The organism is Bacteroidota bacterium, assembly GCA_016721765.1.
Classification (GTDB): Bacteria; Bacteroidota; Bacteroidia; order UBA4408; family UBA4408; genus UBA4408.
This window is the reverse complement of the sequence record JADKHO010000002.1, coordinates 634,385-749,727: the sequence shown is the minus strand read 5'-3', so window position 1 is coordinate 749,727 and position 115,343 is coordinate 634,385. Positions and strand designations below refer to the sequence as shown.

Below are 115,343 nucleotides of genomic sequence, written 5' to 3'. Positions count from 1 at the left end.
GGAAAAATGTTCAAGTTGTTCTCCATCAAGCGGTAGCTATCATCAGCAAATTTTTCGAGTGGGATATTGGAATAATATTTCCAATTGGCCGCTAAAAAATGATCGTAAAAAATATCAATAATTACGGGAGAATAATGACGATATTTATCCCAAAGGCGCTTACAGCTTTGTAAAACGATGGGGTGAGAATCCGTAAACATATCAATCCTCCGGTGCAAAATAATTCCCTTTTGAATAGGCTCCGAGAATTTTTCATGCGCTTTTCCTTTCACAGCATCGGCAATAAAATTACCAATAAGCAAGCCTTCAGAATCACCGGAAAGGTATAAGTGAGCGAGGAAATTCATTTTAGCGGATTTGATTATATAAAAAGCGTATTAATTTGCCAGCACCACAAACTCTGTCCTTCTATTTTGTGCTTTACCTGCTTCTGTTGCATTATTGGCAAGGGGCTTGGTGCCACCAAAGCCTTTATAACTCATGCGTTCTTTAGAAATGCTGTTTTGTTGCAACACATCGTAAACAGTAAAGGCTCTATCGGTACTTAGCGCCAAATTGGTTGCAGGAGCGCCGGCATTGTCTGTATGTCCATGAATTTCGATTTTGATGCTTGGATTATCTTTGAGGTAATTGGCAAATTCCTCCACAATTATTTTACTCTCCGGCGTTAAATCGGCTGAACCGGTTTTGTAGTTTATATTATTGATTTTGTAAGTGTTCCCAACCTTTATGGAATCAATACTTACATTTAATTTTTGTGGTTTACCTATTGTGGAATCACTGGCGTGTATCACTTGCGATGTAAATGTAGAACCCGGATTTTTAATGGTGAGCAATACATCTTCATTGTTTTTCACTGTCATAACTGCGGCATACGTTCCGCTCACAGAGTCGACTTCGATGGTAGTAATTTTTTTTGAATCAAGATTTTTTAATTCCACACGAGCATGTGCAAGACTCGCATTCGATTCGTCTTTGATTTCGCCTTTGATGAATATTATTTTTTCGGGACGTGCTTCTTTATATAGCTCAAAATAAAATACATCGTATCCGCCGGTTCCTTTACCTTTTAATTGATTGGATGAAAAATACCCGATATGTCCATCCGTACTCACAAAAAATCCAAGTTCATCTTTGTCTGTATTAATTGGGTAACCTATATTTTTGGGAACTTTCCAATTAAAAGTGCTCATGTCGAGTTTGGTGTAAAAAATATCAAAACCACCTAAGCCAGGTTGTCCATCGCTACTAAAATACAGCGTTTGACTATCGGAATGAATAAAGGGAGATTTTTCATTTCCTTCTGTGTTAACCGGCGCGCCTAAGTTTTGAGCAGGTAACCATTCCCCTTTTTCATCTTTTTCGCTTTTGTAAATATCCATCCCTTTACTGTCGGCACGCGCACTGGCAAAATATAATATTCTTCCGTCTGAAGAAAGCGTAGGTTGCGATTCCCAGCCGTCGGCGGTATTTACATTCGGCCCTAAGTCTTTTAATTCGGTCCATACTCCGTCAATTAAATCAGAACTAAAAATATCACAATTCATAACGCCGCGTTTGTCGGGCTTACACATGGTAATGTACATGTGTTTGTTATCGAGCGAGAAGGTGGTGCCACCATAATTATCGCCTACGTTAAATGGGGGCTCCAGAGCTTTTACGTTGGTGTAAGCATCTCCACTTTTTTCGGCAAATTCAAATTCTTCTACCTGATGCGGCGTAAGTTCGTTCCGGCCCTGTTTCATAAAGCGTTTGGTAAAATAAAGTTGCTCATTGTCGGGCGACATCATGGCCAAAAATTCATCTTCATACGTACAAATTCCCTTTACCGGCTTGGGATCGAAGGGGACAGGGTTTTTATAAACTTCGGCAAAAAATTTTGCTTCCTTTACAATGCTTGAGGCTTTGTTATAATCCTCATCTTTTTTGGTGCTTTCATCATAAGTCAAAAACTTTTGCATGTGTTTTGCCGCATCTTCATATTTATCGCCACCATAGGCAATCAAACCTAAATAGAAATAGGCATAAGCATTTACATCCGGACAAAGTTCAATTGCTTTTTCGAAATATTTTTTGGCGGGAGCAAAGGAAGTTCCATCGCCTTTGGCAACTGTAACGGCACAATTACCAAGGGCATTAAGTGCTTCGGCATAGTCCGGCTCCTCTTCAATGGCTTTTAGTAAAAAATCTTTACGCTCTTTGAAATCATATTTTTTTTTGTCGATTCCCTTTTCGTAGAGTTTCTGAGCTTTAGTATTCTCGATGGCTTTGCAGGCAGTTTTTTCGTCTTGAGCGCAAATACGGGTAGAGAAAATAAATAAAATGAAAATTAGTTTATTCATAAATTAAATTGAGGAAAATAGCACTGCGCATGCAACATTCGAGGCAAGAAATAAATATTGCATGTTTATTTTCATAAATACCTTGCTTACATATAAGACGCATTAATGTGGATAGCTTTGTAGCACGACTTTTGGGTTATTTATTATTTCCCAAACAATCCGTTCAGTTTTTTCTTTGCTTCTTGTTTGGCTTTTTCTTCGGCTTCTTTTTTTAATTTGTCGGCTTCCGCTTTAGCTCTTGCTTCCGCCTCTTTTTTCTGACGATCGATTTCGGCTTGTGCTTTTGCTTTTTGTGCATCTAGTTCCGCCTGACCTTGCGCTTTTAGTTTGTCGGCTTCGGCTCTTGCTTTTGCTTCCAACTCCGCTTTTTGTTTGTCGAATTCGGCTTTCGCTTGATCTTTCAAATTGTCTATAAGTTTGGTTCCGCTTTTATTTAAGCCTGCTTTTACCAAGGGTTTGCTAACAGTTCCTGTAACCAAAACATCGAGGTTAACTTTATCGCCCAAACTTAAATTGGTGCCTTTGCTGTTGGCTTGCGACACAATACTTTCTAACATGGCATTCGCCTGTCCACCCATTTCGGCGCGCGGAATTTCGAATTTCATAACATAATCAATGCTCTCATCAAAACCATTGCTACCGCCAATGTTCACTTTGCTGTTTCCAAGTTTCACATCAAAGGGATCGATGTTTACTTTTCCGTCTTTAAACTTGAAGGATAGGTTAGTATTGCTCAAATCCATTTTTTTGTATTGTTCCATTTTAATGGCATCGGCCACTTTATTCAGCGGCTCAAAGCCGGATACAATAACGCTTTTTGTTTGAAGTTTACCGTATCCGTTTAAGGATTTCATGTCCAAATTCATTTTATCGTCCATTGCCGAAGCCAGTTGAATTGTTGTTGAAAATTTGCCACTTGCATATTTGGCAATGGGTGCAAGTTTTTCGATGGTATTAAATGTTTTATAGGTTTTAGAAAGGTCCCAATCGTTAATGTTTAAATCGAAGTCCATTAAAGGTCTTTTCAAATTTTTAGTATCGTAACTTCCACTCATTACCATGCTGCCATCGAGTAAATTCATTTTCACATTTTCCATCTTTGCAACCGCATCTTTCACTTTAACAGCACCGGCTACATTGGTCATTTCCATATTGCTGTAAAGCAATTTTCCAATTGTTGCATTCATCGTAAAATCTAAATTGGAAGGAACTGCCACCATTTCTGAACTTGCTGTATCCGCCGCAGCGGGAGCTTCATCCGGGCCCATTAATTCATTTAAATCAATCAAGTTGGATGTTAAATTAAATTCACCTTTTAACAAATCATCTTTTAAAGCATAGGCCAAAAAGTTTTCCATTTTTCCGTTAGCTGTCATATCGCTTTTCCCAAGACGTGCATCAAATTGTGTCAACTCCGCCATCTGCGGACTAAAGTTTAGATAAGCTTTATTAATCAGCACTCCATAAGGTGTGTCTTTACTTTTGTAATCTAAATCCAACACAATTAATTGCCCTTTTGCTGTAAAATCCTGATATTGTTTTTTATCGATGCTGCTCATTTTTCCTTTCAGGGCAATGTCAGCAATAATGGTTCCGCTTAATTTTTGATCGGCTTCAAGCGGAATAAATTCTTTTACTGAATTCAAAACTAATTTTCCTTTTATGTCGCCGTCGATGTTGGGATCACTTACCGGAGTGGCAATATGCATACGAATATCCACAGGGTTTTCGGCCATTTCGAGATGGAATTTTTTGATGTCAATTAAGGTATGATCGGGTTCTCCGTCTTTGTTGCTGATGTTGGCATCAACCCAAATATTATTTACAGATTTGGGTAAGCTTGGATATTTAAACATGGCATTGTCTACATTTATTTTTACCCCGAATGCCGGCATGCGTTTATCGTTATAAATACCTTTCACAAAGCCATCAAGAGCAAGCTTCCCGGATGTTTTTATATTTGCAAAATCCTTTGTGTAGGTACCGGGAATGAGCGAAAGAAAGCTTTTGAAATCCGCTTTTTTAGCCACAAATTTTAAGTCCATATCCATGTCTTCTTTGGGCATTGCAAAATATCCGTCGAGTCCAAATACCAATTCATTCAAACTAAATTCATTGTTTTTAAAAGTAAATTTAAATTGGGGCATGTTGGCATCCAGGTCGGCCTTGATTACGGTTTTTACTTTGCTTAAGTAATTCATTCCGCCATAGGCCATGGTAAATTGTTCAATATCGGTAAGGGTTTTGAGTTCAAATTCATCCGCGCTAAAATCCCCGCTAAGTTGATGATTCATATTTTTTAGCACGGTTTTAAAACCCATTTCCGCATCATCGTACACAATGTTTCCTGCAATGATTTCAAAATTTTTCAAGGTCATTTTAAAGGGAGCGGATTCGGAGCTTGGGGCAGCAGCACTGGAATCGGGTTTAGTTATGTCCCAATTTGCTTTTCCGTCCTTCAACACTTTTGCAAGGATGGAGGGATGATCCAGCACAATTGAGTTAATTTTATACTGGCTACCTTTTATTACACTCATTAAATTAATATTAAGTGAAATAACATCGGAAGCAATTAGCGTATCGCCCGCAAAGGCATCAACTCCCACTATACTTAGGTCATGAAGTGTGAATTTAAAATCGGGAAAACTGCTGATGAGTGTTAAATCAAAATTGCCAAAATCTAACTTTGCATTGAGGTTTTTATTTGCTTCCTCCTTTATTTTGGCTACAATTTTATCTTTAAATAGAAAAGGGAGTGAAACGATAAGAATTAATAAAAGAGCTATGGTTATTCCGGAAATCTTAAGAAATTTTTTCATAATGTGTTTTGGTAAAAAGTCAAGCAAAATTACCATTTTTAGAGGATAAGTGAATATAATTTTTCTATTTTTGAAAGGAATAGTTTTCAGATTTTAATTTATGATAGTTCTAAAATTCGGGGGGAGTTCGGTTGCAACAGCTGAACGGATAAAGGGGGTAGCCAAAATTATTGAGCAACAGTATCGAGCAGAGAAAAAGCTGGCAGTTGTATTTTCGGCATTTGGAGGTGTTACCGACGATTTAATTAAGGTGAGTCAGTTGGCAGCCACACAGGATAATTCATACCTTGACCTATTTCAAAAAATAAAGCAAAGGCACCTCAAAACTGCCAATGAGTTGGGATTGAAGCAGGAAAAGGCATTGTATGAATTTATGGAAATGCGCTTTGCAGCCCTGCAGGATTTATTGCACGGTGTATTTTTGGTAAAGGAACTTTCACAGCGAACACTCGACTTTGTTTGCAGCCATGGCGAATTGTTTGCAGCGAAGATTATAGCGCATTATTTCACATCACAAAAACTGAAATCTACTTTTTTGGATGCCAGTCTGCTTGTAAAAACGGATGAAAATTTTGGATCAGCAAAAGTTGATTTCCTAAAATCAAATAAAAATATTCGGGCCTATTTTGCCTCTTCTAAAAGCATTGAAGTAGTAACCGGTTTTATTGGGTCCACCTCAAAAAATGAGATTACTACCTTAGGCAGAGGAGGCTCAGATTATACCGCAGCAATTTTTGGAGCTGCCCTGCAAGCAAGTGAGATTCAAATATGGACCGATGTGGATGGAGTGATGACAGCTGATCCACGCAAAGTGCGCAAAGCATTTTCGGTAGGTGCCATGACGTATGAGGAAGCCATGGAAATGTCGCATTTTGGAGCTAAGGTTATTCATCCGCCAACGATTCAGCCCGCTTTAGAGAAGGGCATTCCACTTTGGATAAAAAATACATTTAACCCAAGTGCGCATGGAACTTTAATTTCCACCAAATCGAGCGATCCCAATTACATGGTGAAGGGTATTTCTTCGATTGACGGAATTGCACTTTTAACTTTGCAAGGAAGCGGAATGGTTGGCGTGGCAGGTATTTCGGCACGTTTGTTTGGAGCCTTATCACAAGCCAAAGTGAATGTAATATTAATTACGCAAGGCTCATCTGAACACACCATCAGTTTTGCGGTGAAACCAGGAGATGCTGAAATAGCTAGGAAAGCAATAGAAGAAACTTTTGCACTCGAAATAAAAGTGCACCTGATAGAAAAAGTACGAGTAGAAGAAAACCTGAGCATTGTTGCGGTGATTGGCGAAAATATGCGCAATACCCCGGGCGTGTCGGGGCGCTTGTTTCAAGCATTGGGAAAAAATGGGATTAGTGTTGTTGCTACTGCGCAAGGCTCCTCCGAATTAAACATTTCGGTGGTAATTCATGCCAAGGATTTGAATAAGGCGTTGAATACTTTACATCAAGGTTTCTTTTTATCGGATGTAAAAACCTTGAATGTGTTTTTGGTGGGAAGTACCGGTTTAATTGGAAGTACACTCATCAAGCAAATTGAAAAGCAAAAGAAATTTTTGCGCGAAGCACGCTCCATCGAACTGATAATAGCAGGAATTACCAATACACAAAAAATGTATTTTGATGAAGACGGTATTTCCCTGAGCCGCTACAAAGAAGTGCTGGAAACAAAGGGAGAAAAATCCAACATTAAAAGTTTTGTACAGCGAATTAAAGAACTGAATCTGGCACAAAGTATTTTTGTAGATTGCACATCTAGCGCTGAGGTGGTGAGCCATTACAACGAAATTTTGGAAAGCAGTGTATCCATTGTGACTCCAAATAAATTGGCGAATAGTGGTAAGTATACGGAATATACAAAATTAAGAAGTGCTGCAAAGAAGCGTGGGGTGCGGTTCTTGTATGAAACCAATGTGGGAGCAGGGCTTCCGGTTATTTCAACACTAAGTGATTTATTACATAGTGGCGATAAAATAATTCGAATTGAAGCGGTACTTTCCGGAACGCTGTCCTATATTTTTAACAGCTACAAAAAGGGAATTCAATTTAATGAGGTGGTGTTGCAAGCCAAAGAAAAGGGCTACACCGAGCCGGATCCGCGAGATGATTTGAGTGGAATGGATGTAGCGCGAAAACTATTGATATTGGCGCGCGAAACCGGGATGGAGATTGAGATTAAGGATATTGCCATTGAACAAATACTTCCACCAAATTGTGTAAAAGCAAAATCCGTTACAGATTTTTTTAAGGAACTTGAAATCTCGAATGCTGTATTTGAAGCACGACGAGCAAAGGCAGAAGAAAAGGGAAAAGTGCTGCGATTTATAGCTCTACTCGAAAATGGAAAAGCGAGTATTCGATTGTTGGAAGTGGATGAAAAACATCCTTTTTATAATTTATCCGGAAGCGATAACATTATTTCGTTTACAACCGAAAGGTATCACGATCGCCCTTTGGTGGTGAAAGGTCCCGGAGCGGGCGCTGAAGTTACTGCGGCCGGTGTATTTGCTGAGATTATTAGTATTGGAAACTACTTCGAATAAATGGGGAAGCGTATGAAAAATTCAATTACAGTTTTTGCTCCGGCTTCAGTAGGCAATGTGGGTTGTGGTTTTGATGTAATGGGTTTATGTATTGATACACCTGGCGATGAAGTGAAACTTAGCTTTAACAACACAAATAACCTGCTTATAAAAAAAATAAGTGGCGATGGTGGCAAATTATCTTACGATGCCAAGCAAAATACAGTTAGTGTGGCAATAGCGGCATTGCTGAAAAAAATAAAAAGTAAGCAAGGCTTTGATATTGAATTAAAAAAGAAAATGCCCTTAGGCAGTGGCCTTGGCTCCAGTGCCGCAAGTGCTGTTGCCGGAACTTTTGCAGCGAACGAATTGTTGGGTAAGCCCATTAAAAAAAGAATGGACCTCGTGCCGTTTGCGATGGAAGGAGAGCGTGTAGCTTGTGGTACAGCGCATGCCGATAATGTTGCGCCCTGCATGTTAGGCGGAATTTCATTGATTCGGAATAACTCGCCTTTAGAGTTAATATCCTTACCAGTTCCTAAAAATTTGTATGTTATAGTCGTTCATCCCCACGTTGAAGTACTTACAAAAGATGCGCGCGCAGTGATGCGAAAAGAGATTCCTATGCAAGATGCAATAAAGCAATGGGGCAATACTGCAGCATTGGTGGCAGGTTTGTATGAATCGGACTATAAATTAATTGGTAAGGCAATTGAAGACGTCATTGCGGAACCCTATCGCGCCAAGCTGATTCCTGAATTTTATAAAGTTAAGCAAGCTGCTATCGACAATGGCGCTTTGGGCTGTACCATTAGTGGTTCGGGTCCATCGCTATTTGCATTGTGCAAAGGAAATAAAGACTGCAAAAAAATTGCTAAAGCGATGCAAATAGCATTTGCTTCAAACAATATTAAGAGCGATGCATTTATTTCCAAAGTAAATGGTGAAGGAGTGAAAGTTATTTCTTAAACGAATTTTAGCGTATGCGGTATTACTCTACAAAAAATAAATCTACTTTTTATTCTCTTGAACAAGCTGTTTTAAAAGGCCTTCCCGATGATAATGGCTTGTTTATGCCTGAGCGTATTGAGGCTTTGCCGCACTCCTTTTGGAAGGATATTGGACAATATTCTTTTCAAGAAATTGCGTATGAGATGTGTAAACAATTTTTAGCTGCCGAAGTTCCTGAAGCAGTGATACTCAAAATTGTAAATGAAGCCATAAATTTTGATGCACCTTTGGTGAAGCTGGATGCGCATACACATGTGCTGGAATTATTTCATGGACCAACACTGGCCTTCAAAGATTTTGGGGCGCGGTTTATGGCACAACTCATGCGGTATTTTGTTCGAAGTCAAAATGAAAAGATTACCATTTTGGTTGCCACTTCGGGCGATACCGGAAGTGCCGTGGCGAGTGGGTTTTACAAAGTAGATGGCATTGAAGTAATTATTTTATATCCTTCCGGGAAGGTGAGTGATTTGCAGGAAAAGCAATTAACAACATTGGGAGAAAATATTCGTGCGCTCGAAATTGACGGAAGTTTTGATGATTGTCAAAGCCTTGTGAAACAAGCGTTTTTGGATAAGGAATTGACTTTAAAATTTAAACTTTCATCTGCCAACAGCATAAATATTGCGCGCTTAATTCCGCAAAGTTTTTACTATGCTAATGCGTATAAGCAATTGAAAGATGTAGCTGAAAACCTTGTATTTGCTGTTCCTAGCGGTAATTTCGGGGATTTAACTGCAGGTCTTTTTGCAAGGCAGATGGGCATGCCGGTGAAAGATTTTATTGCGGTGAGCAATGCAAACGATGTGGTCCCGGCGTATTTAAAGAGTGGAATATTTACGGCAAAACCATCAATACAAACCTTATCTAATGCAATGGATGTGGGTAATCCGAGCAATTTTGCACGGATGATGGATATTTTTGATAATTCTATTGCAGGGATACAAAAGATTATCAAAGGCTATTCCGTTACAGATGCGGATACAATTTTGGCTATGAAAGAAATTTATTCTCGCTTTGGCTATGTTATGGATCCACATGGTGCGGTGGGGTATGCGGGATTAAAGCGATATCAATTGGAGAATCCAAAAGCAGTAGGAGTTATTTTGGAAACAGCGCACCCGGCTAAGTTTTTAGAAACGGTTGAGCAGAAATTGAATTTTAAACTTGAATTACCGGAGGGGTTAAAAGCGGTGGCGACTAAGGATAAAAGAAGCATTGTGTTAAGTAAATCATATGTGGATTTTAAGAATTATTTATTGGGAAATTAAAGGAGTATCATTTTCCTGAAAGATACTGTTTTACTTTAATAGTGATTGCTTACACGGGCATACGTTTGAAAAGGAATACAAATTTTTTAACGCCAATTTCTCATAGGCCGGTCCTTTTCGTATTTGATTAATGTTGTTGAAATTTCGCTTTTAATTTGAATTGATATTCTTGCATGGTGTGTGCTGATATCAATGGGCTTTTCTTACTTTTTGCTTGATCAAAAAGTAAGCAAAAAATCAAGGCTGATGAGCAATTGGCTAAAATTTGAATTCCTTTTCCTCACGCCAACCAAGCGCTCGATGGTGTTTTTGTTTTATCAAAAAATTACGTTTCTCGCTCGAGGATGGCTTACACGGGCCTACGCTTGAAAAGGAATACAAATTTCTTCACGCCAATTTCTCATAGGCCGGTCCTTTTCGGTTTTGATTGATGAAGTTGAATTTTCGTATTTATTTTAATTGAATTTATTGCATTCTGGGTGCTGTTATCAATGATCTTTTTATTTTTTGCTTGATCAAAAAGTATAGAAAGAATAAGGACTGATAAGAAATATGCAGGAACGTCTCAATTAGCTGTGTTATGCTAGCTATCAAGCACTGTGCAGTGAGAAGTTTGGGATTTAAATTTCCCAATACCTACTCGATTTTCTTGTGTCATTGTTTGATAACTTTTCCAGTTTTTAGTAGCCCTTTTGAGTTTCTAAACGCGTAAAAATAAATGCCATCTCCAAGTTGCTCTGCGTTTATAGTTAAGGAGTTTGTAAAAGTCTGTTGGAGCATTTGCTTCCCGAGAAAGTTGTAAAGTGTAATTGTTGTCTGATCCTTGTCAGTAAAGGAAAAAGTTATTTGGTTCGAAAAAGGATTTGGAAAAATCGAAATATCATTTATAAAATTGTCTGATGCTGACAGCCCACCTGTAATGGAGGTATTTATATAAACTTTCCAGTAGGGGTTTGATGTAGGACTATAAACTGTGGAGGTGTTTGCTGTTAAATTCTCAGAAGTTACCACTAAATCAGGTTTGTTGTCACCGTTCATATCCATAACATTCCAATTCTGCGAATTCAAAGAATAACTAGCTGCAGTGGAAAAACCGGCTAAATAGAAGCCCAAATTATTTGCGCCATTTTTTAATCCTCCCACCGGAACAGCCCAATTGCTTGGTGCAGTTGAAAAGCCGGAACCGTTATTTAAATAAACTTTCCAATAAGGGTTCGATGTAGGACTAAAAACCGTGGCATTGTTTGCAGTTAAATTCTCTGATGTTACAACTAAATCAGATAAGCCATCTCCGTTAATATCCATCAGATTCCAATTCTGCGAATTTAGCGCGTAACTAGCTGCAGTATAGTAAGCAGTTAAATAGAAGCCCAAATTATTTGCCCCATTTTTTAATCCTCCCATAGGAACAGTCCAATTACTTGCTACAGTTGAAAAGCCGGAACCGTTATTTAAATACACTTTCCAGTAGGGGTTGGATGCAGCGCTATAAACCGTAGAAGTGTTTGAAGTTAAATTCTCAGAAGTTACCACTAAGTCGGGTTTTCCGTCAGCATTAATATCCATAAGATTCCAATTCTGCGAATTCAAGGAGTAATTAGCTGCAGTGGAATAAGCTGATAAATAGAAGCCTAAATTAGTTGCTCCATTTTTTAATCCTCCTATTGGAACAGCCCAATTGCTTGCGGTTGTTGAAAAACCGGTACCTGTATTTAAATACACTTTCCAGTAAAGATTTGGAGCAGTACCAAAAACTGTTGAAGTGTTTGCAGTTAAATTCTCAGAAGTTACCACTAAATCGGGTTTGCCATCTGCATTAATATCTGTAACATTCCAATTCTGCGAATGCAAGGAGTAACTAGCGGCAGTGTAAAAACCGGTTAAATAAAAACCCACATTATTTGCCCCATTTTTTAATCCTCCCACAGGAACCGCCCAATTGTTTGCAATAGTTGAAAAGCCTGAACCGGTATTTAAATACACTTTCCAATAAGGGTTCGATGAAGGACTAAAAACCGTGGAAGTGTTTGCCGTTAAATTCTCAGAAGTAACCACTAAATCAGGTTTGTTGTCACCGTTCATATCCATAACATTCCAATTTTGCGAATTCAACGAATAACTAGCCGCAGTAGAAAAACCGGCTAAATAGAACCCCAAGTTATTCGCACCGTTTTTTAATCCTCCAACAGGAACTGCCCAATTGCTTGCAAGCGTTGAAAAGCCGGAACCGTTATTTAAATAAACTTTCCAGTAGGGGTTCGTTGCAGCACCAAAAACAGTAGCAGTGTTTGCAGTTAAATTCTCAGAAGTTACCACTAAATCGGATAAGCCATCTCCGTTAATATCCATAATATTCCAATTCTGCGAATTCAGCGAGTAACTAGACGCAGTGTAAAAACCTGGTAAATAGAAGCCCAAATTGGTTGCACCACTTTTTATTCCTCCCACAGGAACATCCCAATTGCTGGATGTTGCTGAAAATCCTTGTCCACTTGATTCAGCCACTTTTAAAAGTGAGCACATTAAAATAATTTGGGTGAGGAGGTAAGTAATTTTTGTAGTCATATTTAGTTTTGATACCTATTGATGCTGTTATGCTGCGTTGCGAGTGCACTGCTTTATCGCTTTTAATTCAGCCTTTTTCTGAACTTTTTCTTCTTCAATGTCAAAATCGTCTTGAAGTCCAAGCCAGAATTTTGCAGAATTCCCAAAATATTTAGAAAGTCTAAGTGCGGTGTCTGCTGTAATTCTTCTGTTTCCCTTCATGATTGCAGATACACGAGTTTGCGGAATCCCAATGTCTAAGGAGAGTCTATAAGCGCTAATTTCGAGAGGTACTAAAAACTCCTCCTTAAGAATTTCTCCGGGGTGAATGTTTTTTAGCTTTTTCATTTCTTTTGACTTTTAGTGATAATCAATAATTTTTACTTCGTTTGCGTTACCATTATACCATTTAAAAATAATTCGCCATTGATTGTTAATTCGGATGGAATAGAAGTCTTTATAATTTCCTTTTAACTTTTCTAGTCGGTTCGAAGGAGGTATCAGCAAATCATTAAGATCTTGTGAATTGTTGAGCATTCTCAGTTTACGTCTAGCAATTTCCTGAATCTCTGTCGACAAGCCTTTCTCTCGTTCACCTTCCCAAATTTTCTTTGAGTCTTTGTCTCCAAAAGAATTAATCATACTGTCCTTTTAAATACTTACGTCAAAAGTAAGTAAAGTATAATCGAAAACCAATATTCTGGAGTAGCATTCAATCGATTTTACGAAATTCGAGAAATGCGGCATAACATTAAGTTTCCAAAACCAATTTTAACAAAAAGTCCTGCTCTGCAGCTTCGATTCCAATACCGTTTAATGATTAGGAATGGAGTATTTGTTATAGTGTGAAAGGGTTAGGTTATTTTACTCCTGAATCACAAGTCGCTTAGTCAATTTACCTTTGTTGCCGGTAATTTCGAGGAGGTACAAACCGGCTTGTAATTTATCAACAGCTATACTTTGGCTCGGAAAAGTAAGTCCTTCAGTTTGCAACATTTGTCCTGTGATGGAATAGATAGTTGCTTTTCCTTTAGCTATAGGACTATTGAAACTGAGGTTGATTTTCTTTTGAAGGGAATTGTATTTAATCGAAATATTTTGGTCAGATAGTTCATTTATTGCAGCAGCTTGACTCACCACAAAAGGAAGCGAATCAGAAGGTCCGGGAACAATTCCTGGAGAGCAAGGAGAGGGCCCCCCGCCGATATTAACATTAAAGAAAAATGTATAATTCCCGGCAGCCAATTGACCTACATTAAATGTATCGGTGTAATTGCAAATTACTGTCAGCGGACCTAAGCAATGCAGCGCAGATGCAGACAAATTGTTACCATTGGCGGAATAAAATTGCTGGTGGTCACTGCAGCCTCCCGAAGGAAAACTCATATCTACTAAAATTTTTATTTGATCACTGTTGGTCGGATTTGCGGGATGCACAGTTATCCCATTTATAAATTGTGCCTGTGCATTAAAAATTCCAAAAACGCAAAGCAGAAGGAGTAATATTTTTTTCATGGTAAAAGATAAAATGACAACTCTGTTAATATACTCAAAGTTAGTAAATTAGTTTTGGATATTCAAATTGATGCGGAGTTTTTAATTACTCGATTCAAAGCTTTAATTATTTGATTTTTTGATTTTTAATTTAGCCTTTAAATCGAGTATAATTTTATTTGGGTCGATATGTTGCTTCGGCTGGTCATTGGATGATTGCTTTTTAAAATTGACTAAAGTTGTTTCAATTTAATAATGGCATGACTATTACCCGGAAAAAATACATTTTACTACTATGTAATTACCTTGCCAACTGAATGTGAATTAATTTTGGCGCGTTTAAAATTCGCACAAATGAAGAATAATTGTAATAAACAATTCCTGAAAAGGGTTAACAAAAAATCAAGCATAAAGAAGTCAAACAGAGTATCTCAAAAAATTATAATATGACAAAAAGTAAATTACAAGAAATGCACAATATGGGAATTGTGGTTTTGTCGTTAGATAAGGCTATTGCTTTTTTCGAAGAAATAGGACTAATGCTGGAAGGGCGTATGATGGTAGAAGGGGAATGGGCGGGACGAGTTACAGGATTAAGGAATCAGTCGGTGGAGATAGCCATGATGGTGACTCCCGATGACCATAGCCGGCTTGAACTTTCTCGTTTTATACATCCTCACACCATTGGAGACCACAGAACTTCACCGGTAAACGCACTTGGCTATCTGCGCTTGATGTTTAGAGTTGATCATCTTGACGAATTGCTATTAAGGTTGCAACAGCATGGTGCAGAACTGGTTGGGGAAGTAGTTCAATTTGGGGACACTTACCGGCTTTGCTACATTCGTGGTGTAGAAGGACTTCTGATTGGATTAGCGGAGCAACTGGGTGATAAAACAGCAACGGATATTTTGGACAATTCTTGAAAAAGATATTTTAATTAAAACAAAATCTGAGCTTCAAAATTTGATGAGGACACCTGTATATTAGTTTTCTACATAAATCAAAAACAATAATTATTAATAAATTCATCACTCAAAATAAATTTTCCAAAAATTAAATATAAATAACATGGCAAAAGTATCCATCTATTTAAATTTCCAAGGCAAAACAGAGGAAGCATTTAACTTTTACAAAAAAGTTTTCAAAAATGAATTTTCAGCACCAATTATGCGAATGGGCGATATGCCGGCACCCGAAGGTATGCCTCCACTTTCAGAAGCAGACAAAAGTAAAGTGATGCATGTTGCTTTACCCACTTTAAATGGGGTTGAAATTATGGGAACCGATAATTTGGAAAGCATGGGACATCATACAAAAATTGGAAACAATACTACTATTAGCCTTGAGCCCGATACAAGAGAAGAAACAGAGCGATTATTTAAATTATTATCAGAAGGAGCTACTGATTTAGCGCCCCTGGCAGAACAATTTTGGGGAGCACTTTGGGGCTGCTGTTTAGATAAATATGGTATAAGATGGATGTTTAATTTTCCTTTGAAAAAATAAAGGGCAACATAAATTTCAACAGTAAGTTTAAGCTTTTACGCTTTTATTAAGTTAAGGAAGTAAGTAGTCTTTTCCTTTTAGTGTAAGGTTGCATTTTTTATAAATCAACACACAAGTTGCAGGATATTCGCGCTGTATGAACGCTGCATAATTACCTTGCTTAACAAGAGAATTATTTTAAATTTACGGCAATAAAATAAATTCCAAATCGTTTTCTACTCAAACTAATGGAAGAATTAAAACTGTATGTTCAAAGCGAAGTATTGAGCTTAGCTTTTGTGAAAGTCACTAACGATCAGTCGTTAATTAAATCGAAACTACTTGATTCAATAACTGTTGTTGATTTATTAGTAAGTATTGAGGATAAGATTGGAAAAAAAATTCCGCAGCACTTAATAAACGAAGATAACTTTGATAGTATCGATAAAATTGTAGCAACTGTTAGCTTAATTTGAGATGATTAAGCAGGGTATTTTCCATTACTGTTTGCCGCTTATAATTACCTTAACTATCGTTTATTTTATTTCTTCAAGCAAGGCTATAAATACGTATGTGTTTTCACAAAAAAGTTCCAAGAACCTCCCCAAAAGTGAATCCAATTTTATCGAAAGCTTTAAAGAAAATCCTTACTGGGAGAATGAATTTTTAAATGCAGGCGATAGCGCTGAAATAATATATTTACTTGGTTCTTCAGAATTGGCCGCCGAATCAGAAGCGATACCCTATACTTTTATTTCAAGCCGTTACCAAACAAAGGTTAAGGCAATTGGACATGCCGGAAACCAATGCTTGTCTATTTTTACTCAACTATTAGCAAATGAGGATAGGCTGGTAAATGCACCGATTGTGATTATACTTTCTCCGGGATGGTTCGAATCAAAACCATCAAAAGGCACCAGCTCTGCAATTTTTTTAGAATTTAATTCCGAACGCTTTCTATCCGGAATAATTTCCACTAATAATTCAAAATACAAGGCCTATTTAAATAAGAGAGTTTCACATCTTTATAATGAATTTTCTTCCCCTCATCTCGCGCTAAAATGGATGAACTTTAAACATTGTGCTTCAAAAAGTGTGGTGCATAAAATGATTTTTTCTCCGGTACTTTATTGTGATGAAAAAATCTTGAACATCAAAACTAACATAATAGGGGAGAGGCTTGACAAGGCTTTTCCAAAAAGATTTTCGATAAATTCCGAATCTGTTTTTATAAACTGGGACAGTTTAGCTGAATCCAGCAAACTTACTGTTTCATGCAATTCCACAAATAATTCACTTGGTATTGCCAATGATTATTACACTGAATTTATTCATGGCAAGGAAGGGAGAGTTCAAAACGTAAGTAAAATATTTAATCAAGAGTTGGAAGATTTTTACATGCTGTTAAACTTAATTACCGAAAAAAATGTAAACGTAAGTTTTATTATTTCACCCTTGAATCCGCTGTACTATAAGAACCTTAGCGATTTGGCACCCACCATACAGGAAATCGAAAACAGCATAAAGGCAAAAGAATTACCACTTTTGAATCTTTTTGAAACCGATAAAAATAAATACGATAAGGCATTACTACATGACGTAATGCACCTGTCGGATTACGGGTGGTATAAAGTGGATAAATTTATTGTTGAAACTTATCTTTTGAACAAATGAGCAAACTGCATTTAAAAAAGTTTTTTGGAAATACATTCTTGTATCTGATTATAGCGCTGGCACTTTATTTCTTATATTCTCCTTTGAATGATCATCCGGATAACGAAACTCATTCCGCCATTCAATTCGTGTACCAACAGTTTTAATATATGCTGCCATTTAGCTCGTTTGAGTTTTTTATTATCATGGCACTTTTTGTTGCCCTGCTTTGGATAGCTAAATACCTGTTAAAGGAATCAGCATACAAGTATGCACTATTTCTATTAAATTTAGTATTTCTAACACTTGTCTACCCAAAACCATTTCATTTTTTAATCCTTATTGGCTTTTCTTATATCGCCACATTTTTAATTACTAATAAACTAAAATTTGAAAATAAATTATGGGGAATATTGCTGCTGCTGTTACCAATGCTCTTGGTTAAACTGGATATTCGTATCGCTTCATATCCTTTTGAGTTGAACACTATTTTTTCTTTCGCCGGTTTGTCTTATGCCAGTTTCAGAATTATTGGTTTTTACTTGGATAAGGCCCCCGGAGAGAAGGTGGGAGATTTTGTAAGCTACTTTAATTTTTTAGCCTTCACACCAACCTTATTGATTGGGCCAATTGATAAATTTTCAAGATTTAAAGCATCCCAAGATATTGGATTTGCTGCTATTAATTTATCAAACTTTATTTTGGGATGGAATGCTGTGGTGAAGGGAATTGCTTTTAAGTATGTGCTAGCGGAACTCATAAGTCGCTATTGGCTTGGACTTTTTGATGCTTCTAATAAGGAGATTTGGTATATGATGAATAATATGTATGCCTATTATTTATATTTATTTTTTGATTTTGCCGGATATTCATTTATGGCCTTAGGAGTAGGGAAAATGATGGGGATGAATGTTCCGGTAAATTTTACAAATCCGTTTTTAGCAGAAAACCCACAAGACTTTTGGAGAAGGTTTCACATTAGTTTGGGCGATTGGTTGAAGGATTATTTTTTCACGCCCCTTTATATGTTTTTCACCAGAAGGAAAGGACTGAAAAAATATCCCCTTACAAGGCAAAATGTTGCACTTGTTTTGACTTTTCTTTTAATGGGTTGTTGGAATGGCTTTAAACTTCATTTTATGCTTAGCGGACTCTTATTTGGTATTTATTCAGCACTACACAACACGTATGTTGTAAGCTGTAAAAAGAACGGAAGAGACATCGTTTTTGGAGCGCTAAATCCAACAGCAACCAAAGCAATCAGCATAGTAATTACGTTTAATCTCGTCGCTTTTGCATTATATATTTTTAGTGGACGTTTTCCTTTAATTTGATTCAATATGAGATATGATTTTCACCTTAAACAATTTGTTGAAAAGGCAACAGCAGAACATAAACTTGCCATAGCCGGTAGTGACGTTGATATTGATTGGGAAACGTTATGCAGTAAAACACTTTCACTTGCCAATAAGTTGGAAGAACAGGGTATTCCCAAAGGTCATCCGGTTATAATTTATGGACATAAGGAGCATCTTTTTCCAATTGCCATGTTAGCCTGTATGCATGTTGGCATTCCTTATATTCCAATTGATATAATTTATCCGCAGGAAAGAATTAAAAAGATTATTGAAAAATCCGGATCGCAGGTGTTAATTAATTGTTCAAGCGATAGTCTTGCTATTGATATTGCACTATACATCAATTGCAAATTAGAAATCGAAACAAAGTATGCACCACAATTTGCTTCCTTCATTTACGAGCAGGCCGAAGACCCACTATTGTATATTATGTTTACTTCAGGCTCAACCGGAGAGCCAAAAGGCGTGCAGATTACTAGATCCGCAGCATTAGCGTTTATTGATTGGGCACAAGTTGATTTTGGATTTGATGAAAAGGATGTTTTCATGAATCAAGCTCCTTTTACCTTTGATGTTTCACTCTGTGATGTATTGAATGCATTTCGTTTGGGCGGGACGCTGGTTTTAAATTCATCTGAACTAGTAAAGAACCAAGAAGCATTTTTAAAACGAATTTCTAATTATAAATGCACTGTGTGGACATCCACTCCCTCGTTTGCTTATTTGTATTTAAGACGAGAGGATTTTAATTCAACTGCACTCGGTTCTTTGCACACCTTTTTATTTATGGGCGAGGAGTTGCCCAATAGAACTGTTGCAACGTTAAAGCATAATTTTAGAGAAGCACGAGTGCTTAATGCTTATGGGCCAACCGAAGCAACTATTGTAACCACTTTAGTAGACATTGACATGGATATGCTTACTAAGTATCCCAATTTGCCTATAGGCTACCCAAAGCGGAATTGTGAGTTAATTATCGAAAAGGAAGCAGCTTCAGAAAAAGAAGGTGAACTTGTAATTGTAGGTGACCATGTTTCGATTGGATATTTTAAAAATGAAGAATTAAACCAGCAAAAATTCTTTACCCACAATGGCAAACGTGCATTTCGAACCGGTGATTTGGCATACTATGAAGCGGGGATGCTTTTTTATTTAGGACGCAACGACGACCAAGTGAAAATGAATGGTTTCCGTATTGAGCTAAGCGAAATTAGCAATGTAATATGCTCCGAGACAGAAATAATCGATGCAGTAACGATTGCGCTTAAAAGAAATAGGGAAGTAAAAAAAATTATAAGCTTTGTGATTTCAACTGCAACCAAAAATCCCAATGATTTAAAAAAGGAATGTATAAAGCAACTCGAAAAGAAGCTTCCATATTACATGATTCCCGGCGATATTGTTGTAATGAAGGAATTTCCATATAACTCAAGCCATAAGATTGACAAAAATAAATTGATGGAGGATTACCTAAAGCAATAGATAATATAGAAGGTATTGAGATATGTTTACAATATCAAATTATCCCGCTCATCCATCTCCCAAAAGGGATTAAAAGCAACCTCAAATAAATGTCCGTCTAAGCTTTTAAAATAGCCGCTGTATCCGCCCCAGTATACTTTTTGAGCAGCTTTAATAATAATGGCGCCAGCCGTTTCGGCTTCCTTCATAACTTCATTAACTTCATCTTCACTTTTGGCATTGTAGGAAATGGTGATGGCAGAAAATCCGGTTGGAGTATCTGCAGTCATGGCATCAGCAGCTAGTTCATGACGCGGATGTAAGGCAAGTGTAATTCCACCCAATGGGAAAAGTGCGAGACCTTCTACACTGTGTTTCGATTTTTGCCAGCCCAGTTTTTCAAAGAAGGCAATCGATTTTTCTATGTCGAATACACCCAATGTAATGAGATTTAATTTTTGACGCATGCGCTTATTTTTAAAAAGAAAAAGCGAAGAATTTCCTCGCTTTTTCTAAAGTTGATTTATTTAAAACAAAAACCACCGGGAATAATTCCCACTTGAAAACTATCGATAAAAGTTGCAACTGCATTGTAACGCAATACATATCCATTTCCAACAAAATTACCCGGACTGGTTGCATAAATAATATCATCAGCAGGATCAATCGCAAAGGAATAAAATCCGCGATTAATGATAGAAGAAGGTATAACACTCGATGCAGTGATAGAAAATGAATTTATTTCGCCCGAATAATTGGAGAGGTAATACAAATAATCCTTCGCTTTATTGCAAGTTAAATTTTGCGGACGATCCATTGTGTTAGGGAAATTGAAACTAGCTTCTATAGTATTGGAGCTTGTATTTATACGAACCAATTTGCCTGCAACAACACCAAGGCTATCGCTTTTTCCGCCACAAAGCACCCAAATTTTTCCGTTCTTATCTAAGGTAACGCTGTTGGGATTAATGCCAACAGTAAGCGTTTTAACAACCGCATCAGTAGAAGAATTAATTATGGTAATGACGCTGTCGTTTTCGTAACCCGAACTTGCCACATATACAAAGTTGCCGGCTTTAGCCATTTTTTCGGGACTGGCAGTTGTTGGAATCAAGGCGCCAAGTGATTTTGTAGCTAAATTAATTACGCGCACTCCTTTGTTTGCGCCCGATGCACCCCATTGCGATACATAGCCTTTATTGGCATCTATACCTAAAAAATAACGTGGAGATGAGAGCCCGCTTATTTTTCCGTCGGAAGCAATGGTACTGGAATTAACCACTTCAATTTTATCTGCATTGTTAACAACAATGTATCCTTTTCCATTATATATTTCCATGGATTGAACCAGATTGCCCAGTACTACACCATTTACGGTTTTAAAAATATCATTACTGGTAGCACTGGTCCCACGGTTGTAAAAACTGAGCGTCCCTGTACCGCCTACAAATGCACCTTCGCAGGTAATAAATACGCCATTGTCATACGTTGCAGCAGGGGTAGGTTCATCCACCGGTGTTGGATTAGGATCTTCAGTGCTGTCTTTTTTACAAGATGAAATCGAAGTAGTTAGCACTAGAATAGCAGCTAGTGACAAAAATTGGAAGCTTGTTTTTTTCATGTTATTTTCTAATTATGGTAAATTGAAATGGTTAATATTATTAATTCTTATTTCCAATTCCTAAATCCTAAATCCTAAATCCTAAATCCTAAATCCTAAATCTTTGTACTTTGTACTTAATACTTTGTACTCACTACTCACTAGTCTCTACTCAAATCCGAACACTCAATCCAACAACATAATTCGCCAAAGGCATCGGCCGCCAAGCAATAATTTGATATTGCTCGTTCCAGATATTTACAAATTGAGAATAAATATCGAATTTTATTTTTTTAAATGTTACTGTTTTTGAAAGTGTAATTGTCCCAATTTTAAAAGATTTTAAATACTCTGTGTTTTCGCTATTTGTAAATCGTTTACCCGTATAATTGTGAAGGTAAGAAATTTTAAATCCTTTTAGCGAAACCATTCCTTCCACCTGAAAAATGGAAATGGGAACGTAAAAAAGTTGCTTGCCAAATGTTGCCGCATTTGTTTGATTTCGCTCGTTATTTTTACTAATAGTATGACTGTATTTGGTATTTAATTGTAGCAATATTTTTGAGATCATATAGCTAGCATCCAATCTTGCTTCCAAACCTCTTGACCATACTGAATTTACATTTTGAGGGCTCCAAATAGCATTTACACCGGGTTGCCACACAATCATATTTTTTACTTCACTAGCAAAAATGCTAATTTCTGAATTAATGTTGCCTTTCTTTTTTGCATAAGATTGGCCAATTCCCACATCACCGCTCCATCCACTTTCGGGTTTTAAATTGGCATTTCCTTTTGCAAGGGCTTCAGTCCAAAAGAGATCGTTAAAGGTGGGTAGGCGATAATTTCTTGAGATATTTCCCCGCACTTTTAATAATTTAAAAAATAATTTTTCGGTTCCAAAGCTCGCAGTAAAAGGCACTTGATGCGTTCCATAATATTCTTTACGCACACTAACTTTGTTTTTCCAGCTTTTATTTTTTGAATTGATTTGCAAGGCGGCAAACGCTGCTGTCCGATTTTGCTGGGGTTTAAGTGTACTGTAACCATCACTCAAGGCCTTAATAAAAGTGTTATTCACGCCAAGTGTGAGATACAAGCCTTCTGTAAAAAAATAACTGTCTTCAGCTTCTGTAATTATGGTGTGTGAGCGACTGTAGGAGTACAGTGGAATATCAGGGTCATTAAAATTTAGTCGTTCATCAAAATAGGCCACACGGATTTTACTTTGATTTTGTTTTGCGCGATAACTCCATTCCATATTTACGCGGTAAAATTCATCTTTTTGAATTTGTTTTGTTGCTCCACTAATAATAGTAGCCGGAATTTGCCTTTGATTACTTTGATACCAAAAACGAATGCTAAGCACTTGTTTTTGATTGAGCTTTAAATAACTTTCTAAAAGTGTACCACTTTGTTTTAATTTAGCATTTTGCTGGAATTGTTTGGGTTTGTCGAGTTCAGCGGTGTTGATGAAGGGATAATTATTAAGAGCAGTATGATTAAATGCTGTTGCACTAAAGCTGAATTTAGCATTACTCCATTTTACACTTGCACTTTGTTGGTAATTATCAAAACTTCCAAAAGAACCACTAACTGCGGCATGAAGGCCGGTGTTAAATTTTGGAAGGTTGTTTAGTAATATGGTTCCACCTACTGAAGCACTGCCATATAAAGCACTGGCTCCTCCATAACTGAGGCTTACTTCATCTAAAAAGCATGCAGGAATGAGTGCATAATCTAAAAAACCATTCATAGGGCTTTGCAAATTAAATCCGTTCCAAAGTGTTGCTGTTTGGCTTCCGGATGAACCTCTGAAACTGGCTGTTGACAAGCTACCCATTCCATAGGATTTCACAAAAAAGGAATTGCTTTGCACTAAAAGGTCGGAAAGATTTTGTGCTATTGGTGCATGAATTGTTGAGGAATCAAGTTTTTCAGATTTCTGTCCGGGATTATTTTGAGTGTAGCGATTGGCTTCAACCGAAAATGCTTTAAGGATAATGGTTGTATCCATTACTTGATTTTGTGCCTGAGATAATGTAGTATTTAGGCATATCGAAACCAGACAGCAAATTTTTTTTAGGCTGTTGGAAACGGATGGGACTAAAAAATTAATTCTGTTTAGCATTGCATAATATTAACGCAGATTAATAGAGGAAAGTAGAGAATACAATATAATACTGTAAACTTATTCCTTGCCTTTTCTCCGAAAGCTGCGAATGTTATAAAATTGTGGCAGGTCTTCTGACTCTTCCTACTTCTGAATGCCTTCCCGTTAGTTGCATTAACAGTGGCTTTTGATTTTCAGAAGCTGTATTCTTCAAATGAAGAAAAGGAATCACAGCAGCGGGAACTGTTAAGGATTTTCACCTTATTCCCTTTTAATGCAGTTTCATAAAAATAAAACCGCAACCAAAATTTTGTGCTGCAAATGTAATGGAATTTTTTAGTTTGAAGTTTTTCTAAGAAAGTTAGCGGAAGGAGTATTTTGAAAGGATAAAATTTTGATACTAACTTTATGCCAAAAATTAATGTTATGCTAGCAGAAATAATCACCATAGGCGATGAAATATTAATCGGACAAATTGTTGACACCAATTCAGCATGGATGGGACAAGAGCTTAATTTGGTGGGGATACGCGTGAAGCAAATTACGTCCGTAAGCGATGATAAACAACATATACTGGATGCACTTAAAGAAGCAGAAGCGCGCGTGGATATTGTTTTAATTACAGGTGGTTTAGGTCCTACTAAAGATGACATCACCAAAAATACGCTTCGGGAATATTTTAATTGTGAATGGCGTTTTGATGAAGAAGTGTTGGAAGATGTTACACGAATTTTTAGCAAGTATGGACGTGAAGTTACAGAAGTAAATCGACTGCAAGCGCAAGTTCCCGAAGTATGCACCACCATCCGCAACCGCAATGGAACCGCACCTGCCATGTGGTTTGAAAAAAATGGAAAGGTGCTGGTATCAATGCCCGGAGTTCCGCATGAGATGAAAGGAATAATGCTGAATGATGTTTTGCCAATGCTGAAAAAGAAATTTAAAACTCCGTTTATCCTGCATAAAACAATCCTCACACAAGGCATTGGAGAAAGCATGTTGGCTGAAATGATTAGCGATTGGGAAGACAGTTTGCCTGCGAATTTTAAATTGGCTTACCTGCCTCAAATCAGTGCAGTGCGTTTGCGCTTAACTGCTGTAGGTGAAAATGAAGCAGATTTAATCGGGCAAGCAAGAGAATTAATTGAAAAACTAAAGCCTTTAATTTCGGAACATATTTATGGATATGAAAACGATACACTCGAAGAAATCGTTGGAAAATTGCTTCGTAACAAGCAAAAAAAGTTGGCAACAGCCGAGAGTTTTACAGGAGGAGCAATTGCATCTGCCATTACAAAAGTTGCAGGAAGTTCCGATTATTACGAAGGCTCAGTAGTGAGCTATGCCAACGAAATAAAAGTAAATGAACTTGGCGTTAGCGAAAGTGATTTAAAAGATTTTGGCGCCGTAAGTCAACAAGTAGCTGAGCAAATGGCAATAGGAGTGAAGCAAAAATTTAAATGCGATTATGCCATTTCTACTACCGGAATTGCTGGGCCATCGGGTGGCTCAGAAGCAAAACCGGTGGGCACTGCTTGGATTGCAATTGCAACTCCTGAGGGCGTGTTAAGTAAAAAATATTCTTTTGGAGAACAACGTAACGCCATTATACAGCGTGCTACCCTAACAGCATTAAATATGTTGAGAAGGGAATTGATTTAGAAGACCTCACATCATTTTTGAATTATTAGATTAAGTGTATTACCAATTATTTTAGAATGATTAATTTTCCGAATAGTAAAAACTAAAATAAAAAACTAAATTCGTTTTGCAATATTCAATTCATGATTGAAAATAAAAAGCGAAATCAAAAGGAACAGCATTCGTCCGCAAAGGAACCTTTTGTGCCCTATATTAATAGGAATATGCGTTTTTTTAATTCATTTGAAGAAATGGAATCAGCTGATGCCTGGAATCAGCCAATTTTTCTACTATTGAGCATTTGCAACATGTAACAGAATATATTCAATATGCCTATTCCAAAGAATTGGAAGCGAAAATGGATGTAAGAATTTATTTTAAGTAATGGAGATAGTTTTGCCTGAATTTAAGCACCTGTTGCTTTTGTTGAATAAGTATAATTCAAGGAATACTTAATTGTATCAGATTATTCCAAAATAAAAAAGCTTATTCAGTTTTATCCGATAAAACAAGTCCCAAAATTCGAGCGGATTCTGGGACTTGTTTTTATGTATTAGGCAGCTTGCTTCACCAATTGAATTTCAGCATTGATGCGCACTTCTTCGCTTACTAAAACGCCACCTGTTTCTAGCGCAGCATTCCATCCTAAATCCCATTCTTTACGGTTAATTTTGCCTGAAATTGTAAATCCGGCTTTTTCATTTCCCCAAGGATCTTTGTTGGTTCCGGCAAATTCAACATCGAGGCTAACTGCTTTTGTAATTCCTTTTATGGTGAGATTGCCATTTATTTTTCCACTAGAGGCATCATATTCCGTTGATACAAAACTCAAGGAAGGATATTTTTCTACATCAAAAAAATCTGCACTTTTTAAATGTGTATCTCTTTGTTCGTTGCTTGTATCCACTGAAGAAGCATCGGCGGTAAAGGAAACCTTAGCATGCTTAAAACTATCATCTTCTGCTTCCGCTTCTGCTTTTATAACTTTAAAACTTCCGGTAACATTAGTAATCATCATGTGTTTTACCTTAAATTGTAATTCACTGTGTGCTGCATCGGTGCCCCATTTTGTTGTTTTCATTTTTTTAGTTTCCTTTATTAACGATGCAAAACTACATCGCACGGGAAGCCTGCTCCAATAAAGCAGATTAAGAAAATTACTTAATGTAGATTAAGACGGCGGTAATAATTATTCATGTTTATTTTTTTGAAACACATAGTCACATAGTGCACATAGCTTTTTGAAATCTGCGCGCTAAACCACCCCCTGCCCCCACCAGCGGGGGATACATAAATGTGCCCAATCCGCTTTCTATTGCACTTGGCAGTTTTATAAATTAATCAGCATATCAGCTAATCAACCAATCGGCTAATCGGCTTATCAGTTTATCGGCTTATCAGCTAATCAAATCAACGTTTAATTAATTGTAAAATGTGTGATAAAAACAGAATTGAAATCCCGATTACTTCAACAATTGCCTACGAAGCTTGCTAAGGAATTCGGGAGTTAAGCCAAGGTAGGAAGCAATTTGAGTTTGTGGCAGGCGTTGTACCAGAAAGGGATATTTTTTGCAAAAATAATCATAGCGTTCGGCTGCTGTAAAACAAATGCTTTGCATAATGCGTTCTTGATGGGCAATAAAAGCATTCTCTAAAATTATTCTCGAAAAGCGTTCATACTTAGGAACCTTTTCATAAAATAAATCCATGTCTGCTTTCGAAACCAAAAATATCTCTGAGTCTTCCAAAGCATCTATATTCATGGTGCTTGGCATTTGGCTGTTAAAACTTTGTATGTCACCTGTCCACCAACCTTCCGGTGCGAATTGAAAAATATGTTCAACACCATTTTTACCTACACAATAAGAGCGTAAGCAACCCTTATTTACGAATGCGGTGTACTTACAAACATCACCTTCTTGCAACAAATATTGGCGTTTGCGAATGCGTCTTTCTTTTAACAAGGAAAGCAGCAAATCAATTTCTTTGGTTTCAAGTTTTATGTGCTTGCCAATACTAGCAATGAGTAGTGATACATCCATTAGAACAAATATAGCTTAGCGTGTAAAATGATAAGCATAGGTTTTGCTGTTTCCTTTTTTATCTTCCACCTGCACTTTTAATTCATGTTTTCCGCTGCCTATTCGCTCATCAAAAATATAATACAGCAAATTTGATTTGGCATCGCATTGCATTAAAATCCATTTTCCATCGATAGTACCTCTATAGGATTTAATTCCCGACAAAGAATCATACATACGGAATCGCAACCATTTTGCAGCTTTAATATTTTTGTTAGCAAAGGCAACAATGGGTGACAACACCGGAGGAACCGAATCAACTGCAAGTGTAAAAGTGCCAAATGTTTTTGTTTGTGTTTTTACCCCTCCAAAAGTTTTATCCCATTCACCGCCTTCAGAAGTTCTAACCCCACCATTCAGTGAAACAATAACGGTTTTGTTTTGCAAGCGCTCAGCAAGTTTTCGCGGTTTAATTCCCATTTCATAATAAGCTTGAACGGGCTCAACATCTTTGTGCACATGATACAAAGGTGCTATTCCTTTTGCCGAATCGCTTACATAAAATTCAAAATTAATATCGTTATAAATTACTTCTTTGGGTAAGTTAATTTGAAAATTAGTGGTCGCAAATGCATTGTTTTGGTTGTACAAAAATTTCTCAACCACATTTTTTGCCGGTATCGCTTTTGGCTTAATGCTGGCCAAAGGTGAACTTTTAACATAAAAAGAAACCACACGTTTATTTCCGAAAATATCTTTTGCTGTGATGACTATGTGGTGCGTTTTTTTATCGGTAAACAAATAATAGCCACGATTTTTTTTCACTTCATAAATAGGTAGTTTATTATTTGGCAATAAATAGCACCGCTGAATAATTAATCCTTTTTTCTTTTTTTCGGGATAATCAATATGTGCATTTACATAGCGCCATTGATCAAATGAGAAGGTGTTTATTTTATGCAAGTAAATAATTTCACTATCCACCTTTAACTCCACTGAATACGTTCCGTTAACATTGGTGCGCGCATCTTCGGTATCGTAGGTAGTTAATCCAAAGCCAATAAAGCCATGAACTTTTATGGTATCTGCGGCAGGAATACTTATAGTAGATTCCGATAAACTCCTCGCTACAACCGGATAAAAAGCATCTTCATTTTTAGCATTGATAAATGAAATTTCATTCATAGGATATATTCCTATTTTACTAATCACCGGTTTCACAGAATCTTTCACATCAAAACCAAACAATAAGGGATTGATAGCAAACTCCGTTTTTTCATCCCTTACTTCAAAATGTAAATGTGGTCCTCTTGAACCACCTGTGTTTCCAGACAACCCAACAAGATCAGATTTTTTAACCGGAATGGCTTCGGGTGCTAATTTAAAATCAACTTCAAAGGATTCCAGTTTATATTGCTCTTTGCGCAGATAGCTGGTGATGATGGAATTGTAGGCACTCAAATGTCCGTATACGGTAACAAAGCCGTTAGGATGCGTGATGTATAAGGCATTTCCATATCCGGCAGCCTGCACCTTAATGCGCGAAACATAACCATCGGCAGGAGCATATATCGGTAAGCCTTCTCGGTTTTCGGTTTTAAAATCTAAACCCGAATGAAAATGATTGTTGCGAATTTCGCCAAAATTCCCGGCAAGGGTGAGTGGAATATCTAAAGGAGCCCGAAAATAATTTTTGGGATAGGTTTGTGGCTCACTTTCGGTAACGGCTTGTTTAGTTAGTGATACAACGGGTACACCAAGCGCAATCGACACCAAAATTAAACTTAGGAATAAGACTAGTCGCACAATATTTTTTTCTAATTCACTTTCGTAAAGTTAGCTTGCAATAATAGTGCTGCTTATTTAAGTGTAGATAAAATATCCACAATGGAAAGTTGATAGTGCTCAGCGCAATTTTTTAGCGAGCTCCTTGCATTTTTCATCTGCAGAAGCATCGTCAATTGAGATAGGTGATAAAGCCATTGCCTTTTGCAGCCATACTTTTGCATCTGCTGTTTTACCCATTTCGTAATAGGTGTTTGACAGTTCATATTGATGCATCTTATATTTTGGTTCCAGAATAATTGCTTGCATAAAGCATTTCACAGCATCTTCGTAAGAACCACCGGGTGGAACTCCTCCAAACAAGGTATTAATGGCAAGTTTTTCGATCGCACCAAAGCCTGCAATAGTGCGGTGCCAGCGTCCCAAAATATGCCAAGCGCCTGCATGTTTTGGATTAATTTTTAAAGCTGCATCCAATTCCGATTTAATAAGTTTTGCATTCGATATTTTTTGTTTGGTACTTGCGTTTTCATTTAATCGCCCAAGGGCCAAGGCATATGCATAATGGCATTCGGCATTCGTATGATCTGCTTTCACAGCTTTTCTTGCCAGGTATTCGGCTGTGTGATAATAACTCATTTGAATATTTTCCGGTTGAAATTTTCCGTAACGCGAATAAAAAAAACTGGCATTTTGAAGGTAATCTGCTTTACTCGAATCGGCTTTAAGCAAGCGCTGAAATACAGCAATTCCTTCTTTGTAGTTTAATTCTTTTTTGTAATGCAAGCCTTTAGAATAAAGCTCTTCATTTGATTGCGCATAAAGCGCCACTGTGCTAAGAAAAAGTACCTGGGCGAGGAGTAGAAGTTTATTTTTCATATCGACTAAGGTACTAAAAATAAAAAACTTTGTGTGGGAAATTAAAAAAGTTTTACCCGACACAAAGTTTTTTATGCGCTAAAGTATAGGTTATTCAATAACCAATCTTCGCACAATTTTTGTTGAACCTTCTTCCACAGTTAAAAAATATACGCTTTTTGAATAGCCCGTTAAATCTAACATAAAGGTATTTTTGTCAGCTTGAAGAATAGTTGCAAAAATTGTTTTACCAATTAAATTCATTACCGTAATTTTTTTAGCAGTATTTCCGGTAAAAGCTAAATAAAAAATACCATTGCTTGGATTGGGCTGAATGGTTAAAACTTCAGTTGAATGGATACTTGAAACACCAACATTGATTATTGCCAATGTATTTGAAGTATCGTTACAACCGGTAGTGCCACTCCAGCCTATAACGCGATAGTTGCCGTTTTGTGTGGCTGTGTAAGTTTGATTGGTAGCGCCCGAAATGGGAACATTGTTTCTTAACCATTGGTAAAACACAAAAGAGCCTGTGCTGAGTAAATTCCCATTGGCGGTTGCTACAACTGTTGGTAAAGCTAATACCTGTATAGATAGAGGATTTGAATCGGCAGTATTGCTTGTTTTGCAAGTCGCATTGCTACTCATGGTGCAAGAAATACTATTTCCGTTAGCTAAGGTAGTGGTGGTATAATTCGCTGTGGTGGCGCCGGGAATAGGTGTTCCATTTTTCTTCCAAACATAACTAGGCGCAGTTCCTCCGTTGGTTGGAGTTGCTGTAAAAGTAATGGATTGGTCTTTGCAAATAATATTCATATTGGAAGCAATGCTAACGGATGGGGTTACTGTTGGACTTACTGAAACCGGAATCACATTTGAGTTTGCAACCGGATTTACTGTGCAAGGAAAACTGCTGGTTAAGATACATGCAAAAGTATTTCCATTGGCAGCTGTGCTTGTGCTATAAGTGCTCGCTGTTGCACCTAAAATGGGATTGTTGTTTTTTGTCCATTGATAACTTGGTGTAGCGCCTCCGTTAACTGGGGTTGCTGTGAAGTGAATGGTGTCGCCTGCGCAAGAACTGGTGTTGCTGGCAGTAATGCTCACTGATACATTTAAATTGGAAGAAATGGTTAATTTAATTGTATTGCTAGTAAGCGAATCGATGGATGCACAGCGCACAGAAGAGATTAATGTGCAAGTAATACTGTCTTGATCAGTGGGTGTATTTAGTGTGAAACTTGCACTATTACTGCCAACAGGTATTCCATTTTTCTTCCATAAGTAGTTCGGGCTTGCACCGCCATTGGTGGATATTGCAGTGAAGGTAATGGGGGCCGCACTACACAATACGGTTGAAGGGGTGCTTATTGAAATGCCGGGTTGAACGAGCGGATATACTTTAAATTTAATGGCATTACTATGCACAGGTGAAATACTGCAAGGTAAATCACTGGTTAAGGTGCAAGTTACTTCATCGCCGTTATTTAAATTAGAAGTGGAGAAACCTGCGGAATCACTGCCAACTGGAGCTCCATTTATTTTCCATTGATAATGGGGCAAGGTGCCTTCATTTTGCACGCTGCTGCTAAAGCTTACAACTGTGTTTGCACAGATCGTATCTTCAGAGGCAACGATAGCTATTACCGGAGGACAATAGCTGGAGCAAAGTGAGCTGTGACTGCCCAAATTACTGATGTTGTCGGTCGAAAAGGGAATCCATTCAATGCTGGGATCGAATGCGGCATTGAGGTTATTACCTTTGGCAAAAGTTGGATTGCGAACCAAGGTTGTATTTAGGGTAGATACGCCTACACTGCTCCATTCGGTACCCGGATCTTGAGCAATTTTTCCAAAAATGTCAAGGGCGCGACCATCTTTAAAAAGCGCAATGGCATCGTCTCCATTAAAACTAAAACCAAAAGTGGTATCAGCTATATTTAAAATTCCTGCATTTGCCGAAGGATGCGCAAGCACATATACGTCAAGCGGAAGAATTGTTCCTGATAAATTTACGCTTTGATTGGGAGAGCCATTTCCATTGGTGTAAACATTAATTTGGTAGCCCGATAAGTCTATTGTATCAGCTGTTGGATTGTATAATTCAATTGCTTTGTTGTTGGATGTGCCTTCGATATACTCCGAAATAAATAAGTCGCTGCAATCGTTTAAAACCAGTGGTGGCTGGGGTGCCGGAAGTTTGTAATAAGCCACGCTTTCGGAAGAGGAACAGGTAGAATACAATTCAAGAATGCCATCATTATCGAAATCAGCACCCAAAATAACTTCAGGATCGGGAATATTTTCGGCAATATTAATTTTGGTGAAACCTTGATTTCCGCCATTTCTATACCAATTTATTTCATCGTCTGTGCGGGAAGTGGAAGCTACATCAATATCGCCATCACCATCAAAATCGGCAGCATACACATAAGTTGCACCTTGTGCATTGTTATCGATAATGTGTTCTGTTCCGGCAGGACTTTCATACCACATTACTCTGTTATCGCCAAAACTGGCAGAGAGCACATCCACGTCGTTATCTCCATCAACATCTACAGCAAAAACAGAATTCACGCCAGATGCGCTTCCGTTTAACTCCCAATTATTAAAATTAAATCCGGTGGCGGAATTATAATGCACTACAACTTTTTGTGAGCCTGCCGTTCCTGCATAAGCAGCAACTACATCCATAAATCCATCCTGATCATAATCCAAAGGAAAAACATCCAACGGATAATGATAACTGGCATCAACTAAATGTTGCGTGAAAATTTCGTTCCCATCGTTTTCAAACCACAACACTTTAGCAGTAGATGTTGATTGAACCGTAGAAGCGACCACATCCATATCTCCATCAAAATCAAAATCGATAGGATAAACAGCATAAGGATCTATGATTGAAACAAGCAAGTGATCCACAAAAACACCGGCGCCTTGGTTTTCGAGCCAACTCACACGGTTGCCATTATTTTCGGTATACACAGCATCCATGTCGCCATCACCATCTATATCCGCAGCGCGAATTTGTCGGCAACCCATTGACGAGTATAATGGAAAAACAGGAAGCGTTGTAAATACACCATTGCTATCGTTACGATAAAAGTTAATGTTGGCATATCCTGCAGCTAATAAATCAATATCACCATCGTTGTCAAAATCGCCATGACAAGCATAATTGGCGTCGGATAAATAGCGATTCAATCGAAACTTTGTGAATACATGTGTGGGGCTATTCCAATACACTTTAACATCGAATCCCGAAGCACCTATCACATCCATGTTGCCATCGCCATCAAAGTCGGCAGCTCCCACCATAGAAACATTGTCTAATGCAAAATCCAAATAATCGCCCAACACAAAAGTTAAGTTACCGGTGTTACGAATCCAAGTGAGTCGATCGTCAGCATAATCGGCAAGTAGCACATCGTTTTGAGCATCGTTGTTTAAATCTACTGCATAGATGTCACGGAATTCGCCACTTGCCATATTGCGCCTGATAAAAGTGCCGGCGGTATTGGTAAACCATCCGGATCCCGCACTTGAACCATACATCAAATCCATGTCATTATCCCTATCCACATCACACAAACTGATGTTTCGAGGGATGTTTAAATTGCTGATTAAAATGTGTGAAGTAAATTGTTGATTGCTGTCATTTTCGAGCCAAACAATTGTACTATCGAGTTGCGAGGCTGCAGCTAAATCCATGTCTCCATCCATATCGAAATCGTTGGAAACAACTGTATTGGGTCCATCAAAACCGGTGAGGATATCAATAGCAGTAAAGGATTGCGATCCGTTATTTTGCAACCAGAAAATTTTATCATCGCCAAAAGCGGCACACACCACATCGGAGTCACCATCACTGTCAAGGTCAATTACATCTACCGAAGCTGCGCCAGTTGCGGAATTTGATAAAACTATTGAAGTAAATACATTGTTCCCATCATTCCGCATCCAGTAAACGCGATCATCTGTAAAGGAAGCAGTAACCACATCCATATCTCCATCCTTATCCAAATCAGCAGCAATAGCCGATTGCACTTGATCTTGCTTTTGACCAATAGTATGACTTATAAATTGTCGGCCACCAATATTTTCTTGCCATTGCAAGTTTGAAAGTCCACCAGTTAATATGTCTTTATCGCCATCCCCATCCATATCGGGAGTACTCATGCATAGTGTGGTGTAGGACAATAAATGTGTTTGATATTGCGCTTTTAGTTGAAGAAAGGATACTAATGCAAGAGCGAAAAGGAGTTTTGATTTTAGCATAAAGATTTGATTATAGTGGATAAAGGATTAGGGTGAAAATAGGGTTAAATTTTAGTAAAAATTCATACTTTGAATAACGAATTTAATTCGTGGTAGGATACAAATATATTCAGCCATACAATAAGAATATTACCGTTGGATAAGTATTTAGCACAAATTAAAAATTGTAGATTTTACGATAAGGTGATGAACACAATAAGAACTAAGTTTTACTGCGCCTTCAACCCATATTTACGCATTTCCTTTCGGTAGGTACCATCGGTAATATCTAAGCCATCGCGTTTAAAAAATATTCCGCCCCATTGATGTTTAATTTTTTGGTATTCAATTTCAATACCTCCAGTGGTGATAAAGGTTCTATTTACGTGATAGGTTCCAAAATCAAATTCATCATAACGCACATTTTCAGGTTGAATCACTTCAGGAGGCGCGCTTTCAATAGGTTTTTCGGCAGGTGCTTGTTTAATTACCGGAGCTTCGTTTTTAATAACAGTTGTTGGTTTAGCTTTTTCGGCGGCAAGTCGGCGTTCTTCGTCTTCTGCTTTTTTCTTAGCAAGCGCATTTTTCTTTTCTTCGAGTTCGGCTTGTTTTTTTGCTTCCGCAGATTTTGTGATTTCTTCTTGTTCTGCTTTCTTTTTTGCTGCAGCCGATGCTAGTTCATCTTGTTCGGCTTTCTTCTTTGCGGCAATGGCAGCAAGTTCATCCTGTTCCGCTTTTTTCTTAGCATTTATTTTATCCAACTCAGCTTGCTCTGCATTCTTTTTTGCAGTCTCTTTATCAAGCGCTTCCTGTTCAGCCTTTTTCTTTGCTTCTGCTTTGGCAGCTTCCGCATCTGCTAATGCTTTTTTCTTTTCTTCGGCTTTAGCTGCTTCAGCATCTGCAGCAGCTTTCTTTTTTGCTTCTTCCGCATCTGCTATTGCTTTTTTCTTAGCATCTGCTTCCGCTTTCGCATCTGCTGCAGCTTTGCGTTTAGCTTCTTCTGCATCTGCCAGCGCTTTTTTCTTAGCATCCGCCTCCGCCTTAGCTAATGAATCTTTTGTAAACGCTGCTTTAGCAAGCGCTGCTTCTTTCTCCGCTTTTTCTTGAGCTTCCTTATCCGCTTTTTGTTTCTCAATCGCTTTTTTAAGTTCTTCCAACTTTTTTTTCAAGTCAAAATCCACCACACTATAATCAAATTTATTTTCAGCAGGGTCAAAGAAAACGGCACCTATCGGACTATCTAATACCGAAAAATCCACATCCGGTACACGTTTAAATAATCCAAAATTGGTAGATGCAGAGAAATTTTCTTTAACCTCCGCATCACCCGGAGTGTTTTCGGTTGAAATGGTAATTATTTTTGAAACATAACTGTTATGAGAAACCGTAATGGTGTAAGAATTGTCAGGATCTAACATAAATGAAAAACTCCCGCTATTATCAGCATAGATAGTCTTAAACGGCGCTCCGCCTTTTGTAATTTCTACTTTTGCCCCCCTCAAAAGTTCATTCGTAGCATCGTCACGCACTTTGCCTTTTACATCCAGCTTCCAGGCCTTTTGTGCCATGGTGCCAAAACTTAAAAGTAAAAGCAAGAGGGTTGAAATTAGGGTGGGATATATTTTAGAAATTCTTTGATTCATATTGTATTCAATAGTATTCTGTGCATTGAAGCACCAGAATGGAAAGTGAAATTAGCGTAAAGGATTGAGAATTCAAAACAGATGGCTAAACATTTTGTTAAGTTATATTTTTCCACCATTCGTCAAATGTTTGATGCGGTTCATCGAAGTTGATAATTTCGCCTATCCTAGGGTGAAGTAACGGGAAATTTTGTCGCATGGCTTCTGCTTTAACCCTTATTATGGGTTCATCCCAATCGTGCTGTGCCAATGCAAATTTTGCCCAATGCACCGGTAATAATTTTTGAGCCTTGAGTTCTTCTGCAGCTAACAACAGTTCTTCGGGCATCATGTGAATGTATTTCCAGTTTTTATTGTATTGGCCACATTCTAAAATCGCTAAATCAAAGGGCCCATGCTGCTTTCCAATACTTTTAAAATGTGTATCATAACCCGAGTCACCTCCTAGAAATAGTTTTCGTTTCGGAGTTTTTAAAACAAACGACAACCAAATGGCACGGTTGCGCACAAATCCTCTTCCCGAAAAATGACGCGCCGGACAAGTTTGTATTTCAAAACCATCTTCTAATAAAAGTGTTTCATTCCAATCTTTTTCATAAATGATTTCTTCTGAAAAGCCCCAATGTTTTATATGTGCCCCAGTACCAAGTCCGGTAATTATTTTTTTTATTTTTGGTTTTAATGCAACAACTGTTTTATGGTCCAGATGGTCCCAATGATCGTGTGAAATAAATAAATAATCAATTGGAGGAATATCTTCTGCGCGATAAATATCTGTGCCTTTAAAGCTTCTTGTGGTAGCACGTATGGGAGATGCACTTCCGCTCAGCACCGGATCTACTAAAATTCGCTTTCCTTCCACCTGCAAAAAATAAGTGGAGTGACCCATCCAAATCAGTACATTTTCGGTAATAGCTAACTCAAATAAGTTAGTTTTAAAAGTAGGCAATTCTTGTTTGGGCGTAATTCTTTTACTGCGTTTTAAAATAAATTCTTTAAGCACACTGCTATACGTAGCGCCCTCGGTAAGATCGGGAGTGAAGTTTAGGTTTTGGAATTTACCGTTTTTAAAATTGGGTGATTTTTGAATGGCTTCCATTTGCGCACCGCTAGCCATTTTTCCAAATTGGGATTGTTGCATAAAAATAAATCCAACTAATAGTAGAAGGATGAATACAAATAGAATCGAAATTATAATTAGCATATAATTGAGTTGAACTTCAGCAATAAATTAGGAAAGCACATGGTATTGAATGTTTAGTTTTTCAATGTACGGTTCAATACTCAACAAACTTTTATTGGGCAGTAATGTCCATGATTCATCATCGAGTGGTTCGGAAGCAAACACGATTGCATCTTTTTTTAATTTGAAATACATTGTATAATAAAGTTCATAGTCACTTTGAAGCGCTTTGTCTGTTTCATTAAAAATGCGCCACACCAATAAATTTTTTGGGCTCATTAAAAGTCCAATCAAGGAACTATATTCACACTTGTGCATTAAATTAGTGAGCCGTTTAATTATTTCTGACGACGCATTGGAGGCTGTTTGTGAAATTAAATTTTCGAGAAATAAATAGGAGTCAGAGGTGTTTCTTCGCTTTGCTTCTTCCACAAAATCATAAATGGTTCCATTGTGTGAAAAGCAATACTCAATGCCTTGTGCCTGAATGGCAAAAGGGTGAGAGCCTTCTACACGCGTTTCCAGTCCTGCAGAGGTAAGTCGGTTGTGTGCAATAAATAAATTTGAGGTGGCGGATTTTACGGTTTCAATGTAACTCGCATTCCATGCTTCTTGTCGGTTTCGTTTATGAAGTTCAATCTTATTTTCGATAGCAAATGCAAGTCCGCAACCGTCGTTATGATTTCCGCGTTCTTTTGGATTATCCGGTAAACGACCTTGTGTTGAAAGTTGTTTAAGGGAATGGGGGCAAGTAAGCATTTCTTCGAGTATGGAACTAGGCGCAATGCTGGCCTTGGCAATCATTCGGCACATGTGGTATATTTTTGAGGCCTTGCAAATTTAAAAGAAAGAAATTCATGAAGGCGACAAGAAATATTTATTCGTACGCTTTAACATTTCTACAATAAAAGAGCCGTTTACAATTTAAATTGCAAACGGCTCTTTGTAAAAAAGCAATATTATTTTAATTCACACCGTGCATCATTTTTATTAATCGCTTATAAATAGCCACTAAAATTAATGATCCTGCACCGCTTAACACAATAAATACACAAAAGAATACAAAAAGGTTCGAAATTTCGACCCCTAAAAAGCTTGGAATTTTTGCGCCCGCTTCTGCTGGTGCTTCACCCGCTCCCGGAGGTATCAATGCACTTAATGTACCTGCAAATTTGTTTGCTGCAGCATTGGCCAAAAACCAGGTACCCATAAGCAATGAAGAGAGGCGTAATGGAGCCAGTTTACTAACCATACTTAGCCCAATTGGAGATAAGCAAAGTTCTCCCATGGTATGCACAATGTATAAAGCAAATAACCAAAACATCGCAATTTTGGTTGAAGGATCTACACCATGAACTGCAAATGCAATAATTACATAGCCCAGAGCTACCAATCCTAATCCCATTGCCATTTTTAATGGTGAGGAAGGTTCCATATTTATGTTTGCTAGCTTACCCCAAATGATAGTAAAGACTGGAGCTAATATAATTATTGCTAAAGGATTTACCGATTGAAACCAAGAAGCAGGAAATTCATTCATGTGAAAGTCGTTAATATATCCTGTAAAAGTTAAGATTACCAACAAACCAATAAATATAGCTTGAAGTAACATAACAGTTTTTTTTGTCCATTCAAAAAACCAACCGAAAGCTTTTGCAAGGAAATACATTAATAAGCTAAGACTTCCTAATATTACAAATTTACTGATGTTCATTACAATGGCTCGATCTACCTGCGCATCAGCAAACAATGTAAGGGATGCACCTGCTTGTTCAAAGCAAGCCCAGAAAAAAACAACAAAAAATGCCAGAATAAAAACTACTATTATGCGCTCACATTCATCTTTGATTAGTGATTTATCGGTAAGAATTACAAGGGGCATTATCACAATTGAACCATAAATTAAATAGCCAATTAAATCAATACTTGCAATCATGTGCGCAGTTGAATTTACATCGGCAACTGCAGCCGCACCAAAAATAAAATTCATAATATTTTGATAATTCAACAAGCCAAATATGAGTGCAATGGAGCCAAGAATAACACCATATGTTTTAACATCCATAGCTGCTTTAGGCATTCCAAGTGGATTTCCTTCAGGATCTTTAAGATGTTTGTTTTTTAATAATTCAAAAGAAATTGTACTTATGATCATTCCAATGGCTGCAGCCAGAAATCCATATTTAAAATCGGCAACATTTCCTGTATCTCCCAACCCTCCACAAATAAACGGAGAAAAGAAAGCTCCCATATTTATTCCCATGTAAAAAATGGTAAATGCACCATCAATTCTTGAATCGTTTTTAGGATACAACTGTCCAACCATGGTTGAAATGTTTGGCTTAAAAAAACCATTACCAATGATTAGAAAAGTTAACCCGCCCCAAAGCAATGATAGAGAAGAGGCACTTTGCACCCCTTCAGTAACGGCACTTCCGCTTAAATAAAGTAGGAATTGTCCAACTGCCATTAATAAGCCACCAATTAAAATACTTCTTCGATTTCCCCAAAATTTATCAGAAATATAGCCTCCCAGCAAGGGTGTGAGGTAAACCAATCCGGTAAAACTGCCATAAACGTTGGAAGCTTCGGCAGACGTCATTATTAAAGCCTTTGTTAGAAATAATATAAAAATGGCCCGCATACCATAGTAGCTGAAACGTTCCCACATTTCAGTAAAGAACAATAAATACAAGCCTCTTGGATGTCCTGTTTGATTGGTTTGATTCATAAATTTTTTGGTTTAGTGTTTGGCGAATATAGTAAAATTGTGAAACTCAAATTATGCCCCGGCTGATAATAATTAAATTGTCATAATCAGCACTATTTCTTCAATTGTTTTACCTTCGTGCTCCTAAAAAATAATTTATGCAAAGCATATTTGTGATTGGTGCGGGGCGCTCTTCGTCTTCCTTAATTTCTTATTTATTGACGCATGCAAGCTTCGAAAACTGGCGAGTAAAAGTGGGAGATGTTTCCTTGGAATTAGCACAACAAAAAATTGCAGGGCATGAAAAGGGCGAAGCCATTGCATTTGACATGAATGATGAAGCACAACGCCATAAGGAAATTCAAGGTGCCGATTTGGTGATTAGCATGTTGCCGGCCAACTTGCATGGAAAAGTAGCGCAGGATTGTGTCCGTTTTAAAAAGAATTTGGTGACTGCTTCTTATGTTTCTGATGAGATGAAAACTTTAGATGAAGCAGCTAAAGAAGCTGGTATTTTATTGCTTAATGAAATTGGCTTGGATCCGGGTATTGATCACTTATCAGCCATGAAAATTATTGATGCTGCAAAAGCAGCAGGAGAGGAGATCACTTTGTTTAAATCGTATTGTGGTGGTTTGGTTGCTCCCGAAAGCAACGACAATCCTTGGGGATATAAATTTTCATGGAATCCACGCAATGTAATATTGGCGGGACAAGCAACTGCTCAATACAAAGAAAATGGGGAGTACAAATACATACCTTACAATCGTTTATTTACACAAACTGAATCAATCACTGTGGAAGGCATTGGCAGTTTTGATGGTTATGCAAATCGCGATTCCTTATCGTATCGTGCTCCATATGGAATTGAAAATATTCCTACCATTCTTCGTGGAACCTTGCGCATGACGGGCTATTGCAAAGCATGGAATGTGTTTGTGAAATTGGGATTAACCGACGATACCTATAAAATTGAGCGCGCCAACGAAATGACCTATCGCGCATTAATTGAGTCGTATTTGCCTTTCGGGAAAAAATCGACCAAAGAAAAATTGATTGAATTTATGGGTGCTGATTTTGATGCTGCTGTGCTTGAAAAGCTGGAATGGCTTGGGATATTTGACGAAACAAAAATTGAATTGCCCAATGGAACCCCTGCGCAAATCTTACAGCATTTGCTCGAAAATAAATGGTTGCTTAAACCTGATGATAAGGATATGATAGTGATGCAACATCAATTTGAAACCCGGAATACTTCCGCCCGAAAGGTAAGAAAAATTTATTCCACACTGGTTGTAAAAGGTGATGACAATGTGCATACTGCAATGGCAAAAACTGTGGGCTTGCCCATGGCCATTGCCGCACGAAAAATTTTGAAAGGAGAAATTAAACTCACTGGTGTTCGCATTCCGGTAATGAAAGAAATTTATGAGCCGGTGTTGCAAGAGTTGCAAGAGCTTGGGATTCGGTTTGGAAAGGAGGCTAGTAAGGGTTAAAATTACTTTACCTTCGGTTTAAAACAGTTGGCTTGCTTTGTGTGTGTTATTGTAGCTTTCACACAATTGAACTGATAATTCAAATGATTTGAAGCAATAGGACAAGAATTTTTAAATGATCTTTGCTAATCGCTTATCGTAATGTCATTATTTCAATTTTCATATATGGATAGTAAGGAAGTGTTGATAGTTTTCTATCTGCATCCAATTTATCATTAGCCATTAAAACCAAGTAAATTCCGGCAATGTCACTTTTTATGTAGGAGGCCAAAGGCTCCTTTTCCTCCCTTGTTCTAGCTAACCATACTGCTTTTTCGGAATTTGACTTTATAATTATAAGAAGTGTGACTTTTTAGGAGGGCATATTTCTCCTGCTATAAACTTGTTGATTTTTAATAAAGCGAAAGGTTTAATTTGATTTTATAATAGTCTAAAATCAGATTATGTTATAAAAAGCATACTTACATCGCGTCGCCAGGTACAATAGGTTCAGGCCTTATTTTCTTAGTACCACGATACATTTCATACTTTAAAAAGCGACATTCCAAAGGCCCATTGTATATCACTATTCTTCGCGAGGCTTTTAATCCAATTGAATTTACCGCTTCCCGATTACTCGAAATTATCCAGGCATCATAGCCTTGGTATTTTGATTTTAAAGTGTCACCGATACTTTTGTACAAAACGGTTACATCATCTTTATCCATGCGTTCTCCGTAAGGAGGATTCATAATTACAACCCCACCTCCTTCGGGAGCACTAGTATCTTGAAACAATTGATTTTGGATGGTGATGTCTTCGCGCACACCTGCCGATTTTAAATTATCTTTTGCAATAAATACGCTTGATTTAGCACTATCAGAACCATAAATTTTTGCTTTAAGTGGAACAATATTTCGTTTGGCTTCTGCCACAATATCATTCCATAAATCTTTATCAAAACCAAAATCACCTTGCCATTTTTGAAAACTAAATTCCTTACGGAAATAACCCGGTGGAATATTTTTAGCGTACATGCAAGCCTCTGTTAATAAGGTTCCGGAGCCACACATGGGGTCCACAAAATTGCTTTCTTTGTCCCAACCGCTCAGAAGTACCAAGCCGGCACCCAATACTTCATTCAAGGGAGCTTTATTGCTATCTAAACGGTAGCCGCGTTTGTGCAAAGAGCTGCCGGAGCTATCCAAACTTACTGTACAATCTTGTTTAAAAATGTGAATGTTTACGCGGAGTGTTGGATTATCGGTATCTACCGAAGGGCGCGCGCCAAAAGCATTTCGAAATTGATCGGCAATGGCATCTTTCACTTTCATGCTCACAAACATGGTGTTGGTAAAGGCATCGTTGGCATTGGCAACGCTATCAATGGCAAGCGTGTCGGTATGTTTCATGTACTTGCTCCAATCAATGCGTTGAATTTCGGAATACAATTCTTCCTGGTTACGCACCCGAAAAGTTTGAATGGGAAGCAACACGCGAAGGGCAGTTCGACACATATAGTTGGCCTGATACAAGAGTTTTAAATCGCCTTCAAAAGCAACGGCCCTATTTGCTTTCTCAATTTCTTTTGCTCCTAAGGCTTCTAATTCTCCTACTAATATATCTTCCAATCCCGCCAAGGTTTTGGCCAGCATATTTATATTTTTTTGCACGCTTTTGTTTTTTTGCAAAAGTAGGAAAGTAATTCCTCAAAATGGCTAAACGGCTGCAGCAAGGAATTTTGCTCGATTGGTAATTTTTTTAAGAAATTGATTGATTCGCTTTAAAAGCGCTGATTCAAAGGGTTTTAGACAACAAATTATGAAAAAGTTTTCTACATTAAAAATTATTTTAACTTTGTTTTCCCCGATAAGGAATTTTGACACCCAAACACTATTTTTATCGGATTAATTGCTTCTTATAAACCTCTAATTATATTCCTCTATGATGAAAGAACAGTATTTTAAATGGCATAACAAGCACATGAACAAAGAAATGGAGATGCTTGTATTTGGCGAGAAGGGTTATCCTGTTATTATTTATCCCACTTCGATGGGAAGCTACACACAAAACAAGGATTTTAATTTAATTGACGCGGTAGAGTGGTTTGTAAACAGTGGGTTGATAAAAGTGTATACACCATCTAGTATTGATAACGACAGTTGGTACAACAAAAAAATTCATCCCCGCGAAAGGGTATTAAACCACATACTTTATGAACAAGCAATTTTGGAAGATGTGGTGCAGCGCGCCATGCACGAAACAGGTTCGAATAAAGTAGCCATGGCTGGATGCAGTTTTGGTGCTTACCATGCCACAAATTTTGCTTTTAGGCATCCCGAATTAGTGGGATATTTAATTAATATGGGTGGAGCTTTCGATATTAAGATGCAATTGGATGGCTATTACGACGACAATTGTTATTACAACAATCCACCCGATTATATTCCCGGTCTCGAAAACCCTTCCTTGTATGAAATGGGAATTATTTTTGGAACCGGTGAGCACGATTCCTGCTTAGATAAAAATCAACGTATGAGCAACATTTTGGTTCAGAAAGGTATTCCGCATTGGCTGGATGTGCGACCGGGTGCGAATCACGATTGGCCGGTGTGGAGAGAAATGCTGCCAACTTATATTTCGCAATTGAATTTAGGGAAGTGAGCTGGAAGTATAGAGTAGTGAGTAGTGAGTAGTGAGTATTGAGTACAAAGATATAAGTACAAAGATTTAAGACTTAGATGCAGTGTAAATATTAACTTTTGTAATAACCTAAAAAAAAATCTAAAAATTAGAAAAAAGTCAATCAGCTAATCAGCTAATCAGCTAATCAGCTAATCAGGCTAATCGGCTAATTTGCTAATCAGCTAATCAACAAATAAACGAACCAACAAATCAAAACTATATAAACATGAAAAAGATAGGAATTTTACACGGACAAGAGCGCACATTTCCTGAGGCATTTGTGGCGAGAGTGAATCAAAAAAATATTCCCGGAATTGTGGCCGAGCCGGTTAGCATCGACAAAGTGATGCAAAGTGAGCCTACCGAATATGCAGTTATTATTGACCGCATTTCGCAAGACGTTCCTTTTTATCGCGCCTATTTAAAAAATGCCGCAATCTGTGGAACCGCAGTTATTAATAATCCTTTTTGGTGGAGTGCCGATGAAAAATTTTTCAATAATGCTTTAGCGGTAAAATTGGGTGTTCCGGTGCCAAAAACGGTTTTACTTCCTTCTAACCAACTCCCAACTAAACACCACTGGTGCGTCTATGAGCAATTTAAAAATGCCTTTGGATTGGGATGCTATTTTTAAATATACCGGGTTTCCGGTGTATATGAAACCACATGACGGTGGAGGATGGAAGAGTGTTTATCAATTAGATTCTGCTGAGAATTTCTTTAAAGCACACAACGAAACCGAACAATTGGTGATGATGTTGCAAGAAGAAATTAAATTTCAAGAATATTTCCGAGTGTATTGTATCGGTGGACGTGATGTGAAAATTATGCAATACGAACCGCGCAACCCGCATCATTTGCGTTATGTAATTGATGGACCTCCTGTGCCGCAAGCTTTATTGGATAAAGTACATGAGTATACCTTAACTTTATGCCATGCTTTGGGATACGACTTTAATACAGTGGAGTTTGCTGTACGCGATGGTATTCCTTACGCAATCGATTTCTGCAATCCTGCACCGGATGCGGATGTTCATTCTGTAGGCCAAGAAAATTTTGATTGGGTGGTAGAAGCCGCTGCAAACATGGCCATTCGCAGAGCGCAAGATCATAAACCTGGACAAGATAATTTAACTTGGGGTACTTACTTAAAGAACAGTGTTAAAAACGGTAGCCTAAAAGATTTGGCACAAAGCGCTCAAAAAATGGCTACGGTTTAATTTTATTGCTTTTTCAACCGATTGATGCTCGTTTTGTTTCGGAATCAGTCGGTTGAAACTTGCATTTTTTTGATTAGCTGATTTTGCTGATTGTGATTAGCTGATTAGCTAATTAGCCGATTAGCTGATTTGGGTTATTGATGATTTGCTTTTTTTTGAATAGCGCAAACAATTTAATAAACAAGCTATCAATACCATAGAAACGCAAAAACTTAATTCGCAATTACTCAATAACCAATAACCAATAACCAATATCCAATATCCAATATCCAATATCCAATAACTCAACAACCCAATAACTCAATAACTAAAAAAGTATGCCCGAATTTACACTTGGTATAGAGGAAGAATTTCAAATTATTGATCCCCAAACGCGCGACTTAAGTATGCGTCAGCACCACATTGTGGAGCGAGGGAAAGCAATATTGGCCGATAATGTAAAAGCTGAAATGCACCAGTCGGTGGTGGAGGTAGCAACCAATATTTGCAAAGATATTAAGGAAGCGCGAAAAGAAGTTACACATCTTCGAAAAGTAATTGCAGGCCTAGCATTAAACGAAAACTTGTGCATCGCCGCTGCCGGAACGCATCCCTTTGCAATGTGGCAGGAACAGCTCATCACCAATCATCCCCGATACGAAGAAATTGTAAATGAATTACAGGATGCGGCGCGCTCCAATTTAATTTTTGGATTGCACGTACATGTAGGTATTGAATCCAGAGAAGAAGCGGTTCAAATTATGAATTCGGCCCGTTATTTTTTACCACACATTTTTGCATTAAGTACCAATTCTCCCTTTTGGGAAGGCAGAAATACCGGCTATCATTCTTTTCGTACCAAAGTATTCGATAAATTTCCAAGAACCGGAATTCCTGAACTTTTTCGCAGCATTGCCGAATACGATAATTACATTAATCTTTTGGTAAAAACCAATTGCATCGACAATGGAAAAAAAATATGGTGGGACATGCGCGTTCACCCTTTCTTTAGTACAGTGGAGTTTCGTGTTTGTGATGTTCCTTTGCGCGTGGATGAAACAATTGCATTGGCAGCGGTGATGCAAGCATTGATTGCAAAACTGCATAAATTAATGAAAGCCAATTTGGATTTTAGAACCTACTCACGTGCGCTTATCAACGAAAATAAATGGCGGGCTGCGCGCTACGGCATCAATGGCAAAATGATTGATTTTGGGAAGCAGGAAGAAGTGGAAACACATGCCTTAATTATTGAATTGCTCGCATTTATTGACGATGTGGTGGATGGATTAGGAAGCAGAAAGGAAATTGAATATATTTTTCAAATGCTTAAAAACGGCACCGGTGCTGACCGTCAGTTAGCCGTGTATAAAAAAACCAACGACCTAAAACAAGTGGTGGATTATATGATCGCCGAATCAAACGCTGGATTGTTTTAATGATTTTGGATAAAACTTTTATTGCTGTTATTTCTCAATTAGTCTATTCTTTGCGATTTTCCAACTGCGAAAGAATACTTTTGCGCCCGGAATTATTTTTTCACCCTAAAATGTATGATGTCTCAATCGCCGGTTAAAGTTGCTATTCTTGATTTGTACGACAATCATCCCAATCAGGGAATGCGCTGTATTAAAGAAATTTTAGAGGAATTTAAATTGCCTTACACTATTTACGATGTTCGAGCAAAAAACGAAATTCCTGCACTTGATTACGATATTTTTATTTCCTCCGGTGGTCCGGGAAACCCTTTACCGGTGCATAGCGATTGGGAAAAAAAGTATTTTGAGTTAATCGATTCCTTGCACGCCAACAATTTAAAAAAGGATACTAAGAAGAAATATGTGTTTTTTATTTGCCATTCCTTTCAAATGGTAATGCATCATTTTAGGTTGGCACAAATTACCAAACGAAAATCGCCTTCTTTTGGAGTGCTTCCGGTGCATAAAACGCACGAAGGTCAAAATGAAAAAATACTAAAAAATTTAAAGGAACCATTTTATATTGTCGACAGCCGCGATTATCAAATTGTGCAGCCCAATCGCGAACGGATGCAAAAAATGGGTGCAAGTATTCTTTGTATCGAAAAAGAAAGACACCATGTGCCTTTGGAAAGAGCCATTATGTGTGTGCGCTTTGATAAATATTTTATTGGAACTCAGTTTCATCCCGAAGCTGACGTAAAAGGTATGATATTACATTATCAAAATCCTGAAAAAGTAAAGCAAACCATTGACGCTTACGGAGAAGCAAAATACAATACCATGATTGAAGGTTTAAACGATGCTGAAAAAATTAAGAAAACGCACAGCGAAGTACTACCTTCTTTTTTGAAAGCTTGCCTTGCCGATTTAAGCTAAAACCTTAATTTTAGTCTGCCATTTTTGCTAGTTTAACAGTAAAAATGTATCTCCTGCCTAGATACGGTATTAATTTTTTTAATACGAGTTTGCTCTTGCAAATTTTTCAACAGTGTATTGAATTATGTTCAAAAGTTTAGCACCTGATTTTTGGCAGAAACACTTCTTATGTCCTTTCTTTACAATAATTTTTAAAAAAGAATTCTAATACTACATTATATGAAGCTCAAGTTCTCTCCAAAATTGTTTTTCCTAGTACTTGCTGTATTTAGTGCATTCGCGCTACAAGCGCAGGTTGTTCGACCATTTGAAGTGTATTATAAGAACAACCAAAAGGGAGGTATAGTATACATTTCCAATGTAAGCGTGTCTTGCGGTAATCTTGCCGGATGCGCTGCTGCCGAAAATGAACTCGCGCCTGCAGGAACAACCCAAAACAACGACTTCATTCAATCGTATGTCGATGTGGATGCGGATGGCACCACCTTTATGTCTTCCAGCGATAGTTTAAACTTGCCGGCTTGTAGTAACATTACTTACGCCGGATTATTTTGGGGAGGCTCCGTGAATAACGCTACACCTAATTTTGCAAATCGCAATAAAATTAAAATTTCAGCCAACGGAAGTGCTTATGTTGAACTGGATGCAGATTCATTAGTGAGCAACAATTCTGGTTCTATCACTTATCACTGCTATAAAAACATTACTTCACTGGCGCAAGGATTTGGAAGATTTGCGCGTTACACCATTGCCGATTTAGTTACGCAAACCGGCACTGCCAATCGTTTTGGTGGGTGGACATTGGTTGTGGCTTATAGAAATGACTTGGAATCTTTGAAGAACTTAACAGTGTTTGGTGGGGTGGCTAATATCAGCACCACTTTTACTCCTGTTCAAATTGATTTAACCGGATTTTTAACTCCCCCAACCGGACCGGTTACCCTCGAAATGGGTGTTGTGGCCTACGATGGCGATAGAGGTTTTGTACAGGATAGTTTATATTTTAATGGTGCAGGCACTTATATTTCGGTGAACGATGCATTAAATCCTACCCGCGATATTTTTAATAGTACCATCGAAAACAAAGGAGTGGAGAATCCTTTCCGCGTGCCGCTTTTACACAATACCATGGGTTGGGATGCCGATATTTTTGCACCCGATAACAGCAGCAAAAATTTCATTGGAAATAATGCCACTTTTGCGTCCCTTCGCTTGACAACCGGAAATGAAAATTATTATGCACAAGTAGTAACTACTGCGATTGATGTATATGAGCCGGATATTAGAATTGGAAATACAACTGTTGATATAAATGGCGCTCCACTTAATCCGGGCGATACACTAGAGTATACCGTAACCATTCAAAATTTAGGTAGCGATGTATCTATAAATTCAATTCTAATCGACACCATTCCTTTTAACCTCGATTATGTGCCCAACTCCATTAAAATAGTTGCCGGGCCAAATCAAGGAAATAAATCAGATATTGCCGGCGACGATCAAGCTGAATTTGATGCTGTTGGAAACCGTGTGGTGGTGCGTGTTGGAACAGGTGCTGATGCAGTTAACGGCGGTGCAATTATTGATAATCCTACTGGTGCCGATAGTTCCACTTTTAAATTTAGAGCTACTGTTACCGAAGAATGCATAAAATTACGTTGCAGCGGATTTGTAAATTCGATTGCTGCCGGGGTTGGAACCGGACAGCTTTCCGGAAATACGCAAGCAAATTATAGTAACCCAAGTATTTTTGATGGCAGTGGTTGTCCAATTCCGGGATATACCAGCACAGTAATCAATTTACCTCCATCTTGCTCACTTCCGCCGGATACAGCGTTTAGCTCTTGCCCTCCTTTCTTATTTTCATCATTAGCAACTGCACTTCCTGGCTATGTGTATTATAATTCAGGATTTAGTCCGGTTGCTGTAGCAACAAGTAGTGCCACCTATTTTGGTATTAAAACCTTAACCTTAGGTTGCACCGATACAATTGCATTAAACATTACTATTTTCCCATCACCCGCATTTACATCTGTAACCAAAACCGACCCTGTTTGCGGTGCTCCAACGAGCGGTAAATTTGTATTGAATGGAATTAATCCAAACGATTCAATTGCATTTACTATTGGCAATGCGCATAATAATGCAAGCCCTTATGTAGTGGTATCTTCTATTGTGCCGGCCAATACTTTTCAAAATTTAACTTCTGGCGCATACACCATCCGCTTAAAAAATGCCACCAGCTGTACACTTGACCAAACAATAATTTTAGCACCCGCAGCCAACTGTGCGCCAACAGCCGTAGATGACGTATTCTCGACAGGTGAAGATAATCCCTTAAGTGCTGATGTGTCTACAAATGATTCAGACTTAAATGGTGATCCGCTTACGTATTCAATTGTTACAAACCCAACAAACGGTGCAGTGTTGATGAATGCCAATGGTACTTTTACCTATACACCTAATCTAAATTACAATGGACCCGATTCATTTACTTACAAGGTTTGTGATAATGGAGCACCTTCCTTATGTGATACAGGCCTCGTAACGATTACAGTTAATCCGGTAAACGATTCACCAATTGCTGTTGATGATATTGAAACTACCGATGAGGACATTTTTTTAAGTTCAACTGTGGCTACCAACGACTCGGATTTAGAAGGCAATACGCTTGAATTTGCAATACTTTTCAATCCCTTGAACGGTCTTTTATTGTTGAATACTGATGGTAGCTACGATTACATTCCCAATCCTAATTTTAATGGTTCAGATAGTTTTACATATACGGTTTGTGACGATGGTATTCCAAGCCTTTGCGACACCGGAATTGTTACGATTACTGTAAATGCCGTAAATGATGCACCCTTGGCTGTGGATGATTCCTTTTTAACCGGATTAAATATTTTGGTGAATGGAGATGTTTCTCCTAATGATAGTGACATTGATGGAGATCAACTAACTTTCTCTGTGGTTAGTAATCCTGCAAATGGAATTGTTCTTTTTGCTCCGGATGGCAGTTTTACGTATACTCCCAATTTAGGCTTTACCGGCAACGATACCATCACCTACCAAGTTTGCGACAATGGAATTCCTTCCTTGTGCGACACAGCAATTGTTGTTATTGGCGTAAATACAACCAACCTTAGTCCGATTGCTATTGATGATGCAGCCCAAACAGATGAAGATACTTTTTTAAGTGGCGATATTGCTGCAAATGATTTCGATCCCAATACAGATCCAATAGTGTTTTCTGTGCTTACAAGTGCATCAAATGGTACAGTGGCTATGACCTTTAACGGAGTATTTTCATACACTCCGAATTTGAATTTTAATGGAACAGATTCGTTTACTTATTTAGTATGCGACAACGGTATACCTTCGTTATGCGATACCGGCTTGGTAACAATTACTGTTAATCCAATTAACGATGCCCCTGTAGCAATTGACGATGCTATATTTGGCGGATTTAATTTACCTGTAAGCGGAAATGCCTCTGCCAATGATTTTGATGTGGATGGCGATCCCCTTACATTTAATTTAATTTCAGGTCCCGATAGTGGAATTGTAATTTTTAATAACGATGGAACTTTTACCTACACTCCCAACAACAATTTTATTGGAAATGATACTTTGGTTTATTCCGTTTGCGACAATGCTTTGCCATCGCTATGCGATACCGCAATTGTGGTGATTGGCGTAAATACTACCAATTTAGCACCAATTGCTGTTAACGATACTAACCTCAATACCGATGAAGACACTGCCTTAAATGGAGATGTGAGCACCAATGACTCCGATCCAAATGGCGATCCACTCACCTTTGCACTTTTCTCCAATGCCGCTAACGGAAACGTAGTCCTAAATTCAGATGGAACTTTTACTTACACACCCAATTTGAATTTTAATGGAACGGATACTTTTATTTACACTGTTTGTGATAATGGAATTCCAGCGCTTTGTGCCAATGCTACAGTTAGTATAACTGTAAATCCGGTAAATGATGCCCCGCTGGCTGTTGATGATGTGAACTTTACACCAATTAATTTAGCAGTAAATGGTGATGTTTCAACTAATGATTCGGACATTGATGGAGGAGATACACTTAGCTTCACAATTCTTATAAATGGTGCGAATGGTGCTGCGTTAATGAATGCAAATGGACAATACACCTACACTCCCAATAACAATTTTGTAGGAAATGATACTTTGACTTATGTGGTGTGCGATAATGGTGTGCCTTCACTGTGCGATACTGCCATTGTTGTAATAGGAGTAAATGTGATCAACAATGCACCAACAGCACTTAACGATACGTTAACTGTTAATGAAGACAATATCTTAGCTTCATCGGTTGCTACAAATGACTCGGATGTAAACGGCAATATTTTAACTTTTAATTTGCTCACATCATCCACCCATTCAAGCTCCTTAATTATGGGAACGGATGGCAGTTTTAGTTATGTGCCAAATCCAAATTATAACGGACCGGATAGTTTTACTTATGTGGTGTGCGATAATGGTTCACCTAGCTTGTGCGATACGGCTACAGTATTTATTACTGTCTTACCGATAAACGATGCGCCGCTTGCCATAAATGATACTAATTCCACCGTAATTCCACTTCCGGTTAGTGGTGATGTTTCTGTAAATGACTCCGATATTGATGGGGATGTGTTAACCTATACAATTTTAACAAATGGCTCAATTGGAACAGCAATATTAAATGCCAATGGAACATATACCTACACACCAAATGGTACTGTCGGTAACGATGTGATTACTTATGTGGTTTGTGATAATGGTACTCCTTCGCTGTGTGATACGGCTCAATTGGTAATTTCAGTGAGCAGTTTAATTGCACCACCAACTGCTGTTGATGATGCTTTCACTACCAATGAAGACACTCCTTTAACAGCTGATGTTTCCACAAATGACTTAACTAATGGTAGCACTGTTCTTTACTCTGCATTGGTGCAGCCGGCGCATGGTGTATTGGTGTTCAATAACAATGGAACTTTTACGTATACACCCGCTACCAACTACAATGGACCGGATTCATTTAGCTATTTGATTTGTGATAATGGTTTACCGATTACCTGCGATACAGGTTTGGTAAACATCACTGTAACTCCGGTTAACGATGCGCCGGTAGCTGTGGATGATCTCTCTTCTACCAATCAAAATGTTGCCGTGAATGGTGATGTTTCTCCTAACGATAGCGATGTGGATGGTGACCCACTATCATTTAGTGTAATTATAAATCCACTGCATGGTACGCTTACTTTTAATACGAACGGAAGTTTTGTGTATACCCCTGCAACCGGATTCTCGGGTAATGACACATTAACTTATACGGTGTGTGATAATGGTACACCTGCATTATGTGATACTGCAATTGTTGTATTTAATGTAATTCAAGTGGTAGTTATCAATCAAGCACCGATTGCAATCGACGATACGTTCTCTACAAATGAGGATACACCACTTAACACCGATGTTAGCCTAAACGACAGCGATCCTAACGGAGATGCATTATCCTTCAGTGTACTTAATACAACGCTTAATGGTACGCTTACCTTGAATGCGAATGGTACATTTACCTACACTCCAAATTTGAATTTTAATGGTTCAGATAGCTTTACTTATGAAGTTTGCGATAATGGAGTGCCAACACTTTGTGATACTGCAGTTGTTTCGATTACAGTTGTTGCGGTAAATGATGCGCCTATTGCCAACGACGACAGTTTTGTGACCAACTTTAATACTCCAATTGCTGCAATAGTAACAGCAAATGATTCGGATGTGGATGGCGATCCATTAACTTATACAATTGTTAATTTACCAAGTAGCGGAACGCTAACTTTTAATTCAAATGGTTCCTTTAATTACGTTCCAAATGCAGGATTTACAGGTAATGATACTTTTGTGTATAGTGCATGCGACAATGCCGGAACACCGCTTTGCGATCAGGCAACTGTAACCATTACCGTTATAGCGGATGTTCCATTCGCGCTAATCGGAATTGCTAAGTCGGTTGCGCCACCTGTGCTGCAAACCAATGGTTCATTTGCAGTGGTATATAAAGTTGTTGTGAAGAATTATGGTACCAGCGCAGCTAGCTTTGTGCAAGTTACCGACGATTTGAGCGCAACCTTCCCGGCACCGGCAACTTTTACAGTAAGCAGTTTACAAGCAACAAACTTATTAACCAATTCATTGTACAACGGTAGTACAAATACAAACCTGCTCGAGCCTCAAACAAATACGCTAGCAGCCGGTGGAGTGGATACGCTTCGATTAACCTTGTTAGTAAATCCAAATGGCGCAATTGGACCATTTAATAATTCAGCGATTGGATCTGCATTGTCTTCGCTTCCTGATTCATCTGTTAATGGATTAAATCCTGATCCGGATGGAAATGGAAATCCAAACGAAAGCGGAGCAACACCTTTGAGCTTCTCATCAAAAACTCAAATTGGACTCTCAAAAATTGCCAGCGTTTCGGATATCAAATCGGATGGAACTTTTGATGTGACCTACTCATTTGATGTTCAAAATATGGGAACTGTTCCATTAACTTCTATCGATATAATTGATAATTTATCGGTGACTTTCCCATCGCCTGTAACTTTTAGTGTATCAAGTATAAGTGCTGGTGGCGGATTAGTTACGAATAACAATTACACAGGAACAGGCAGCAACATTAATATACTTAATCCTCAAGCAAGCAGCATTGCACCGGGTGTTACCAGTACCGTTGTGCTTAAAATAAATGTAAATACGAATGGAACTTCGGGTACCTTCCTAAACTCTGCCGATGCACATGGCACCGGACCAAATGGGAATCTATCAAAAGATAAAAGTAATAACGGACACATTGATAATGACCTCAACGGAAATCCGAGCGACCAAGGAGAGGATATTGCTACACCGGTAACCTTGAATGGAATTGTAGACGTTACACCGGTTGAATTATTCATCCCGCAAGGCTTTACGCCGGATGGCGATGCACAGAACGAAAATTTTGTTATTCGCGGACTTTCAAACTATCCGGATAATCGCCTCACCATTTATAATCGTTGGGGAAATATTGTGTATCAAAAAACAGCCTACGATAACAGCTGGAATGGCTTATCCGATAAAGGCGATGGAAAAGTAACACAAGGCACTTATTATTACGTGCTCGAGCTCAGCGCCGATGATTTGGAGCCACGCAAAGGCTATGTAGTAATTGAATATTAATCCTGGTAACAGTACAATAGGAATAAATTTTTAAAAAGAGAAAGATGAAAAAATTCGCACATAAAAAACTGATTGCAATAATGCTTGTGCTTTTGGCAAGTGCCGGAACCAAACTCATGGCGCAATACGATCCCATGTTTACGCAATACATGTTTAACGAAATGTTTATCAATCCGGCTTACGCGGGAAGTAAGGAAGCATTAGCTATTAATGCGCTACACCGCCAGCAATGGGTGGGTTTTGAAGGCCGCCCGGTTACTACAACGGTTTCGCTGCATGGGCCGCTTGCTAATAATAAAATGGGCATAGGTTTAAGTTTGCTCAACGAAAAAATTGCAGACGGAAAATTGCGTCGGAATTTGGCCTACTTGACGTATGCGTATCGTATAAAAACAGGAGAAAAGGGCCATTTAAGTTTTGGTTTAATGGGCGGTGTGCATGTGCAATCAAACAATTATGCCGAGTTGCAAACCACCGATTTAAATGATGTACGCTTTTCAGCTAATACCGGAAATGTGCTCACACCAAATTTTGGTGCAGGAATTTATTATTCCACTCAAAAATTTTATGCAGGGGTTTCACTTCCACGGATGGTGGCTGATAATTTAAGTATTACAAGTGGTGGAGATGTACTTAAAAATACCGCTATAGATCCTTCTAAGTTTCATTATTACTTTACTATGGGACGTGTTTTTGATGCAGGTGCCGATTTAAAATTGAAACCACAAATTATGGTGAAAGCAGTAAAAAATGCACCCGCCGAAATTGATGTCAACCTCAATGCCTTGATAATGGAAAAATTATGGATTGGAGCATCTTACCGCTCTAAAGCCGATATGTCTTTTATTGCCGGTCTTCAAATTAATCCGCAATTTTTGATAAGTTACTCCTACGATTACAGCCTTTCTAAAATTCGTGATTTTTCGAGTGGCTCGCACGAAATTGGCTTAGGCTATGTATTTGGCTTTAAAGGAAACAAAATAATTTCTAACCGTTATTTCTAAGCTTTAGTTTAAACGTGTCGCATCTAAGAAGAAAATAATATTGATAAAAATGAGTTCAGTTATGATACCAACAAGATCCCTCGCAAGCATAGTATTAGCTACCCTATTACTAGTTTCAACGGCTGTATTTGCACAAAATAAAATGCTCACCCGAGCCAATAGTTTATACGATGCTAAATCCTATAGCGAAGCAATCGAAAAGTATGTAGCCGTTTTAAAGAAAGACAAAAGCAATGCGGATGCACTTAAAAAAATTGCAGATTGCTATCGGCTAAATAACAATACACTCAAAGCAGAAGAGTATTACACGCAACTCTACACGCTAAAAAAAGCAAGCCCCGACGAAATTATTTATTATGCGCAAAGCTTAATGAGTAATGGAAAATACAGTAAAGCAAAAGAAATTTTAGCTGCCCCACAAGTTGCTTCGGATGCACGCACTTCTAATTATACACGTGGTTTAACTGATCTATCGGTTTATTACAAAGATTCTGCAGCGGTGAAAATTAAAAGAGAAGTTGCTTTAAATTCCGATGAAAATGATTTTTGTCCGCAACTCTTAAAAAACGATGTTGTATTTACATCTACGCGCCAGCGAACCGAGTGGATACGTGAAGAACATACTTGGAGTAATAAAGTGTATAACCTGATTTATATTTCGAAAAAGGAGGGAAGCACTTTTACAAAACCAAAGGAATTAAAAAAGGAATATAGCTCTAATTATAACGATGGTCCATTATGCTTTTCAGCTGATACTAAGAAAATGATTTTCACTGCAAACAGCCTGGCAGAGAATAAAAAAAGAACCAACAATGAAGTGGTTCGATTGCAATTATTTACCACTACTTATAATGCTGAAGAGAATTCTTATGAAGGTTTGGAAGCCTTTCCATACAACAACGATGCATATAATTGCGCGCATCCTGCATTAAGTGCCGACGGAAATATACTTGTATTTTCATCCGACATGCCCGGTACTTTGGGTGGAATGGATTTGTGGGTAAGCTCCTTGGAAGGTGGAAAATGGGGAAAACCGGTGAACTTAGGAGATAAAATAAATACCAAGGGGAATGAAGTTTTTCCAACGCTTGGCGCTGATAATACACTTTATTTTTCTTCCAACGGTTGGGATGGATTAGGAGGACTTGATTTATATTCAGCTTCCGGTACAAATGGATCTTGGGGGAATGCAAGCAATATGAATGCTCCATTTAGCAGTTCTCAAGATGATTTCGGAATCACACTCGACAAAGACGCTAAAACCGGTTATTTCAGTTCAAACAGAGGTGGTAAAAACAACGATGATGATATATTCTCTTTTTCACGCAGCAATGTTCAACAAAAGAAAAAATATGTAATCAACATTAAGGATGAAGATTCAAAAGCAATGCTGGCTTCCGAGTTGGAAGTAAAGGAAACGAAATCCGGTAAGGTGACAAATCTTAACAAACAAGATGGAGTGTATACACTTGAACTAATGCCCGGAACAGAATGTGAGCTTAGTGCAAAGGCGGATAAATACATTTCAAAAATGGAAAAATTTGCAGCTTCCGCTGAATCAACAGATATTTTATTGAAAAAGGAAATAGATAAAAATTGCATCAACGGAATTGTGTTGGATAAATCGGCTAATAGTACTCCTGCTCAAGATGCAACTGTTGTAATTAAGGACAATACCGGAGCAAAAGTTTTTGAAACCGTAACCGGTGTGGATGGAAAATACAGTAAATGCGATTTGGATAAAGAAAAAACATATACTGTAACCACCAGTAAAAAAGGTGGATATTTTACTAAAACCGAAGGATTGAAAGTTCCTTCTACTGAAGTGAAAACAACCGAACTCGAAAAAATTGTAGTGGGTAAAGCAATAAAAATTGATAACATCTATTTTGATTTAGGTAAGTCCGCTATTCGCACTGATGCTGCAAATGAGTTGGATAAAACTGTTCAAGTGTTGATCGATAATCCGGATATCATTGTAGAACTTAGCTCACATACCGATTGCCGTGGGTCTGCGGCCTCTAATTTGGCACTTTCGGAAGCACGCGCTAAATCTAGTGTGGCATACATTATCAGCAAAGGCATCGATAAAAAAAGAATTGCTGGTAAAGGCTATGGCGAAACCAAATTAACTAACACATGTTCCTGTGAAGGTACTGTTAAATCAGCCTGCTCTGAAGCAGAACACCAGCAAAACCGAAGGACAGAATTTAAAGTTACCGGATTCGCTAAATAACTTAGATAACTTTTCATTCGAAGATATCTAACTAGTTAATTTAGCGAAACCCCAAAATGATGTTACATTTCTGTTTTTAAATTACGCTGTAGTGCTATGAGAAAAATCATCGTTTATACTATCACCATTTTTATTTTTTTACTTCCGTTATGGATGTGGATTTACTGGCAAATGACCAGCCCTCGAAATATGGAAGCATTTATTTTAGATAAAACGGTAATGACTACTGCCGGCGACAATCACAAGAGCTTCAATTTTGTGCTAACGAATAATAAATTTTCCAAGCAAAACGGGGATTTATATGATGAGACAAAAGATTACATGGGTTTTTTTCCGGAAGAATTTTTCATGTACACCATTAATGATTTAAGCCAAAGCAATACCCGGCAATTGGATTCACTTGTGAAGCATTATGACATGGCCTATTACACGGATATGAATGGTATCAACTATGACGAATGGTTTGTGGATGTGGGAGAAACTAAACGAAATGCCAATGAGCTCTTAGATATTGTGGGTGGGATTTTTGGAAGAACAAAAAAGAAAGAGCACGATAAACTAGTATATGGGGGCTTGGTGAAACAAGATGTGGAGTTTTTGCAAAAGATGAAGGAAAGTAAAAAGTTAATTCTTACCGAATTCAATATGCTTGCACCACCCACAAAATCGGTTTTTCGAAAACAAGCTGAAGATATGTTTGGAATACGTTGGACCGGCTGGATGGGGCGTTATTTTGATAACCTCGATACTGCAAAAACTCCCGAAGTTCCTGCCTGGCTGGTACATTTATATAAAAATCAAAACCACAACCAATGGCCGTTTACTAAATCCGGAATTGTGTTTATAAAAGATAACAATGAAGTAGTGATTTTGGAAAAGGATAAGGATTTAATTAATGATTTACCGGTAGTAACAACAAACGCCAGCGATAGAGAGCGGTTTAATGTACCCGAAAGAATTGAATTTCCTTTTTGGTTTGATATTATTCAAGCCTTGCCCAACAATCATTTAGTTAGTGAATATGAATTAGAAACAACTCCCGAAGGCGATAAAATCTTGGAACAACACAAGATTCCAAAACATTTTCCGGCCACCGTGGAGCATTATAAAGACGATTATAAATTCTACTATTTTGCAGGAGACTTTGCCGATAATCCACACGATAAAAATCGCATGAAAAAAATGCGTGGCATAACAAAGTTTAGGTATTTTTTATACATGAAGGAAGATAAAACCGACAGAAATCGCTTCTTCTGGGGCTATTACCAATCGGTAGTTTCAACCATCCTAAATCGATATTACGACGAAACTAAATTGAAGTAATACTGCAAATTATTTTCAAAAAAAGTAAGTAAAGCAAATCCAAAACTTTAGAAAGTCATAAAATAGGCGAATCACTAAACTAAAACTGATAAACCTAAAAACTCAACCACTTAAAAAATCTACAACCCCAAAATCAGCTAATCAGCTAATCAGCTAACCATTAAATCAGCTAATCATCAAATCGGCTAATCGGCTTATCAGCTAATCAACAAATCAATAATTCGTTTATATTTGTGTGAATTGAAAGATAGAAACGAATAAATTTATAATATCATGACGAAAATAAAATTTGGAACAGATGGCTGGAGAGCCGTTATCGCGAAAGAATTTACGGTTGAAAATGTAGCACGCGTTTCTGCCGCTACTGCTGAATGGTTGAAAAAGCAAAAGGCAAACCCAAGTGTTGTAGTTGGGCACGATTGCCGTTTTGCAGGCGAACTGTTTGCAGAAACGGTAGCAAAAGTGCTTACCAACAGTGGAATTAAAGTATATCTTGCCAAAGGTTTCGTATCCACACCAATGATATCAATGGGTGCAGTTGAGAAAAAAGCAGATCTGGGTATCATAATTACTGCAAGTCACAATCCTCCCGAATACAATGGATTTAAATTAAAAGGCAGTTATGGCGGGCCGCTTATCCCTGAAAAGGTACAAGAAATTGAAGATATTATTCCTGAAAAAAATCCGGTGAATTTGGATGCTATTTTTGTGGATGATTTAGTGAAATCAGGCGCGGTGGAATACATGGATTTAGAAACCATGTATTGCGAAAAAGTAGAAGCAAATTTTGATTTGGATGCTATCCGAAATTCAGGTTTGGAGTTTGCCTACGACGCTATGTTTGGCGCTGGTCAGAATGTAATGCGTCGACTTTTTCCTGAAATTACTTTTTTACATTGTGAAAATAACCCTTCCTTCGAAGGACAAGCACCGGAGCCCATTCATAAAAATTTGACGGAGTTTAGCGAGATGATTAAAATGAGCGGCAACATCGATTGTGGCTTGGTTACAGATGGTGATGCGGATCGAATTGGACTCTATGACAACGAAGGGAATTTTGTGGATTCGCACCACATCATCTTACTACTGATTCACTACCTATACAAGTACAAAGGCATGAGAGGCAAGGTGTGTACAGCTTTCAGCACCACCGAAAAAATTAAGAATATGTGCGAGCATTACGGTTTGGAGCTGGAAGTTGTGAAAATTGGTTTCAAATGGATTTGTGGAATTATGATTAAAGAAGATGTTTTGTTGGGCGGGGAAGAAAGTGGAGGAATTGCCATTAAAGGCCACATCCCAGAACGAGATGGTGTTTGGATGGGATTGGTAATTTGGGAATTTATGGCTAAAACAAAAAAATCGCTGAAAGAATTAATTCAGGAAGTATACGATATTACCGGTACATTTTGGTTTGAACGCAGCGATTTACGCCTTAAAGAAGATTTAAAAAACAAAATTGTAATTGCTTGTAATGAGCATAAGTACAAACAGTTTGGTAAATACAAAGTGGTGCGCGAAGAAAATTTAGACGGATATAAATATTTTTTCAACGATAAAGAATGGATGATGATTCGCGCATCAGGCACTGAACCTGTATTACGCACCTATGCCGAAGCTGCCAATAAAGAAGATGCATTTGCAATTCTTAAAGCAACCGAGGAAACATTATTAGCCTAATTAAGAGCTACAAAGGTTCATCTATACAGGTGAACCTTTGTGCTTTCTTCATCACAATATCTTTTATAAAAGTGTAACTCATCTTTCAACACGTGCTGTTCTGTCAAAATGTGCTAAGGGTACCAAAGTATATGATAGCAGTTGCGTTATCTGCGCTTATACAGCTCAGTCCCAATAAAGCATTTTCACAAATTGATAGCGTATCCAACTCAAGTCAGGCAAAGTTGCTAAAACAAAAAAGGCTTGCACTGGTTGTTGGGAGCGAAGTGGCAATATATGGCGGTTTAATGATTGGATTAAATAGCTTATGGTATAAGGATTATCCAAAGTCGAGTTTTCATTTCTTTAACGACAACAAAGAGTGGTTGCAAATGGACAAGATTGGGCACGCCACCACAGCTTATTACGTTGGTAAATTGGGAATAGAAGTAATGGATTGGACGGGTATTAAGCACCGCAATGCTATTATTTTTGGAGGTAGTTTAGGTTCCATTTTTCTCACCACTATCGAAATTTTTGATGGCTATTCAAAAGAATGGGGCTTCTCAAAAGGTGATATCCTTGCAAATACCCTAGGGTCAGCCTTGGTAATAGGAGAGGAGTTGTTGTGGAATGAGCAACGTATTTGCATTAAATTTTCAAACACACCAAGTCCTTATGCCAAATACCGTCCAGCGGTTTTAGGTGCAAATTTTCAAGAACGTATTATTAAGGATTACAATGCGCAAACATATTGGTTGAGCTTTAATATTGGATCCTTTTTAAGCACTGAAAGTAAGTTTCCGAAGTGGCTGAATGTGGCTGTTGGTTATGGAGCAGATGGGATGCTCGGAGGAAACAATAATCCCGATTTTGATTCGAATGGTAATGCATTACCAGTTTTTAAGCGGCAACGCCAATATTACCTTTCAGCAGATATTGAACTCTCAAAAATAAAAACTAAATCTCCCTTTCTAAAAGCACTTTTTAAAACAATTGGCTTTATCAAATTCCCATCCCCTACGCTCGAATTAAATGAACACAGTGGGTTAAAATTTCGCCCTTTCTTTTTTTAAATGGAGAAATTATTTTTTATCAGCCTTTAAGCGCTCTTCTCTATTTGCTATATCCCAACCGGTAAAAAACGCCAGCTTAGCTGTAAACATAAGTTTCCCAAAGTTTATTTTATTCAGCGTATCGCTTGGTTTATGATAATCTTTATGGGTTCCGTTAAAATAAAATATAATTGGAATCCCTTTTTTGGCAAAGTTATAATGGTCGCTTCGGGTGTAATAATGATTGGGCTCATTATCAACATTGTATTTATAATCAATATCCATTTTCTGGTAAGTATTGTTCGCTTTCTCATTGATGCCCCGCAATTCACTACTTAGTTTATCATCACCGATTACATATACATAATTTGGAGTCTTTTCATGAGCTTCATCACACCTACCAATCATATCAATATTTAAATCCACTACAGTATTCTCAAGCGGATGAACAGGATGTTGAGAATAGTATTCAGAACCAAGTAATCCTTTTTCTTCACCCGAAAAGAAAATAAATAAAATACTTCGTCGGGGGCCCTTTCCAATTTTTTTTGCAAGTGAATATGCTTGCGCAATTTCAAGCAATCCAACTGTTCCCGAACCATCGTCGTCAGCACCCGGATAAATCACACCATCATGCATTCCTAAATGATCATAATGAGCGGAGTAAACAACGTACTCGCCTTTTTTGTCACTTCCTTCAATGATTCCGAGCACATTAGAAGACGTTCTTTTAATACTAACTTTGGTATATACAACTTTTGCTTTTACTTTTAGTTTAAGCCCTTTTGGCGAGGAACTTGAAGTAAGTTTTTTTTCAAATTTGTTATAATCCTTTCCTGCACTTTCAAATATTGAAACTGCCATATCTCTGGAAATGTAATATACATTACAATATTGACTGCGTTCGGAAGAGTCATTCTCAAAACGCATCGGACGATTTTTAATTCTAAAATTATTATCCACATCTTCCTTGGCGTTCTTCACAACAACCAACAACATTTTTACTCCATTATCAGTAGCAGCTTTCATTTTGCTTTCCCAGCGGTTGCTCCAAGCAGATGGGGTGCTGTTTCCACTGAGCAAATAAGTGCTATCGTTAATCTGTGGCTCTCCTTGATGAATCATTACTATACTTCCTTTTGCATCTAAATCCTTGTAATCATTATATTTTTCATCTTCAATTCCATAGCCACCAAAATAAATTTTATCTGTTTCAGTAGAATCGTTGCGATTAAAATTAAGGTAACTGTAAAAATCTTGGTAATGCACAAAATTTTTATTGTTTACTTGAAACACCGCACGTTTAACTGTATCTTCTTTTAAATTATAAGTTTGTACAAAAGTGTTATTTTCACCTGCAGGTTTTACTCCCATAAATTTAAGTTTAGCGCTTAGGTATTTTTCGGCTTCTTTTTGTCCGGGATATCCGGTCTCGCGACCTTCGTATTTAGCAGATGTTAGCTCCGTTAAATGCATTCTTAAATCTTTCCCGGTGATGGTTTTTGAAACATTAAATGCTGCGGTATCTATTGGTAATGGAGGATATAAAACATGCATCAAGCTATCCCAAGAGGCATGATAATCCCTGTAATATAAAGCCGAATCAAACTTCATAATGGCTGTATCTTGGGCTGCTGCACTAATGTATAAACAAACTAATATGCAAAGGGCACATATTTTTTTTAACATAAAGTAAATTGAATTAAGTATTAGAATTTTAATGTTATTTCAATCCCAAATAGGCAAGTATGTTTTTAGCTCCATCCTTGCCTTCCTGAACAGCATTCACTACTTCCTTTCCTCCATTAACACAGTCGCCACCGGCAAATACACCTTTAAGATTCGTTGCTGTAGTAGCTTCAATTTTAATTTTCCCACTCGAATTAGCTAAACCCGCAGTATTTACAAGTGTCTCAAATGGGATTTGTCCGGCCGCTTTTATTACCATATCTACCTCAAGGGTAATTGTTTCGTTTGTTGCAACGGGTGATTTTCTTCCACTTGCATCCGGTTCGCCCAATTTCATTTTAGTGCAAACCAAATGTTTCACTTTGCCATTTTCACTCACAATTTCTTTAGGCGATGCGAGCCAAATAAAACTGCAACCATCCAGTCGGGCAATATCCAATTCTTCTTGTGTACAAGGTTTTTCAGCTTCTGTGCGGCGATAAATCATGGTTACTTCTTTCGCTCCGAGTCGTTTTGATTGGGTAGCCGCATCAATTGCTGTCATCCCCATTCCAATAACGGCTACTTTATCACCTACGGGAGTTTTTGAATAATCTTGTGTACGCAGCTTATAAATAAATGAAATGGCATCTTCCACACCGGCTGCATCTTCTCCCGGAATTCCTAATTCACGCGCAACACCAACACCGATTCCCAAAAATACTGCGTCGTATTTTTTTTGTAACTCAGTCAATTCAATATCTTTTCCCAAAGCAGTAGAGTACTTGATGCTGATTCCTCCAAGCGAAAGTATGTAATCAACTTCTTCCTTACAAAACTCAGGTGTAACTTTATACGCAGCCACACCATAGGTCATTAAACCTCCACCCTTAGCCTCCTTTTCATAAATGGTAACATCCACTCCTTCGAGCGAAAGCGCATGAGCACAAGCTAATCCGGCAGGACCTGCTCCAATAACAGCCACTTTTTTACCATTGGAAACTTTGCGGCTGAATAATTTCCATTTTTGAGCAATTGCTTTTTCGGTTGAATAGCGTTGAAGTTTTGCAATGTGTATAGGCGTTTCATGTAGTAAATTATACACACAAGCACCTTCACATAACTTCTCCACCGGACAAACCTTACTGCATCCACCACCCATAATGTTCGAACTCAAAATCGTTTTTGCCGAGCCGCGTACATTATCAGTGGTTATTTGCTTTATAAATTGTGGAACATCTATGCTTGTAGGGCAAGATTTTGTGCAGGGTGCATCGTAACAAAACAAACAACGATTCGCTTCTATCAGCGCTCCTTCATCGGTTTCAAATGCAGGGTGCACATCCGAAAAGTTGTGCGCATATTCTACCTTGCTCAATCGATTTGCTTCAATCATTTCTTATGACTTTTTGGTTTAATAAATGCGATAATTTGAGACTACAATTCAACCAATTTACCATACGTCTCCGGTCTGCGGTCACGGAAAAACTGCCAGGTGGAACGCACAGTATCAATTAAATCCAAATCAAAATCTGCAATTAATAATTCATCCTTATCCTCGCTGGCACAGGCAAATATTTGTCCTCTCGGATCAACAAAATAAGAGGTACCATAAAATTTACCGAGATTCCATGGTTTTTCTGTACCCACTCTATTAATACATCCCATAAAATAACCATTTGCCGCAGCATGTGCAGGTTGCTCTAACTTCCATAAATATTGAGATAAACCTGCAACAGTTGCCGATGGATTATATACTATTTCTGCACCATTTAAACCCAAACACCTTGCTCCATCCGGAAAGTGACGGTCGTAACAAATGTATACCCCAACCTTAGCGTATTTGGTTTGAAAAACAGGATAGCCTAAATTTCCGGGTTTAAAAAAGAATTTTTCCCAAAAACCTGTGGTGTGGGGAATGTGATTTTTACGATATTTTCCAAGGTATGTACCATCTGCATCAATAACTGCAGCGGTATTATAGAGCACACCGGCTTGTTCCTTTTCATAAATGGGAACTATAATCACCATGTTGTATTTCTTAGCATAAGTGGCCATCAAATCAGTTGTAGGACCCGGTACACTTTCAGCCGATTCATACCAAGCTTTATCTTGACCAGGACAGAAATAGGGAGTATTAAATATTTCTTGCAAACACAAAATCTGAACACCTTTTTTTCCCGCTTCTTCAATCAGAGGAATGTGCTTTTGAACCATTGCATCTATAATTTCCTTTATAGTTCCTTCTCCTTCCGTTTTGGGCAAACTCATTTGAATGAGTCCTGATTTAATCATTCGTGGCATAGCTTTATTTTTTTAGTTTTTAAATGGACCTCTCTAAAATTGTTCGGTTAAAGATAATTTTTTTTGAATACAAAAGCGAAAACTTGTTTTTTTTAACGGTCTTGCAATTTATTATTAACTTCGATTGTCCTTAACCTGTCAATTTAACCCTATGAACAAGAAGTTGTTTTTTTTAATCTGTTTCTGCCTGGTAGTAAATTCTTTGTTTGCTCAAGGAATCGACAAACCCCGCTATCAAATTGTTACCCACCGCGCCGGTAGTTATTTAGGTACATTCAAATTAGAATTATTCCCTTTAATAGCGCCCAACCATACTCGAAATTTTGACAGCCTGGCTTTAGCTTTAGCTTTTGATAGTACTGCTTTTCACAGAGTTCTTCCAGGTTTTGTTATTCAGGGTGGTGATCCCAACTCAATTCATGGTCCAATATCCACTTGGGGTCAGGGAAATGTTAATCAACCAACCGTTAATGCTGAATTTAGTGCCGTGCAGCACTTGCGTGGTATTATTGGTGCTGCGCGGGATAACAACATAAATAGCGCTTCTTCTCAGTTTTATATTTGTGTAGCACCCGCCCCAAATTTAAATGGACAATATACTGTTTTTGGAAAGGTAACTGAAGGTATGAATATAGTCGATACCATTGTTAATTCACCAAAAGATTTGAATGATGTGCCGCTTCAAAAAATTGAAATGTTTGTTACCTATATTGGTGTAAATAATACAATACCGACTGCTCCATCCTTAATTTCACCTGCAAATAACAGTGTAAATGTGGGAAATACTCAAAATATTACTTGGTCAAGCAGCAATGATGCAATACTTTATACTGCCGAGTTTAGTGTAGATTCGCTATTTTCCATGGTGAATTATACCCGAATTGTTGGTGTAAACGCTACCGGTTTACCAAATGTATTAGGAAATACAAAATATTTTTGGCGTGTGAAAGCAAACAACGGCGGGCATGAAAGCGCTTATTCAAATGTTAGAGCATTCACTACTAAAGCTGCTCCACAATTAGTTTTGCCAATCAATTTGGATACAGGTATTGTGTTAAATCCTCTTTGTAAATGGACAAAAGTACCGGGAGCTACTACCTACTTGTTACAAATTGCAACCAATACAAGTTTCACTTCCGGGTCGCTTGCATACTATCAAGCAGGGATTACCGATACCATTAATCAAGCTACAGGTTTACTTCCAAACACAACATATTTTTGGCGCGTAAGGGGAAACCAAGGTACAAGTCAGGGACTTTCTTCTCAAATTTTTTCCTTTAAAACTGGCGTTAATTTAGGAATTCGAAATCCAAACGCCGGAACGGAAACAGTTTCATTAAAATCAGTTTTTCCAAATCCAATTCAAGAAGAATTTACTGCATCAATTGAGTCTAAATTAGCAGGTTCTGCATATATAAAGATACATGACGCTAGCGGAAAAGTAGTTTTAAGCGAAAAAAGAAATGCACTTTCCGGGCCTAACGATTTTAAAATTAATTCAAGCAAACTTTCAAAAGGTGTTTACTTTTTATCAATCGAAGTAAACAAGATTTTGCTTACTGAAAAAATTGAAATTGAATAATATCTTCTCATCTTTGTAATTGAATTTAGTATTAAACATGAATAATTTTATCCCTGAATCAAAAGTTTGGATTTACCAAGCCGATAGAGCGTTAACTGACCAAGAGGTAGTCTTAATTAAAAAGGATGCTGTCACATTTATTGATAACTGGACCGCACACGGAAAATTACTAAAATCTCAACTTGAAATATTCTACAATCGATTTTTAGTCTTATTTGTCGACGAATCGCAAGCAAATGCAAGTGGTTGCGGAATTGATAAATCCATTCATTTTTTTCAAAACATAGAAAAACAACTCAACATCAATTTGATGAATCGCCTTTTGGTTGCCTATAAAATAAATGATGAGGTTATAACTTGTTCCCTTTCCAACTTCGAAAAGAAAATTGAATTGGGTGAAATTACGCCTGAAACAATTGTGTTTAATAATTTGGTGAGCAATAAAGCTGATTTTGAAAGCAATTGGGAAATTCCATTAATAGATAGTTGGCACAGTAAGATGCTAGTTTAGCATAAAAAATCATCCTTTTATACTTCATTCATCGTTACCATTCGTTTAAAGTGCGTTATATCTTTGAACCATGGAAATAAACGACATTACCTTCAAAATTAGAGGAGCCATTTTTACAGTTCATAAGGAACTTGGTCCCGGCTTACTCGAAAGTGTTTACGAAGCTGCATTAGCTTATGAACTCGACAAATGCGGTTTGAGTTTTAGAACCCAAATCGGTGTACCTGTAATTTATAAGGGCGAAAATTTGGACATAGGCTTTCGCCTCGATATCATAGTGGAAGAAACCGTGATTATTGAATTAAAATCAGTAGAAGCGATTCATGGAGTTCATTACAAACAATTACTTACTTATTTAAGATTAGCAAAAAAACCGCTAGGAATATTAGTCAATTTTAATGTATCTAGCTTAGTAGATAAAGTAAGCCTCATTAGAGTCATTAACTAGTTATTCAAATCTCTGAAAAATCTGTGAAAATCCGCGAAATCTGTGAGAACCCTCCAATGCCGATTAATACCTCAAAACACACAAATTAATCCATTCTTAAAATTAAAGAGTACCAATCTTCTCCCCTTCAAAAGGCCAATTACCCTTATTTCTAGCAAATAATAAAAACAAAACTATTCCCGAAAGTATAACGCCAAAAGCCCCCGCAATATAAATCCATTCACTCGAAAAAAAGATAAATAACCACACTAAAATACCAATCAAAGCAGGCAATGGAAAAAACCACATTTTATAAGGCATTTCTACCTTTTTTCTTCTCAATAATATAACCCCAACAGATTGACTTACAAACTGAATTAAAATGCGCATTACGATAATGGCAGTTATAACTTCTTTTAATTTAAAGAGCAAACTAAAAACAAAAGCAACGGCAGCAAGAATGAGAAGCGAAACATGTGGAAAATTTTTGGTAGGATGCACTTTTGCAAAAACGGAAAAGTAATTACCATCCACCGCTGCAGCGTAAGGCACTCTGGAATAGCCCAGCATTACTGCAAAAAGCGAAGCCAATGCAATCCAGAGAATTAAGCCCGTTGCGACAAGTCCGGTAGTATGACCATATATTTTTTCGAAAAAAGTACTTACAATAAAAGGAGAGTCTTTTGCTTCTTGCCAGGGAATAACGCCCAAGACAGAAATTTGCATCAATAAATACAAAACACTTATTCCGGCAATGGAAATAAAAATGCTTCTGGGAATGTTACGTTCCGGTTCTTTTATCTCAGCTCCGAGATGACATACATTATAATATCCTAAAAAACTATACACCGTTTTAATACTTGCTTGCCCTAATCCGGCAAAAAAAAGTGTCGTGGTCCAATCTGCTCCACCCGAAAAATCAAATGCTTGCGCCGAATTAAAATGGGTGAATCCACTAAAAATTAACCAGGCAAATGTGAGTAAAACGCCTGCCCACAAAAGCACCGATATTTTTCCAACATCCGAAATATTTCGATAAAGCAATAAAGTTATCACAATAACTAAGGCACCTGAAACAGCTTTTTGCTGCCAAATATCCAAAGGCACTAAATAAGAAAAGTACTGCGAAAACCCAATGGCGCCGCTTGCAATCACCAAAGGTGCTTGAATAGTTGTTTGCCAGATATACAAAAAGGAGAATAAATTTCCCCATTTCTTTTCACCAAAAAGTTTTTTTAAAAACTGATAACTTCCACCCGCTTCGGGCCACTTGGCACCTAATTCTGCCCACACAAATCCATCTGCAAAAGCAAGAATGGCTCCCAAAAGCCACGCAAATAAACAGGTTGGACCATTCATTGCTCCGATTATAAAGGGCATAGTTACAAATGGCCCAATACCAACCATATCAATCATATTGATGGCTGTTGATTCTGTTAAACCAAGTGAACGTTTTAGTTTCGTACTCATACTTTAATATAGGGGTTCCAATCCCAAAATTTTAGCTGAGCTGAATTAATCTGAAAATGGGCGATTACCTGCTCAACGGCACTCTCTCGCACCACTAATAGTAAGTTTTTAATGTTGGCAGAAGGCTCCAGCAATCGCTTCAATACCTCCGAAAATCCTTGGTCTTTAAGTTCGAGCGGTCCAATTTCATCAATAATGAGTAGCTCCGGAGCACGCTTCATTGCTTCATGTAATTGCTCAATTGCCCAATCAAACGCAGTTTTCGAAAATTTGTACTTGCCAATTTCGAGGGTATTTATTTCGTTGGAATCGGCTTCCATTTTAAATTTTTCCTTTGATGCTATAGCATAAAAATAGCGCCGCCCGGCAATAACAGGGCTCAGTATTCCAGAACAGTTTGGATGTTCCTTACTATAATTTAAAAGATAAGTGGTTTTGCCACGCTGAATTTGCCCGCTAAGAATGTATATCTGCATTTTGTTTTGCAAGCAACATAAAAAAAGTAAATCGCACAAATGTACTAATTCGCTTGAAGCTCCGTTTGGTAGAAGTTCTTTGCCAGCACTGCTCACTAATGTATTTCATTTCCGGAATTAGTTTTAAAATACTATCCACTTCTTTCGAAAATTTACTTTGTTGTTTTGCGAGCCATTTTTGAAATAGCATCAATAAAATTGGCGCGACAATAAAATACCAAAGAAGCAAAAAAATGCTTGATCGTAAAATTAATTTAAATGCCTTACTTCCTAGAATAGGGGGCATTTTGCCAGGAAAAAATGTTTCATAAAGGGCAACAAATAGTAGTATAAAAAGTATCCAATAAATGGGTTTTGTAAAACGGTTTTTTGTGGTTTTTTTCAAAGGAAAAAGCGTCAATGTAGTTGGAACCTCAAATTTTTGGGTATTAAACTCGAAAGCAGATTGCGAAAAAAAATGAGGTAGTCTTCCCGAAAAAATCCCAACAAATATGCCGGCTATTAAATGCAGACCTAAGTAAACTGCAATAAGGTAAATACTATAGGAAATGGAACTAAGACCCATCATTTTATTAATGCTGTTTAAAAATTCATCCAGTGCCTTCCAAAAATCTACACCAAAAATTAAGGTTAAAATAATAAGTTTTTGAAAGGCCGATTGAAGCAAAGAGGCTATCCCCAAAAGTAAACACGACAAAGTAAAAGGCATTCCGCTTAAGAATAACAATTCACCCATTGCACCTTGCAAGAGTACTGCGAAATAAGCACTTACAGGGGTGTGTGGACTGAGTAATGCTTTAATTATTATTACCAAAAGGGTTGCTTTTATGATTTCTCCCTTGGAGGGACCTTGAAGGGCTATAGCCACCATGCATAAGACTGCAAATGACGATAAGATTAATCCGGCAAATGGAATGTGAAAGGCATGCAAGATACCCCCCAAAAATGCTTCACTAAATGCCCATAAGGCAGTTATCCTTAATCTTATATTGGTGGATGTTGTGGTCACTTTTCAGATTTATATGCTAACACCACTAATTTATCGCCCACATTAATCTTTCCTCCGGAATCGGTAAGTAAATTTTGTCCAAATAATACTTTATTCTTTTGGGTTCTATATTTACTGAGTGTTTTTAATGGCTCTTTACTTTGTGTTGCGTCTTCCTGATTAATTGTTGTAATGGCACATCGCCCGCATGGTTTTGCACCCACAAAGTTCACTTCGCCAATTTTAAATTTTAACCAAGTATCTTCATCAAAAGCTTCTCCTCCCTCAAAAACAAAATTTGGTCGAAAGCGGTTCATCGGAATTGTTTTTTCTAATTTGGAGTTTAAATTGTTTAATGATTCTTCTCCAATAATTAAATAAGGAAAGCCGTCTGAAAAGCTGGTTATTTCTTTATTATGGGCAAATTTTGTATCCACCTGACGATGTGTACTTTCGGGCATATATACTAATTTGCAATTCATGTTGAGGGTTAAATTCAACCATTTATCTGCCTCTTCATTCCAATGCAATGCCACGCATGTATCGTCCCAAACGGTCACAAGGAGTGATTCTCCATGCGTAATAGCGAATGGAATGAAAATTTTATTTTCAGGAAAATGCTTGTGAAACAATTCAAAACCATTGGTATCTAAACGCGTTCCAATCAAAGCCATGTTTGAATTTTCACGTTGTGTAATAAATTTATTTTGCTCATCTACAATCATCCAACGCCTGTCATATCTTAATCCTCGCTGCTCGGCTAATGCCGAAGTAAGAGCAATGCCGCCTAACGATTTAACCGGATAAATTGTAATTTGTGATAACCTAAGTTCTTTCATTTGTTTTCAAAATTACTATTCCTTGCTTACAATCGCACAGAAAAAAAATTAACTTTACAATTAAATAAATAGTGAATGATCTCCTTTATTCTAAATGATAAATTAATTTCTACACACTTGCCACCCGGTATGGTAATGTTAGATTTTATAAGGTATGAACAAAATTTAAAAGGAACTAAAATAGGGTGCCGTGAAGGCGATTGTGGAGCTTGTACCGTGCTTGTTGGCGCTTTCGAAAATGAAAAATTAGTCTATAAATCTATGACTTCTTGCCTTATGCCGCTTGGAAATGCACAAGGTAAACACATTGTTTCGGTAGAAGGTATTAACAGTAAAGAATTAACTCCTGTTCAGCAAGCAATTGTGAACGAAGGAGGAACCCAATGCGGATTTTGTACAGTTGGATTTGTAATGTCGTTGGTAGGTTTTTGCATGAGCGTAAAAACTCCGAATTATTCCAATGCTATAGCTGCTATAGATGGCAACATTTGCAGATGCACCGGATACAAATCCCTCGAAAGAGCCGCTGCCAGTATTGTAGCTCAAGTGGCTAACAGGAAGGAAGCCGACTTAATTCCTTGGCTCGTGGCGCAAAAATTTATTCCGGAATACTTCTTAACAATCGAAAAGCAGCTGAAAGAATTTAAAGCGCCTTCTGTGTCAAATGAAGTAAAAATTAAAGTGGGCGGCGGAACCGATTTGTATGTGCAAAAACACGAAAGCATGGTGCATGCCAATATTGATTTTGTTTTTGATAATCCGGTGTTGAATGGTATAAGAAAAGAAGCCAATATATTGCATTTGGGAGCATCTACAACTGTTGAAGATATTAGAGATAGTGCGCTGATGAAGCAGATTTTCCCTAATATAGGTAAGCATACAAAACTGATTTCATCAACACCTATACGAAATATGGCAAGCCTTGCCGGGAATTTCGTGAATGCCTCACCAATTGGGGATATGACAATTTTTTTCCTGGCTTTAAATGCATCACTAGTATTAAATAATCATGGAGTTAAGCGAACTATTTTATTGAAAGATTTTTATAAAGGCTATAAAACACTTGATAAAGCAGCTGATGAATATATCGAAGAAATTATGTTTGATTTGCCTTCTTCCACTTCGTTTTTTAATTTTGAAAAGGTAAGCAAGCGCACACATTTAGATATAGCCAGCGTTAACAGCGCAATGCTGCTTGAAGTTGTTGACGGCAAAATTTCAAAGGCAAATGTCTCTGCCGGTGGAGTTTTTGCATTTCCCAAATACCTGAATCAAACCTCTGAATTTTTAATTGGTAAAAATATTTCTGAAGAAGTAATTACGGATGCAGCCCAAATATTGCAAAATGAAATTGCGCCTATATCGGATGCCAGAGGTACGGCTGAATACAAAAGGTTGTTGGTACGTCAATTATTTTATGCTCATTTTATTCAACTTTTCCCTAACAGCATAAATGCTGAAAAACTGCTTTTAACTGCTGTGTAAATTTTCTACTCATTCTTTTACCAATGCTTGGTTAAAACAGGCTATGCTTTGCTAAAATCTGCTATATTTGCAGGCTTAAAATTTTCGGGATACAAGTATACGTAGTGAAGCATTGCATCTGCTTATTGGTTTAATTTGAATTAGGAAAAGAAACGCTGCAATACTCGCTCCTTTAATAAACAATTCGATGAAGGATTTTGCTCAATTAAAACGCAACTTAAAGAAGGATTTTTCAGGCTTAAAAAAAATTAAACTTTCGGTCTTAGGAGATAGTGCAACTCAATTTCTGGTGCAAGCATTGCGCGGAGATGGTTTTGATAAGGGTTTTGATATACAAGTGCACGAAGCCGATTTTAATCAAATCGAACGACAAGTATTTGATCCCAATTCTGAATTGTATGAATTTCAACCGGATATTGTGCTTATTTATTTATCATCGCACAAATTGCTTGGGAAGTACAATAAACTTAAACCTGAGCAACAAGCTACCTTAGCTAACTCCGAATTAGATTTGATTTCAAACATTAGCGCTACTTTATCGGAACAATTAAAAGCAAAAATTATACAGTTTAACTATACCGAAATTGACGATGCAGTGTTTGGTAATTATTCTACTAAACTCGAAGCCTCCTTTTTGTTTCAAATACGAAAATTAAATTTCGAATTAATGAACTATGCCGCACAAAACTCAAACTTGTTTTTGTGTGATATTTCATCCATCCAAAATGAAATTGGGAAAGCTGCCTTTTTTCAAAGTTCTGTGTATATCAACACCGAAATGGTGCTAAGTATTGATGCATTGCCACTTGTTGCTTCCAAAACAATTGATTTGATAGGCGCGTTAAATGGGAAATTTAAAAAGTGCATCATTCTCGATCTTGACAACACGACCTGGGGTGGTATTATAGGCGACGATGGTCTCGAAAATATTCAAGTTGGAAGCCTGGGAATTGGAAAAGCATTTTCTGAATTTCAATATTGGGTGAAGAAACTCAAAAACCGCGGTGTAATTATAGCAGTATGCAGTAAAAATACCGAATCGGTTGCCAAGGAACCTTTTGAAAAACACCCGGACATGGTTTTGCGTTTGGATGATATTTCGGTGTTTGTAGCCAATTGGGACAATAAAGCCGATAATATTCGCCACATTCAAAGCATTTTAAATATTGGATTTGATTCAATGGTTTTTGTGGATGATAATCCGTTTGAGCGAAATATTGTACGCGAAAATATACCCGAAATTTGTGTGCCTGAGCTTCCCGAAGATCCTGCCGAATACTTAAATTACTTATACACCTTAAACCTATTTGAAACTGTTTCTTTTTCGAACGAAGACCTCGAACGAACTAAATTGTATCAAGTGGAAGCGCAACGCAACAACATTCAAAAAAAGTTCACCAATGAGGATGATTTTTTAAAAAGTTTGGATATGCTTTCCGTTGTGGAATCATTCAACAAATTTAATACACCGCGTGTAGCACAACTTTCACAACGCTCTAATCAATTTAACCTTCGTACGGTTCGCTATGCTGAGGCTGATATTGAATTACTGGCGAATTCGAATGAACACGTTACCTTCGCATTTACATTGGAAGATAAATTTGGTGACAACGGTTTAATTTGTGTGATTATCCTGCAAAAGCAAAACAACCAAACGCTCTTTATTGATACGTGGTTTATGAGTTGCCGTGTGCTAAAACGCGGAATGGAAAATTTTGTGCTGGACACAATTGTTCAATATGCCAAGGAAAACAACTATGCTACACTGCTCGCCGAATACTTGCCTACTGCAAAAAACGAAATGGTAAAGGAGCATTATCCCAAGCTAAATTTTTCAGAAGTCGGAACACAATGGAAGCTAGATGTGAATGATTACGAGAATAAGATAACCTACATTAATAAAAAATAAAATGCAAAGAAGTGAAATGCTTGCCCAAGTAAATGGAATTTTTATTGATATTCTGGATAACGAAGAAATTGTTTTAACAGAGCAAACTGCCGCCAATGATGTGGAAGAATGGGATTCCTTAACACACATTCAATTGGTTGTAGCGGTTGAAAAGCAGTTTAAAATACGATTTACATCTAAAGAAATTCAAAGCTGGAACAATGTGGGAGATATGTTAACTTGCCTTCAAGAAAAAGGAATATGATTTTTAAAGAAGGCGATTCCTTTGCGGAGAAATTTGTCATAACACAAGAAATTTATGATAATTTCATTGCTGCTTTTAAAGACAAAAATCCACTGCACACTAATTCCGACTTTGCGGTGAATAAGGGATTTCAAAGTAAAGTGATGCATGGAAATATTTTGAATGGCTTTCTTTCGTATTTTATTGGTGAATGTCTTCCCACTAAAGACGTTATCATTCTTGCACAAGAGATTCAATTTAAAAATCCGGTGTACCTCAATGAGGAATTGCAATTCACAGCGCAAGTCAACGGAGTATTTGAGTCGGTGAAGGCAATTGAATTTAAATTTCAGTTTAAAAATTTAGCAGGCAAAATCGCGGCTAAAGGGAACATTCAAATAGGGATTTTAGAATGAATATATTAATCTCCGGAGGGGCCTCAGGCTTGGGCGCCGATATCACTAAAGTATTGGCGCAAGATAAATCGAATACGGTTTATTTTACATATAATTCCTCACAAGCTAAAGCACAGCAAATTGAAAATGAGTTTAGCAATACGAGTGCAATTGCTTGTAATTTTTCGGATGAAGCAGCTGTAAATGAACTCACCAAAAAAATGGCTGAACTCAATTTAGATGTCTTAATTCATAATGCTTACTCCGGTGAATACCTTAAATCACATTTTCATAAAATTGATACGAATGACTTTCTTGTCGATTTTAAAAACAACATCATACCAATAATCGAGCTCACAAAAGCAGCAATCCACATTTTCAGAAAAAGGAAAAGTGGAAAAATAATAAGCATTTTAACTTCTGCTTTAATTGGCGCACCGCCTATTGGTTCCGCAGTGTATGCTGCAAATAAGGCTTACCTCGAAAAATTAACTAAAGTTTGGGCAAATGAAAATGCAAAGTTCAACATCACGTCAAATTCTGTTTCGCCTTCCTTTATGGAAACGGCTTTAACACAAAATACCGACGAAAGGATATTGGAACAAATTCGAGAAAGTCATCCGCTTAAAAAAATCTTGACTACTCAAGAAGTTGCCGAAACTGTTCTTTATTTAGTAAATGCATCCAATCAAATTAATGGAATTGATATTGCCATAAATGCGGCTTCCAGCATTAAATAACACAAAATGCCTTTTAACTCCATTTCCTTCTTCGTTTTTTTTAGTGTATTATTTGCGGGTTACTGGTTTGTTGCAAATAGAAATGTAACAGCTCAAAATTTGCTTCTACTAGCCGCAAGCTATTTGTTTTATGCATGGACAGATTGGCATTTGCTTTCTTTTCTGCTAGTAATTTCTGTACTCAATTTCTATCTGGGAATCAAAATCGAAAATAGCAAAAGCGATTCCGCTAAGAGCGTTTTTCTTGCAATTGGCTTAATTCAAGGTATTGGCGGACTTTTATATTTTAAGTACTTCAACTTTTTTGTACAATCTTTTAATACGGTTTTAGATGCAATGCATTTAGCGCCGAATATTGGCACGCTTAAAATTGCAGTTCCGCTGGGCATAAGTTTTTTTACTTTTCGAACCATTAGTTATTTACTCGATATTCATAAGGGGAAATTATCTGCTTGCAAAAATCCGCTTGTGTTTTTGAATTACCTCGCTTTCTTTCCATGTATTCTTTCGGGTCCAATTGATAGAGCTAAATCATTTATACCGCAGCTCGAAACAAAAAGAACATTTAACTATCAAATGGCTACCACCGGCCTCAAACAAATTTTGTGGGGCATGTTTAAAAAGGTGGCTATTGCCGATACGTGTGGTGTTATATCAAATCAAATATTCGATCACTATTCCACCTTGCCATCCAATACTTTAATTTTGGGTGCAGTGATTTATGCCTTTCAACTGTATGCTGATTTCTCGGGATATTCCGATATGGCAATTGGATTTTCGCGCGTAATTGGATTTTCAGTTTCAAAGAATTTTGAATTCCCATTCTTTGCGCAAAACATTGCTGAGTTTTGGCGCAAATGGCACATTACACTCACTTCGTGGCTTACTGAATACGTTTTTACTCCGCTGAGTATTGCCTTTAGAGATTATGAAAAAGGAGGCTTAATCGCAGCTATTCTCATCAATTTTTTTATCATCGGATTGTGGCATGGTGCCAATTGGACCTATGTTTTATTTGGAGTACTGCACGGATGCTTTTACATTCCTTTAATTTTAAACGGCACCATAAATAAGCGTAAAAAAATTGCAAAGGATAGGAAGTTACCTACACTTAAGGAATTTGTAAATATGTTAGTTACCTTCTCTTTGGTGATGTTTTCATTCGTGCTTTTTAGAGCTGAATCCATCCCAAAAGCAGGCGAATATTTTGCCCGCATTTTTACGCAAGATTTTTTTACGACACACCACGGATTGGTAATCGATAAATTTATTTTACTCGTTTGTCCTATTTTTATTTTTATAATGCTACGCACCGAATGGCTGGGAAGAGACAGCGATTTTGGATTTGATCAATATTGCTCAAAGGCATCAAAAATAAAGCGATGGACGACGTATTATGTTCTTGCCATGCTTATTTTTTTAATGACTGGTCAAGGGCAAAAATTTATTTATGCTCAATTTTAATTGGATAAAGAAAGTTTCGGGAATGAAAAAATTTAGTTTGCAAGTACTTTTATTTTCTGCTCTTTTAGCCTTGTCAATCTTGGCGGTTTTTGCTGTGGCTGATGGAAAGAGCGATGAATTTTATGTGCGCTTTTCTTCACCCAAGCAGCAATCCTTGATTTTAGGCGCTTCCCGCGCAGCTCAGGGAATGAAACCAGCTGTGTTAAATGAAATATTTAAAGCGAACGGTATCAATACGCACTTGTTTAATTACTCTTTTACCTTAGCGCATTCACCTTATGGCCCAACTTACTTGGAGAGCATTAAAAAGAAAATTGATGTAAATGCTAAAAATGGAATTTTCATTGTGACCCTTGATCCTTGGTGTATTTCCAACGCAAAATCAAAAAACCCCAACGATGCTCTAAATTTTCCTGAAATTGAAAACCCGGTAGGAAAGACAATGTATGTGAATGCGAAACCCAATATTCCTTACCTCATTCAATCCTATAATTATCCCTATTTCTGTATCCTAAAAAATAAAATTATCCGTCCCGAATCTATTGTGGATAATGACGGCTGGCTCGATGTTGAAATACCAATGGATAGTGCAATTGTTGCCAAGCGATTGGAAGCAAAGGTTATCGATTACAATAAAAATGCATTGCCCTATTTTACATTTTCAATACTTCGTTACAACTATTTACGAAAAACTATTCAGTTCCTACAAACGCACGGAACGGTTTATTTGTTGCGGATTCCGGCCCAAGAAAAAATGATTGCTATCGAAGATCAATACATGCCTAATTTTGATGGCTTGATGCATTTGCTCGCTAAATCCGAAAAGGTAAGTTATTTAAATTACAAGGATACCGCCAGCTATCAATATACCGATGGCAATCACTTGTATAAAACATCGGCTGTGCAATTTTCAAAAAGTGTTGCCCAACAAATTGTAAAGGACCTGCACAATTAGCTGCGTGCATTCCTTAATAATTCACATTATCTTCCTGATTTTGATTAATATTTCTAATTTTAGTCACATAAAAATTAATGGATGAGAAACATTGATTCTTTTACACATACGCGTGGCGAATCTATTTATGTGGATGATATTCCTTTGCTGCAAGGGACTTTGTTTGCGCATGCATTTGATTCAAACATTGCGCACGGTAAAATTTTAAAGCTGGATACTGCTGAAGCGGAGAAATTGACTGGCGTAGTTCGTGTTTTTACATTCAAAGATATTCCCGGCGAAAATCAAATTGGTGGAATTATTCCCGATGAAGAATTGCTGGCCGAACACGAAGTGCATTTTTGCGGTATGCCCATTGCCTTGGTAGTGGCCGAAAGTGATGAAATAGCGAAAGCAGCACTCAAATTAATTAAAGTCGATTTTCAAAAGCTCACTCCAATTGTAGATCCGCGCGAAGCTGCAAAACAAAATAAACTCATCATTCCTCCTCGAACTTTTCAAAAAGGTGATACAGCAGCAAACTGGGAAAAGTGTGATCATATTTTTGAAGGGATTGCCGAATCCGGTGGACAAGAACATTTGTATATCGAAACACAAGGCGCTTATGCCATCCCTTTAGAAAATGGTAACATCAAAATTGTATCTTCTACTCAAGGCCCAACAGCTGTGCAGCGCACGGTTGCCAGAGTATTGGGACTTGGCATGCACAAAATTGAAGTGGATGTTACCCGACTCGGCGGAGGTTTTGGAGGCAAGGAAGATCAAGCTACGACTTGGGCAATTATGGCAGCACTCGCTACCTATCACTTAAAACGTCCGGTTAAATGTATCCTCGACCGAATGGCCGATATGCGCATGACTGGTAAACGTCACCCTTACAGTTCTGATTTTAAATTGGGACTATCAAAGGATTTAAAAATTCTTGCTTACGAAGCAACATTTTATCAAGATGCCGGTGCTGCTGCCGATTTATCGCCTGCTGTAATGGAGCGCACTTTGTTTCATGCGAATAATACTTACAACATTCCAAATGCTAAAGTAATAGCATTTAGCTGTAAAACAAATGTTCCACCCAATACCGCGTTTAGAGGTTTTGGTGGCCCTCAAGGGATGTTTGTTATTGAAGCGGCAATAGCAAAAGCAGCCGAAGAATTGGGTTTAAGCGCTAGCGAAATTCAGAAAAAAAATCTATTGAACGAAGGAGATGAATTTCATTACGGTCAAATTACAAAGGGCTGCGAAGCGCATCATTGCTGGCAAACCGCTGATGATTTATTTAATACAAAAAAGCTAAGGGAAGAAATAGAAGCATTCAACATTCAAAATAAATTCACCAAAAAGGGCTTTGCAATTATGCCCATTTGTTTTGGAATATCGTTTACCAAAACCTTAATGAATCAAGCACGTGCATTAGTGCATGTGTATACCGATGGAAGTGTGGGTGTTAGCACCGGCGCAGTGGAAATGGGTCAGGGGGTTAATACTAAAATGCTTCAAGTGGCTGCCCATGTATTTTCAATTTCTCCTTCAAAAATTAAAGTGGAAAGTACCAATACCACACGTGTAGCAAATACTTCGCCTTCTGCTGCAAGCGCAACAGCCGACCTAAATGGAAAGGCTACTGAGATGGCATGCAAAGCAATTTTAATGCGCCTAAAACAGAGAGCTGCACTTGAGTTAAAAGCAGATATAAAATCCATTGAATTAAAAGATGAGTGGGTTTTTGTTAACGGAATTCAGAGCGAGTGGTCTTGGAACAAACTGGTAATGGCTTGTTTTTTAAACCGCGAAAGTTTGTCCGAAAGTGCACATTACGCCACACCCGAAATTCATTTCGATGCAACTAAAGAAAAAGGGCATCCCTTTGCCTATCATGTGTATGGCACTTCCTTGTTTACTGTAACAGTGGATTGTTTGCGCGGCACCTACGAATTCGATTCCGTAAAAGTGGTGCACGATTATGGGCAAAGTATGAATCCCATTATTGATAAAGGGCAAATTGAAGGTGGCCTCGTTCAAGGTATTGGTTGGATGACTTTAGAGGAATTAATTTATAATAGCGAGGGCAAGCTGATGAGCAATGCGCTCAGTACTTATAAAGTTCCGGATATCTATTCGGTTCCAAAAGAAATTACCATTCACCCTTTGGAAACGCAAGGAAGCGAGCGCGCCATTTTTAATTCTAAAGCAGTAGGTGAACCCCCTTTGATGTATGGAATTGGGGCCTACTTTGCTATTCGCAACGCAGTGCTAGCTTTTAATCCTTCTGCTAAAATTTCATTTAGTGCACCTTTCACTCCCGAAAAAGTGTTGATGAATTTGTATCAAAAGCCTGAATAAATCGAGGAGACTGCATTAAACTTTTTACAATCTTTTGTGTCATATTAGAAAAACTTTATGAAAAAGATTCTGATTTACTTTGTCATCCTAAATTTTTGTGCAGTAAATTCAAAAGCACAATCAAGCTACTTCCCACCGCTTCTGGGGAATACTTGGGATACCATTTCACCGCTATCTTTGGGTTGGTGCCCGGATAAAATTGATTCTCTCGAAAATTACTTGGCACAAAAAAATACGAAAGCATTTATCGTATTAAAGCAAGGAAAAATTGCCCTAGAAAAATACTTTGGAACATTTACGCAAGATAGCCTTTGGTATTGGGCTTCAGCAAGCAAAAGTCTTACAGGTTTTTTAACCGGCATTGCGCAAGAAGAAAATTTATTATCCATTGAAGATACAGTCTCCCGATTTCTCGGAACAGGTTGGACAGTCTGCCCTCCACAAAAAGAACGCTTAATAAAAATTAAACATCAATTAAGTATGACAAGTGGTTTAGACGATGGAGTGCCGGATGATTTTTGTATTGTGGATACCTGTCTAACGTATTTAGCCGATGCCGGCACACGCTGGGCATACCACAATGCACCTTACCATTTGCTGGAAGATGTAATTGCAAATGCAAGCGGCAATAGCTATAATGCCTTTACCACAAGCCGCATTAAATCTAAAATTGGCATGCAAGGTCTGTGGTACGATTATATTTTTTACAGTCGTCTCCGTGATATGGCACGCTTTGGATTATTAATCCAGAACAAAGGAATTTGGAATGCTGATACCTTATTGCACGATACAAGTTATTTTCAAAGCATGTTAAACAGCTCACAAAATTTAAATCTGGCGTATGGATATTTATGGTGGTTGAATGGCAAAAGTTCTTTTATGCTGCCACAATCACAATTTGTTTTTCAATCCACCTTAATTCCCAATGCTCCGGCAGATGCAGTTGCAGCGCTTGGTAAAAATGACCAAAAAATATATGTTGTTCCAAGTCTCGATTTGGTAGTGGTTCGAATGGGTAACTCTTCTGGGATTCCGGTTTATGCGCTTTCTAATTTTGATAATGAAGTGTGGGCTAAATTGAATGATGTATTTTGCGGAAGCACAGTTTCTATTGAAAAAAATAACTTACAAACGAGCATAAATATTTTTCCAAATCCTGCTCAAGATGAAATTCAAGTTTTTTTTAGTACACCTTATGCCAAAGAAATACCTTGCAAGCTATTTAATTCAATGGGAACAATGGTGCGTGAAGCGAATTTAACAACAAGTGGTCAAAAGCTCTGGATAGCTGATCTTCCCGATGGGATTTATGTAATAAAAATTGCCGACTTAAGTCAAAAAATAATCATTCAAAGGTAGGGGCATTTGGGCTTTTTCACCTAAACGATTAGAATCAATCTTGTGATTCAGAATGGGGCACGAAGGTCCGATTAATTAAAGCGAATCAATTATTCATTCTCAAACTTCTGCTTTTCGCTTAGTTTGTTGCATATTTGCAAGCTTAAAATTTAAGGTGCGGGGCTAGTTATTAGCCACTTATCAAGCACTCACGCAAATGCACTATGGAAAAGGAATTTCTGATATTTTCACTCAAAAACGGTATACGAATTATACATAAGCAAACTTCCGATGATGTAGCCCATTGTGGAATTATTATTAATGCCGGCTCGCGCGATGAAAGCGAGCACGAACAAGGCATTGCGCACCTCATTGAACATGTTCTTTTTAAAGGAACAAAAAAGCGTAAAGCATTTCATATCCTCAATCGTATTGATTCTGTGGGCGGCGAATTAAATGCTTATACAACAAAAGAAGAAACCTGCATTTATGCGTCTTTTCTTACGCGTTATTTTGAACGCGCAGTGGAATTAATTGCCGACATTACTTTTCAATCAACCTTTCCCGATAAGGAAATTATAAAGGAAAAAGCAGTAATCGAGGATGAAATCAATTCCTATCTCGATAATCCTTCCGAGCAAATTTTTGATGATTTTGATGAGCAAATTTTTTCCAATCACTCGCTTGGAAAAAATATTTTAGGTACTCCGGATAGCTTAAAAAAAATAAAGCGTAAAGACATACTTAATTTTGTTCAACGCAATTATACAAGCAATCAAATTGTATTCAGTTCAATCGGAAATATTCCTGAAGCTCTTTTAAAACGCATCATGGAAAAGCACCTGGGTTCAGTTAAGCTCAAAACATCTGACCAAAAAAGAAAAGCATTCAAAACATATAAACCACGTGAGGTGGAAACAAAAAAGGATACCAATCAATCGCACTGCATCATTGGAAGTTTGGCCTATGGCGTAAATCATAAGGATAGAACGAGTCTCGTGCTGTTGAATAATTTATTAGGCGGCCCCGCCATGAACAGCCGCTTAAACCTGGCTATCCGCGAAAAGTATGGATTTACCTATAACCTCGAATCCAATTATGCCATTTTCACCGATACAGGATTATTTAGTGTATACATGGGAACAGATACAAAGCACATTGAGCGCTGCGTACAATTAGTGCACAAGGAATTGGATTTACTTAAAACCAAACGCATGGGAAGTCAACAATTGCAAATTGCAAAACAGCAGCTCATCGGCAATATAGCACTGGCACAAGAAAGTAAAGTAAATTTGATGCTTTCTCTTGGGAAAAGTATTTTGCTTTTTAATAAAGTAGACAAGTTAAGCGATATTTATAAAAAAATAGAAAGCATTACTCCAGAAAAGATTTTGGCAATTGCGAATCAGGTATTTGAAAAGAAGCAACTGAGTCGATTAACCTATTTATCAAAATAATTCAAGAAGAAGCGCTTCAATCATTGGTTTGCAGAGGTTTTGAATTATGAAATTAAATTAGCGATATGGAATTTATAGATGAAAAACTGGCTGCATATGTTGAAGCACATACGCAAGATGAATCGGAAATTTTAAAGAAAATAAATCGGGACACACATTTAAAAGTGATGATGCCTCGCATGTTGAGCGGTCACTTGCAAGGACAAGTATTGAGCATGTTTAGTTCAATGATTCAGCCAAGTTGTGTGCTCGAAATAGGCACGTATACAGGTTATTCCGCAATTTGTTTAGCAGGTGGCTTAAAGCCGGATGGAAAATTAATTACGCTCGATATAAACGCCGAATTAGAAGAACGAGTGCGCGGATATTTCGAATCGGCCGCACTTACTTCATGCATTGATTACCGCATTGGAAACGCCATGGAAATTATTCCAACACTTTCTGAAACCTTTGATTTGGTTTTTATTGATGCCGATAAAAATAACTACTCCAATTATTTCGATTTGGTGATTGATAAAGTGAAAAGCGGTGGATACATTTTAGCAGACAATGTACTTTGGAGTGGCAAAGTTTTACTCCCTTCCGGGGAAATGGATAAGGATACAAGACTAATTGATGCTTTTAATAGAAAAGTGCACAAAGATGACCGTGTGCAAAATGTACTTTTGCCCATTCGCGATGGCTTGATGCTGATGCGGAAATTGTAAATGTAGTTACGCTATTTCATTAAATTGATAATTAATAGCATTAATGCCTTCGCTATTTTGTGTCCTTAATAAATCCGCTTATAATTGAAATTTCCCTAACTATTCAAAAGATAAAATGGGGTCAAAAAATCAGCGATGATCGCAATAATCCGTGTAATCCGCGTTCTATATTTACTTATCTTTTTAATTGCACTATTTATTAAACAAAATCTTAGTTAAATACTGTACTTTCTGAATATATTTACACCTCAATTAATACAATTTATGGACATAGAATTTAACCGCAACGAAGATGTAATGAAGCGCCTCATTGTAGATATGGAGCGACGATTAGAAAAAATTCATCAAGGTGGAGGACCCAAAAAAATTGATTCAGAACATGCAAAAGGCAAACTTACGGCCCGTGAACGAATTGCACTTTTAATTGATAAGGATTCAAAAACAATCGAACTTGGAGCTTTCGCCGGCGATGGAATGTATGCTGAGCATGGCGGCTGTCCGGGTGGGGGTGTAGTAATAGTTATCGGATATGTGAGCAAAAGGCAATGTATTATTGTTGCCAACGATGCTACTGTAAAAGCCGGTGCTTGGTTTCCAATTACCGCAAAAAAGAATTTGCGTGCCCAAGAAATCGCCATGGAAAATCGATTGCCTATCATTTACTTGGTTGATAGTGCCGGGGTATACCTTCCATTGCAAGATGAAATTTTTCCGGATAAAGAACATTTTGGAAGAATTTTTAGAAACAATGCAATTATGTCTTCTATGGGAATAGTGCAGGTTTCGGCAATTATGGGCAGTTGTGTAGCAGGTGGCGCTTATCTTCCGATTATGAGCGACGAAGCTTTAATTGTAAATAAAACAGGCTCCATATTTTTGGCAGGTTCTTATTTGGTGAAAGCCGCCATTGGCGAAGATATTGATAACGAAACTTTAGGCGGTGCAACCACACATTGCGAAATATCGGGGGTTACCGATTATAAATCAGAAAATGATCAAGAGTGCTTAAAATCCATTCGTGCCATTTTTGATAAGATGGGTGATTATGAAAAGGCCGGATTTAGCCGCGAAACTCCCGCTCTTCCTAAAAAGGATGAAAAGGAAATCCTCGGTATTTTTCCTGAAACACGCGATAAGCAGTACGATGTACGCGACATTCTCGATCGCATTTTAGATAATTCCGAATTCGAAGAATACAAAGAATTGTACGGAAAAAGCATTTTGTGTGGACTAGGCCGAATTGATGGTTGGGCAGTTGGAATTGTTGCCAATCAACGAAAAGTCGTGAAATCCAAAAAAGGCGAAATGCAATTCGGTGGGGTAATTTATTCCGATAGCGCCGATAAAGCTGCGCGATTCATTATGAATTGCAACCAGAAGAAAATTCCTTTGGTGTTTTTACAAGATGTTACCGGATTCATGGTGGGCTCGCGTTCGGAACAAGGCGGTATTATTAAGGATGGGGCAAAACTTGTAAATGCAATGAGCAATTCGGTTGTTCCCAAATTTACCGTTGTAACGGGAAATTCATACGGCGCCGGAAATTATGCCATGTGCGGAAAAGCTTACGATCCAAGATTAATTGTGGGTTGGCCAACGGCACAAGTAGCTGTAATGGGCGGTGCGCAAGCTGCCAAAGTATTGTTGCAAATTCAAGTTGCCTCACTTAAATCGCAAGGCAAAAAAGAAATAACTCCCGAAGAAGAAAAAGAATTACTCGATAAAATCACAGAACGATACACCGCTCAAACTTCGCCCTACTACGCTGCTTCCCGCTTGTGGTTGGATGCAATCATTCATCCCCTTGATACACGCAAATGGATTTCAATGGGAATAGAAATGGCGAATCATGCACCTATAACCAAAGCATATAACGTTGGGGTTATTCAAACCTAATTGGCGTATCGCTTTAAAAAAGGCGAGTTGAAAAAAGTGCTTTTTTATTTGATTGTGGGATGAATGATTGAATAACAATTAATTCAACTTCCATTTTGCAGCCAATTCAGCATTAAATCCATCTTTATCTTTTGGATTAGGATTTCCTTTTCCGCTTACAATTAAATTGTAAAGACTGTTTTTGATGTAACCACTCCATGCATCGTTGCACACTTTGTAACATTCGTATTCCGGCACCAATCCTTCGTGTGTAAAAGTTAATTTTGTTTTGCCGGCTTCCTCCGTTAGTTCAAAAACTAAATGCGTATTAACCCATTCACTCTTGTCTTTCACAAAATTAAATTCGTTTTCCAGCACTTGATACACAATTCTTTTTTCGGGAATAACTTCAATTAACTTTATTTTGCAGAGGTGTATGTCTTTATAATGATAAAAAAATGACTCATTCAATTTGTCCGTAGGGCCTTCAATTTCTTCCGACCACCAAACGCGAAAATCCAATATTGATTTGAATGCTTTAGAAGGGCTTTGGTCAACTATAATGCTTGCTGTAAAACTTTTATTTTGGATCATTTGTGTATTAAAATTAGTTGAATCAGATATATTTTTGAGCTGTGAATTTCGTAGTGATTTATTTTTGCAACTTGAAACAACTAGTCCTCCAAGGACCAGCAATAAAAACTTTTTTTTCATTTAGAAGAAATAAATTTTTCGCGAATAGCTTAACTCTTTGCCGGCACTTTATCTGCGCTAAGCAAAGGCAACAATTTTTGCTGTATATACATGGTCCAAGCCGGAGCACAGGAATCAAAACATTCTATTTCCGGTGTCAAGCCTTGATGCGTAAATGTAACTTGCGTTTTATTTCCTTGTTGTTCGAGCTCAAATATTAATTTGCTACATGTCCATTCATCTGTTTTTTTTAAAAAGTTTAGCTTACTTTCAGTAACGAGCCAAGCAATTTTTTTATTCGCCTCAAGTTCTATTAATTTTTGCTTGCTGTAGTGCATTCCATCTCCTGCACGAAAACTAAACTCTTCAAGCAATTTTTCGGAATCTCCGTTAAATTCTTCTCCAAATAATCCCGACCACCATAATCGCACATTCTTCACTACATTAAATACTTCTTCTGGAGATTTATCGACTAAAATTATTAGTGTAAAATTATTTGCGCTCATTATTTCTTGATTTTTAAATTCAATTCCTTTAATGTCTTCATTGAGTTGCAGCATTAGTTCCCGATGGTTGAACGCTTGCCCATTTACTTTTGATGGATACAAAATTAGCTTCTATAAACAGTATTTAAGGGGTGTAAAATAGACATTGCAATGGGTTGATTTAGACAAGCTCGATTGTTAGATTTGTAAAAAAAATGAAATGAAACACCTAACTATTCTTGTTCCAAATGGCAATGGAAATAACCTCAGCAGCATTGTTGGAACATACAAATTGTTTACAAAGGCAAATGAATTTTTTGTTAAAAATGGAAAAAAGCCCGTATTCGCCATTCAACTGGTTGGTAGCGCCAAAAAGGTGGACTATTACGATGGATTATTTTCGGTAAAACCACATGTAAATATCGCTTCAGTCAAGCACACTGACCTAATTTTTATTCCATCCCTAAATCATAATTATCAAAAATCTATCAAGGAAAATAAGCAAAGTATCGACTGGATTCAGCATCAATATAAAAATGGAGCCGAAATCGCATCCATTTGCACCGGTGCATTTTTGCTTGCCGCTAGTGGGATACTTGATGGAAAGACTTGTTCCACACATTGGTCGGCTGCCGAAAATTTTAAAACGCAATTTCCTAAAGTATTCCTCCAACCCGATAAATTAATTACCGACGAAAATGGAATATACACCAATGGAGGTGCCTACTCTTTTTTGAATTTATTGATTTACCTCATCGAAAAATATTACGACCGTTCCACCGCTATTTTTTGTGCTAAAGTTTTTCAAATCGAAATGGATCGAAACAGCCAATCAGCCTTTTCGATTTTTACCGGCCAAAAGCAACATGAGGATGAAATGGTAATTAAGGCTCAAGGTTTTATTGAAAGCCGCCTGCACGAAAAAATAAGCATGGAAGATTTAGCTGCAAAATTTTTTGTAGGCAGAAGAAACTTCGACCGCCGATTTATAAAAGCAACAGGTAATACTCCTTTGGAATATGCCCAACGCGTAAAAATGGAAGCGGCTAAAAAGGCATTTGAAAACAGCCGCAAAACCATTAACGAGGTAATGTTTGAGGTGGGATATGCCGATGTTAAAGCTTTTCGAGAAGTGTTCCGGAAGATTACCGGCATGTCACCGCTGGACTATAAAGCAAAGTATAATAAGGAATCAGCCTTGAATAAATAGCTAGAATAGTTGTTCAAATTTTTGAATAAGTTTTTAAAAATCCAACTTGAGTTGCCAGTATATTTGAGCTAAAATTTTATTTCAAATGGCCGAACTACTTGAGAATATCAACAAAGTGAAAATATTTCACGAAGTATTTAAAATATCCTACCACAGCGAACCTACAGCCACAATTAGCGAACAAGATTACATGTTGCGTTATAATTTAATGAAGGAAGAGAATGAGGAATACCTTGAAGCCTGCAAAAAGGGCGATTTAACTGAAATTGCCGACGCACTTGGCGATAAAATGTACATCCTATTTGGAACCATCATTAAACATGGATTGCACTTTAAGATTGAAGAAATATTTGATGAAATACAACGCAGCAATATGAGTAAATTGGATGAAAATGGCGAGCCTATCTACCGGGAAGATGGAAAAATTCTGAAAAGCAAACTCTATTTCCGACCCGATATTAAGAGCATTTTAGAGAAGTAAGTACCAACAATAATAAATTCCATAGGTAAAAGATTAATTTTTACATTTGCCCTCCCAAATTTTCAATAGGAGAGGTGTCAGAGTGGCCGAACGTGCAAGCTTGGAAAGTTTGTGTACCGCAAGGTACCGCGGGTTCGAATCCCGCCCTCTCCGCAAATGAATCAACTAAGTCCGCTTTTCGCGGATTTTTGATTTTTGAAAAGATGTAAAGCTTGCTTTTAAATCTTTTCGGAAATTAAAAATAGTGCGTAGCACCTTAGTGGATTTTGACTATCGGAGACAGGAGAACACGTTCGTAATCCCGCCCTCTCCGCAAATCAAAAAAATCCCGCTTGACGGGATTTTTTAATTTAATAAAAGTGCAGTACTATTTATTTGCCAAAAGAATTACTGAAGCGAGACCGAATGCTTTGCAAGCGCATTTTTTTTCATCCAAAAAAGTAAGCCTGCCACCAAACAAAAACTCATAACCACCCATAGCAAAGCATCCGATGTACTTCCAATGGTTTCGACGTTTGCTGAGATTTTTCCTCTTTGCTCAAAATATGATACAATAACAGCTGTACCATTGTTCACAAAATGCCCCAAAATGGGTATCCATAGTGAGCCTGTCCAAACTACTGTATAGCCAAGCAAAACACCCAATAGCATGCGAGGAAAAAATCCATAGAACTGCAAATGCATCGCACTAAAAAAAATAGCCGAAATCCAAATTCCTAAATGTTTGTTTTTGGTTAACTCACTAAAAATAGTTTGAAGCGCACCTCTAAATAACAACTCTTCGCCAATAGCAGGAATGATCGCAATCATTATCAAGTTAAGTACCAATACTGAAATTGAGGGCATAACCAAAAATGACTTGGTAAGTTGTTCTGCCTCACTTTCCATGGTTTTCATCCAAGTTTCAACACCTACTAACGCCGATGGTAATTTCAATTGTCCATTTAGCTCACCCAACCAATTTATCGCCGGCAATGCGCTAATCATAATAAGCACCATTAGTAGTGCCGACAGTGCACTGAAGTTGAATTTTAACTTCAAATAATTCACCACTTCACGATGATAGATGAGCGAGAAAATCAATGGTGGAATTACAAACAGGCCTAGCGATTGCATCACTTGCATAAATTTCATAAAGGCTACAACGTGCGGATCATTCGTTTGAGAAAATAAGCTAGGATTGTTCAATGCATGAATGCCAAAAAGCGGCTGGGCCAATAAGAGCGGGATAAACGAAAATACAGCAACCGACAAAAGCGCAATGCCTATCAAAATCAGTAATTGCGAGAAAGGATTACGGTTACCTAATACTATTGAATTATCCATAAAAATAAAGCTGTAAATTTGCACCCCAAAATTAGAATTTAAATTGATACGCATCGGCAACATACAATTAGGTGAATTCCCGCTTTTGCTTGCTCCCATGGAGGATGTGAGCGATCCACCCTTTCGTGCTGTGTGCAAGGATAATGGTGCGGATTTAATGTACACGGAGTTTATTTCTAGTGAAGGATTAATTCGTGATGCCGCAAAAAGCGTTAAAAAATTGGATATCTTCGATTACGAGCAACCCATTGGAATTCAGATTTTCGGCAGCGATATTGATTCCATGCGCGAATCTGCAATTATCAGCACCAAAGCCAACCCCGATTTAATTGATATTAATTACGGTTGCCCGGTAAAAAATGTGGCCTGCCGAGGTGCGGGAGCAGCACTCTTACGCGATATCCCTAAAATGGTGGCAATGACCTCCGAAATCGTAAAAGCTACGCATTTGCCGGTAACTGTAAAAACACGCTTAGGTTGGGACGAATCCACAAAAAATGTGGGAGAGGTAGCTGAACGATTGCAAGACATTGGTATTAAAGCGCTCACTGTGCATGGCCGCACGCGCGTGCAAATGTATAAGGGAGAAGCCGACTGGACCTTAATCCGCGAAATCAAAAATAATCCAAGAATAAACATTCCGATTTTTGGAAACGGTGATGTGGATAGTCCTGAAAAAGCCAAGTTGATGCGCGATACCTTTGGGGTAGATGGTATTATGATTGGCCGTGCTTCAATTGGCTATCCTTGGATTTTTAATGAGATAAAGCACTTTTTTAAAACCGGAACGCACCTTCCGAAGCCGGATATTGCTGAACGTGTAGCTGTATGCAAACGTCACCTCGATTTTAGCATCAAATGGAAAGGCCCAATTTTGGGTGTGGTAGAAATGCGCCGGCACTACACAAATTATTTCAAAGGGTTAGATCATTTTAAAGAATTTCGGATGAGACTCGTTACAAGCAACGACATTCCCGTAATTTATGCAACACTGGATGAAATAACCGACCATTACACGTCTGCCGAAGTGGCGGCATAAGCAGTATTAGCAAGAATATTTTAATTCCGACTCATTTTTTTAGTATTGTCACAATTCATAACTAGAATTGAATTTCAGTTTACAATCAGTGTTTTTTTCAAGAGTTCAATTTGCTTCATTAACTTGTTAATTTTGCTTTCACTTAGGTGGATGCTGGGTCTTTAAAGTTGATTACATCCGTTTTTTTGATTTCATTTACTACATTTAGTTTTTAATTAATTGGATGCCATATAAATCATACTACAAAGGCAAGACTATCCTGATAACCGGAGGAGCAGGGGCAATTGGAAGAAATCTGGCAGAAACGTTGAGCTTGCTTCATGCAAAAAAAGTAATACTGCTTGATAATCTTTCTTCAGCTTATTCTTGGAATATTCCAAATAAACAAAATATACTTTTTGTAAAAGGAGATATTCGCAACGACGATGATTTAAAACGAGTCTTTCATCACAAACCAACTATAGTGTTTCATTTGGCTGCTTTTTTTGCAAATCAAAACTCGGTTGATTATCCATTGCGCAGTGATGAAGTAAATAGCAATGGAATAGTAAGGCTTTTGGAATACTGCATACTTGTTGGAAATATTGAGCGTTTTGTTTACACCAATTCTGAAGGAGGGGCTTATGGAAACAATTGTAAACTACCTTATAAAGAAAATGAAATTTCGTACAATTTAGGCTCTCCCTACTATGTTTCGAAAATGGCAGGTGAAGCATACTGTAATTTCTATCATTCCTATTATGCCTTGCCGGTGAGCATCGTGCGCTTATTTAATTCCTATGGACCAGGCGAGGTTCCCGGTCAATACCGAAATGTAATTCCCAATTTTATTTATTGGGCTATGAAAAAGCAAGCGCTGCCATTAACCGGAAATAAAAATATTGCACGTGATTTTGTGTATGTTGAGGATACAGTAAAAGGCATTTTGAGCGCCGGTTTTTTCACCGAAGCAATTGGAATTCCCATTAATATTGCAACCGGCATAGCAACTAATATTTATGAACTGGCCGATTTAATAAATACAAAAACAAATAATCCGGCCGGTGTAACTATTCTCAATCAACGGAAATGGGATAGTCGCGAAAAAATTGTGGGAAGCAATGAAAGATGCAAGGAAATATTAAAATTTGCGCCCTCTGCACAAGTCGAAATAGGCATTCAAAAAAATATTCAATGGTTTGAGACCAGTTGGGATGTGATTCAAAAAAGCGCTGAATTCCTACCTGGGTTAAATCCTGCGCTTGACGTATGATAAGCTTTTTGAAAAATGTGAGTGCATTATTTTTTACCTTCTTGTTATGCGCCTGTTTAAAGATCGAGAAACCTAATAGCATCAGCTGTGATGCGGAACAGTCGCTTGATACAAAATTAAAAGGGGTATCATCTTCAAATCGTTTTGCTTCCGATTTAATGGATGGGGCATACCTGAAATCAAAAGAACGGGCAAAATCAGGAATTTATGCTATTAAATTAACGCCACAAAATCCGTATGGCTTTACGTATCAAATTAACAATGTAAAAGCCGGGGAACATTTTAAAGTTTCGGTATGGAGGCATCGTTCAAATTCAAACGGTTCTTTAGTGGTAAGCGCCCCTAATGTAAATGATTTATTTATTGCTCAAAGCATATCCAATGGCAACTTATCCGGCAATTGGGAGGAATTATGTTTTGATTTTTTTGTTCCATCTCTTGCGAATGCCCAGGATATTAAGGTATTTGCATGGAGTAATGACACCGTTAATCCAATTTTTTTCGATGACCTGTGTATTGAATATTTATCGGAAAAGCCTCCAAAAATAACTGCGCCGCAGTTTGTATTTATTGATAAGCGGGATAATAAAAAGTATTCTGTGGTAAAAATTGGTAAAGATTGGTGGATGGCGGAAAATTTAAATTTTGCACTAAATGCTTCCTGTCGCTGCTACGATGACGCACCCCAAAACTGCACTAAATATGGTCGCCTATATGATTTCAATGCCGCCCTTAAAGCCTGCCCTGCAGGATGGAGACTGCCAACAGACGAAGACTGGAAAAACCTGGAAAGAAGTCTTGGGATGAAGGAAAACGAATTAGATAAATATGGTTGGAGAGTTCTAAACGAAACACAAAAATTAATGGAATTTGGAAGCAGTGGTTTTAAGGGTTATTTGACAGGTACTTTTGATAAAAAATTCTATTATTTATTTGTCTCCTCCTATTATTGGACTGCCTCTCAAACAAACGATTCAAGCGCTTGGTGTCGAGAAATTTCAAATCGCTTAACTATTGGAAGATTCAAGGATAATAAACGCATGCTCTTTTCGGTGAGATGCATACTTAACACAAACGGAAATTAAAAGTTGCTTTGTAAAAAATTCACAATCCTTTCTGCCGACTTGCCATCTCCGTATGGATTAAGCATGACCTGTTCATTGGAATTTAGCACCTGATTAAATTTAACAATCAAATCATCTGATGCATTTTGAGCTAAGATGGAATAACCCAGTTCTAAAGATTCTAAACGTTCGGTTGTATCCCTTATGACTATTACCGGTAACGAAAAACTGCACGCTTCTTCCTGAATGCCACCTGAATCTGTAATAATAAGTTTTGAAATGCTATAAAGGCGATACATTTCTGATAATGGGAGGGGTGGCGAAATAAAAATTGAAGGGTAGCTGTCAAAATCATTTGTTGCCAATTCATTCCTAACAAAAGGCGTTTTATGGGCTATCCAAATAAAATTTAAACTTGGATGTGTTTCAGCTAACAGTTTAATGGTTTTAACTAAATCATGGAAATTCCCATTTTGATTTTCCCTTCTGTGGCAGGTAATCAAAATTGTATTTCTAATTCCTTCAGTCGTATTTCTGTGCTTGCGCTTCATAAGTTCAATTGTATCCACAACCGTATTGCCGCTGAGGTAGATGTGCTCACTTTTCACACCTTCCTGAAGCAAATTCTTTACAGCACCTTCAGTGGGAGCAAAATGAATGCTGCTGGATAGGCTGATTATTCTTCTGAAATACTCTTCCGGAAAAGGACTTTTAATAGTATGGGTGCGCAACCCGGCTTCCACATGAGCAAATGGAATTTCATTTATAAAAGCACAAAAGGCAGCACATGCACAAGTGGTTGTATCGCCTTGAGCCACAATCATTTTTATTTTTGTGTTCTCTTGAACAGCATATACAATTTCCTGTAATGCTGTTAACATTGCGGAAAAGGAAAGGCCAATTGAATTTCGTTCGTTCGATAGTGGAATACGTAAATCCGGCTTAAAATCAAATTCTTCAAATAAACCTTGCGTTAATTCAACATGTTGCCCGGTGAAAATAGACAGATATTGCTTTTCTAAACCTTGTTTTTTTAGCTCAATAAAAATAGGAATCAGCTTTATTAACTCAGGCCGTGTACCAAATACTATTAATGTTTTATTCATTCAAGGGTAGTAGTTGCGCATAGAATTGAATCATTTTCTTAGCCGTGCTGTCGCTGTGATAATGTGCATAACTCAAAGCTCGGGCATTTTTTGATAGCGACTTACACAAATCAGGAGATTTTATGCAACGCACAATTTGTGCAGCAAAATCTTCGGGAGTATCGGCAATTAGCATATCTTTTCCGTTTTCGTAAGCTATTCCTTGCGCTCCAATCGTAGTAGATATGATTGTTTTTCCCAAAGCCAAACCTTCAATAATTTTGGCGCGAATGCCACTTCCCGACCAAAGAGGAACAATGAGAATGAGTTTATCCTCTTGAAACTGCAATGGCTGTTGAATTTCGCCCAGTATTTCAATAAACTTGGATTGATAAGAAAAATTAGCTTGTGGCATATTTCTTCCGGAAAGCGAAATCTGTATTGCAGGATCTTGAGAGGTGAGCAAAGGCAATACCTCTTTTAAAAACCATGTTACTGCTTCTTCATTGGGTAACCAATCCATAGCTCCTAAATGATAAACCACTGGCGGCACTAAAAATTGTTTTTCAAAATCATAGCTTTTCAGTTTTTCATAGTCATATCCCATTGGTATTATTTGAACAGGACATGTTCCTGAAAAAGATTCAAAATGTTGCGCATCTTCTTTTGTTAATGCAAGTATCCCATCAAGCTCTTGCCTAATACTTTGCTCGTATTTTCGAAGTCGGGAATTTGCAATGTTTAATAGAAATTTTTTAACCGGATGCACCAGGTTTTTTAAGTATCGTTCCCAAATAATGTATTCAATATTTTGAGGACGTAAAATAATTTTTGCTTTTGAATATTTCCTGAGTACCGGTAGGTATTTACATAGATATAAATGCTCTAGTTGAATTATATCATACTCTTGAGTTTGCAAAACGGTAGCTAACTTTTTAGAAAAATCGGCTGAAATAAAGCGCTCTATAAAATAGGATTCGCGGCGAAATAAATTTAAAAAAAATGCCAGAGGTTTAATACGGGTATCTACTTTCACCGCTTCAAAATCACATGCATTCACATACTCTTTTGGCAGCAAGCTAATATCAATAAAATTGCGTGTGGGATTTATAGCGAGCACTTTTAAATCAGCTTTATTGGCTAATAGACCCATGGTAGTATAATGCATTACCTGCGCCCCTCCGTCATTGGCGGGCACAGGCATTTTATGACAAAGCTGAAGTACTTTCAATTCCTTTGTCTTTTAATATTAATTCCGAAAGTTGAACAGCAGCGGAATAACTACCCTGGGAATTCAAGTGAACACCGTCAAAAAAGTCGGAGTCCTCAAAATTAAATTCAAAGCAACGCAATTTGTGGGCAGCAGCTAGTGCTTCAATGCATGAATTAAATTCTGTTATTTGAGTATTCATGGCAAAATTATAAGGATAAAATACTTGCTGCGTAAAACGCGGAATTTTTAACAGTATAATATTATTATTCACCGCAAGAAGCCTAAGTTTTACAATCAATTGTGAATAAGCAATTTTAAATTCTTCCTCACTTATCTTAGACTTGATATCATTTGTGCCTATCATAACCGTTATCAGGCTGGGGTAATTTTGCTTGTAATTGCTGAGTTCCGGATTTATCGATCTTAGCAAATCCATCGTGGTAAACCCGTTTGTAGAATGATTTATAACATGCCAGCTTTTCTTTAGTTTTTGTTCCAATAAATTTCCACAAAGCTCCGGATAGGCTAAATAACTCCTTGCTCCGAAGGTAATACTGTCGCCAAATGCCAATAAGGTTTCCCAATTCATAAAAAAAAGGGGTTACAAAGGCCCTCAATGCAAATCTATTAATTTATTTTTAGGAAAGTGGCCACATAAAGCGGGCTACAATTAGGTGTGAAACAGGTATTCTCATGTAAAGCAAGCAATTAATTTTAAGGGAACACTGTAAATTTTTTCAAAAATAAAATAGGTGTTGAAAAGTTTTTGAGGCAATTTTTTCGCCAAAATCCCTTACTTTTATCTTATTAAACTAAAAAAGTAAAATCATGAATGCATTTATGAACGAAGAATTACCCATGGTTGCGGTAAAAAGAAAAAACATCCAATCAGTTATGGATTACTGCTTGGAGAATGAAGTGGAGTTTACCGTAAAACCTAAGACTGTTGGTGTAGATGAATGGAAAATTGAAGTAAACATCACCAATGTAAAAAAGGCCATTCATTTTGGAATGTTTTTGAAAGAAATTAAAAGCGAAATCGTTGGCCTTCCTTACACATCACCTATTGTGAAAGAACCAAAGAAAATCGAAATAAAAGATACAGTTAAGGAAACTATCAAGGAAGTAAAAGAAAAGGCAGCACCTGCTGCATCAGCCGATAGCTCAAATATTTTTGCCTTCGAGCCTGAAAATACGCTGGCAAATTAAAACGTAAAGTACTGCAGGAGAAATTAAACCTTTTCCTGCAGTTTATTACTCTTTACCTTTTTTACTGCTTTTACAAAACTCACAAACAAAGGGTGTGGATTGGCAACAGTACTCTTATATTCAGGGTGAAACTGCACACCAACAAACCAAGGATGATTTTCCAATTCCACTATCTCCACTAATTCTCCTTCCGGATTCATTCCCGATGCCTTCATTCCGGCTTTTTCAAAGTCAATCAAATATTTATTGTTAAACTCATAACGATGACGGTGACGCTCTGATATCAGCGGTTTTTGATAGATAGTGGATGCGATGGTATTTTCCTTAATAGCACAATCATAAGCTCCCAAACGCATGGTGCCCCCTTTTTTAGTAACCTTTTTCTGGCTTTCCAATAAGTGAATTACCGGATAGGGAGTAGTTTTATTCATTTCGGTGGAATGTGCATCTGTATAACCCAACACATTGCGGGCAAATTCGATAACGGCACATTGCATTCCCAAACAAATACCTAAAAAAGGAATTTTATTTTCGCGGGCAAATTTAATGGCACTTACTTTTCCCTCAATGCCACGTTCTCCAAAACCGGGGGCTACCAAAATGCCTTTTAAACCCTTAAGTTTTTTAGCCACATTTTTATCGTCGATGTCTTCGGAATGAATCCATGTTACATTTACCTTGCAATCATTGGCTACTCCGGCATGAATAAACGCTTCGGCAATAGATTTATAGGCATCTTTTAATTCGATGTATTTTCCAATCAAACCAATAGAAACAACCGAGGTAGGGTTCTTTAAACTGAAAAGAAATTTTTTCCAATCATCCAATTTGGGTTCAAGAATATCCGGAAGACCAAGTTTATTTAATACCACTTTGTCTAATTCTTCCTCCTGCATCAAAACCGGAACATTGTAAATGCTATCGGTATCAATACTTTCAATTACCGCATTTGGCGCCACATTGCAAAATAGGGCTACCTTTCGTCGGATGTCTTTATTTAATTCACGCTCTGTGCGGCAAACTAAAATATCGGGTTGAACGCCGTATTCTAATAATGCTTTAACGGAGTGTTGCGTTGGTTTTGTTTTTAATTCTCCGGCTGCAGCCAGATAAGGCACTAGGGTGAGATGAATCACCAAACATTCATTGCCCAATTCCCATTTTAACTGACGCACTGCTTCAATGTAGGGCAAAGATTCAATGTCGCCAACTGTTCCACCAATTTCGGTAATCACAAAATCAAATTGACCGTCTTTCCCTAAATGGCGAATACGTTCTTTTATTTCATCGGTGATGTGGGGAATTACCTGAACAGTTTTTCCTAAAAAAACGCCTTGTCTTTCTTTGTCTATAACCGATTGGTAAATTCTACCGGTAGTAACATTGTTTGCTTGTGAAGTAGGAACATTTAAAAATCGCTCGTAGTGTCCCAAATCAAGATCCGTTTCGGCGCCATCGTCGGTTACAAAGCATTCCCCATGTTCATAAGGATTTAAAGTACCCGGATCTATATTAATGTAAGGATCTAATTTTTGAATGGTTACTGAATAGCCTCTGGCTTGCAATAACTTAGCTAAGGATGCCGAAATAATTCCTTTACCCAATGATGAAGTAACTCCCCCCGTGACAAATATGTATTTTGTAGGTGACATAAGATTTTATCGGTAAAAGCGCTGGTTTGTTATTCGCGGATACGGATGGGCAAAAGTAGAATTTTTTTTAGGAAAATGGAGTAGTAAATGCGATTGTTTACAAAAAAAATTCATGGATTAAAAATTCTTTTTTAAAACTAGCGGTCCGACCACTAGTGGTCGGACCACTTTTGCGAAAAATAAACTATTTTCGCAAACACAAATTTCTAACCTATGAAAAAAATAGCGCTACTCTCAACACTTATTCTTGCTTATGCACTCAACGCAAAAGCACAAAATGTTCCTTCCTATGTTCCAACAACCGGCCTTATTGGATGGTGGACACTTAATGGAAATGCTGCAGATAGCAGCGGGAATTCAAATAATGGAACAGTAAACGGTGCCAGTTTAACCGCCGATCGTAACGGAAATGCTAATAGTGCATATAGTTTTAACGGAACAAGTAATTACATAGCCCTTCCTAACGGCTTATCAAATAACCTCTCTGCCGGAAAAGTGAGCGCTGCTGCTTGGGTATATTTCGCCAGCAATGCAACCTGGGCAAGTGTTATTAAGAATTGGGGCAGCGTTAGCAAGGGTGCTTACCATTTAGGTTTAAGCGATGCTTCTCAAAAGCTAAATATTCAAGTTGCGCAGGCCAACACTACAGCAGTTGCTGTTACTGCAACTGCTGTTACTTCCTTAAACGCCTGGCACCATGTTGCCTTTACTGCGGATGGTTCGCTGGTTCATTTATATCAAGATGGAGTGGAAGTGGGAACAGCAGCGACCTATAATGGAACCTTGTTGACTAGTTTCATGTATACAAATATTGGTGCAAAACCCAGCACTACAAACATTCCGGCTAATTTTGCGGGCTATTTGGATGGAAAAATCGACAACATCGGTTTGTGGAGCGAAGCGCTCACATCTCAGCAAATTAATGATCTTTTTAACGAAGGACAACCCGCTGGATTGAACAAACGAACGAACGCAACCGATATTAGTATTTATCCCAATCCTGCAAAAGCAGATGTATTCATAAATTTAAATCAGCCGGTAAGCCATGCGGAGTATGTATTGTATGATGCTTTGGGAAATGAAATTTTTCAAAATCATATTTCAAGTCCAACTTTTCAACTTTCTTTGAATGACTTACCAAAAGGAATGTATTTCCTCGAAATCCGCAACAACGCGCGCATCATTCGCAAAAAGCTAAGCAAGGAGTAAGTTAAGAATGCAGCTTTTTAAACACAATAGGCACATAGCTCACATAGTTTTCAAATAAAAGGAAATAGCATTTTACTAATTAACTGCAAATCAATGAATCGGCTAATCAGCTTATCGGCTAATCAGCTAATCAGCTAATCAGCTAATCAACATATCAGCGTTCTATTATTTATTTTGCAAGCATTCTTAAGTATTTGAACAAAAATCGCTAACACCCATTTGATTTTTAAATTTATTTGGTATATTTGCGCCTCATTTTCAAAAATTACATAAAGAGACAACATGTATTTAACATCAGAAATTAAAAAAGACATTTTTAAAAAACACGGCAAAACTGAAACCAATACTGGTTTATCCGAAGGACAGGTTGCATTGTTTACTCACCGTATTAACCATTTGACGGAGCATTTGAAATCAAACAAAAAAGATTTTAGCACCCAAAAATCCCTAATTGCTTTGGTTGGAAAAAGAAGAAGCATGTTGGATTATTTAAAAAATACCGACATCGAACGCTACAGAGCAATCATCAAAAAACTAGATTTAAGGAAATAATCAACTCATTTCTTTTAAAAAAGGCAGTCCTTGGATTGCCTTTTTTACTATCTACTAGATTGGTAAATAAAAGGACTGCGTGCAAATTAGATCACCGATCAAGGTGTTTTAGAGCATCCCACCCCAAACCAATCCATTCAACAAGTAAGATTAAAGTAAATTAATATAAATCGCGGCAAGCTTAAAGATGAAACTTGCAGCACAAAACAAAAACAAATATGTCACCGACAGGAATAACAAAAACAATTGATTTAGGAGATGGAAGAAGCATCAGCCTTGAAACAGGTAAACTTGCAAAACAAGCCGATGCCTCAGTAGTAGTAAGAATGGGAAACACCATGTTGCTTGCAACAGTAGTTTCAAAAAAAGAAGCAGGAGAAAATGTAGATTTTTTACCGCTTTCAGTTGATTACCAAGAAAAATACGCATCTGTAGGGCGTTTCCCGGGTGGATTTTTTAAGCGCGAAGCAAAATTATCCGATTATGAAGTATTGATTTCAAGATTAGTTGACCGTGCCTTACGTCCTTTATTCCCCGATAATTACCATGCCGATACACAAGTGATGATTAGCTTGATTTCGGCCGATAAAAATATTTTACCCGATGCTTTGGCAGCACTAGCAGCTTCTGCAGCACTTACCATTTCTGATATTCCATTTAATGGCCCCATTGCCGAAGTGCGTGTTGCCCGTATTGATGGAAAATTTATTGTGAATCCTTTAGTTTCTGAATTGGCTACTGCCGATATGGATATTATTGTTGCCGCTTCAGCCAAAGACATCAACATGGTGGAAGGCGAAATGAAAGAATGCAGTGAGGCCGATATGTTGGAAGCCATTAAAATAGCACACAACTACATTAAAATTTTGTGTAAAGGACAGGAAGAATTTGCTGCTATGGCAAAAGCTCCTGCAAAACGCGAATATGTACACGAAAAACATAACCTAGAGTTAAAGGACGCCATTGCAAAAGCTTGCTACGATAAAATTTATGCAGTAGCTAAAGCAGGAAACGCTAATAAAAATGTGCGTAAAGAATTGTTTACCGCCATTAAAAACGAATTCGTTGCAACACTTTCTGAAGAGCAACAAAAAGCGGAAGCATTCCTTATCTCAAAATATTTTCACGATGTTGAAAAGGATGCCGTTCGTGCAAGTGTTTTAAACGAGCGTACCCGTTTGGATGGTCGTAAATTAGACCAAATTCGCCCAATTTGGAGCGAGGTGGATTATTTACCATCTGCACACGGTTCGGCTGTATTTACACGTGGTGAAACACAATCTTTGACCTCTGTAACCTTGGGTACTAAAATGGATGAGCAAATTATTGACGGTGCCATGATAAATGGTAAAAACAATTTCTTGTTACATTATAACTTCCCCGGATTTTCAACTGGTGAAGTAAAACCAAATAGAGGTGTTGGACGACGTGAAGTTGGTCACGGTAACTTGGCTATGCGTGGTATTAAACAAGTATTACCTCAAGATAATCCTTACACCTTGCGGGTTGTTTCTGATATTTTGGAATCTAACGGTTCTTCCTCCATGGCAACTGTTTGTGCAGGTACCTTGGCTCTGATGGATGCAGGGGTGCAATTAACCCGCCCTGTTTCGGGAATTGCTATGGGCTTGATTACGGATAATACTGGCAAATATGCTGTGCTTTCCGATATTTTGGGTGATGAAGATCATTTAGGGGATATGGATTTTAAAGTGGTGGGTTCTGATAAAGGAATCACTGCTTGTCAAATGGATATTAAAGTGGATGGCTTAAGTTACGAAGTGCTTTCTCAAGCGCTTGAACAAGCAAAAGCAGGACGCATGCACATTTTAGGTGAAATGAAAAAAACCTTGGCTGCGCCGCGTGAAGATTACAAACCACATGCTCCACGTATTGTGAAGATTACCATTCCTAAAGAATTTATCGGTGCGATTATCGGGCCCGGTGGTAAAATTATTCAGGAAATGCAACGCGAAACCAATACCATCATTACCATCGAAGAAATCGACAATCAAGGATTCGTGCAAGTATCGAGCGATAACAAAGAGAATATCGACAAAGCCATGGCTAAAATCCGTGCAATTGTTGCTATTCCGGAAGTGGGAGAGACCTATGAAGGAAAAATTAAATCCATTCTTGCTTTTGGTGCTTTTGTTGAATTTATGCCGGGTAAAGATGGTTTATTACACATCTCCGAAGTAGATCACAAACGACTCGACAGTTTAGAAGGAGTTTTAAAAGAAGGCGAAAAAATTCAAGTGAAATTAATTGGAACTGACCCAAAAACAGGGAAGTTTAAATTATCGCGCAAAGCCTTATTACCTAAGCCCGAAAAGCAAGCTGAACAACAAGCTTAATATAATTATTCATCCACATAAAAGCCCCGCAAATTAAATTTTGCGGGGCTTTTTAATATTCATTATTTAGGGTAATTTACCTGCTTTTCAGGATTTTAGTTATCTCTCAAAATAGTTTGCGTTCTATCCGGGCCAACCGATACAATGGTAATTGGAATTTCCAAATGATGTTCGAGGTAAGAGATATATGAAAATAATTCCGGTGGCATATCTTCTAAAGTTGTTACTCCTGTTAGGTCTTTTTGCCAACCTGGAAGCTGCTCATAAACAGGGGTTAAATTATCAGTTGAATAATCGTAAGGTAAGTAATCTATTTTTTTTCCGCTGAGTTCGTAATGGGTGCAAATTTTTATATGTTCAAAATCATTGAGCACATCAGCTTTCATCATAATTAACTCAGTTACGCCGTTAATCATAATAGCATATTTTAGAGCAGGCAAATCCAACCAACCGCATCTGCGGGGCCGTCCGGTGGTGCTGCCAAATTCATTACCTACTTTGCGCAGTTTTTCGCCATCGGCATCGTTTAATTCAGTAGGGAAGGGGCCACTTCCAACACGGGTACAATACGCTTTAAAAATTCCATACACCCTCCCAATTTTATTGGGAGCAATTCCCAAACCGGTGCAGGCTCCGGCACAAATGGTGCTTGAAGAGGTAACAAAAGGATAAGAGCCAAAATCAATGTCCAACAAAGAGCCTTGTGCTCCTTCGGCCAAAATCGATTTTTCGTTTTTTAAAGCATCGCTGCAATAGTGCTCTGTATCAATAAAAGTAAGAGTTTTTAACAATTCAATCCCTTCCCAGAAGGCCGGTTCGAGTTCTTCTAATTTATAGCTATAATTATAAAATGCTAATAATTGTTGGTGCTTTTCAACCAGGTGGCGGTATTTGGTTTTAAACTCAGGACCATTGATATCGCCCACACGCAAACCGTTTCTACCGGTTTTATCCATATAAGTAGGACCAATACCCTTTAATGTACTTCCAATCTTAGAAGCCCCCTTAGCTGCTTCAGACGCAGCATCAAGCAAACGATGTGTTGGGATAATTAAATGTGCGCGATTCGATACGAGCAAGTTCTTTTTTACATCCACACCTAACTTAATCAAAGCATCAATTTCTTTTTTTAGGATAACGGGATCTATAACCACCCCATTCCCGATAAGGTTCATGGAATTGCTTCTGAAAATGCCCGACGGAATGGTATGCAACACATGCTTTATCCCATTAAATTCGAGGGTATGTCCCGCATTTGGTCCACCCTGAAATCGTCCAATGATGTCGTAATTAGGTGTGAGTACATCCACTATTTTACCCTTGCCTTCATCACCCCACTGAAGACCCAATAACACATCCACTTTCATATTTGTAATTTGAAATTATGCAAGAAATTTTGTGCAAGTTTAACCAGAAGATTAGTTCTTTGGTACACCTGTTGAAAAAAAATTAAAGTCTTTTTTCAATCATTTCAACTGCTTTCTTATTTGTATCGGTAATGGTAAAAACAGTATTGAGTTTAGTAACCACTAGCAGTTCTTTAATTTTAGCGGATACCTCAGTTACCAGCGCTTCTCCACCATGATTTCGGGCTTTGCTCAATATGCTGATGAGTAAATTTAGCCCGGTACTGTTCATGTATTTTAATTCGCTGAGGTTAAGCACAAAGGTATTTCTATTTAGGCTTATCAGTTCATCTACTTTGGTCACCAATTCAGTAGCATCGCTACGTTCCATGAGGTCGCCCATTAAGTAAAGGATGGCCACATTTTTTTCTTCTTCTAGTTTAAATGAAAATCGCATGCCTTAGTTTTTTAGATTTTTAAAATGCTCACACTTTCCGGAATTAGCCAAGGCAGTGCATTTGCCGTAAAAATTTAAAGAATGATGGGTAATTGTAAAATTCAACAATTGTTCTGTCATATTCTGAATTTGTTGTATGCGCGGATCACAAAACTCAAATACTTTATCACAATCCGAACAAATCAAATGATCGTGTTGACGGTACTTATATGATTTCTCAAACTGTGCCAGATTTTTTCCAAACTGATGCTTCACAACCAATTTGCAATCCAGCAACAATTCAATGGTGTTATACAAAGTAGCTCTACTTACCCGATACTTTTTATTCTTCATGTGCAAGTAAAGCGACTCAATGTTAAAATGCCCTTCGTTCGAATAAATCTCATCCAAAATGGCAAATCGTTCCGGCGTTTTCCTATGGCTCTGTCTTTCGAGGTATTCCGAAAATAATTGCTTTACTGCTTGCCGCGTATCCACATTCATAATTTATTTCAAAAGTAGTATTTTTTGGTTAACGGAATTGTGTCCTATTTTAAATTGACACTTGTATGCTTTTTTTTTTTTTTTTTTTTTTTTCCTTCCCCACCTCTTTTTTTTTCCCCCCCCCCCAACCCCCTTTTCTTTTTTTTTTCTTTTTTTCTTTTTTTTTTTTTTTTTTTCCCCATTTTTTTTTTTTTCCTTTTTAATTACAATTTTTTTTTTTTTTTTTTTTTCTTTTTTTTTTTTTTTTTTTTTTTTTTTTTTTTTTTTTTTTTTTTTTTTTTTTTCCCCCCTTTTTGCCTTTTCCTTTTCCCTGGGGGAGCTACAAAAATTTTTTTCTTTTTTTTGTGTTTTAAATTTTAAAAGGGGGGGTAAAAAGAAAAAATTTTCTAACGCACCACCAAATCCGCCAAATCTGCTTCCACAGATGTTGCAACAGCTCCCGAAATTCTTCCGACTTCCTGTCCACCTTTTAATAAAATAATGGTTGGCAGCTCGCTTACCATATACTCGCTTTCAAAACCTTGAGGAGATTTCTTATCCCTGTCTAAAAAATACAATAATGCTCTGCCGTGGTTAATTTTGCCTCGTCCAATACTTTGTAAAACTGAGGAATAAGCGTTTGTGTGGCAGCGCTCCAAGTCCCTCCAAAAACAATAAAACTAACATCAGGGCCAATTTTTGATAACACTTTAATGGCGGATGAATTGCATATGTAATTACTATAATTTACAGAAAACCATGCAAAGTGCTGATTGCTTTGTAAAAGCCTAACATTTACTCTCCCAATCAATAATGCAGGATCGCGTTCATCTTGGGCAATACCAGTTGTGTATCCCAAAAGTGCAAAAATCAAAAGGCAGCGTAAAGTATATCTTTTCATAATCGAAAGTATTTTAAAACTTCTAAAATTAATTATTCCTCCCTCAATAAAAAAGCAAGAACTGCATTTTAATTTTCATGCACATGCCTTTGTATTCAATCCATTCGATTTTATATGATCTTCACATGAAATTTGTAATATTATGTGGGTTAATCCGCACCCATCCGCATAACCCGCGTTATCCGCGTTCTATTGTCTCTCTATGCATTAATTGTACTATTTTTTAAAGCAGCTCAATTTTATTTGTAATTCGTAATTGCCTTTATATATCTTTACCCTATTGAAAACTTCCTAAAAAATTATCACTATGGATTATTCAAAATTAAAAAGACGCCCGCCCTTTCCGTTCGAAACGATTGCGGTAGCGGTTTCTTTTTCACCCCGTTTAGAAGCAGTTTTGTGTGAGGCAAAGCGCATTGCCAATTTGTTTGGCGCTCAACTCGTATTGCTGCACGTTGGCGATAAAACTCCCGAAAAGGAAGAGTTGCTTGACAGTCAAATAAAAAAGGCCGGAATCGATAAAAATAAAAGCCGACTCATTTGGATGGATGGCGAACCTATTGATACCATTCTGAAATTGTGCAAGCTCAACATTGTTGATTTGTTGGTGTTGGGTGCCATCGAAAAGGAAAATCTTTTTCGCTTTTATGTAGGCTCTGTTGCACGCACCATTAGCCGACGCGCTAAATGTTCGGTATTACTGCTTACCCAACCTTCTGTGCACCCCAAGCGCTTTAAAAAAATTGTAGTGAACGGTGTCGATAATCCTAAAACGCAGCATACTGTAAAAACCGTGCTATATATCAGCAAGCATGAAAAACTTTCGGAATTTACGATTGTTCAAGAAGATGATTTACCAGTACTTTCTATGACCATTGCCGAAAGCAGCACCGCTCCTGAAGCTACAAAAATTAAGAAGGAAATGATGCAAGAAGAGAACATCAAACTTCAAAAAATAGTGGATTCGCTTGATAAAGAAAATATAAATGTAAATGTAAAAACGGTGCACGGTAAACCGGGTTATGCCATTAGCCAATACGCCAAACAAAAGGATGCCGATTTACTTGTTTTTAATTCACCCGATACACATCTCGGAATATTTGACCGTATCTTTACCCATGATATAGAATATGCCCTTGCCAATTTACCTTGTAACCTCCTGATAGTGCACTCACGCGTATAGCTTTTATGGGCAAACTTTCTCATCACGAATTTATCATTCTTTTAATTTCAATGGCCATTATGCTCATTTTGAGCAGAGTGTTAGGTGAATTCGGTCGTAAATTAAAATTTCCGATTGTTATGGGCGAAATCATTGCGGGAATTTTGTTGGGGCCAACGGTGTTGGGATTAATTTCTCCGGATACTTTTAACCATTATTTCCCGGCAATAGGTAGCGTAAGCATCGCACTCGACGGAATAGCAAAAATATCGGTGGTCATGATGCTTTTTGTTACCGGTATGGAAGTACAGTTGCCTATTGTCTTAAAGCAAGGTAAGGCCGCAATTTATACCAGCACAATGGGTATGATAATTCCTTTTGCAAGTGGTTTTTTTGTTGCTTTTTATTTTCCATATCTCTTTGGAGTTTATGATGAGAACTACCGCTTGCTCTTTGCTTTATTTTTAGGAACCGCCTTGTCCATTTCAGCATTGCCTGTAATATCCAGGATTTTGATAGATATGAATATGTTTAAGACCAAAATTGGAACCATAATAATTGCTTCGGCAATGTTTAATGATTTAATTGGATGGCTTATTTTCTCGTTCATATTAGGTATGCTTAACACCAGTACCGGTGAGGCGCAAAGCGTTTGGTTGACCTTGGCCTATATTGCCGGTTTTGGATTGTTCATGCTTACAATCGGTAAAATTATTATTGATAAAAGCCTGCCATGGATGCAAAAAAAATTATCCTGGCCGGGTGGTATTTTATCCATTTCGTTAGGCATTTGTTTTTTATGCGGCGCTTTCACTGAAAGTATTGGATTGCACGCAATTTTGGGAGCTTTTATTGCAGGTATCGCATTTGGCGATTCGGTGCATTTGAACGAAAAAGCCCGCGAAATTATACATCAATTTGTAACCAATATTTTTGCTCCTTTTTTCTTTGTTAGCATTGGATTAAAAGTAAATTTTGTCACCAATTTTGAATTGGAATTAGTGCTCATTATTTTGGTCTTGGCATACATCGGTAAAGTGGTTGGAGCGAGTTTAGGTGCCTATTTGGGGGGCTTTTCCAAAAACGAATCGCTGGCAGTTGGTTTTGGAATGAATGCACGCGGTGCCATGGAAATTATTTTAGGTACTTTGGCTTTAAATGCCGGCTTAATTAATACCAAAATATTTGTTGCATTAGTGGTGATGGCACTAATTACCAGCCTTACCAGTGGACCGTTAATAAACTACTTTGTAGGTAAAGAGGGTATTGCTAAAAAGCAAATGAAGTTATTTTAATTTTTTTTGGATGCTTACTTTGGGTTTTAATAACACCTTTTTTTTTTAAATTTTACACGGTATTAGATTTACAAGAATGCTTAAACTAAAACTTCCTACCGATCCGCGATGGGTAACAATAGTGGAATCAAACATCGATGAGATTCTAACCGATCATGCTTTTTGTGAGCAAAAGGCAGCCACCAATGCAATCAGCCTTATTGTAAATTTTCCGGAATGTAGCGATTTGGTGGATGCTATGATAGAACTGGCAAAAGAGGAACTGACTCATTTTGAAATGGTGCATGAAAAAATTCGTGCACGAGGCAAAGTTTTAGGCAGGGAGCGAAGAGACGAATATGTAAATGAATTGTATTCCTTTGTGCGGAAAGGATTTAAAAGAGAAATTGTATTGGTTGATCGCTTGCTTTTTTCAGCCATGATTGAAGCCCGCAGCTGTGAACGATTTAGAGTGTTAAGCGAAAATATAAAAGATCCCGAATTGGCCACTTTTTACCACGAGCTGATGATTAGCGAAGCCAATCATTATACCATGTTCATCAAGTTTGCAAAACAATATGCCAATGGTGAAGATGTGGATAAGCGCTGGAACGAATACCTCGAATACGAAGCTACTGTTATTGCGAAATACGGAAAGCGCGAAACGGTTCACGGATAATTTAATTTGCGAAAAATGAAGTACGTTAGAATGCCCATCGAGATTGAATCTCCCGAACAAATGGGTTATGCTGCACTCCAATGCAACCTGACCGAAAGCTCTGTTTCGGATGCCCTATTTCGCGACATTCAATTTGATTTAAAGGACTTGGTTTTTTGTTATGGACATCATATGGGAAAGCCTGAGTTACGGACATTGATTGCAAGCGAATACCCAACTTTTAACGCCCACCATGTATTGCTCACTTCCGGCGCTGCAACAGCACTTTTTATTATCAATACCAGCTTGCTTGAACCGGGAGATGAACTATTGGTGATGCATCCCAATTACGGAACAAATATCGAAACGCCGCGGGCCATGGGCTGTACCGTTAATTTTATTGAACTTGAACTGGAAAACAATTTCCGAATTAATATCCAAAAAATAAAGGCTCAACTAACTTCTAAAACAAAACTCATTAGTGTTACAACCCCGCACAACCCAACAGGAATGATGCTAACGGAGGAGGAGTTAAAACAATTAGTAACACTTGCCGAAGAACGTAATTGTTATTTATTGGTAGATGAAACCTATCGCGATATTCCATTTGGAAAACCCAATGTGCTGGCAGCAAGTTTAAGTAAACAGGTTATTTCGGTTTCATCCGTATCAAAAGCTTATGGTTTGCCCGGCTTGCGAATAGGCTGGCTAATTACACAAAACGAAGCGTTGATGGAATTGTTTTTGGCGGCGAAGGAACAAATTTCAATTTGTAATTCAGTGGTGGATGAAGAGATGACATTTCAGTTTTTGCAACAGAAGCAGGCTCATGTGGCACGTATAACAAATCATGTGAATACTAATTTTGCTATACTTTCCAATTGGTTATCAGGACAAAGTAATTTCGATTTCGTGCTTCCACAAGGTGGAGTGGTATGCTTTCCGCGATTGAAAGAAAATATTGATCCTGAAAAATTTTATGCCACTTTAAATAAAAAGTACTCCACCTATTTAGGCCCCGGACATTGGTTCGAAATGGATAAGCAGTATATGCGCATAGGCTTTGGTTGGCCTGCTGCCGAGGAATTGACTAAAGGCTTAGCGAATATTAGTAAAACGCTTAAAGAAATCTGAGCCCCATTACTTTATCCATTTGTTTTCTCAATTTAACTTCGTCCGACTTAGGAAAACTGAGTGCCATGGTGCATTCATTTTGAATTTGCTTATCCAATATGCTCACATTTTTTTGCTTCGCAATTTTCATGATTTCATTTAGTTCGGAAAAGTAAAAGCTAATGTGTACTGTTTCCATAGGTGTTTTTGTAATGATTTCGGAATTTTTTATTGCTTCCGCAGCAGCTGTTTTATAGGCATGTATCAATCCACTTGCGCCCAACAAGGTTCCGCCAAAATAGCGCACTACTATTATTAAAATATCACTCAGCTCATTCGAGCGTATTTGCCCGTGAATGGGTTTTCCTGCTGTTCCTGAAGGTTCACCATCATCATTTATTCGATAATTGCTTGTTTCACCACCTATTTGATATGCATAACAATAATGTCGTGCTTTTATATATTTCTTTTTTACAAAATCAAGTTGGTTTTTTAATTCCGATTCCGAACTAAACGGAAAAGCACATCCAATAAACTTACTGCCTTTTTCAGTATACACCCCTTCAGCCGCTGCAGCAATGCTTAAATAAGAAAAATCATCCTGCATCCTTCACAGCTTCAATAAAATTAGCAATCCATAAAAACTAAGCAATTCCACAATTTCAGTAAGTCAACAACTCAATAAATCACCAACTCACCAACTCACCAACTCAACAAATCTGCATTCCTATCCACCCCCTACCCCCGCCAGCGGGGGATACATAATCAGTTATTAAACTCAACAACTCAACAAATCTGCGTGCCTATCCACCCCCTAGCCTCGCCAGCGAGGGATACAAAAATCGGCTAACCAGCTAACCAGCTAACCAGCTAATCGGCTAATCAGCTAATCAACTAATCAGCTAATCAATACTCAATCTTATCCGTTTTGTTTTTCCACAAATCAAATGCTTCTTGCGCTTCGTTTCGCATTACTTGAATAAACTGTAACTCTCGATATTGAATAGGTTTGGCAATTTCTTTATAAATAAAATCATCGTCAAATTGGATAGCGGCTGCATCTTCTTTGGTATTGGCATAATACACTCTAGATGGGCGTGCCCAATAAATTGCGCCTAAGCACATGGGGCAAGGTTCGCAACTGGTATATATTTCGCAATTAGTGAGTTGAAAGGTTCCAAGCACCTTGCAGGCCTCACGAATCGCAACCACTTCAGCATGGGCCGTGGGGTCATTGTTATGGGTTACTTGATTATATCCACGTGCAATTATTTTCCCGTCTTTCACTACTACTGCACCAAAAGGGCCGCCATTATTAACTTTTACGTTATTTACCGAAAGGTCAATTGCCTCTTGCATGTAATTTTCTACTACCATTGTTTTATTGTTTATCGTTTTTAAGAACTACTAAAGTATCATTTTTAAGTTTTGAACTGCTAATTAATTTCCCGTTTAAAAGGGGTGCTTTTATTCCGGTTCCCAAATTAGCAGGGGAGGTAAAAATCCGGGTTTCATTCCATAATCCTGCATCAATAAATGCTTGCAAGAGTTTAGCACCACCTTCCACAAATAACGATTGAATATTACGTTCCGCTAAAGCGCCGAGCACAAAATTCAATTCATTTAAGGTTTGTGGTAATAGCACATACTCTAAATTTGATATACTAGTTTTTTTTCTTTTTGTAAAAACTATACTAGCAACACTTTGATCAAAAAGGTTTAGACTTTTTTTAAGTTTATTTTCTCTATCAATAAGAACTCTAAGGGGATTTTTACCGGCAAAATTACGAACCGTTAAGGATGGATTGTCAAGCGCAGCAGTGGTTGTTCCTACTAAAATCGCAGCTTCTTCACTTCGCCATTTATGCACCAGTTGTTGGCTGTATGCATCGCTAATCGGCATATTGGGAATTGAAGCATCACCGATATAGCCATCAGTACTTTGTGCCCATTTTAGAATAACGTAGGGCTTTTTTTCTTTATTAAAGTAAAAAAACCGCTTGTTTAATTCTATGCATGCTTCTTCTAAAATGCCTGTTGTAACAGTTACTCCCGCATCTTTTAATTTTTTGATTCCCTTACCGGCAACAGCAGCGTTTGTATCAACAGCTCCAATAATTACATGGGGAATTTTGTGCTGTAATATCAAGTCTGTGCAGGGCGGTGTTTTTCCAAAATGATTGCAAGGTTCTAGGCTAACGTATAAGTTGGAAGCTGCTAAAAGATTTTTATTTTTTACTGAATTTATTGCATTTACTTCAGCATGTGCGGCCCCGAAATTTTGATGATAGCCTTCCCCGATTATTTTTCCTTGATGCAGTACTAATGCTCCAACCATTGGATTGGGAGCAACGCTTCCACGTCCATTACGCGCCAATTCAATGCAACGTTGCATAAAAAACTCGTGATTCATCTTAGGAAACACTCATTAATTTATTAACCGACCAAGCTTCAGCTTTAGAGGAGAAAAGAACTTTTGTTTTGTTCCATACCGAAATAAATAATTCCGAATTCCTGTATGCATTCAAATGTGCTTCGCTTTCCCAGCAACTATAGGTAAAGAAAATGGTCTTATCCGCAGTATCGTTTAGCAAATCGAGGTGTGTGCACCCTTCAAAATTTCGAATCAATTGTTTCGAAGCATTAAAAATTTGCTGAAATTCCTGAACAGAATCCGGCTCAAATGTCATTTTAACTATTCGTATGATCATCGAAAATTATTTTAATTTTTTCACCCCTTCCAAAATTTAACAAGGAGGCCGCATCCCCATAATTAATGGCTATCTCTAGAAATCCTTGAAAATTAAAAAGTGCAAGGGATTCGCCATTAATAACTTCTTCATAATGGGTACTTATTTCGCGAATGGTATAATTTTTAAAAGCTATTCGGAAAGGCCTGCTCTTGCCAATTTCTGCAAATAATTTTTGATCGATATCGGTAATAATATTTTTAAATTTATCGATATGTGTTACATAACCATCAATGGAATCAGCACTTGCAAATGGTTTTAAAAAATTTCGCTCATAAAAATTATCCAGTTTCTCACCCAAATCACTCATCTTGCCACCGTTCAGTAATTTACCTGCTGCTTTTACTGGTAAATCAAGTATTGAGATTGTTTTCAAGCGAGGGTTCTGATTCCCTTTTATGCTTACTAATTGCTGCGCAGGTTCATCAAATATGGCTGAAAACATTCCGGAATCTGAACCAATAAAAAAATGATTCTTGTATTGAGCAGCAATGTAACTATGCGTCTCCGATGAAAAAGGTGTAACTCCTATCAGGTGAATTGTTTTCTCAGGGAAAAAATAAAATGAGTTTTTGATAATATAAGCTGCTTTGTAAAAATCAAAAGAGGGAATATCGTGCGAAATATCTACAAGGTTAGCGGTAGGAGCAAGGTTCAGAATACTTCCTTTAAGTGCAGCAACATAATGATCTTGTGTTCCTAAATCGGTTGTAAGCGTGAGGATTGCCATACGGATGTTATTCTTCTGTCTTTGATTTTACTAAATTTGTGCTTTTCAAAAATACAAATATTATTGCATTGAACTATTCAACAAGTAAAGCAGGCGTGAGTGAAAAAGTAATAGAGTTTTCCGATATTAATCCATTAGACATCTTTGGTGTCAACGATTCTAAGCTCGATTTTATTCAAAGTAATTTTCCTAAATTAAAATTAATTGCACGCGGTAGTTCCCTAAAAGTACGGGGTGAGGAAACGGATGTGAGCCTTTTCGGAGATTTTTTCGAGGCTTTACTGGACCACTTTCAAAAATACCATGCTCTTGCCGAAAGTGATATCATGCGATTATTGGCCGGAATTTTACCCCATCAAAATGCAACTAATGGAGGGGCTAATGGAGAGGATATATTGGTATTTGGAAATGCCGGATTAGTTATTAAAGCCCGCACACCCAACCAAAAGCGATTGGTGCAAAGTGTTGAAAAAAACGACATGGT

94 protein-coding genes, 1 tRNA gene, 1 pseudogene and 1 riboswitch (2 of these 97 running past the window's edge) are annotated in these 115,343 nt (G+C 37.7%); of the genes and pseudogenes, 51 read left to right on the top strand and 45 right to left on the bottom strand.

What is annotated here, in order from left to right:
- The 3 genes from IPP32_11460 to IPP32_11450 all read right to left on the bottom strand — a co-directional run.
- A protein-coding gene (locus tag IPP32_11460; protein MBL0048698.1) for a DUF479 domain-containing protein crosses the window boundary here: on the bottom strand, positions 1–347 show its 5' portion. It extends 253 nt beyond the left edge of the window; only the first 347 of its 600 coding nucleotides appear in the window; the start codon lies at positions 345–347; its stop codon lies off the left edge, out of view.
- Between the two features lie 30 nt (positions 348–377).
- The gene (locus IPP32_11455) at positions 378–2,342 is read right to left on the bottom strand and encodes an OmpA family protein (GenBank protein ID MBL0048697.1); all 1,965 of its coding nucleotides are present in this window, start codon (positions 2,340–2,342) and stop codon (positions 378–380) included.
- A gap of 143 nt (positions 2,343–2,485) precedes the next feature.
- A complete protein-coding gene (locus IPP32_11450) occupies positions 2,486–5,161 on the bottom strand; it encodes an AsmA family protein (GenBank protein ID MBL0048696.1) in 2,676 nt (891 codons plus the stop codon).
- 100 nt (positions 5,162–5,261) lie between these two features.
- Here IPP32_11450 and thrA point away from each other — a divergent pair, with 100 nt between their 5' ends.
- Genes thrA through thrC form a run of 3 tightly spaced genes read left to right on the top strand, consistent with a single transcriptional unit; the run spans position 5,262 to position 9,979 of the window.
- Positions 5,262–7,718, top strand: coding sequence for a bifunctional aspartate kinase/homoserine dehydrogenase I (gene thrA, locus IPP32_11445; GenBank protein MBL0048695.1), 2,457 nt, complete (start codon positions 5,262–5,264; stop codon positions 7,716–7,718).
- Positions 7,719–7,730: 12 nt separating this feature from the next.
- Entirely contained in the window at positions 7,731–8,666 is a 936-nt protein-coding gene (locus IPP32_11440) for a homoserine kinase (GenBank protein ID MBL0048694.1), read from the top strand.
- A gap of 14 nt (positions 8,667–8,680) precedes the next feature.
- A complete protein-coding gene (gene thrC / locus IPP32_11435; protein MBL0048693.1) occupies positions 8,681–9,979 on the top strand; it encodes a threonine synthase in 1,299 nt (432 codons plus the stop codon).
- A 654-nt stretch (positions 9,980–10,633) separates the two neighbouring features.
- Here thrC and IPP32_11430 read toward each other — a convergent pair.
- The 4 genes from IPP32_11430 to IPP32_11415 all read right to left on the bottom strand — a co-directional run bounded on the left by IPP32_11430 (position 10,634) and on the right by IPP32_11415 (position 14,038).
- Complete coding sequence (locus tag IPP32_11430) at positions 10,634–12,544, bottom strand: T9SS type A sorting domain-containing protein (protein MBL0048692.1); 1,911 nt, start codon at positions 12,542–12,544, stop codon at positions 10,634–10,636.
- 27 nt (positions 12,545–12,571) lie between these two features.
- Positions 12,572–12,871 (bottom strand): HigA family addiction module antidote protein, encoded by a 300-nt coding sequence (locus IPP32_11425; protein ID MBL0048691.1) that lies wholly within the window; start codon positions 12,869–12,871, stop codon positions 12,572–12,574.
- A gap of 12 nt (positions 12,872–12,883) precedes the next feature.
- A complete protein-coding gene (locus tag IPP32_11420) occupies positions 12,884–13,165 on the bottom strand; it encodes a type II toxin-antitoxin system RelE/ParE family toxin (protein ID MBL0048690.1) in 282 nt (93 codons plus the stop codon).
- A gap of 222 nt (positions 13,166–13,387) precedes the next feature.
- A complete protein-coding gene (locus IPP32_11415) occupies positions 13,388–14,038 on the bottom strand; it encodes a T9SS type A sorting domain-containing protein (protein MBL0048689.1) in 651 nt (216 codons plus the stop codon).
- Between the two features lie 425 nt (positions 14,039–14,463).
- Here IPP32_11415 and IPP32_11410 point away from each other — a divergent pair, with 425 nt between their 5' ends.
- The 6 genes from IPP32_11410 (at position 14,464) to IPP32_11385 (ending at position 19,998) form a co-directional block, all read left to right on the top strand.
- Positions 14,464–14,943: a VOC family protein gene (locus tag IPP32_11410; protein ID MBL0048688.1), complete on the top strand. Its 480-nt coding sequence runs from the start codon at positions 14,464–14,466 to the stop codon at positions 14,941–14,943.
- A gap of 145 nt (positions 14,944–15,088) precedes the next feature.
- The gene (locus IPP32_11405; GenBank protein MBL0048687.1) at positions 15,089–15,526 is read left to right on the top strand and encodes a VOC family protein; all 438 of its coding nucleotides are present in this window, start codon (positions 15,089–15,091) and stop codon (positions 15,524–15,526) included.
- A gap of 227 nt (positions 15,527–15,753) precedes the next feature.
- Positions 15,754–15,981 (top strand): hypothetical protein, encoded by a 228-nt coding sequence (locus IPP32_11400; protein ID MBL0048686.1) that lies wholly within the window; start codon positions 15,754–15,756, stop codon positions 15,979–15,981.
- A 31-nt stretch (positions 15,982–16,012) separates the two neighbouring features.
- Positions 16,013–17,179, top strand: coding sequence for a hypothetical protein (locus tag IPP32_11395; GenBank protein ID MBL0048685.1), 1,167 nt, complete (start codon positions 16,013–16,015; stop codon positions 17,177–17,179).
- A 149-nt stretch (positions 17,180–17,328) separates the two neighbouring features.
- Complete coding sequence (locus IPP32_11390; GenBank protein ID MBL0048684.1) at positions 17,329–18,492, top strand: D-alanyl transfer protein; 1,164 nt, start codon at positions 17,329–17,331, stop codon at positions 18,490–18,492.
- A 6-nt stretch (positions 18,493–18,498) separates the two neighbouring features.
- Positions 18,499–19,998: an amino acid adenylation domain-containing protein gene (locus IPP32_11385; protein ID MBL0048683.1), complete on the top strand. Its 1,500-nt coding sequence runs from the start codon at positions 18,499–18,501 to the stop codon at positions 19,996–19,998.
- A gap of 26 nt (positions 19,999–20,024) precedes the next feature.
- Here the strand turns inward: IPP32_11385 and IPP32_11380 are convergent, their stop codons facing one another.
- The 3 genes from IPP32_11380 to IPP32_11370 form a co-directional block, all read right to left on the bottom strand.
- Positions 20,025–20,444, bottom strand: a complete 420-nt coding sequence (locus IPP32_11380; protein MBL0048682.1) for a VOC family protein — start codon at positions 20,442–20,444, stop codon at positions 20,025–20,027.
- Positions 20,445–20,500: 56 nt separating this feature from the next.
- The gene (locus tag IPP32_11375; GenBank protein ID MBL0048681.1) at positions 20,501–21,598 is read right to left on the bottom strand and encodes a hypothetical protein; all 1,098 of its coding nucleotides are present in this window, start codon (positions 21,596–21,598) and stop codon (positions 20,501–20,503) included.
- 151 nt (positions 21,599–21,749) lie between these two features.
- On the bottom strand, positions 21,750–23,594 hold the full coding sequence (locus tag IPP32_11370; protein MBL0048680.1) for a TonB-dependent receptor plug domain-containing protein: 1,845 nt from the start codon (positions 23,592–23,594) through the stop codon (positions 21,750–21,752).
- 202 nt (positions 23,595–23,796) lie between these two features.
- A riboswitch (cobalamin riboswitch) is annotated at positions 23,797–24,012 on the bottom strand.
- A 104-nt stretch (positions 24,013–24,116) separates the two neighbouring features.
- Here IPP32_11370 and IPP32_11365 point away from each other — a divergent pair.
- Positions 24,117–25,352, top strand: a complete 1,236-nt coding sequence (locus IPP32_11365; protein MBL0048679.1) for a competence/damage-inducible protein A — start codon at positions 24,117–24,119, stop codon at positions 25,350–25,352.
- A gap of 532 nt (positions 25,353–25,884) precedes the next feature.
- On the opposite strand, the gene IPP32_11360 is transcribed toward IPP32_11365, so the two are convergent.
- The 9 genes from IPP32_11360 to IPP32_11320 all read right to left on the bottom strand — a co-directional run bounded on the left by IPP32_11360 (position 25,885) and on the right by IPP32_11320 (position 39,812).
- Positions 25,885–26,412: a YceI family protein gene (locus IPP32_11360; GenBank protein MBL0048678.1), complete on the bottom strand. Its 528-nt coding sequence runs from the start codon at positions 26,410–26,412 to the stop codon at positions 25,885–25,887.
- A gap of 382 nt (positions 26,413–26,794) precedes the next feature.
- Positions 26,795–27,373 (bottom strand): Crp/Fnr family transcriptional regulator, encoded by a 579-nt coding sequence (locus tag IPP32_11355; GenBank protein ID MBL0048677.1) that lies wholly within the window; start codon positions 27,371–27,373, stop codon positions 26,795–26,797.
- A gap of 15 nt (positions 27,374–27,388) precedes the next feature.
- Positions 27,389–29,158, bottom strand: a complete 1,770-nt coding sequence (locus IPP32_11350) for a M23 family metallopeptidase (GenBank protein MBL0048676.1) — start codon at positions 29,156–29,158, stop codon at positions 27,389–27,391.
- Between the two features lie 99 nt (positions 29,159–29,257).
- Complete coding sequence (locus tag IPP32_11345; protein MBL0048675.1) at positions 29,258–30,016, bottom strand: hypothetical protein; 759 nt, start codon at positions 30,014–30,016, stop codon at positions 29,258–29,260.
- Positions 30,017–30,106: 90 nt separating this feature from the next.
- A complete protein-coding gene (locus IPP32_11340; protein MBL0048674.1) occupies positions 30,107–34,276 on the bottom strand; it encodes a VCBS repeat-containing protein in 4,170 nt (1,389 codons plus the stop codon).
- Positions 34,277–34,485: 209 nt separating this feature from the next.
- Entirely contained in the window at positions 34,486–35,898 is a 1,413-nt protein-coding gene (locus IPP32_11335; protein MBL0048673.1) for a carboxypeptidase-like regulatory domain-containing protein, read from the bottom strand.
- Positions 35,899–35,995: 97 nt separating this feature from the next.
- The gene (locus tag IPP32_11330) at positions 35,996–37,102 is read right to left on the bottom strand and encodes an MBL fold metallo-hydrolase (GenBank protein ID MBL0048672.1); all 1,107 of its coding nucleotides are present in this window, start codon (positions 37,100–37,102) and stop codon (positions 35,996–35,998) included.
- A 27-nt stretch (positions 37,103–37,129) separates the two neighbouring features.
- Positions 37,130–37,894 carry a class II glutamine amidotransferase gene (locus IPP32_11325; GenBank protein ID MBL0048671.1) on the bottom strand — a complete coding sequence of 255 codons (765 nt, stop codon included), beginning with the start codon at positions 37,892–37,894 and terminating at the stop codon, positions 37,130–37,132.
- A gap of 151 nt (positions 37,895–38,045) precedes the next feature.
- Entirely contained in the window at positions 38,046–39,812 is a 1,767-nt protein-coding gene (locus IPP32_11320; protein ID MBL0048670.1) for a peptide MFS transporter, read from the bottom strand.
- 137 nt (positions 39,813–39,949) lie between these two features.
- Here IPP32_11320 and IPP32_11315 point away from each other — a divergent pair, with 137 nt between their 5' ends.
- The gene (locus tag IPP32_11315) at positions 39,950–41,287 is read left to right on the top strand and encodes a saccharopine dehydrogenase NADP-binding domain-containing protein (GenBank protein MBL0048669.1); all 1,338 of its coding nucleotides are present in this window, start codon (positions 39,950–39,952) and stop codon (positions 41,285–41,287) included.
- 133 nt (positions 41,288–41,420) lie between these two features.
- On the opposite strand, the gene IPP32_11310 is transcribed toward IPP32_11315, so the two are convergent.
- Together IPP32_11310 and IPP32_11305 are read right to left on the bottom strand one after the other, a co-directional pair.
- Positions 41,421–41,558, bottom strand: a complete 138-nt coding sequence (locus IPP32_11310; GenBank protein ID MBL0048668.1) for a hypothetical protein — start codon at positions 41,556–41,558, stop codon at positions 41,421–41,423.
- Positions 41,559–41,748: 190 nt separating this feature from the next.
- On the bottom strand, positions 41,749–42,921 hold the full coding sequence (locus tag IPP32_11305; GenBank protein ID MBL0048667.1) for a class I SAM-dependent RNA methyltransferase: 1,173 nt from the start codon (positions 42,919–42,921) through the stop codon (positions 41,749–41,751).
- Between the two features lie 292 nt (positions 42,922–43,213).
- On the opposite strand from IPP32_11305, the gene IPP32_11300 reads away from it, so the two are divergent.
- The 10 genes and pseudogenes from IPP32_11300 to IPP32_11255 all read left to right on the top strand — a co-directional run bounded on the left by IPP32_11300 (position 43,214) and on the right by IPP32_11255 (position 62,047).
- Positions 43,214–43,930: an esterase family protein gene (locus IPP32_11300; GenBank protein MBL0048666.1), complete on the top strand. Its 717-nt coding sequence runs from the start codon at positions 43,214–43,216 to the stop codon at positions 43,928–43,930.
- Between the two features lie 247 nt (positions 43,931–44,177).
- Positions 44,178–45,171: pseudogene (locus IPP32_11295) on the top strand (hypothetical protein).
- Positions 45,172–45,488: 317 nt separating this feature from the next.
- On the top strand, positions 45,489–46,589 hold the full coding sequence (locus tag IPP32_11290) for a carboxylate-amine ligase (GenBank protein MBL0048665.1): 1,101 nt from the start codon (positions 45,489–45,491) through the stop codon (positions 46,587–46,589).
- Between the two features lie 114 nt (positions 46,590–46,703).
- The gene (locus IPP32_11285) at positions 46,704–47,507 is read left to right on the top strand and encodes a GMP synthase (GenBank protein ID MBL0048664.1); all 804 of its coding nucleotides are present in this window, start codon (positions 46,704–46,706) and stop codon (positions 47,505–47,507) included.
- Positions 47,508–47,726: 219 nt separating this feature from the next.
- The gene (locus IPP32_11280; protein MBL0048663.1) at positions 47,727–54,749 is read left to right on the top strand and encodes a tandem-95 repeat protein; all 7,023 of its coding nucleotides are present in this window, start codon (positions 47,727–47,729) and stop codon (positions 54,747–54,749) included.
- Between the two features lie 44 nt (positions 54,750–54,793).
- Positions 54,794–55,753, top strand: coding sequence for a type IX secretion system membrane protein PorP/SprF (locus tag IPP32_11275; protein ID MBL0048662.1), 960 nt, complete (start codon positions 54,794–54,796; stop codon positions 55,751–55,753).
- 61 nt (positions 55,754–55,814) lie between these two features.
- Positions 55,815–57,989 (top strand): OmpA family protein, encoded by a 2,175-nt coding sequence (locus IPP32_11270; protein MBL0048661.1) that lies wholly within the window; start codon positions 55,815–55,817, stop codon positions 57,987–57,989.
- Between the two features lie 96 nt (positions 57,990–58,085).
- Complete coding sequence (locus IPP32_11265; GenBank protein ID MBL0048660.1) at positions 58,086–59,312, top strand: hypothetical protein; 1,227 nt, start codon at positions 58,086–58,088, stop codon at positions 59,310–59,312.
- A gap of 273 nt (positions 59,313–59,585) precedes the next feature.
- Positions 59,586–60,992: a phosphoglucomutase/phosphomannomutase family protein gene (locus IPP32_11260; protein MBL0048659.1), complete on the top strand. Its 1,407-nt coding sequence runs from the start codon at positions 59,586–59,588 to the stop codon at positions 60,990–60,992.
- A gap of 131 nt (positions 60,993–61,123) precedes the next feature.
- The gene (locus IPP32_11255; GenBank protein MBL0048658.1) at positions 61,124–62,047 is read left to right on the top strand and encodes a DUF2279 domain-containing protein; all 924 of its coding nucleotides are present in this window, start codon (positions 61,124–61,126) and stop codon (positions 62,045–62,047) included.
- Between the two features lie 9 nt (positions 62,048–62,056).
- On the opposite strand, the gene IPP32_11250 is transcribed toward IPP32_11255, so the two are convergent.
- Genes IPP32_11250 through IPP32_11240 form a run of 3 tightly spaced genes read right to left on the bottom strand, consistent with a single transcriptional unit; the run spans position 62,057 to position 65,998 of the window.
- Positions 62,057–63,715 carry a M28 family peptidase gene (locus tag IPP32_11250; protein ID MBL0048657.1) on the bottom strand — a complete coding sequence of 553 codons (1,659 nt, stop codon included), beginning with the start codon at positions 63,713–63,715 and terminating at the stop codon, positions 62,057–62,059.
- A 34-nt stretch (positions 63,716–63,749) separates the two neighbouring features.
- A complete protein-coding gene (locus IPP32_11245; protein MBL0048656.1) occupies positions 63,750–65,090 on the bottom strand; it encodes an NAD(P)-dependent oxidoreductase in 1,341 nt (446 codons plus the stop codon).
- Between the two features lie 41 nt (positions 65,091–65,131).
- Positions 65,132–65,998 (bottom strand): acyltransferase, encoded by an 867-nt coding sequence (locus tag IPP32_11240; GenBank protein MBL0048655.1) that lies wholly within the window; start codon positions 65,996–65,998, stop codon positions 65,132–65,134.
- A gap of 151 nt (positions 65,999–66,149) precedes the next feature.
- Here IPP32_11240 and IPP32_11235 point away from each other — a divergent pair, with 151 nt between their 5' ends.
- From IPP32_11235 to IPP32_11225, 3 genes are all read left to right on the top strand, one after another.
- Positions 66,150–67,580 (top strand): peptidylprolyl isomerase, encoded by a 1,431-nt coding sequence (locus IPP32_11235; GenBank protein MBL0048654.1) that lies wholly within the window; start codon positions 66,150–66,152, stop codon positions 67,578–67,580.
- A 37-nt stretch (positions 67,581–67,617) separates the two neighbouring features.
- Positions 67,618–68,091, top strand: coding sequence for an ABC transporter ATPase (locus IPP32_11230; protein ID MBL0048653.1), 474 nt, complete (start codon positions 67,618–67,620; stop codon positions 68,089–68,091).
- Between the two features lie 70 nt (positions 68,092–68,161).
- Positions 68,162–68,539 (top strand): GxxExxY protein, encoded by a 378-nt coding sequence (locus IPP32_11225; protein MBL0048652.1) that lies wholly within the window; start codon positions 68,162–68,164, stop codon positions 68,537–68,539.
- 102 nt (positions 68,540–68,641) lie between these two features.
- Here IPP32_11225 and IPP32_11220 read toward each other — a convergent pair whose 3' ends face one another.
- Genes IPP32_11220 through IPP32_11205 form a run of 4 tightly spaced genes read right to left on the bottom strand, consistent with a single transcriptional unit; the run spans position 68,642 to position 72,291 of the window.
- Entirely contained in the window at positions 68,642–69,988 is a 1,347-nt protein-coding gene (locus IPP32_11220) for an amino acid permease (protein ID MBL0048651.1), read from the bottom strand.
- Complete coding sequence (locus IPP32_11215; GenBank protein ID MBL0048650.1) at positions 69,985–70,464, bottom strand: hypothetical protein; 480 nt, start codon at positions 70,462–70,464, stop codon at positions 69,985–69,987. The genes IPP32_11220 and IPP32_11215 overlap by 4 nt, the downstream gene beginning before the upstream one ends.
- Complete coding sequence (locus IPP32_11210; protein ID MBL0048649.1) at positions 70,445–71,473, bottom strand: hypothetical protein; 1,029 nt, start codon at positions 71,471–71,473, stop codon at positions 70,445–70,447. The genes IPP32_11215 and IPP32_11210 overlap by 20 nt, the downstream gene beginning before the upstream one ends.
- Positions 71,470–72,291, bottom strand: a complete 822-nt coding sequence (locus tag IPP32_11205; GenBank protein MBL0048648.1) for an MOSC domain-containing protein — start codon at positions 72,289–72,291, stop codon at positions 71,470–71,472. The genes IPP32_11210 and IPP32_11205 overlap by 4 nt, the downstream gene beginning before the upstream one ends.
- Before the next feature lie 75 nt (positions 72,292–72,366).
- Between IPP32_11205 and IPP32_11200 the strand changes: the two genes are divergently transcribed.
- The 12 genes from IPP32_11200 (at position 72,367) to IPP32_11145 (ending at position 87,200) form a co-directional block, all read left to right on the top strand.
- Positions 72,367–73,776, top strand: coding sequence for an FAD binding domain-containing protein (locus IPP32_11200; protein MBL0048647.1), 1,410 nt, complete (start codon positions 72,367–72,369; stop codon positions 73,774–73,776).
- A 187-nt stretch (positions 73,777–73,963) separates the two neighbouring features.
- Positions 73,964–75,685: an HAD family hydrolase gene (locus tag IPP32_11195; GenBank protein ID MBL0048646.1), complete on the top strand. Its 1,722-nt coding sequence runs from the start codon at positions 73,964–73,966 to the stop codon at positions 75,683–75,685.
- A 1-nt stretch (position 75,686) separates the two neighbouring features.
- Positions 75,687–75,929 (top strand): acyl carrier protein, encoded by a 243-nt coding sequence (locus IPP32_11190; GenBank protein MBL0048645.1) that lies wholly within the window; start codon positions 75,687–75,689, stop codon positions 75,927–75,929.
- Entirely contained in the window at positions 75,926–76,324 is a 399-nt protein-coding gene (locus tag IPP32_11185; GenBank protein ID MBL0048644.1) for a hypothetical protein, read from the top strand. Before IPP32_11190 ends, IPP32_11185 begins: the two co-directional genes overlap by 4 nt.
- Complete coding sequence (locus IPP32_11180) at positions 76,321–77,043, top strand: SDR family oxidoreductase (protein MBL0048643.1); 723 nt, start codon at positions 76,321–76,323, stop codon at positions 77,041–77,043. Before IPP32_11185 ends, IPP32_11180 begins: the two co-directional genes overlap by 4 nt.
- 6 nt (positions 77,044–77,049) lie before the next feature.
- Positions 77,050–78,507, top strand: a complete 1,458-nt coding sequence (locus IPP32_11175; GenBank protein ID MBL0048642.1) for an MBOAT family protein — start codon at positions 77,050–77,052, stop codon at positions 78,505–78,507.
- Complete coding sequence (locus tag IPP32_11170; protein MBL0048641.1) at positions 78,494–79,462, top strand: hypothetical protein; 969 nt, start codon at positions 78,494–78,496, stop codon at positions 79,460–79,462. The genes IPP32_11175 and IPP32_11170 overlap by 14 nt, the downstream gene beginning before the upstream one ends.
- A gap of 81 nt (positions 79,463–79,543) precedes the next feature.
- Positions 79,544–81,802 carry a molybdopterin-dependent oxidoreductase gene (locus tag IPP32_11165; GenBank protein MBL0048640.1) on the top strand — a complete coding sequence of 753 codons (2,259 nt, stop codon included), beginning with the start codon at positions 79,544–79,546 and terminating at the stop codon, positions 81,800–81,802.
- Between the two features lie 57 nt (positions 81,803–81,859).
- On the top strand, positions 81,860–83,161 hold the full coding sequence (locus IPP32_11160) for a serine hydrolase (GenBank protein MBL0048639.1): 1,302 nt from the start codon (positions 81,860–81,862) through the stop codon (positions 83,159–83,161).
- Between the two features lie 203 nt (positions 83,162–83,364).
- Positions 83,365–84,597 carry an insulinase family protein gene (locus IPP32_11155; protein MBL0048638.1) on the top strand — a complete coding sequence of 411 codons (1,233 nt, stop codon included), beginning with the start codon at positions 83,365–83,367 and terminating at the stop codon, positions 84,595–84,597.
- 65 nt (positions 84,598–84,662) lie between these two features.
- Positions 84,663–85,304 (top strand): class I SAM-dependent methyltransferase, encoded by a 642-nt coding sequence (locus IPP32_11150; GenBank protein MBL0048637.1) that lies wholly within the window; start codon positions 84,663–84,665, stop codon positions 85,302–85,304.
- Positions 85,305–85,568: 264 nt separating this feature from the next.
- Entirely contained in the window at positions 85,569–87,200 is a 1,632-nt protein-coding gene (locus IPP32_11145; GenBank protein ID MBL0048636.1) for an acyl-CoA carboxylase subunit beta, read from the top strand.
- A gap of 78 nt (positions 87,201–87,278) precedes the next feature.
- Here the strand turns inward: IPP32_11145 and IPP32_11140 are convergent, their stop codons facing one another.
- Both IPP32_11140 and IPP32_11135 read right to left on the bottom strand, forming a co-directional pair.
- Positions 87,279–87,770 (bottom strand): SRPBCC domain-containing protein, encoded by a 492-nt coding sequence (locus IPP32_11140; protein MBL0048635.1) that lies wholly within the window; start codon positions 87,768–87,770, stop codon positions 87,279–87,281.
- 152 nt (positions 87,771–87,922) lie between these two features.
- A complete protein-coding gene (locus tag IPP32_11135) occupies positions 87,923–88,378 on the bottom strand; it encodes an SRPBCC domain-containing protein (protein ID MBL0048634.1) in 456 nt (151 codons plus the stop codon).
- A 199-nt stretch (positions 88,379–88,577) separates the two neighbouring features.
- Here IPP32_11135 and IPP32_11130 point away from each other — a divergent pair, with 199 nt between their 5' ends.
- The 3 genes from IPP32_11130 (at position 88,578) to IPP32_11120 (ending at position 90,201) form a co-directional block, all read left to right on the top strand.
- Complete coding sequence (locus tag IPP32_11130; GenBank protein MBL0048633.1) at positions 88,578–89,567, top strand: helix-turn-helix domain-containing protein; 990 nt, start codon at positions 88,578–88,580, stop codon at positions 89,565–89,567.
- Positions 89,568–89,652: 85 nt separating this feature from the next.
- Positions 89,653–90,048 (top strand): nucleoside triphosphate pyrophosphohydrolase family protein, encoded by a 396-nt coding sequence (locus tag IPP32_11125; protein MBL0048632.1) that lies wholly within the window; start codon positions 89,653–89,655, stop codon positions 90,046–90,048.
- A 68-nt stretch (positions 90,049–90,116) separates the two neighbouring features.
- Positions 90,117–90,201, top strand: a tRNA-Ser gene (locus IPP32_11120).
- Positions 90,202–90,435: 234 nt separating this feature from the next.
- On the opposite strand, the gene IPP32_11115 is transcribed toward IPP32_11120, so the two are convergent.
- Positions 90,436–91,374 (bottom strand): CPBP family intramembrane metalloprotease, encoded by a 939-nt coding sequence (locus IPP32_11115; protein MBL0048631.1) that lies wholly within the window; start codon positions 91,372–91,374, stop codon positions 90,436–90,438.
- A gap of 43 nt (positions 91,375–91,417) precedes the next feature.
- On the opposite strand from IPP32_11115, the gene dusB reads away from it, so the two are divergent.
- From dusB to IPP32_11100, 3 genes are all read left to right on the top strand, one after another.
- Complete coding sequence (dusB, locus tag IPP32_11110; GenBank protein ID MBL0048630.1) at positions 91,418–92,413, top strand: tRNA dihydrouridine synthase DusB; 996 nt, start codon at positions 91,418–91,420, stop codon at positions 92,411–92,413.
- Between the two features lie 223 nt (positions 92,414–92,636).
- On the top strand, positions 92,637–93,665 hold the full coding sequence (locus tag IPP32_11105; protein ID MBL0048629.1) for an NAD-dependent epimerase/dehydratase family protein: 1,029 nt from the start codon (positions 92,637–92,639) through the stop codon (positions 93,663–93,665).
- Positions 93,662–94,750, top strand: a complete 1,089-nt coding sequence (locus IPP32_11100) for a hypothetical protein (protein ID MBL0048628.1) — start codon at positions 93,662–93,664, stop codon at positions 94,748–94,750. The genes IPP32_11105 and IPP32_11100 overlap by 4 nt, the downstream gene beginning before the upstream one ends.
- On the opposite strand, the gene wecB is transcribed toward IPP32_11100, so the two are convergent.
- Genes wecB through IPP32_11085 form a run of 3 tightly spaced genes read right to left on the bottom strand, consistent with a single transcriptional unit; the run spans position 94,747 to position 97,616 of the window.
- Positions 94,747–95,835: a UDP-N-acetylglucosamine 2-epimerase (non-hydrolyzing) gene (wecB, locus tag IPP32_11095; protein MBL0048627.1), complete on the bottom strand. Its 1,089-nt coding sequence runs from the start codon at positions 95,833–95,835 to the stop codon at positions 94,747–94,749. The two genes, IPP32_11100 and wecB, sit on opposite strands and share 4 nt — an antisense overlap.
- Entirely contained in the window at positions 95,828–97,045 is a 1,218-nt protein-coding gene (locus tag IPP32_11090) for a glycosyltransferase (GenBank protein ID MBL0048626.1), read from the bottom strand. Before IPP32_11090 ends, wecB begins: the two co-directional genes overlap by 8 nt.
- The gene (locus IPP32_11085) at positions 97,020–97,616 is read right to left on the bottom strand and encodes an SGNH/GDSL hydrolase family protein (GenBank protein MBL0048625.1); all 597 of its coding nucleotides are present in this window, start codon (positions 97,614–97,616) and stop codon (positions 97,020–97,022) included. Before IPP32_11085 ends, IPP32_11090 begins: the two co-directional genes overlap by 26 nt.
- A 239-nt stretch (positions 97,617–97,855) precedes the next feature.
- On the opposite strand from IPP32_11085, the gene IPP32_11080 reads away from it, so the two are divergent.
- On the top strand, positions 97,856–98,236 hold the full coding sequence (locus tag IPP32_11080; GenBank protein MBL0048624.1) for a hypothetical protein: 381 nt from the start codon (positions 97,856–97,858) through the stop codon (positions 98,234–98,236).
- 23 nt (positions 98,237–98,259) lie between these two features.
- Here the strand turns inward: IPP32_11080 and IPP32_11075 are convergent, their stop codons facing one another.
- The gene (locus IPP32_11075) at positions 98,260–99,888 is read right to left on the bottom strand and encodes a CTP synthase (GenBank protein ID MBL0048623.1); all 1,629 of its coding nucleotides are present in this window, start codon (positions 99,886–99,888) and stop codon (positions 98,260–98,262) included.
- A 213-nt stretch (positions 99,889–100,101) separates the two neighbouring features.
- Between IPP32_11075 and IPP32_11070 the strand changes: the two genes are divergently transcribed.
- The 3 genes from IPP32_11070 to pnp all read left to right on the top strand — a co-directional run bounded on the left by IPP32_11070 (position 100,102) and on the right by pnp (position 104,006).
- Complete coding sequence (locus IPP32_11070) at positions 100,102–101,097, top strand: T9SS type A sorting domain-containing protein (protein ID MBL0048622.1); 996 nt, start codon at positions 100,102–100,104, stop codon at positions 101,095–101,097.
- A 282-nt stretch (positions 101,098–101,379) separates the two neighbouring features.
- Positions 101,380–101,649: a 30S ribosomal protein S15 gene (gene rpsO / locus IPP32_11065; protein MBL0048621.1), complete on the top strand. Its 270-nt coding sequence runs from the start codon at positions 101,380–101,382 to the stop codon at positions 101,647–101,649.
- 218 nt (positions 101,650–101,867) lie between these two features.
- The gene (gene pnp / locus IPP32_11060; protein MBL0048620.1) at positions 101,868–104,006 is read left to right on the top strand and encodes a polyribonucleotide nucleotidyltransferase; all 2,139 of its coding nucleotides are present in this window, start codon (positions 101,868–101,870) and stop codon (positions 104,004–104,006) included.
- A gap of 95 nt (positions 104,007–104,101) precedes the next feature.
- Here pnp and IPP32_11055 read toward each other — a convergent pair whose 3' ends face one another.
- The 5 genes from IPP32_11055 to IPP32_11035 all read right to left on the bottom strand — a co-directional run bounded on the left by IPP32_11055 (position 104,102) and on the right by IPP32_11035 (position 107,172).
- Entirely contained in the window at positions 104,102–105,373 is a 1,272-nt protein-coding gene (locus IPP32_11055; GenBank protein ID MBL0048619.1) for an adenylosuccinate synthase, read from the bottom strand.
- A gap of 82 nt (positions 105,374–105,455) precedes the next feature.
- The gene (locus tag IPP32_11050; GenBank protein MBL0048618.1) at positions 105,456–105,809 is read right to left on the bottom strand and encodes an STAS domain-containing protein; all 354 of its coding nucleotides are present in this window, start codon (positions 105,807–105,809) and stop codon (positions 105,456–105,458) included.
- A 3-nt stretch (positions 105,810–105,812) separates the two neighbouring features.
- Complete coding sequence (locus IPP32_11045) at positions 105,813–106,292, bottom strand: transcriptional repressor (GenBank protein MBL0048617.1); 480 nt, start codon at positions 106,290–106,292, stop codon at positions 105,813–105,815.
- A gap of 44 nt (positions 106,293–106,336) precedes the next feature.
- Positions 106,337–106,474, bottom strand: a complete 138-nt coding sequence (locus IPP32_11040) for a hypothetical protein (protein ID MBL0048616.1) — start codon at positions 106,472–106,474, stop codon at positions 106,337–106,339.
- Between the two features lie 362 nt (positions 106,475–106,836).
- A complete protein-coding gene (locus IPP32_11035; protein MBL0048615.1) occupies positions 106,837–107,172 on the bottom strand; it encodes a hypothetical protein in 336 nt (111 codons plus the stop codon).
- Positions 107,173–107,479: 307 nt separating this feature from the next.
- On the opposite strand from IPP32_11035, the gene IPP32_11030 reads away from it, so the two are divergent.
- From IPP32_11030 to IPP32_11015, 4 genes are all read left to right on the top strand, one after another.
- Complete coding sequence (locus tag IPP32_11030) at positions 107,480–108,355, top strand: universal stress protein (GenBank protein MBL0048614.1); 876 nt, start codon at positions 107,480–107,482, stop codon at positions 108,353–108,355.
- A gap of 5 nt (positions 108,356–108,360) precedes the next feature.
- Complete coding sequence (locus tag IPP32_11025; GenBank protein ID MBL0048613.1) at positions 108,361–109,629, top strand: cation:proton antiporter; 1,269 nt, start codon at positions 108,361–108,363, stop codon at positions 109,627–109,629.
- Between the two features lie 76 nt (positions 109,630–109,705).
- Positions 109,706–110,287, top strand: coding sequence for a tRNA-(ms[2]io[6]A)-hydroxylase (locus IPP32_11020; protein ID MBL0048612.1), 582 nt, complete (start codon positions 109,706–109,708; stop codon positions 110,285–110,287).
- A 15-nt stretch (positions 110,288–110,302) separates the two neighbouring features.
- On the top strand, positions 110,303–111,400 hold the full coding sequence (locus IPP32_11015; protein ID MBL0048611.1) for a pyridoxal phosphate-dependent aminotransferase: 1,098 nt from the start codon (positions 110,303–110,305) through the stop codon (positions 111,398–111,400).
- On the opposite strand, the gene IPP32_11010 is transcribed toward IPP32_11015, so the two are convergent.
- From IPP32_11010 to IPP32_10990, 5 genes are all read right to left on the bottom strand, one after another.
- Positions 111,387–111,986, bottom strand: a complete 600-nt coding sequence (locus IPP32_11010; GenBank protein ID MBL0048610.1) for a YigZ family protein — start codon at positions 111,984–111,986, stop codon at positions 111,387–111,389. The two genes, IPP32_11015 and IPP32_11010, sit on opposite strands and share 14 nt — an antisense overlap.
- A 299-nt stretch (positions 111,987–112,285) precedes the next feature.
- Entirely contained in the window at positions 112,286–112,756 is a 471-nt protein-coding gene (locus IPP32_11005) for a nucleoside deaminase (GenBank protein MBL0048609.1), read from the bottom strand.
- 4 nt (positions 112,757–112,760) lie between these two features.
- The gene (gene ribD, locus IPP32_11000) at positions 112,761–113,792 is read right to left on the bottom strand and encodes a bifunctional diaminohydroxyphosphoribosylaminopyrimidine deaminase/5-amino-6-(5-phosphoribosylamino)uracil reductase RibD (GenBank protein ID MBL0048608.1); all 1,032 of its coding nucleotides are present in this window, start codon (positions 113,790–113,792) and stop codon (positions 112,761–112,763) included.
- Position 113,793: 1 nt separating this feature from the next.
- Positions 113,794–114,090, bottom strand: a complete 297-nt coding sequence (locus IPP32_10995) for an antibiotic biosynthesis monooxygenase (GenBank protein ID MBL0048607.1) — start codon at positions 114,088–114,090, stop codon at positions 113,794–113,796.
- Positions 114,071–114,859: an SAM-dependent chlorinase/fluorinase gene (locus IPP32_10990; GenBank protein MBL0048606.1), complete on the bottom strand. Its 789-nt coding sequence runs from the start codon at positions 114,857–114,859 to the stop codon at positions 114,071–114,073. The genes IPP32_10995 and IPP32_10990 overlap by 20 nt, the downstream gene beginning before the upstream one ends.
- 95 nt (positions 114,860–114,954) lie before the next feature.
- Between IPP32_10990 and IPP32_10985 the strand changes: the two genes are divergently transcribed.
- A protein-coding gene (locus IPP32_10985; GenBank protein MBL0048605.1) for a PhoH family protein crosses the window boundary here: on the top strand, positions 114,955–115,343 show its 5' end (the start). The gene runs 562 nt beyond the window's last position; 389 of the gene's 951 nt are visible here — the first part of the coding sequence; the start codon lies at positions 114,955–114,957; its stop codon lies beyond the right edge, outside the window.

Coding starts and splice junctions, on each gene's coding strand:
- IPP32_11455 (MBL0048697.1), bottom strand. CDS start 2,342: ATGAATAAACTAATTTTCATTTTATTTATTTTCTCTACCCGTATTTGC.
- IPP32_11450 (MBL0048696.1), bottom strand. CDS start 5,161: ATGAAAAAATTTCTTAAGATTTCCGGAATAACCATAGCTCTTTTATTA.
- thrA (MBL0048695.1), top strand. CDS start 5,262: ATGATAGTTCTAAAATTCGGGGGGAGTTCGGTTGCAACAGCTGAACGG.
- IPP32_11440 (MBL0048694.1), top strand. CDS start 7,731: ATGAAAAATTCAATTACAGTTTTTGCTCCGGCTTCAGTAGGCAATGTG.
- thrC (MBL0048693.1), top strand. CDS start 8,681: ATGCGGTATTACTCTACAAAAAATAAATCTACTTTTTATTCTCTTGAA.
- IPP32_11430 (MBL0048692.1), bottom strand. CDS start 12,544: ATGACTACAAAAATTACTTACCTCCTCACCCAAATTATTTTAATGTGC.
- IPP32_11425 (MBL0048691.1), bottom strand. CDS start 12,871: ATGAAAAAGCTAAAAAACATTCACCCCGGAGAAATTCTTAAGGAGGAG.
- IPP32_11420 (MBL0048690.1), bottom strand. CDS start 13,165: ATGATTAATTCTTTTGGAGACAAAGACTCAAAGAAAATTTGGGAAGGT.
- IPP32_11415 (MBL0048689.1), bottom strand. CDS start 14,038: ATGAAAAAAATATTACTCCTTCTGCTTTGCGTTTTTGGAATTTTTAAT.
- IPP32_11410 (MBL0048688.1), top strand. CDS start 14,464: ATGACAAAAAGTAAATTACAAGAAATGCACAATATGGGAATTGTGGTT.
- IPP32_11405 (MBL0048687.1), top strand. CDS start 15,089: ATGGCAAAAGTATCCATCTATTTAAATTTCCAAGGCAAAACAGAGGAA.
- IPP32_11400 (MBL0048686.1), top strand. CDS start 15,754: ATGGAAGAATTAAAACTGTATGTTCAAAGCGAAGTATTGAGCTTAGCT.
- IPP32_11390 (MBL0048684.1), top strand. CDS start 17,329: ATGCTGCCATTTAGCTCGTTTGAGTTTTTTATTATCATGGCACTTTTT.
- IPP32_11385 (MBL0048683.1), top strand. CDS start 18,499: ATGAGATATGATTTTCACCTTAAACAATTTGTTGAAAAGGCAACAGCA.
- IPP32_11380 (MBL0048682.1), bottom strand. CDS start 20,444: ATGCGTCAAAAATTAAATCTCATTACATTGGGTGTATTCGACATAGAA.
- IPP32_11375 (MBL0048681.1), bottom strand. CDS start 21,598: ATGAAAAAAACAAGCTTCCAATTTTTGTCACTAGCTGCTATTCTAGTG.
- IPP32_11370 (MBL0048680.1), bottom strand. CDS start 23,594: ATGGATACAACCATTATCCTTAAAGCATTTTCGGTTGAAGCCAATCGC.
- IPP32_11365 (MBL0048679.1), top strand. CDS start 24,117: ATGCTAGCAGAAATAATCACCATAGGCGATGAAATATTAATCGGACAA.
- IPP32_11360 (MBL0048678.1), bottom strand. CDS start 26,412: ATGAAAACAACAAAATGGGGCACCGATGCAGCACACAGTGAATTACAA.
- IPP32_11355 (MBL0048677.1), bottom strand. CDS start 27,373: ATGGATGTATCACTACTCATTGCTAGTATTGGCAAGCACATAAAACTT.
- IPP32_11345 (MBL0048675.1), bottom strand. CDS start 30,016: ATGAAAAATAAACTTCTACTCCTCGCCCAGGTACTTTTTCTTAGCACA.
- IPP32_11340 (MBL0048674.1), bottom strand. CDS start 34,276: ATGCTAAAATCAAAACTCCTTTTCGCTCTTGCATTAGTATCCTTTCTT.
- IPP32_11335 (MBL0048673.1), bottom strand. CDS start 35,898: ATGAATCAAAGAATTTCTAAAATATATCCCACCCTAATTTCAACCCTC.
- IPP32_11330 (MBL0048672.1), bottom strand. CDS start 37,102: ATGCTAATTATAATTTCGATTCTATTTGTATTCATCCTTCTACTATTA.
- IPP32_11325 (MBL0048671.1), bottom strand. CDS start 37,894: ATGTGCCGAATGATTGCCAAGGCCAGCATTGCGCCTAGTTCCATACTC.
- IPP32_11320 (MBL0048670.1), bottom strand. CDS start 39,812: ATGAATCAAACCAATCAAACAGGACATCCAAGAGGCTTGTATTTATTG.
- IPP32_11315 (MBL0048669.1), top strand. CDS start 39,950: ATGCAAAGCATATTTGTGATTGGTGCGGGGCGCTCTTCGTCTTCCTTA.
- IPP32_11305 (MBL0048667.1), bottom strand. CDS start 42,921: ATGCTGGCCAAAACCTTGGCGGGATTGGAAGATATATTAGTAGGAGAA.
- IPP32_11300 (MBL0048666.1), top strand. CDS start 43,214: ATGAAAGAACAGTATTTTAAATGGCATAACAAGCACATGAACAAAGAA.
- IPP32_11290 (MBL0048665.1), top strand. CDS start 45,489: ATGCCCGAATTTACACTTGGTATAGAGGAAGAATTTCAAATTATTGAT.
- IPP32_11285 (MBL0048664.1), top strand. CDS start 46,704: ATGATGTCTCAATCGCCGGTTAAAGTTGCTATTCTTGATTTGTACGAC.
- IPP32_11280 (MBL0048663.1), top strand. CDS start 47,727: ATGAAGCTCAAGTTCTCTCCAAAATTGTTTTTCCTAGTACTTGCTGTA.
- IPP32_11275 (MBL0048662.1), top strand. CDS start 54,794: ATGAAAAAATTCGCACATAAAAAACTGATTGCAATAATGCTTGTGCTT.
- IPP32_11270 (MBL0048661.1), top strand. CDS start 55,815: ATGATACCAACAAGATCCCTCGCAAGCATAGTATTAGCTACCCTATTA.
- IPP32_11265 (MBL0048660.1), top strand. CDS start 58,086: ATGAGAAAAATCATCGTTTATACTATCACCATTTTTATTTTTTTACTT.
- IPP32_11260 (MBL0048659.1), top strand. CDS start 59,586: ATGACGAAAATAAAATTTGGAACAGATGGCTGGAGAGCCGTTATCGCG.
- IPP32_11255 (MBL0048658.1), top strand. CDS start 61,124: ATGATAGCAGTTGCGTTATCTGCGCTTATACAGCTCAGTCCCAATAAA.
- IPP32_11250 (MBL0048657.1), bottom strand. CDS start 63,715: ATGTTAAAAAAAATATGTGCCCTTTGCATATTAGTTTGTTTATACATT.
- IPP32_11245 (MBL0048656.1), bottom strand. CDS start 65,090: ATGATTGAAGCAAATCGATTGAGCAAGGTAGAATATGCGCACAACTTT.
- IPP32_11240 (MBL0048655.1), bottom strand. CDS start 65,998: ATGCCACGAATGATTAAATCAGGACTCATTCAAATGAGTTTGCCCAAA.
- IPP32_11235 (MBL0048654.1), top strand. CDS start 66,150: ATGAACAAGAAGTTGTTTTTTTTAATCTGTTTCTGCCTGGTAGTAAAT.
- IPP32_11230 (MBL0048653.1), top strand. CDS start 67,618: ATGAATAATTTTATCCCTGAATCAAAAGTTTGGATTTACCAAGCCGAT.
- IPP32_11225 (MBL0048652.1), top strand. CDS start 68,162: ATGGAAATAAACGACATTACCTTCAAAATTAGAGGAGCCATTTTTACA.
- IPP32_11220 (MBL0048651.1), bottom strand. CDS start 69,988: ATGAGTACGAAACTAAAACGTTCACTTGGTTTAACAGAATCAACAGCC.
- IPP32_11215 (MBL0048650.1), bottom strand. CDS start 70,464: ATGCAGATATACATTCTTAGCGGGCAAATTCAGCGTGGCAAAACCACT.
- IPP32_11205 (MBL0048648.1), bottom strand. CDS start 72,291: ATGAAAGAACTTAGGTTATCACAAATTACAATTTATCCGGTTAAATCG.
- IPP32_11200 (MBL0048647.1), top strand. CDS start 72,367: ATGATCTCCTTTATTCTAAATGATAAATTAATTTCTACACACTTGCCA.
- IPP32_11195 (MBL0048646.1), top strand. CDS start 73,964: ATGAAGGATTTTGCTCAATTAAAACGCAACTTAAAGAAGGATTTTTCA.
- IPP32_11190 (MBL0048645.1), top strand. CDS start 75,687: ATGCAAAGAAGTGAAATGCTTGCCCAAGTAAATGGAATTTTTATTGAT.
- IPP32_11185 (MBL0048644.1), top strand. CDS start 75,926: ATGATTTTTAAAGAAGGCGATTCCTTTGCGGAGAAATTTGTCATAACA.
- IPP32_11180 (MBL0048643.1), top strand. CDS start 76,321: ATGAATATATTAATCTCCGGAGGGGCCTCAGGCTTGGGCGCCGATATC.
- IPP32_11175 (MBL0048642.1), top strand. CDS start 77,050: ATGCCTTTTAACTCCATTTCCTTCTTCGTTTTTTTTAGTGTATTATTT.
- IPP32_11170 (MBL0048641.1), top strand. CDS start 78,494: ATGCTCAATTTTAATTGGATAAAGAAAGTTTCGGGAATGAAAAAATTT.
- IPP32_11165 (MBL0048640.1), top strand. CDS start 79,544: ATGAGAAACATTGATTCTTTTACACATACGCGTGGCGAATCTATTTAT.
- IPP32_11160 (MBL0048639.1), top strand. CDS start 81,860: ATGAAAAAGATTCTGATTTACTTTGTCATCCTAAATTTTTGTGCAGTA.
- IPP32_11155 (MBL0048638.1), top strand. CDS start 83,365: ATGGAAAAGGAATTTCTGATATTTTCACTCAAAAACGGTATACGAATT.
- IPP32_11150 (MBL0048637.1), top strand. CDS start 84,663: ATGGAATTTATAGATGAAAAACTGGCTGCATATGTTGAAGCACATACG.
- IPP32_11145 (MBL0048636.1), top strand. CDS start 85,569: ATGGACATAGAATTTAACCGCAACGAAGATGTAATGAAGCGCCTCATT.
- IPP32_11135 (MBL0048634.1), bottom strand. CDS start 88,378: ATGAGCGCAAATAATTTTACACTAATAATTTTAGTCGATAAATCTCCA.
- IPP32_11130 (MBL0048633.1), top strand. CDS start 88,578: ATGAAACACCTAACTATTCTTGTTCCAAATGGCAATGGAAATAACCTC.
- IPP32_11125 (MBL0048632.1), top strand. CDS start 89,653: ATGGCCGAACTACTTGAGAATATCAACAAAGTGAAAATATTTCACGAA.
- IPP32_11115 (MBL0048631.1), bottom strand. CDS start 91,374: ATGGATAATTCAATAGTATTAGGTAACCGTAATCCTTTCTCGCAATTA.
- IPP32_11105 (MBL0048629.1), top strand. CDS start 92,637: ATGCCATATAAATCATACTACAAAGGCAAGACTATCCTGATAACCGGA.
- IPP32_11100 (MBL0048628.1), top strand. CDS start 93,662: ATGATAAGCTTTTTGAAAAATGTGAGTGCATTATTTTTTACCTTCTTG.
- wecB (MBL0048627.1), bottom strand. CDS start 95,835: ATGAATAAAACATTAATAGTATTTGGTACACGGCCTGAGTTAATAAAG.
- IPP32_11085 (MBL0048625.1), bottom strand. CDS start 97,616: ATGAATTGGGAAACCTTATTGGCATTTGGCGACAGTATTACCTTCGGA.
- IPP32_11080 (MBL0048624.1), top strand. CDS start 97,856: ATGAATGCATTTATGAACGAAGAATTACCCATGGTTGCGGTAAAAAGA.
- IPP32_11075 (MBL0048623.1), bottom strand. CDS start 99,888: ATGTCACCTACAAAATACATATTTGTCACGGGGGGAGTTACTTCATCA.
- IPP32_11070 (MBL0048622.1), top strand. CDS start 100,102: ATGAAAAAAATAGCGCTACTCTCAACACTTATTCTTGCTTATGCACTC.
- rpsO (MBL0048621.1), top strand. CDS start 101,380: ATGTATTTAACATCAGAAATTAAAAAAGACATTTTTAAAAAACACGGC.
- pnp (MBL0048620.1), top strand. CDS start 101,868: ATGTCACCGACAGGAATAACAAAAACAATTGATTTAGGAGATGGAAGA.
- IPP32_11055 (MBL0048619.1), bottom strand. CDS start 105,373: ATGAAAGTGGATGTGTTATTGGGTCTTCAGTGGGGTGATGAAGGCAAG.
- IPP32_11050 (MBL0048618.1), bottom strand. CDS start 105,809: ATGCGATTTTCATTTAAACTAGAAGAAGAAAAAAATGTGGCCATCCTT.
- IPP32_11045 (MBL0048617.1), bottom strand. CDS start 106,292: ATGAATGTGGATACGCGGCAAGCAGTAAAGCAATTATTTTCGGAATAC.
- IPP32_11040 (MBL0048616.1), bottom strand. CDS start 106,474: ATGGGGAAAAAAAAAAAAAAAAAAAGAAAAAAAGAAAAAAAAAAGAAA.
- IPP32_11035 (MBL0048615.1), bottom strand. CDS start 107,172: ATGAAAAGATATACTTTACGCTGCCTTTTGATTTTTGCACTTTTGGGA.
- IPP32_11030 (MBL0048614.1), top strand. CDS start 107,480: ATGGATTATTCAAAATTAAAAAGACGCCCGCCCTTTCCGTTCGAAACG.
- IPP32_11025 (MBL0048613.1), top strand. CDS start 108,361: ATGGGCAAACTTTCTCATCACGAATTTATCATTCTTTTAATTTCAATG.
- IPP32_11020 (MBL0048612.1), top strand. CDS start 109,706: ATGCTTAAACTAAAACTTCCTACCGATCCGCGATGGGTAACAATAGTG.
- IPP32_11015 (MBL0048611.1), top strand. CDS start 110,303: ATGAAGTACGTTAGAATGCCCATCGAGATTGAATCTCCCGAACAAATG.
- IPP32_11010 (MBL0048610.1), bottom strand. CDS start 111,986: ATGCAGGATGATTTTTCTTATTTAAGCATTGCTGCAGCGGCTGAAGGG.
- IPP32_11005 (MBL0048609.1), bottom strand. CDS start 112,756: ATGGTAGTAGAAAATTACATGCAAGAGGCAATTGACCTTTCGGTAAAT.
- ribD (MBL0048608.1), bottom strand. CDS start 113,792: ATGAATCACGAGTTTTTTATGCAACGTTGCATTGAATTGGCGCGTAAT.
- IPP32_10995 (MBL0048607.1), bottom strand. CDS start 114,090: ATGATCATACGAATAGTTAAAATGACATTTGAGCCGGATTCTGTTCAG.
- IPP32_10990 (MBL0048606.1), bottom strand. CDS start 114,859: ATGGCAATCCTCACGCTTACAACCGATTTAGGAACACAAGATCATTAT.